Source organism: Streptomyces sp. NPDC029139 (genome assembly GCF_055564335.1).
In genome coordinates this window covers 75,222-163,067 of sequence record NZ_JBVHWN010000016.1, presented here as the reverse complement: position 1 = coordinate 163,067, position 87,846 = coordinate 75,222, and the positions used below count along the sequence as shown (strand labels likewise).

Genomic DNA, 87,846 nt, shown 5'->3' with positions numbered 1-87,846 from the left:
AATGATACGGCATACGAGATGTTACTTGTCGTGACCCGCCCCCCCCCCCCCCCCCCCCCCCCCCCCCCCCCCCCCCCCCAACCCCCCCCCCCCCCCCCCCCCCCCCCCCCTGCGCCCCCCCGGGCCTCCGGGCTCCCAGGGCTGTTCCGCGTGGGCTGATCGGCGGGGACTGTTCCGCGTGGGCTGTTCCGCGTGGGCCGTCCTGCGCAGGGCCGACATGAGTGCACCGAAGTCGTGGGCCGAAGGGCCGGGATGTGCGGGGGCCGATGCACGCGGCCGAAGGGCGCACGTCTCCACCCGTCCCGCCCGCGCACCGGGGACACGACGGGGCCCGGCACCGGAAGGCATCGGTGCCGGGCCCCTCTGGTCGGTCTTCGGCCGGACCCTCAGCCGGCGAAGCCGACCCGCGCGAGGCGAACACGCCCGCGCAGCTCGATGTGCAGGTCCGCCACGCCCTGTGCGAGGACGGTGGAGCCCAGAGTGGTGTACACGTACCGGCCGCCGGTCTCCGGGACGTCGATCTCGGTGAGCGGCGTGCGGCCGTCCAGCGAGAGCCCGATCCGGCCCGCGCCCGCGACCTCCACGGCCACCTCGGTGACGCCGTCCCCGAAGTCGCAGCTCCTGAAGACCAGCCGGCCGGGCGTCGACGGATCGGCGGGGGCCACGGCATCGCCCGACACCTTGGTCAGATCGACGATCTCCGTGCCCGTCTGCTCGTCGTGGTCGACGGCGGCGAGGCCGTGCTCCAGGACGGGTCGAGGCCCCGGTCGTATCCCCTCGATCTCGATGACGGCCGACCCGCGCGGATCCGCGCTGGACGGGCCGATCCGGAACTCGTACGGCCCCGGCTCCACCGTCCACCGCCCGTGCGCCACGTCCCAGAAGCCGAGCGCGCAGAGCGGGATCTCGAACGACAACGTCTCGGAGGCGCCCGGTCGCAGCGGCAGCCGGCGGTGCGCGACCAGCTCGCCGTGCGGGCGCGGTACGGACGGGGCGACGGCCCGCACGTACACCTGGGCCACCTCGTCCGAGGCGACGGTGCCGGTGTTGGTGACCGTGCATCCGACCCGTACCACCTCGCCGTCGACCGCGGCCGACAGCTCGCCGTACGCGAACGACGTGTACGACAGGCCGTGTCCGAAGGGGAACAGCGGTGTGCCGTCGAAGTACAGATACGTCTGTCGCCCGCCGATGATGTCGTAGTCCAGCATCCCGGGCAGGTCCGCGTCGGCCGCGTACCAGGTCTGTGGCAGCCGGCCCGCGGGGGAGACGTCACCGGCGAGCACGCGGGCCAGCGCCGTGCCCGCGGCCTGGCCGCCGTGCGCCGTCCAGAGCAGCGCGGGCAGCGCGGCGGCGGCCTCCGGTACGGCGTACGGGTAGGAGGAGACGAGGAGCAGCGCGGTGCGGGGATTGGCGGCGTGGGCCGCCCGCCACAGCCGGTCCTGCTGTGCGGGAAGCGCCAGCGTCGTGCGGTCCTCGGTCTCGCGACCGCACAGATGCGGATCGTTGCCCGCCACCACGAGGACCGCATCGGCGTCGGCGGCGGCCCGTGCCACCGCGTCCTCCCCCCGCTCGACGGTCTCGACCGTGAAGATCTCGGCGGATTCCCGCTCGGCGGCAACCTTCACGCCGTCGGCGGCGACAGAGACGTATCCGCCGGTCCCGACGTGCGCCAGGAGGTGACCCGTCCCATGCGCCTCCCACCGGAAGACCTCCTGGACGACCCAGCCCCCCGGCTGGTCGGCCGAGGCCCGCACCCATTGGTCGTCGGCGACCGAGAGATAGCGTCCGTCCGGGGCGCGCAGGGTGAGCAGTCCGTCGCCCCAGTCGACCAGCGCCAGCTCCGACCCCTCGGCGTCCGTGGTCAGCGGCGGGAGGTCGGTGCGTCCGGCGATCAGGGCGGGATCCAGGGCGCCCTCGGCCGCGCGCGCCGTCTTCGGGGCGCCGCCCTCCGGGACGCGCAGCCGGGCGCCGGAGGCGGTCCGCAGCCGCACCCGGTCCACGCCCTCCGCGAAGACGACGCGATCGGCGCCGAACCGCTCGCGCAGCCCGTCCAGCGGGGTGGAGCGGTGCAGCAGTGTCCCGCTGTACCAGTCGAGTTTGCACTCGTCGGCGAGCAGCCCCACGACCGCGATCCGGGCGGCGGGGCGCAACGGCAGCAGACCGTCCGCGCCGTCGACCGGGTCGTTCTTGAGCAGGACGACGGCCTGCTCGGCGGCTTCCCGGGCCAGCGCCCGGTGCGCGGGCGTGTCGAAGTCCCTCTCGTCCGCGTACGGGTCCAGCTCCGGATCGAACTCGCCGAGCGCGAAACGCACGGCCAGCTGGCGGCGGACGGCCCGGTCGATGTCCTCCTGGTCGATCAGGCCCCGCTCCAGCGCGCCGCGCAGCCGGGCCACGATCGTCGAACTGTCGGTGCCGTGGTCCGTGAAGGAGTCGACGCCGGCGCGCAACGCCGCGGCCGTCGCCTCCTCGTGCGTGGCGAAGTACTTCTCGGAGTCGACGAGGTTGGAGGGCGCGCCGGCGTCCGAGCAGACCAGGAGCTCCTGGTCCGTCCAGGTCCTCAAGTGGTCCTCCAGATACGGCGAGAGGTGGTTGGGCCGCCCGTTGACCAGGTTGTACGCGGGCATGACGCCGGCGACCGCGCCCGCCTCCACGGCGCCGCGGAAGGCCCGCAGGTCGTACTCGTGGAGCACCCGCGGGCGGACCGAGGCGGAGGAGGTGTCCCGCTCGGCCTCGTTGTTGTGGGCGAGCCAGTGCTTGAGGACGGGGGCCGTGCGCCAGTACATCGGGTGGTCGCCGCGCAGCCCCCGGGTGTACGCCGTCGCGAGGGCGGAGGTCAGCCCGGGGTCCTCCGAGTAGCCCTCCTCGCCGCGGCCCCACAGCGGGTTGCGCAGCAGATTCACGGTCGGAGCCCAGACGTTGAGCCCGACCCGGTCGTCCTTGGCGCGCATCGCCCGGGCCTCGCGGGAGACGGCCTCGCCGATCCGGCGCACGAGGCCGGGGTTCCAGGTGGCACCGAGACCGACGGCCTGCGGGAACACGGTGGCGGGTCCCATCCAGGCGACGCCGTGCAGGGCCTCCTGACCCGTCCGGAACGCCGCGACGCCGAGCCGGGGCACGGCGGGCGCGAACTGGTGCAGCATCGCGATCCGCTCGTCGGGGGTGAGCCGGCCGAGGAGGTCGTCGACGCGACGGCCGACAGCGGTCGCGGGGTCACGGAAGAGCGGCCGTTGAGCGGTCACGTACAAATCCCTTGGGCAGAGGAGAGCGAGTGGTTTTCGAAGCGCTTCGATGCTCGACTCCGCACGAGGGTGTGTCAAGGCGTCCGGAGTCATCTCGTCGCATCGGCCCTCACGGCAGGCGAGTTCGGCGGTCGAGAGCCGAGGAATCTTGGAATCGGCTCTTGCCGGGGTGGTGACGTTCACTTAACCTCGCAGCAACATCGAAGCGCTTCGACAGTGCGTGTCGACAGCGCCGCGGGCCGCCGCGCCCGCCCGCTCCACCTCACACACCGCAGCCGACCGGCGGCCCGCTTCCGCCGGATGTCCTGGCGCGCCACGAAGGGTTGACGCAATGACGCCGAACGCCGTCACCACGGGTTCCCCGAGCTCCCCGGGGATCTCCGGGAACTCCTCCCCGAGCCGGAGAGGCTTCCTCGGTTCCACCGCGGTCGCCGCGGTCGCCGTGGCCGGCGGGATGCCGCTCCTCGCGGCCTGCGGCGGCGGGGAGAGCGGGAAGAAGGACGGCACGACCACCGGGAAGGACGCCCAGAAGATCCTCCCCGCGTACGTCGCACGCACCGTCGTCACCCCCGACATCGCCCCCAAGAACGGCTCGGCGGCCGGATTCACCCGCCCCATCGCCAAGGAGCGGCTCGCCACCTCGGTCTCCGGCAAGCGCGGCAAGGGCAGCACGATCCGCGTCATGGCCCCGCTCTGGGGCACCCCGCCGGCCAACGACAACCCCTATTACACGGCCATGAACGAGGCCATCGGCGTCAAGACCGTCTGGCAGAACCAGGACGGCAACGTCTACGACCAGAAGCTCGGCGCCGTCCTCGCCTCCAGCGACATCCCGGACCTCGTCGTCGTCCCCGGCTGGAACCTCGGCGGCAAGATCCCCAGCGCCATCAACGCCAAGTTCGAGGACCTCGGCCCGTACCTCTCCGGGGACAGGATCAAGGCGTACCCGAACCTCGCCGCCATCCCCACCGACGCCTGGCAGCGCTCGATCTTCGGCGGCAAGCTGCGCGGACTGCCCATGCCGGCCTCGTACGTCACCAACATCGCGCCCTTCTACCGCAAGGACGTCTTCGACGCGAAAGGCTGGCAACTCCCGAAGAGCGCCGAGGAGTTCCTCGCCCTCGCCAAGGAGATGACCAGCGCCAAGGCGAAGGTCTGGGCCTGCGACGACATGACCTGGACCGCGTTCAACATGTTCGGGGTCCTCTCCGGCAGCGAGAAGTCCCTCGGCTGGCACCTGGTCGACGGCAAGCTGGTCAACCGCATCGAGACGCAGGAGTACCTCGAAGCCCTGGAGTGGAGCCGCAAGCTCTACGACGCGGGCCTGGTCCACCCGGACGCCAGGGCGCAGAACCAGGGCGACGCCGGCAACCGCTTCACCTCGGGACAGGTCCTCGTCTACAACAACGACATCTCCCACTGGTACGCCAAGACCACCGAACAGGCCGCGCAGAACCCCGAGTTCGCCATCTCCGCCATGGACATCCCGGGCCACGCGGGCGGCGACCCCACGCTCTGGGCGACGAACCCGGCCAACATCTGGGCCTTCGTGAAGAAGGGCAGCTCCAGGACGGTCGTCGAGGACATCCTCGCCATCGCCGACTTCACCGCCGCCCCGTACGGCACCAAGGAGCGGATGCTGACCGACTACGGCGTCGAGGGCATCGACCACACGGTCAAGGACGGCCTCCCGGTCAAGACCGACCAGGGCAACAACGAGGTCAACAGCTCCTGGCTCTTCGTCGCCAACCCCGCCCCCTACGTCGCCCACCCCGACACCCCCGAGGTCACCCGCGCGATGGTCGAGTGGCAGCAGCGCATGGGCGCCTTCACCATCAAGTCCTCCTTCTACGGCATGACCGTCACCGAGCCCTCCCAGTGGATCGGCCTGATGAACGACTTCGAGCAGCTGGAGAAGGACATCGTCCGCGGCCGCAGGAAGCTGTCCGACATGCAGCAGGCGGTGTCGGAATGGAAGAGCAAGGGTGGCGACCAGCTGCGCGACTGGTACAAGAAGCTGCTCGATTCCCACGGGTCCGCGGCGAGCTGACCGTGGCCACGCTCCATCCGCACCGGCCGGAGGACCGGCAGAAGCCGGCCCGGCCCACGACGGTCGCCCCGGCCGCCCCGGTCGCCTCCGACGCGCCCCGCGCCTCGGCGAAGGTCCCCCTCGGCCGCCGTCTCCGGCGGGACCGGACCCTGCTCCTGATGACGCTGCCCGCGCTCGTCCTGGTCCTGGTCTTCAACTACGTACCGATCCTCGGCGCTGTGATCGCCTTCCAGGACTACGACCCCTACGTCTCCACCAACGGCGTCACCGCCATGCTGGAGAGCCCCTGGGTCGGGTTCGCCCAGTTCGAGCGGGTCTTCTCCGACCCCTCGTTCTGGCACGCGGTGGAGAACACATTCGTCCTGTTCCTCCTCCAGCTCGTCCTGTACTTCCCCGTGCCGATCGCCCTCGCCCTGCTCATCAACAGCGTGCTCAGGCCCCGGCTGCGGGCGATGATCCAGGCGGTGCTGTACCTGCCGCACTTCTTCTCCTGGGTGCTGGTCGTCACCGTCTTCCAGCAGATCCTCGGCGGCGCCGGCATCATCGCGCAGACGCTGCGGGAGCGCGGCCACGAGGGCTTCGACCTCATGACCGACCCCGAGATCTTCAAGTACCTGGTCACGGCGGAGGGCATCTGGAAGGACGCGGGCTGGGGCATCATCGTCTTCCTCGCGGCCCTCGCCGCCGTCAACCAGGACCTCTACGAGGCCGCGGCCATGGACGGTGCCAACCGCCGGCGCCGCATGTGGCACGTCACGCTGCCCGCGCTGCGCCCGATCATCGCGCTGCTCCTCGTCCTGCGCGTCGGCGACGCGCTCACCGTCGGCTTCGAGCAGCTGCTGCTCCAACGCGACGCGGTGGGCCCCGGCGCGGCCGAGGTCCTCGACACCTTCGTGTGGTGGACGGGTCTGCGCAGCCAGGACTTCAGCTACGCGGCCGCCGCCGGACTGATCAAGGGAGTCGTCGGCCTCGTGCTGGTGCTCTCGGCGAACAAGGCCGCCCATCTCATGGGCGAGCAGGGGGTGTACCGGAAATGACCGTGACGACGACGGCCCGCGGCCGCTGGGCCGCTCCCGCCCGGCCCGTCTGGGAGGAGCCGCCCACCCGCGCCGGCCTCACGGCCAAGGCCGCGGTGCTCGGACTCGCCTGCCTCGCGGTGCTCTTCCCGCTGTGGATCGTGATCGTCACCAGCCTCTCCTCCAAGAAGACGATCACGGAGGCCGGCGGACTGGTCATCGTCCCCAAGGACATCACCTTCATCGCCTACCAGGAGCTGCTCAGCGGCGGCCAGGTCACCCGCGCCGCGCTCGTCAGCGTCGGTGTGACGGTGGCGGGAACCGTCTTCTCCATGGCGGTGTCCATCCTCTGCGCCTACGGGCTTTCCCGGCCGGGCTCGCTCGGCCACCGCGCCATCCTGCTCACCCTGATGGCCACCATGTTCTTCGGCGCCGGACTGATCCCCACCTACCTGCTGGTGCAGACCCTCGGCCTGACGGACACCTATCTGGCGCTGATCCTCCCCAGCGCGGTCAGCGTCTTCAACATCCTGGTCCTGCGCGGCTTCTTCATGGGAGTCTCGCCCGAACTCATCGACAGCGCCCGTATCGACGGCGCCGGCGACCTGCGGATCCTCTGGCAGATCGTGATGCCACTGTCCCGCGCCGTGATCGCCGTGATCACCCTCTTCTACGCCGTCGGCTACTGGAGCGCCTGGTTCAACGCCTCCATCTACCTCAGCGACCAGAAGATGATGCCGCTCCAGAACGTCCTGATCCAGCTCGTGCAGAAGCAGGAGATCCCGGTGGGCCTCGGCCAGGCCGTCAAGGCCGGCTCGCTGTCCGGGGTCGCCGTCCAGATGGCCGTCATGGTCCTCGCCCTGGTCCCCGTCGCCGTCTTCTCCCCCTTCGTCCAGAAGCACTTCAAGAAGGGCATGCTCACCGGCGCGGTCAAGGGCTGAGCCCTCCGCGCGCCGCTGCGCCGTCCCCCACCTTCCTCCCCGTCGAGCGCGAGGTTCGCCATGCCGCCGTCCCTTCCCGTGCCCACACCGTCGTCCGTCACGGTCTCCCGGCGTACCGTCCTCGCCGGCGCCGCCGCCGCGACCGCCGCCACCGCCCTGCCGGGGCTCCCCGGCACGGCGCACGCCGCACCCGCCGCCGGCCCCGCGGTCCGCGCCGCCGCACGCCCCGACTCCGGCGCCGCGAGCACTCCCTACCGCTGGCGCACCGCGGTCATCGGCGGCACCGGCTTCATCACCGGCGTCCTCTTCCACCCCGCCGTACGCGGCCTCGCCTACGCCCGCACCGACATCGGCGGCGCCTACCGCTGGGACGCCCGCGCCGCCCGATGGACCCCGCTCACCGACCACCTCGGCTGGGACGACTGGAACCTCCTCGGCGTCGAGGCGATCGCCGTCGACCCCGCCCACCCCGACCGGCTGTACCTGGCGCTGGGCACCTACAGTCAGCCGTGGGCGGGCAACGGCGCCGTACTGCGCTCGGAGGACCGCGGCGCGACCTGGGCCCGCACCGACCTCACCGTCAAGCTCGGCGCCAACGAGGACGGCCGGGGCACGGGCGAGCGCCTCCTCGTCGACCCGCGCGGCAGCGACACCCTGTGGCTGGGCACCCGCCACGACGGCCTCCTCAAGTCCACCGACCGGGGAGCCACCTGGGCACCCGCGACCGGCTTCCCCGCCCAGCCCTCGGCGACCGGCCAGGGCGTCACCTTCCTCGTCGCCGCCGGCCGCACCGTCTACGCCGGCTGGGGCGACGACGGCGCCACTCTGCTCCGCTCGACCGCCACCGGCTGGGAGCCCGTCCCCGGCCGGCCGGCCGGCACCGCCGCCAAGGTCCCGATCCGCGCCGCGTACGACGCCTGCGCCCGCGAGCTGTACGTCACCTACGCCGACGCGCCCGGCCCCAACGGCCAGACCACCGGATCGGTGCACAAGCTGCACACCGTCACCGGCCGCTGGACCGAGGTCACCCCCGTCCGCCCGGGCGGCACGACCTCCGCCGGCAGCCCCGACACCTTCGGCTACGGCGGCGTCGCCGTCGACGCCCGCCGCCCCGGCACCGTCGTGGTCTCCACGAACAACCGCTGGGCGGACGTCGACACCCTCTTCCGCTCCACCGACGGCGGCGCGACCTGGACCTCTCTCAAGAACACCGCGGTCTTCGACGTGTCGGAGACCCCCTTCCTGAAGTGGGGCGAGGAACACCCCAAGTTCGGCTGGTGGATCCAGGCACTCGCCCTGGACCCCTTCGACGCGAAGCACCTGCTCTACGGAACGGGCGCGACGCTCTACGCGACCCGGGACCTCACCCACTGGGCCCCGCGCGTCCGCGGCCTGGAGGAGTCCGCCGTACGCCAGCTGATCTCGCCGCCGGTCGGGACGGCGCACCTGATCAGCGGGCTCGGCGACATCGGCGTCATGTACCACGACAGCCTCACGGCGTCCCCCTCCGACGGCATGGCCACGCATCCGGTGTTCGGGTCGGCGACCGGACTCGCGCAGGCCGCGCTGCGGCCGCACCATGTCGTCCGCACCGGCTGGGGCGACCACGGCAACGGCGCGTACTCCACCGACGGGGGCCGGACCTGGGCGCCCTTCTCCGCCCAGCCCCCCATCGCCAAGGACGCACCGGGACCGATCGCCCTCGGCGCCGACGCCACGGCACTGCTCTGGTCCTTCGTGCACTGGGACGGCACCAGGCACGCCGCGCACCGCTCCACCGACAACGGTGCGACCTGGACCGAGGTCTCCTCCTTCCCGAAGGGCGCCACGCCGGTCGCCGACCCGGCCGACCCGACGCTCTTCTACGCGTACGACACCGACACAGGAAACGTATACGTGAGCACTGACAGTGGCGCGTCGTTCACGGTCGGTGCGACCGGACTTCCGTCCGGCGACACCCAGTTCCGCATCGCCGCCGCCCCCGGCCGCCGCGGCCACCTCTGGCTCTCCGCCAAGTGGAACGGCCTCTACCGCTCCACCGACGCCGGCCGCACCTTCACCAAGGTGACCAGCTGCTGGGCCTCGTACGCCCTCGGCTTCGGCAAGGCGGCCCAGGACCCCGGCTACCCGGCGATCTACCAGACCGGCGCCACCGCCGACTTCGTCGGCGTGTACCGCTCCGACGACGAGGGCGCGAGCTGGACCCGTATCAACGACGACGCCCACCAGTGGGGATGGACGGGCGAGGTGATCACCGGCGATCCGCGCCTCTACGGCCGCGTCTACCTCGGCACCAACGGCCGAGGCATCCAGTACGGGGACATCGCCTGATGCCCGGCCTCGACGACGTGACCCGCCCCCACGGCGGACGGCCGGACCGCCCGGCGCGCATCCTCTTCGGCGGCGACTACAACCCCGAGCAGTGGCCCGAGGAGACCTGGCCCGAGGACATCCGCCTGATGAAGGAAGCCGGCGTCAACTCGGTCACCGTCGGTGTCTTCTCCTGGGCCAGGATCGAACCCCGCCCCGGCGCCCGCGAGTTCGGCTGGCTCGACCGGCTCATGGACCTCCTGCACGCCCACGGCATCGGGGTCGTGCTCGCCACCCCCACCTCCTCGCCCCCGCCCTGGATGGGACGCCTCCACCCCGAGACCCTGCCCCGCGACGCCGACGGCCGGACCGAGTGGTGGGGGTCCCGGCAGCACTTCTCCCACTCCAGCCCGGTCTACCGGCGCCACGCCGCCGCCCTCACGGAAGACCTCGCCGCCCGCTACGGCAGCCACCCCGCCCTGACCATGTGGCACATCAACAACGAGTACTGCACCTTCGACTGGGGCGACGAGGCCGCCCGCACCTTCCGCGGCTGGCTCCAGGAGAGGTACGGAACCCTCGACGCGCTCAACACGGCCTGGGGAACCGCCTTCTGGAGCCAGGGCTACGACAGCTGGGACGAGATCCTGCCGCCCCGGCACGCCCACTACATGAAGAACCCCGCCCACGTGCTCGACTTCCGGCGCTACACCTCAGACATGCTCCTGGAGTGCTACCGCGCCGAGCGGGACATCGTGCGCCGCCACACCCCCCACGTCCCGGTCACCACCAACTTCATGCCCTTCTGGACCGGCCAGGACGCCTGGACCTGGGCCCGCGAGGAAGACCTCGTCTCCGTCGACATCTACCCCGACCCCAAGGATCCGTACGGCGGCCAGTACAACGCCATGATCGGCGACATGACCCGCTCCCAGGCGGGCGGCGGACCCTGGATGGTGATGGAGCAGGCGGCGGGACCCGTCAACTGGCGAGGCGTCAACCACCCCAAGCCGCAGGGCCTCAACCGCCTGTGGTCCCTCCAGTCCGTCGCCCACGGAGCCGACGCCCTGTGCTACTTCCAGTGGCGGCAGTCCCGCCAGGGCGCGGAGAAGTTCCACTCCGGCATGCTCGGCCACGCCGGGGAGAAGGGCCGGGTCTTCCAGGAGGTCAAGGAGATCGGCCGCGAACTCGCCCTCCTCGGCGAGCAGGTCGCCGGCCGGCGCGTTCGGGCGGACGTCGCCGTCCTGCACGACTGGAACTCCTGGTGGGCCGGCGACCAGGACGGCCGGCTCTCCCACCTCGTCGACCACGCCGAGATCGTCCGCGCCTGGCACCGCGCCCTGTGGGAGTCCCACACCACCACCGCCTTCGCACACCCCGCGCACGACCTGTCCGCCTACCGCCTCGTCGTCGTCCCGCACCTCTACCTCCTCGACGACACCGCGATCGAGAACCTGCTCGCCCACGTACGCGGCGGCGGCACCCTCGTCTGCGGCTTCCTCACCGGCGTGGCCGACGAGGACGACCGCGTACGCCCCGGCGGCATGGACCCCCGCCTGCGCGAACTGCTGGGGATCGACGTCCTCCACGAGTGGTGGCCGCTCGACGCCGGGGAGCGCGTCGACTGCGGGGACTTCCACGGCACGCTGTGGTCCGAGGAGCTGGCGCCCGCACCGGGCGCTCAGACCGTCGCCGCCTACCGGGGCGGGGAGCTCGACGGTCTGCCGGCCGTGCTCCGTAACGGCCGCGCCTGGTACGTCTCCACCCTGCCCGAGCCCGGCGCGCTGCGCGCGCTTCTCACCCGGATCGCCCAGGACGCCGGAGTGGGGCCCGTCCTCGACGGCCTGCCGGACGGCGTCGAGGCCGTCCGCCGCGGCGAGCTGCTCTTCGTGCTGAACCATCACCGCGACGAGGCCACCGTGAAGATCCCGGGGCACCACCGGGACCTGCTCACCGGCACACGCGTCGACGGCACACTGCGCCTGGACCGGTACGGCGTCGCGGTCCTGGAGGAACCGGCATGACGGCCGCGGCGGGGGAGTCCGGTCCCGTCCACGGCACCTGGGAGGCGGCGCCCGCGGACCGCTGGGAGGACGCGTCCCTCAGCGGCAACGGCCGGCACGGGGCCATGGTCCTCGGCGACCCGGACGACGACCGGGTGATCGTCACCCACCACGGGCTCGTCCGGCCGAACAACGCCGAGGAGGACACCCGACCCCCGCGCCTCGCCGACCGGCTGGCGGGGCTGCAGGACCGGTTGCTCGCCGGGGACGTCGCCGCAGCCGAACGGTTCACCGACGGCCGGCCCCTGCGCTGGGTCCGCCCCTTCCACCCCGCCTTCCAGATCCGGCTGCGCGGGCAGGACGGCGGATCGGCGCGGGGGTACCGCAGAGCCGTCGACTTCACCACGGGAGTGGTGACCTCGGTGCGCGGTGCGCGGCGCGGCGAGGTCGTCGTCTCGCGCGCCGACGACGTGATCCTGCAGTACGTGACCGGCCCCGGCCCCGCGGCCGAACTCCACCTCGACCACCGGCTCCCGGGCGTCCCGGCGGACCTGACCGTCGGCCGGGGCGTGGCGCTCACCCCCGACGGCGTCCTGCTCACCCTCCGGGCGGGATACCCCGGCAGCCGTCTCGCCTACACGGGCGTGGCCCTGGCGGTCACGGACGGCGGCAGGACGGCGATCACCAGGGCGGGCGTACGGTTCATGGACGCCCGCGAGCTGCTCGTCCTGACGCGGGTGCGCCGACACGAGGGTGATCTGGACACGGTCGCCGAGGCGGAGCACCTGCGGGCGCTCCTCCGCGCCGACGAGACGCCGACGCCCCCGGGCCCGGGCCCGGCCGCCACCGAACGGGACGCCTCGCTCACGCCCCTCGCCGCCGCCTACGCCCGACTGCTCGACCGTCATACCGCCCTGCACCGGGCCGCCTACGGTCGCGTCACCCTCGATCTCCGTGCCGACCCGGCCGAGCGCGCGCTCCCCGGTGCCGCGCTCCTGCGCCGTCCGCGGAGCCCCGCGCTCATGGAGCGGCTCTTCGCCGCCGGTCGGTACCACCTGCTGTCCGCCTCCGGCATGCTGCCGCCCCGGCTGACCGGACTGTGGACCGGCGACTGGAACACCGCCTGGTCCGGTGCCTTCACCACCAACGCCAACCTCAACCTCCAGACCGCCTCCGCCGTCGCCGCCGACCTCCCCGAGGTGGTGGACGCGCATGCCCGGCTGATCATGGGCCAGTTGGCCGACTGGCGGGACAACGCCCGCAGCGTCTTCGGTGCCCGGGGCGTCGTCGCCCCCTCCCACACCGACGGAGTCAGCGGCCACACCTATCACTTCAGCCGCGAGTACCCCCTCCACCTCTGGACGGCGGGAGCCGACTGGCTCCTGAAACCGCTCGTCGACCACGACGAGTCCCGAGGGACCCGCGACCCCCGCCTCGCCGCCGTCCTCGCCGAAGTGGCCGACTTCTACGAGGACTTCCTCACCCGGACCGGGCCGGACGGCAACGTCGTCGTGGTGCCCTCCTACTCGCCCGAGAACCGGCCCGCCCACGCGAGCTGGGGGGCGATCAACGCGACCATGGACCTCACCGCCGCCCGGCACGCGCTGCGGACCGCCGCCTCCTACCGGCCCGGCCCCGCCGCGGACCGCCGCCGCGCGCTCGCCGGCCGGCTGCCCCCGTACCGGATCAACGCCGACGGGGCGCTCGCCGAATGGGCCTGGCCCGGTCTCGGCGACACCTACGACCACCGCCACCTCAGCCATCTCTACGCCGTCTGGCCGCTCCACGAGATCAACCCGTACGACACCCCCGACCTGGCGCGCGCCGCCCACCGCGCCCTCGCCCTGCGCGGCGCCGAGAACGACTCCGCCCACGGCCACCTGCACCAGGCCCTGGTAGCGGCCCGCCTCCGGGACGCTCCCCGGGCGGAATCCGCTCTGCACCGGGTCCTCGCGGGTGACTACTTCCACGGCTCCCTGATGAGCTCCCACTACCCGGGCCGTGACGTCTACAACGCCGACGCCGCGCACGCCCTGCCCGCCGTGCTCATCGAGATGCTGGTGCAGTCGACGCCCGATCGCCTCGTCCTGCTGCCCGCGCCCCCCGCCGCGTATCCGAGCGGCCGGATCACCGGCATCCGCACCCGCTTCGGCGCCCGTGTCGACCTGACCTGGGCGCCGGGGACGTACACCGCGGTCGTCCGCCCCTCCCGCAGCCACCGGATCGACCTCCGAAGCCCCGCCGGCGCGCACCCGCTCGACCTGTGCGCCGGCGTCGACCGCGTCCTCACCCCCGAGACGCGGTAACCCCCCCACGGAAGGACCGACCATGGCACCACGCACGACCGCGGCCGCCCGGTTCCGCACCGCGCTGCTGGCACCCGTCCTCGCCCTCGGCGCCACGCTGGGCCTCGCCGCCGCCCCCGCCCAGGCGGCCGTCTGGAACAGCTGCGACCGATGGGGCAACACCACGCTCGGCGGATACACGCTCTACAACAACATCTGGGGCTCGGGAGCGGGCAGCCAGTGCGTGTGGGCCAACTCCGGCACCAACTGGGGAGTCTGGGCCGACCACCCGGACACCGGCGGCATCAAGTCGTACCCCAACGCCAAGAAGGTGGTGAACCGGAAGATCAGCGCCATGACCACGCTGACCAGCAGCTACAACGTCACGGTGCCGTCCTCCGGGGCGCACAACAGCTCGTACGATATCTGGGACACCGACCACGACTACGAGATCATGCTCTGGGTCAACGCGACCGGCCCCGTCGGGGCGCTCGGCGACCACCAGGGCACGGCGACCCTCGGCGGCCACACCTGGTCCGTGTACAAGGGGAAGGTCTACAACGCCGACGGCTCGTACCACGAGGTGTTCTCGTTCCTGCGGACCTCCGACTCGACCGCCGGCACCGTGAACATCCTGCCGATCCTGAAGTGGATCAAGGACACGAAGAAGTGGATGGGCGACGAGACCATCGGCGACGTCCAGTTCGGCTTCGAGATCACCTCGTCGTCCGGCGGCAAGGACTTCCGCACCAACAGTCTGACCGTCAGCTCCGGTTGACCGACGGTGCGGGCCCCGAGCTGTCCCGCACGGTCAGCTCGGGCGGCAGGAGTACGACCCCCTCGTCCGGCCGGCCCCGCAGCTTGGCCATGAGGAGCTCCACCGCCCGCCGCCCGAGCTCCTGCGCGGGAACCGCGACGGAGGTGAGCCGTACGGACGCCTGGACGGCCACCTGTTCGGGGCAGACCGCGACCACCGAGACGTCCTCCGGAACCGCCCGCCCGCCCTGCCGCAGCAGGGCGAGCAGCGGCTCCACCGCCGCCTCGTTCTGGACGACGAGACCGGTGGTGCCGGGCCGCTCGTCGAAGATCCTGCCGAGCGTCCCCGCCAGGGAGGCGTAGCCTCCCTCGCACGGGCGGTGCAGCACGCTCAGTCCCAGCTGTGCCGCGCGCCCGCGCAGTCCTTCGAGGGTGCGTTCGGCGAAGCCGGTGTGGCGTTCGTAGACGCCGGGCGCCTCGCCGATGACGGCGAGGTCCCGGTGCCCGAGCGCCGCCAGGTGTTCGGCGCACAGGGCGCCGGTCGCGGCGAAGTCGAGGTCGACGCAGGTGAGCCCGGAGTGATCGGCCGGCAGGCCGACGAGGACGGCGGGCTGGCCGCCCTCGCGGAGCAACGGCAGCCGCTCGTCCTCGAGTTGGATGTCCATCAGGATCATGGCCTCGGCGAGGCCGCTGCCGGTGACGCGCCGTACGGCCGCGGGCCCTTCCTCGCCCGTCAGGAGGAGGACGTCGTAGCCGTGTTCGCGTGCGGTGGTGGCGATGGCGAGGGCGATCTCCATCATCACCGGTAGGTACATGTCGGTGCGCAGCGGCACCATCAGGGCGATGATCCGGGACCGGTTGCTGGCGAGGGCGCGGGCACCGGCGTGCGGGTGGTAGCCCAGGTGCTCGATGCTGTCGTGGACGCGCTGCCGGGTGACGGCGGAGATGGAACGCTTGCCGCTGAGGACGTAGCTCACCGTGCTGGCCGACACTCCGGCGTGCCGGGCGACCTCGGCAAGGGTGACCATCCCCACTCCCGATCGTGTGAAGCGCTTCGACAACGGCAAGCGCTGCTTGTGTAGCTCTGAACAGGGAGACGGTATCTCGGGCCCTGGCGAGTGTCCAGGATTATGGACACGGTATCGAAGCGCTTCGATGAGACACCGGCGGGCGCGCCAAGGGTCTCCGCAGGGGTGTGCCTCGCTCAGACCCCGTCGGACGCCGGAGGAGTGGGCGGCACGATCGCGACCGGACAGTGGGCGTGGTGCACGACGGCGTGGGCGACCGAGCCCATGAGCAGCGACTCGACCCGGTGCCTGCGGTGGCGGCCCACGACCACGAGGCCCGCGGTCCGCGACCCCTCGACGAGCCTGCCCGCCGCGTCCGAGGGGATCACGGCCGGGACGACCTCGACGTCCGGGAACCGCTCGGTGAAGGGCCGCAGGCGCTCCTCCTGCCGCCGGGAGGTCTCCCGGACGAGCTCGGGCATCTCGTCGACGGGGAGCGGCGGCGGAACCTGTAGCACCGGGGCCGGCGGGCTGGCCAGGATGACGGGGGAGGGCGGGAGCCGGTAGGCCGTCACCGCCTCGACGGCCACGCTCCGCTGCCGGGCGGCGTGGAAGGCGAAGTCCAGCACCTCGTCTGCGGTCTCCTCCGGGTGCAGCCCGAGCAGCACCCGGCCCGCCGTCGCGCCGCTCCCCAGCGACACGTCCCGCGCCTCGTGCGGCACGACCACGACCGGACAGGGCGCGGCCGAGGCGAGGGCCCGGCTGGTGGAGCCGAGCAGGAGGCTCGCGAACCCGCCCCGCCCCCGGGACCCGGTCACCAGGAGCCGCGCCGACCGTGCCTCGGCGAGCAGGGCGTCCGGTACGGAGCCGTCGAGCGACGTGTACCGCACCGGCACGCTCCCGCCGTGCTCCTCGATCCACGCGCGGACACCGTCGAGGACGCTGTCGGGGATCTCGGCGGGCTCGCCGAGCGAGGAGATGCGCGCGGCGCCGAGCTGGAGGGCGTCGGAGCGTACATGCGCGACCACGAGCGGAGCGTCGAGCCCGCGCGCGGTGTTCAGCGCCCATTCCAGGGCCCGGTGACTGTGCGCGGAACCGTCCACCCCGACCACGACCGACTTTGCGCTCATATCCGGATTATCACCCCTCTCCATGGCATCGCGCCGAAGGAGGGCGAGGCCGCGTACGGACGGCGGCCAGGACGCAGCTGTGCCCGTACTGCCAGACGCTCCCCACCGCGCCGAAACCCGCCTTGCGCATCAGCTCCATGTGGCGCTGCGCCGTGAGTCCGTTGTCGTCACCGAGGTCCAGGCCGCGGGCCTCCCGCTCCGCCAGGAGCTCCGCGAACCGGCCGTCGGCGGCCACGCCGGCCCACCACCCCTGCCAGTCCTCGGCGGACCGGGGGCCACGACGCGCGTCGTGGCCCCCGGCGACCGCGGCGGCGAGCCGGCGGATCGCGGTGTCCTCCTGGAAGAGGTGGTCGGCGTTCACCAGCACCCCGCCGGGGCGCAGCAGCTCGTGGACCTCCTCGTACACCGAGGCGAGCACGTCCAGGGGCAGGTAGTGCAGCGCCGTGGTGGACACGACGGCGTCCAGCGGGCCGGCGGCGGACAGCTCCGCGGCCCGGGCCCCGGAGCCGATCCGCGCGTCGACGAACCCGACCGCGCCGCCGTGCACCGCCCGCCCCAGGGCCAGGAGCAGCGGGTCGTGGTCGACCGCCAGGACCCGGGCGTGCGGCAGACGGGCGGCCAGCCGGGCGGCGAGCGAACCGGGTCCGCAGCCGAGATCGGCGACGAGGGGCCGGTCCATGCCCCGTGTGCCGTGCGCGACCACGTCGGCCACGACGTGGAAGCGTTCCTCGCGGGCGGTCGCGTAGAGCTCCTGCTGGCGCTCCCAGCGGTCCACCCAGAGACGGGCCGCCGTCTCAGCCGTCATGTTCCTTGCCATGGTGCGTCCTTGCTGTTGGTGCTGTTCGTACTGGTGGCGCGGGCGGTGCGACGGGTATGTCCTCCGCCGCGGACGCGAGCGGGCCGGCGGGCGCCTCGAGCCGGCCCGTCGCGGCGACCAGCGCCGCGACCGCGGTGGCCGCCGCGGCGGCGAGGAAGCCCCAGGTGTGGCCGCCCTGCCGGTCGACGACGACGCCGGTGACCGCGGAACCCAGCGCGGCCATCGAGAGGTTGACGGTGGTGAGCCAGGTGTACGCCTCGTTCAGCATCCGCTCCGGCACGACCTGCGAGACGAGCTCGGCCTCCACCGTCAGCGCCGGGGCGATGACGGCACCGGAGACGAAGAGCACGGCACCGAGGGCGTACGAGTTCGGCATCAGCGCCCACACCGCGTACCCGGTGGCGAGCGCGCCGAGCAGCACGAGGAAGCGCCGTCCGAGGGACCCGCGGAACGTACGGCTTCCGTACCACAGGCCCGCCGCCGCACTGCCGATGCTCCAGACGGCGATGAGTACACCGGTCACGCTCTCGGCCGACGCGCCGTCATGCGCCTTCGTGTACGCGGCGATGGCGACCGGCGAGCCGCCGAAGGAGAACGCGATGCCCGCCGCGCACAGCAGCAGCATCCGCAGCGCCGGCTCCCGCAGCGGCCCGATCCCGCGGGCCGCCTTCCCGCCGCCGGACGGCAGCGCGCGCATCGCCCGGCCGCGCGCCACCACGAACGTGCCGAACCCGGTGCACAGCGAGGCGAAGACCAGAGCGGCCGCCGGGCCCGCCGTTCCGGTGCCGGTGTCCAGGGCATCGCCGAGCGGGGTGCCCAGGAGCATGAACGCGGAGAACAGCAGCGGCCCGACGACGAAGACCAGCTCGAACAGGGTGGATTCGGCCGCCATCGCCGCCTGCCGTACGTCCCCGCGGCCACTGTCCTCGTTGGTCAGCGTGGTCCACGCGGCACGCAGCGCCGGGCTGATCGCGGGAAACGCGGCGCCCGACAGTGCGGCGACGGCGCACAGCACCCCGAGGGGCAGCCGCGCCAGCACCGCGGCGAGCAGCACCAGCTGGAGGGCGGCGTAGAGCGCTGCGTACAGCGGCAGTACCCGGCCCGCGCCGTAGCGGTCCGCGAGGCGTCCGGCCACGGGAGCGGTGGCCGCCGTGGCGAGCGAGATCGTGGCGCCCACCAGGCCCGCCTCGGCGAACCCCCCGCTGGTCTCCTTCACCAGGAGCAGCCAGGCGAGGACCGTGACTCCCTGTCCGAGGCGGGCGACCACACCGCCCACCAGGAGCAGCGGAGCCCCCGGCACCCGCCACAGCCGGCCGTACTGCGCCATGCCGGTCATCGTCCGCCTCCACAGGTCTCGCCGGTCACCCGGAAGTCGCGCGCGGTCGCCTCGACCGCTGCCAGGACGGCCGCGCTGTCCGGACCGCGGAACCGGAACCGGCCCCCGACGTGCTCGTAGTACGCGTCCGCCGCGGGCAGGACGTCGCCGGGGCGCAGCAACTCCTCCGCGTACGGGCCCGGTCGCCGGCCCCGCATCGGTGTCACACCGGTGATGACGCACGGCCGGGCCGCCGGGGCCGGGGCGAGCAGCCATCCGGCGGTCTCCGTCCGGGGCGGCGGCGCCCAGGGTCTCGGTTCCTGGCCGAGGGCGATGCGGAACGCGGCCTCCATCAGGTCGTAGCCGTGCACCTCCCGCCACACGTACGGGATCTCCGCCCCGCCCACCCGCGCTCCCACCTCGAGGAAGGTGACGCGCGGACCGGACGGCGCCTCGGTGTCCACGAACACCTCCAGATGGAAGGGGAGGGGGGAGGAGGTGAGCGCCCGCAGCGCACGGACCGCGAAGTCGCCGACCGCCGCCACGACGTCGGCCCGGTCCTCCTCGACCGAGCCGAGCGTGGCGCCGTGCCGGAACCCCAGACAGGAGTTGACGTAGCGGGACGCCTTCCAGCAGAGCAGCTCGTGGCCGTCGAAGACCCCGTCCACGTGGAACACCGGATGCGGAATGTGCGTCTGGGCGATCAGCGGCCGGTCCGCGGCGAACTGCACCTCCTCCAGGTCCCGTTCGTCCCGGACGAGCACGACCCCCTCGCTGCTGCTGCCGGTCGCCGGCTTGACGACGACCGGGCACTCGTGCGCGTCGGCGAGCGCCCGCACGTCGCGCGGTCCGGCGACCCGGGCCGTCGGCGGGACGGTGAGCCCGGCCCGCGCCACGGTGGCCGTCATCAGGTACTTGTCCCGGAAGGGCAGCAGTTCGTCGGGGCGTCTGCCGCGGCAGTCCCACTCCAGGGCCACCTGGGCGGCCACGAGCAGATCGTCCTCCTTGAGCGCGACGACCGCGCTCGGGGCCCCGTGGCGCGCGGCGAGGCCGTCGATCTCCTTGCGGACCCGTGCGAGGTCGTCGGTGGCGGGCACGACGACGGTCTCGGCCGCTGGGGCTGGCACGGCCTCCGTCCCGACCTCGGTGGTCACATAACTGACGGCGTACGCGGAGTGGTCGACGTACCGCGCGTAGTGGGCGTAGTCGGCCCGCCAGCGGTGCAGGACCACGAGATGAGGCCGTCGCCCGGTCACGCGCCGCCCTCCAGGTCCGCGAGGGCGTAGAACCCCGCGCCGTCCAGGTAGTGCACGGTGTTCAGGTCCCGCGCGAGCACATGCTCCGAGGCGTGCGCCAGACCGATCATCATCGGCTCCGTGGTGTCGTCGACGGTCAGCGGCAGCTGTCCGCCCTCCGGCACCGCGATGTGCACGTTGTGGAAGCTCTCCAGCGCCTCCACCTGCGGCAGCAGGGGATACCCGGCGAGCGTTCCGCTGACCGGCGAGGTCAGGTACGCCATGGCGACGTGCCGCTCCACGCGGTGCGCGTCGCCGACGGAGGCGAGGAAACGCTCCGGGCGCAGATAGGCGTCGACGGTCCGCTCGATCTGCGACTCGCCGGCCGCGAGCCGCGCGAAGTAGGCCGCGTCCGCGCCGCACAGCCGGATGCCCGCCTCGACCAGCCGCGGCCCGTCCGGGGTGAGCATGATCTCCAGATGGGCCGGCCCGTGCCGGACCTCGAGGGCGTCGAGCACCTCGAAGCCGTACTCGATCAGCCGGGCACGCTCGGGGGAGCCGGGGTGCGTGGAGACGGCCGCGCTGATGCGGTCGGTGACACCGTTGGCGGAGATCTTCATGTACCGCCACACGTCGGTGCACCGGTGGTGCCCGTCGCGGCTCACCGTGTTGACGACGTACTCGGTGCCCTCCAGGTGCTCCTGGACCACCACGCCTTCGTTGCGGAAGGAGAAGATGTTCGTCGCGGCCATGATCTTCTCGTACGCGGCGGCCGTCTCCTCCGGGCTCGCGCAGAAGCTGACGTGGTCGTTGCCCGCGCTGCGGACCGGTTTGACGACGGCCCGGCCGCCGAGTGCGCGGTGCCAGTCGGCGGCGTCCTCGGCCGAGGCGGCCAGATGCTGGCGGGTTCCGGGCAGGCCGGCCGCCTTGATCGTCTCGATCTGGGTGTGCTTGTGGCGGCGGGCGCCGCTGAGCCGGGTCCCGTTGCCGGCGAGCCCCAGCGCCTCGGCGAGCCGGTCGGCCAGCTCGACCCCCAGCTCCCCGCCGGTGAGCACGGCGGCCGGCCGGTGGGCGGCGACCGCCCGCAGCGTGGTCGCGAAATCACCCTCGTGCACGATGTCCTCGGCGAAGTCCTCCCTCCGGAACGAACCGCGGTAGACCGGGGGGACGGACGGGGTGCTCTGGACCCGGACCACCGGACGGCCGGCCTCCTCGAAGGCCCGGGCCAGGCGCAGGGTCGGCGCGTACACGTCGACCATCACGACCGGCGCCGGGTCCTCGCCCCGCCCGCCGGCTTTCTCGTCTCGCATGGTTCCTCAGCTCTCCCGGTCGAGGCCGGCCAGGACCTCCAGCAGGTGGTCGATGTCGTCGGGGGTGTTGTAGACGTGCAGGCTGACCCGCACCGAGGAGTCCTTCTCCCCGGAGTGCCCCTGGCAGTGCCCGTCCGCACGCACCATCAGCCCGTGGCTGGCCAGGATGAAGCCCAGGTCGTTGGAGCCGATGGCGCGATGGCGGAAGGTGACGATGCCCTGGCGGCGCTGCACCGTGGACGCGGCCGTCAGACTGAGCGGACAGCCGAGCACCTCGTACGAGGCGAGGCGGCTGAGCCCGTCCGTGAGGCGGACCCCGAGGTCGACCGTCCAGCGTTCGATCCGCCGCGGGTCCGCCTCCTCCAGCCAGTCCAGCGCGGCGTGCAGGCTGACGATGCCGCTGGTGTTGGGGCTGCCGCTCCACCCGCCCGGCTCGAACACCGGCCCGCGCAGATTCCGGGCCCAGATGGCACCGACACCGGGCAGGGCCATCGCCTTGTGCCCGGAGAAGACGGCGAAGTCGACGTCGAGGTCGCCCAGGTCCACGGGCTTGTGCCCGATGCTCTGCGCCGCGTCCAGACAGATCACGACGTCGGGGCCCGCCGTCGCACGGATCCGGTGCACGTTCATGTCCGCGCCGTAGACGTGGTGGACGTGCGTGGCGGCCACGAAACGGGTGCGTTCGTTGACCAGCCCGGCCAGCGCCCGCTGGTCGTAGTCGCGGGAGTCCGTCTCGTACGGCATCTCCCGTACGGTGATCCGCACACCGCGCTCCGCGAGCAGCCGCCGGGCCTCCAGCCAGGGCACGGCATTGGCCTGGTGGTCGGCGAACGGGACGACGATCTCGTCACCGTCGCGCAGGTACGAGGTCAGCCAGTCGCGCGCGACCGCGCGCAGGCCCTCCGTCGTCCCGCTGGTGAAGTGGACGCCCGACTCTTCCGGCCGGGGATCGCCGAGGAAGGACTTCACCCGCTCCCTGGCTCGCTCGATCAGCTCGGTGGTCCGGTTCGCCCAGGGGTACGTGCCCCGCCCGGCGTTGGCGTTGGACGTGGTCAGATAGCGGTGCACGGCGTCGAGGACGGCCTGCGGCTTCTGCGCGGTGGCCGAGCTGTCCAGGTACCGGACGTCCGGATGACCCGTGACGATGGGGAACTGGGCCCGCAGCTCCGCCTGCCAGGAGGCGAGATCGGCCGGCGGGGCGGGAGTGGTGTCGAGAGGCAGCGTCATGTCAGTCCCTCACCAGCGGAGCGCCGGCGTCGCGCCAGGCGATGATGCCGCCCTCGAGGCTGCGCACATCGGTGTGTCCCATCCGGGCGAGCAGCGCGGCGTAACGCACCGACTGCTCGCCGACCGGGCAGGCCAGGAGGACCGGCTGTGTGCGGCCGAACGGGAGCCCGCCGTGCAGGAGTTCCGCGAAGATCTCGTCGACGATGTTCACCGAGCCGGGGATGTGCAGCGCGTCGTAGGCGAAGGACCCGCGCAGGTCGACCACGAGGGGCCGCTCGTCGGCGATCCACCGACGGGCCTCTCCCGCGTCGATGGAGGTGGCGGCGGCGATCTCGGCGTCCGTGAGCGTGGCGACGGAGTTGCGCCGGGCCGGCTGCCGCAGCAGCTCGGGCCGCCGCTGCCGGACGTAGCTCATGTAGCTCTCGACGCGGTCGCAGACGATGAAGACGGCGGTCCTGCGCTCCTCCTCGTCCGTCAGCGTCTCGTCGATGGCCCGCAGATGCCGGACGGCACCGAAGTAGGCGGCTCCGCCCGTGGGCCCCGCGAGCATGCCGCAGCGGCGGACGAGCGTGATCATGCCGTCGATGGCCTCGTCCGCGGAGACCGACTCGATGGTGTCGTACGTGGCCGGGTCGAAGAGGCCGACCTCGTGCACCTCGTCGATGTTCCGGATGCCCGGGATGAAGTCGGACTTGTGGGCGACCAGGCCGATCACGCCGACGTTCGGGTCGTGGCCGCGCAGCGCGCGGGCGGTGCCGGTCGAGGAGCCCGCGGTGCCGACCGCCGCGACGAACCAGTCGGGGGCCCGGCCGCCGAGGTCCTTCACGATCTCCGGCCCGGTGGCCGTCCGGTGCGCCTCGATGTTCAGCGGGTTGTAGTACTGGTCCGTGTGGACGTAGGCGCCGGTGTCGGCGGAGAGCATCTGGTGGATCTTGGTGAGCGGGTCCTCGGTGTTCGTCGGGTCCAGGCACTCGGCCTGCCCGGGAAGCTCCTCGATCTCCGCGCCCAGGAGCAGCAGCAGATCCTTGATCTCGGGGACCTTCATGCGGTTGGTGACGCTCTTGAACGGCAGCCCGTGCATGCCGGCGATGACGGCGAGCGCCTTGGCGGTGTTGCCGCTGGACAGCTCCACGACGGTGCGCGCGGCCTTGCCGTCGCCGCCGCCCTCACCGTCGCCCTCCTCGTCCGCCGCCAGGAGCGGCTGGACCATGTTCCAGGCCGCCCGGTCCTTGACGGAGCCGAAGGGGTTGAGCATCTCCAGCTTGGCGTAGAGATCGATGTGACGCAGTCCGTGTATCTCCGGTGCTATGCGGACGAGCGGAGTGTCGCCGATGACATCGGTGATCGAGTCGTACTTCAACAGTCTTCCCCCGTGGAAGTGATGGGCCAGTAGTTCTCGTCGAGGCACCAGTCCCACCGGTCGCCCGCCCGGTAGGCGGCGACCTTGCGTGCGATGGGCTGGTGCAGGGCGTGGTCGGCGCTGAAGTCCATGAAGTAGCCGGCGGTGTTGGCGAAGGCGAGCAGGTCGCCGGGTGCCGGACGGCGGGGCAGGTACACCAGCCGGCGCGTGATGAAGTCGGCCTCCAGGCAGAGGTTCCCGATCAGATGGACCCCCACCGGACCGTCGCCGCCGGCCTCGGCCCTGCCGCCGGGGCGCTCCACGAGCACCGGGTCCATCAGGACGCCGTGCTCCTCCAGGCTGACGTCGGAGGCGTTCATCTCCAGGCGTACGAAGCAGTCACCGCCCGGGGTGTCGCGGACCTCCAGGACGCGGGCGAGCGCGACACCGCACTGGTCGACCAGCGCGCGACCCGGCTCGATGTGCAGGTCGTACAGGCTCTCCAGGAGCAGGGTCGCCAGCGGACGTCCCAGCGACTGGCCGCGTGTCGCGAGGAGTTCGTCGAAGTAGCGCGGCCCCGACACGGGCCGGTGGGCGGGGTAGAGGCCGAGCGCGCCCCGCAGCGTCCCGCCGTCGTTGCGCAGTCCGTAGCCGTGCCCCTGCCAGGTCAGGGCAGGGCGCCTGCCCAGCACGGCGTTGGTCAGTTCCGAGGTGTACGTCTCCCACTGGGCGCCGTCGGCGAGGTAGTCCACGCCGAAGCCGCCTCCGATGTCGACGACACGGGGGCGCAGGCCCCGGGCGGCGCATTCGTTCATCACCCGCAGGCATCCTTCGAAGGCGGTGGCCTTCTCGGCGGCGCCGATGGTGTCGAGGTGGTAGGCGACGCCCTGGAAGTCGAGGGACTCCCGGTGCTTGTCGAGGATGTCGAGCAGCACGGTGGCCGAGGCGGCCGGAGTGCCGAACCGGCTGCGCCGGCTCAGCACGGTGACCCCCGTGCTGTCGAAGTCCGAGAGCCGCAGCAGGACGCGGACCGCGGGGAGCCGGTGCTCCTCGACGAGCGCGGCCAGCGTGCGGAGCTCGTCGGCCGAGTCGACGTTGACGACGACCCCCGTCCGCGCCGCCAGCCACAGGAACTCCGGGCTCTTCGGGCCCGTCGCCATGATGCGCTCCGGCGCGAAGCCACAGCCCAGCGCGTGCTGGAGCTCGTGCAGCGAGGCGATGTCGATGTGGGCCTCGGTGGCGGCGAGGCGCCTGACGAGCGCGCTGGAGCGGTTGGCCTTGTGGGCGAAGTAGATCGTGCCGGCCAGCCGGTGCTTCGCGTACACGTCCTGGAAGCGGCGGACGTTCTCGGCGATCTGGTCGGGAAGCACGATGTTCAGCGGCGAACCGAGCGCCCGCGTCAGCCGGTGGAGGAGCTCGGTGTCGTCGAGGAGCGACGCCAGCCGGGGCTCGAGTCGTGGAGCGAGATACAACGGAGTGCTCATGAATGTGCGGACTCCTGGTCTTCTCGTAGGAATGGTCCGGCGGCGGCACCGCCGCGCCGTTCGTCCGCCTCGACCCTAGTGCGCAACGACAATCGTTTTCAATCAAGGAATGGTACGTGCCGCTTGTGCAGGTCGCCGTGGCACGCGAGGAGTTGAGCCGAGCCGGGGGCGGCCTCCTTCAGGAGCGGAGCGTTCCGCACGCACGCCTCCTGGACGGGCGCGTCCAGCGCCGGGAAGAGAGGGCAACGGTTCCGGAAGGAGCAGCCCTCGCCGGTCGACGGCAGCGGGTCCCCGCGCAGCACGACGCGCTCGCGCTCCCGAACCGGATCGGTCGAGGGCGAGGCGTCGACCAGGGCCCGGGTGTACGGATGGCGGGGCCGCCCGAGCACCTCCTCGGCGGGACCCTGCTCCACCACCCGCCCCAGATACATCACGGCCACGTCGTCGGCGGAACGGCGCACGAGCCGGATGTCGTGGGACACCAGCACGTAGGAGAGGCCCATCCGGGCCCGCAGGCCGTCGAGCAGGTCCATCACCCCGGCTCGCAGCGGCACGTCCAGCGCGGACACCGGCTCGTCGAGCAGGACGAGTTCCGGCCCGGTGGACAGGGCCCGGGCGATGGCCACCCGCTGCCGCTGACCGCCCGACAGCCGGCCGGGCCGGACCTCCGCGACGCTCTCGGGAAGCTCCACCAGACGCAGCAACTCACGGACTCGGGCTGCCTGTTCGGCGGGCGTCGAGCCCCGCAGGGCGAGCGGCTCCGCGATGATCTCCCCGACGCGCATCCGCGGGTCGAGCGAGGACGCGGGGTCCTGGAACACCACGCTCATCCGGTGCCTCACCTCCCGTCGGCCGGAGGGCGGGAGCGAGGCGAGATCGCGCCCGAGCACCTCGATCCGGCCGGCGGCGGGGGCCCGCAACCGCAGGATCTCGTGGAGCGTGGTGGTCTTCCCGCACCCGGACTCGCCGACCAGCGCGAGCGCCCTGCCCTTCCGCAGGCTGAGGCTCACCCCGTCGACCGCGCGTACCGCCCGGCCCCGCCGCGCCGCGTAGTGCCGCTCCAGGCCCTCGACACGCAGCACTTCCGGAGGCGCGGCCGGGACCGGCTCGTGGTCCGACACCCTCATCGACGTGACGGCCCGCGTCGTGCCGGTCCGTGGTGCGGCGGCGCGCCGGCCGGTCGGGGCCTCCTCCATGCGCCGGGTGGCGGCCAGCAGGTGCCCCAGATCACCGCCCGAACCCTCCCCGCCCGTCCTCCCGCCACCGTCCCGCCCTCCGGCCGAGAGCAGCGCCGCCACCTCGCCGGCCGCGCCGAGGCGGCCGTCGCGCATCACGGCCACCCGGTCGCAGCAGCGGGCCACCACCCCCAGGTCGTGGGTGATCAGGAGCAGCGCGCACCCCAGCTCCGCGCGCTGACGGTCCAAAAGGTCCAGGATCTGCGCCTGCACGGTCGTGTCCAGGGCGCTCGTCGGCTCGTCGGCGATCAGCAGTTCCGGGTCGCCGGCGAGGGCCACCGCGATCGCGACCCGCTGCCGCATCCCGCCGGACAGCTCGTGCGGGTACGCCCGCGCCCGCCGTGCCGCGTCCGGGATCCCCACCCGGTCGAGGAGGTGGACCGCCCGCACCCGGGCCGCCGCGCGCGGCACCCGCCGGTGGGTCCGTATCGCCTCCTCGATCTGCCGCCCCACCGACATCACGGGCGTCAGCGCCGCCAGCGGGTCCTGGAACACCATGCCGATCCGCGCCCCCCGGATCCGCGACAGCTCCCGGTCCGGGAGGCCCACCAGCTCGCGCCCGTCGAACCGCACCGAGCCACGGACCTCGCCCCGCCCGGGCAGCAGCCCGATCAGCGCCGAGGCCGTCACCGACTTCCCCGAGCCCGAGGTCCCCACGACGGCGAGCGACTCAGCACGCGCCAGGGTCAGATCCACCCCCTCCACCGCGCGCCGCGCACCCGCGGCGAAGGTGACCGACAGACCGCGCACCTCCAGCAGCGGCTGTGCCGTGTCCTCAGGCGTCACGGCGCTCATGGGCGTCGTGGTCGTCATGGCTCTCCTCCTCGTCCAGTGCGCGCCGCAGCGCCTCGCCCAGCAGTCCCACGGCCGTCACGGTCAGCACGAGGAAACCCACCGGGGCGAGGAACACCCACGGATACGTCAGCGCCGAACCGCTCCCCACGGCCAGCAGCGTCCCCAGCGACACATCGGGAGGCTGGATCCCGAAGCCGAAGTAGCTCAGTCCCGCCTCGCCGAGGATCGCGGCACCGACGTGCAGCGTGCAGTCGATGACCAGCAACGGCACCAGATGCGGGACGAGATGGCGGCGCAGGATCCAGCCCGTCGGCGCGCCCATGAAGCGGGCCGCCGTCACGAACTCCCGTTGCCGCAGGCTCACCGCCCGGGCGCGCACGACACGCGCGGTGAGCATCCACTGGAACAGGGCGATGACCAGCACCGTCCACAGCCAGGAGCGGTCGCGCAGCGCCGGCGAGAGCACGGCGACGACGAGGAAGGACGGCAGGACCAGCAGCATGTCCACGCCCCACATCAGCGACCGGTCGACACCCTTGCCGACGTATCCCGCCGTCAGCCCGACCAGCGTCGCGAGCAGCGTGGAGAGCCCGGCCACCAGCAGCCCGATGAGCAGGGACTTCCGCAGCGCCATGAGGCACTGCGCGAGGAGGTCCTCGCCGAGTCGGGCCGTTCCGAGCCAGTGCTCCGCGGACGGCGGGAGCAGCGCCGCCCCGGGATCCTGGGTGACATGGTCGTACGGCCAGAGCCAGGGCCCCGCGAGCGCCGAAACGGCCAGGACGAGCAGCAGGACGGCCCCGCAGAGCGCGAGCGGGCTCCGCAGGAGCCGGGCCGGCACCGAGGAGGGGGCGGTCACGCGGCGGCCCTCCGTGTCCGGGGATCGAGAACGGCCAGCAGCGCGTCCCCGAGCCACCCCGCGAGGACCACCAGGACGGCGATGAACAGGGTCACGGTGGCGACGACCGTCGCGTCCTGCTCGTGGATCCCGGTGAGCAGCCAGTCACCCATGCCGTTCCAGCCGAAGATCCGCTCGGTGAACACCCCGCCCGTCAGATGCAGGCCGAACGTGAACGAGAAGAGGGTCACCATCGGGATCAACGCCATCCGGATGCCGTGCCGCACCACCGCCGTGCCGCGCCGCAGGCCCTTCGCCCGCGCCGCCCGGAGGAAATCGCTGCCCAGCACGTCGAGCATCGCCGCCCGCTGATAGCGGCTGTAGAACGCGGCCTGGGGGAGCGCGACGGCGAGCGTCGGGAGGGCCAGGTGCCGCAGCCGGTCACCGAACGCCTCCCACCCGGTGAGCTCCGCACCCGGAGTCGTCTCGGCGGAGAAGTACAGCAGCTGCGTGCCGACGGCCTCGTTGACGGGGAGCCACGCCATCTTCAGAACCGTCCCCAGGACGAACACCGGTATCGCGAGCAGCACCAGCGAGCCCACGAGGGACACCCCGTCGCTCACCCGGCCGCTGCGCAGCGCGTTCCACACCCCGATCACCACCCCGGCGGCCATCGCCAGCAGACTCCCGGCGAGGAAGAGCCGGACACTGGTGCCGCAGCGCCGCCACAGCTCGTCGGCGATCCGCTGCCCGCCGACCGTCTCGCCGAAGTCGCCGCGCGGAACCCCGGACAGCCAGTCGAGGAAGCGCATGGGCAGCGGCGAGTCGAGCCCCAGACGGTGCGCCCGCGCGTCGATGACGGCCTGTGGCGGCCGTGGCTGGTGCCCCCTCAGCTCCGCGAGCGGGTCGAAGCTGAGGGAGGCCAGCACGTACGCGGCGAGTGTGGCGGCCAGGCACAGTCCCACCCGCCAGGCGAGCCGTCGCGCCAGATGGACGGCCGCCCCCCTCACTTCACGTACCCGGCGCTCTCGAAACCGTACGAACCCAGGCCGCGCGCGCCGTAGTTGGCGAGGTCCTCGCGGACCGCGTACGCGCCGGAACCGGCGTAGAGCGGCAGATGGTGGGCGTGCTTCCAGGCCAGTACGTCGATCCTGTTCGCGATCTCGCGCCGCTTGCCGGGGTCCAGCTCGGCCAGGCCCCGGTCGTACAGCTCGTCGATCCCGGGGACGTGGACACGGCCGAAGTTGCTGCCGAAGTCATCGCCCGCGGGCTTCTGGAACACCGGCCGGTCATGGGCGAACGGGGAGGCGGACTTGGTCCACTCGAAGGCGATGAGGTCGAAGTTGCCCGGCAGGAGATAGCCGTCGTAGAAGTTCTCCAGCGGCACGGTGCGCGTGCGCGCCTCGATGCCGACGGCCCGCAGCTGCTCCGTGATAAGGCCGGTGACCGTCCGGCCCACGGGCGTGGTCTGGCCGACGAGCCGCAAGGTCAGCCGCTTGCCCTCGCGCTCGCGGTAGGGGCCGTTCTTCTTCCAGCCCAGCCGGTCGAGCTGCCGTCCCGCCGCCGTGGCGTCGAAGGGCAGCGTCGCCGAGTTGTCCCGGTAGCCCGGGTCGCCCGGCGGCAGGATGTGGTGCCCGACCGGTGCGGCCCCGGGCACGATCCGGCCGACGAGGGCGTCGGTGACCGCCTTCGGATCGACGGCCTGGGCGACGGCCCGGCGCAGGGCTTCGTCGGCGAGCGGAGCACCCTCGGCCCCGTTGAAGGTGAGCTGCCCCGCGAGACGTTCGGGGGCCTGCCGGATCTCCACTCCGGGCATGGCCCGGGCCCGGGTGAACAGATCCAGGTCCGCGCCGACGGGGTAGATGTCGATGCCCCGGTTGGCGAGCTCGTCGGCGCGTGCCGCCGGGTCGAGGACCCGCAGGACGACCCGGTCCAAAGGCGGTCTGCGGGCCCACCAGGACGCGTTGCGCTTCAGTGCGATCGTCTTCCCGGTCCGGTCGATCCGCTCGACGGCGAACGGGCCGGAGGTGATCGGCGGCTCCTCCAGCCAGCCCCGGTTGAAGGAACTCGCCCTCACGGTCAGCTCCTTGGGCACCAGCGGCCGGAACAGGCCCTGCCATTCGGCGAACGGCCGGCGCAGCGTGACCACGGCCACCTTGTCCGAGGCGCCCCGCTCCACCGAGGCGATGTCCGCGTACCCGACGTTGCTGTACCCCTCGTACGCCGTGTCCCGGCCGCTGAGCGCCTGCCACTGCCCGCGCAGGTCCTCCCAGGTGAGGGGGCGGCCGTTGCTCCAGACCGCCTTGTCCGCGATCGTGTACGTGATGACCTGCGGAGAGGTCGACGTGAGGGCGGCCGAGGTGAAGAACGCCTTGTTGAGGGCGTGTCCGCCGTCCGGGGCCTCGGTGAAGGCGCTCGGCAGGATCGCCTCGGCCAGCTGCCAGGTCACCACGCGGGCGCCGTTGACCTGGACCGGGTTGTAGTTGGTGGGCAGCGCGTCCACGGGGATGCGCAGCTCGCCTCCGTCACGCAGGTCGCCGACGGGCCGGGCGTTGATCTGCTGCTCGCCGCGCACCGCCGGGGCGGCTCGCTGGGCCCCGCGTCCCGGGCCGTCGGGCGAGGCGCTGCACCCGCTCAGCAGCGCGGCGGCGCAGCCGGCCGCCAGCCAGGCGGCCCGGATCGGCCGTCTCGAGGTTCCGGTCATGGTCGTGCATCCCCCTTCTCCGGGCAGCGCTCGCTGCGCGGCCGCGGGCCGGGGGCCGGTTCGGCGGCGGGTCGAACCGCCCCCCGGTGCGAGCAAGACGATAATCGTTTTCAATAGACGCTCGCAAGTAGGATCGGAGCGCTCATCGAGATCCAACAGAAAGAGGGGGAGCCATGGCCGTGCTCATCCTGTCCGGCGTCCTCGTGCTCGCCGTCGGAGGATGCGTCTGCGTCGTCTGGGCCGCGCGCGGCGGCCCGCGCTGGACGCGCGCCGTGGCCACCGCGACCCTCGCGGTGGGCGAACTCGTCCGCCGCTCGAATCGCGCGAACCGGAAGACCGGCACGGACGCGAGCGTCACCTCGGGCGACTGACCCCTCCCGCGCCCCTCCCGGACGGATGCGCGCCCGCCGGTGCCGCCATACTGGACGCGGCGGGACCCGAGAGGCGGAACAGTGAGTCAACAGAACACGCGCTACGACGTGTTGGTCTTCGGCGGCAGCGGCGTCGACACCATCGTCCGGGTCGACGCCCTGCCCGTGCCGCTCGCCGACTCGGTCCACGTGGGGCCGATCGAGGAGTGGGCCGGGCACACCGGGGGGAACGTGGCCCTCGGCACCCGCGCCCTCGGGCTCCAGGTCGCGCTGCTCGACTGCATCGGCGACGACGGGACCGGGGCGCTCGTACGCAAGCGCATGGCCGAGGGGGACGTCGAGTTCGACCCGGTGATCTCGCCCGCCGGCACGCGCCGCGCGGTCAACCTCGTGGACGCGACCGGACGCAGGATGTCGTTCTACGACGCCAGGGACCCCGCCGACCTGCGGATGCCCCGGGAGTTCTACCTGCCCCGGCTGCGGCGTACCCGCCACGCCCACCTGTCCATCATGAACTTCACGCGCTTCCTGTACGACGACATCGAGGCCCTGGGCGTCCCCGTCTCCACCGATCTGCACGACTGGGACGGGCTCGCCGACCACCACCGGGAGTTCGCCCTCCGCTCCGACCTCGTCTTCCTCAGCGCGGAGGGCCCCGGCGAGGGCACACCGGCGCTGATGCGGGAGATCCTGCGCGAGGGCCGTGCGGAGACCGTGGTCGCCACGGCGGGCGCGAACGGCTCCTACGTCCTCACCCGGGACGGCGGCACCACCCCACGTCACATCCCGGCGGTCACCCCGCCCGCGCCCGTCGTGGACTCCAACGGCGCGGGTGACGCGTTCGTCAGCGGCTTCCTCTACGGCAGGCTCGCCGGCCGGGACGTCCTGGACTGCGCCCGTCTCGGCGCGGTGGCCGGAGCACACGCCTGTACGGCCCCGGGCTCCACCGCCCTCATCACCGCGGAGGCACTCCTGGCGGCATCCCAGGACTGACGGCTCGCGCACCGGTGGACGGGATGCGACCCGGGGCGTGCCGCGAAAGCAGCCCCGTCCACCGGAACGGCGTCAGCCGCCCGCCTTCGCCTTCACGTGGTCGATCACCTCGGTGAACTCCTTCGTCGGCGAGAAGTCGACGTAGTCGCAATCCTCAAGGGCCAGCGGGGCGTGCCCGGGCGCCCAGTAGAACGCGTCACCGGCGCGGTACACCTGCTCCCCGTCCTTGGTGCGCATCTTCACCGCGCCGGAGAAGAGGTAGCCCCAGTGCGGGCATGGGCACAGGTCGTCCGGCATCCCCTCCAGGGCGGGCCCGAGATCGGTGCCGGCGGGCAGGTGGACGAACGCCACGCTGATGTCGCCGCCGATGTCCTGTGTCCGCAGCTCCACGCCGTCACCGGCGATGGCCACAGGGGTGTCCTCCCGCGTCGTTGCCCTCATTGCTCCTCCACGGCTGGTCCGCTCCGACGGTCCGGAGCTGCCCCCCTGGCGGGCTCTCCTTCCAGTCTCTCCCCGCCGGCCGCTCCCCGCGCGCGCCGACCGGATCGCACGGCGGGGAGCACGGTGCCCGGGCCGGGCCCTCAGGCCCGGAAGGGCGGCAGCGCCGCGAACTCGGGCGCCGCCGTGACGCTCGCCGCGAGCGCCCCGAGCACACCCCGGACCCGGGTGAGGGGATGGTCCGGGAACTCGGCGTCGTACCGCTCGTGGTCGGCGGCGTGGAACGGCAGGCCGTCCCGTACCTCCGGGGCGTAGGGATGCGCCCGGAAGAAGGCGTCCGGACCGACCTGCGCCATCACCATCGCCTCCCGCATGCCGGTCATGCCGCGCTCGGGCGCCTGGATCTTCACCACGGTGCTGCACTCCGCGCGTGGCACGGTGTAACTGCCGATGAAGACCTGCCCGTTGGGCTGGCCCGGCAGCGGCAGCTTCAGTATCTGCCGCAGCGCGGGCAGTTCGCCCAGCGACTTCACCGACGCCTCGATCAGCCCGCCTCCCGCGTCCGCGGTGAGGCGGGTCAGGGCGGCGCGCAGCGACGGGCCGTCGTCCAGGGAGGCGGGCAGATCCGGACGCAGCGCGAAGAAATGCAGCGACAGCACGTCACCCGCGTCGCTGACCCAGACATCGGGCTCGACGAGTCGGAAGCCCGGCAGTTCGATGCCGACAAGAGCTCTCATGACCGGTGATCATCGCGCACACCCCCGGATTTGGCGAAGCCGGTGCGCGTACCCGGTCCACAGACTCCCGGCCCGCGCTCCGGGAGCCTGTGGACCGGGGCTCGCAGCCCGGGAGCCGGTGGACCGCGGCCCACGCTCCGGGAGCCTGTCGACCGGGGCCCGCAGGCCCGGGGACCGACGGACCGGGAGCCCTCGGACCGCAAGCGCGTCGGCTACCGGAAGGACGCCTGGTGCAGCGCGTCCGGGCCGATCGGCAGGCCGGGCAGCGCGTGCTTCCGCAGCGGCGCCGCGCCGCGGACGGACGCGGGCGTGCCGGCCAATGCCCCGTCGACGTGGGCGTACAGCGCCTCGGTCACGGGGTCCGGCAACGGACGGCCCTGCTCGTCGAAGCGCTGGTACTTCATCAGGTTGTAGCCGATGGCGACCTGGCGACGGCCGTCCTCGGTGGACAGCGCCCAGGTGCCGGCGCCGAAGACAGCCCCGTCGTGCCCCCAGTACCAGCCGCCGCTGGGCATCTTGAGGGTGTAGATGCCCAGGCCGTAGCGCATCACCGGCTCCTCGCCCGGCTGCGTCTCATGGGCCGGCACGGTGGTCTTCATCTCGCGCAGCTGCGCCGCGCCGAGCAGCCGCCCGCTCAGCAGCGCGCGGTAGAAGTCGTTGAGGTCGCGAGGCGTCGAGACGAGGGCGCCGGCCGTGCCCGCCCACGACATGTCGTAGACGCTGTAGTCCCGGGGCGGGTCGATCAGGCCGAAGAACGACTCGTACATCCTGGCGTGCGGGCCCTTGAGCGACGCCGAGGCCGGGAAGTACGTGTGGCGCAGGCCGGCCTTGCGTATGACGTTCCGGGTGATGTAGATCTCGGCTTTCTGACCCGTCACGCGCTCCAGGATCAGCCCGGCCAGAATGTAGTTGGTGTTGGAGTACGCGTGGGTCCCGCGCTGCGCGACGGGCTCGGCGGCGAGTCCCAGACGGGCGAGTTCCTCGGGGGCCATGCGGCGCAGGCGGTTCTCGTCGAGCGTTTTGCCCGGGTCCTCGAGGATGCCGGGGAAGGCGGGCAGCACGTAGTCGGCGATGCCGCTGGTGTGGTTGAGCAGCATGCGTACCGTCACCTGTCGGCCGCGCTCGCCGGGCACGACGTCGGGCAGATAGCGGCCGACAGGAGCGTCGAGGTCGATGCGCCCGGCGCCGGCCTGCTGGAGCACGGCGACGGCCGTGAAGGTCTTGGTGATGCTGCCGACCCGGTGCTCCAGGTCCGGCCGCGCGGGCCGGCCGGTGTCGACGTCGGCGAACCCGGCGGCGCCCCGCCACTGCGCGGACCCGTCGCGCACCGCCGAGTAGGCGCCGTACATCCCCGCCCGGTGGAAGGCGTCGAGCGAGCCGCGCAACGCCGCGCGGTCGAGACCGCGGCCGGTGGTTACGGCGGTGGAGGAGCCGGGCGCGGCGGCGACGGCCTGGGCCGGTAACGCCGTGACGGCGAGCGCCATCAGGGCGGTCGCGGCGACGACCGAGAGCCGGGCCCTGCGGGACGAGTACGAGGAATTCGATGAATGTGACGAACGCGACGAATACGACAAGGACACGGATGGATCCTGCTTCCCTCGATGAATGCGGTGGATCCATCCTCGTCGCGGCCGCGCGGCCCGCCCTCCACCCCCGGGAGGATCTCGTGCACGGGAACCGGTGACATTTGTCAGTAGTCCCGTCCCCGGCCGGGCAGTGGCACACTGACCGCTGATCGTCCTGAGGAGCCCCACGTGCCCATCATCCGCAACCTGCGACGCACCGTCCGCCGCGCCTACCGCCGGACCGTCGACCTCAGCCATCCGGCGCGCTCGCCGCTGGGCAGCGCGGTCGTCAACTGCGTGCTGTACGAGGACGGGGCGCGGCAGCGAGGGGCCTGCCCGGCGGAGGAGGCGGTGCGGCGGGTCCGCAAGACCGGCGACGGGTTCGTCTGGATCGGCCTCCACGAGCCGTCCGTCGAGGAGTTCGCCGGACTGGCAGACCTCTTCGGGCTGCACCCGCTGGCGGTCGAGGACGCCGTCCACGCCCATCAGCGGCCGAAGCTGGAGCGGTACGACGAGACGCTGTTCGCCGTGTTCAAGACGGTCCGCTATGTCGAGCACGAGGAACTCACCGCCACCAGCGAGGTCGTCGACACGGGCGAACTCATGGTCTTCACGGGTTCCGACTTCGTCATCACCGTCCGGCACGGCATGCACGGTTCGCTGGGCCCGGTGCGGGAGGCCCTGGAGGCCGACCCCGAACAGCTGGCCAAGGGGCCGGCCGCCGTCCTGCACGCCATCGCCGACCACGTGGTGGACGACTATCTCGCCGTGGTCGACGCCGTCCAGGACGACCTCGACGCCGTCGAGACGGCCGTCTTCAGCGAGCAGGCCACCCGGGGTGACGCCGGCCGTGTCTACCAGCTCAAGCGGGAACTCCTCGAACTCAAGCGGGCGGTGACCCCGCTCCACCGCCCGCTGCAGACCCTCGCCGCGCAGCCGCTGCCGCTCATCGGCCCGGAGATACGGCCGTACTTCCGTGACATCGCCGACCACCTGTCCCGGATCACGGAACAGATCGCCTCCTTCGACGCCCTGCTCGACTCGATCCTCCAGGCCCACCTGGCGCAGGTGACCGTCGCCCAGAACGAGGACATGCGCAAGATCACGGCATGGGCGGCGATCATCGCCGTGCCCACCATGGTCTGCGGGGTCTACGGAATGAACTTCGACCACATGCCGGAACTCCGCTGGACCTACGGCTACCCGCTCGTCGTCGTCGCCATGGCCGCCGCCTGCTTCCTCCTCCACCGCAGCTTCCGCCGCAACGGCTGGCTCTGACCGTTCCGCGCCGCTTCGGCGGCCGCCTGCCCGGCGCGGTCGCCGCCGAGTGACGGTCGGGGCCGCGACGCCGAGGCCGACGGGGAGGCTCAGCCCTGGACGCGCAGGGACGAGGTGTGCTCCCGGACCTGTTCGGGCGTGAGGTAGGCGTCGGTGTACTCGAAGTCGGTCAGCTTTCCGGACCGGGACGCCAGGAAGCCCGTACGGACGAAGTCGTCGCCGGCCACGGCGTTGAGCAGCCAGTTCGTCAGCACCCGGGTCTTGGCCACATTGGTCCGCAGCGCCGCCCAGTGGTACGCGCGGGCCACCGCCTGCGCCGGCGTCCCGTGCAGCTCGACACCGAGCGGCTTCGAGACGGCGTCCCGCCCGCCCAGGTCCACCACCAGACCGAGATCCCGGTGGTGGTAGGGGTACGTCTGCTCGCCCCGCAGCGTCGCCACGATGTTGTCGGCGACCTGCTTGCCCTGGCGCTGCGCGTGCTGGGCGGTCGGCGGGCAGATGGCCCCCTTCTCCTTCTTGGCCAGGTCCGGTACGGCCGCGGCGTCCCCCAGAGCGTGCACCCCGTCCATGCCGGGCACGACCATGTCGGCCCCCACCACGAGCCGGCCGCGCGCCGTCTCCGCGCCCAGGGTCCCGATCAGCGGGCTGGCGGCCACGCCGGCCGTCCAGATGAGCGTCCGGCTCGGCAGCACCCGCCCGTCGGTGAGGGTCACGGCATCGGCGTCCACGGAGGCGACCGACACACCGAGCGAGACCTCGATCCCGCGCCGGCGCAGGATGTCCAGCGCCGCACTTCCCAGCCTCTCGCCGAGTTCGGGCATGAGCTTGGGCGCGAGGTCCACCAGATGCCATTTGATCAGCTTCGGATCCAGCCGCGGGTAGCGCTTGACCGCATGGTGCGTGAGCCGCTGCAGACAGGCGACCGTCTCCGTCCCCGCGTATCCGCCGCCCACCACCACGAACTGCAGCCGCGCCGCCCGTTCGGCCTCGTCCGTGCTCGCGTCGGCGAGATCCAGCTGGGCGATCACGTGGTCACGGATGTAGACCGCTTCGGCGAGCGTCTTCATCCCGCGGGCCTGGTCGGTCAGACCGGGGATGTCGAACGTGCGCGTCACGCTGCCGGGTGCGAGCACGAGATGGTCGTACGGCTCGTTCACGAGCTCGCCCGTGATGGTCCGGACGACACAGATCTTCGCCTTGGTGTCCACGCCGACGGCGCCGCCCGGAATGATCCGGGTCCGGTGGCGCCGGCTGCGCCGCAGCGACAGCGCGACCGACTGAGGGGTGAGCACCCCGGCCGCCACCTGGGGGAGGAGAGGCAGATACAGCTGGTACGAGAAGGGTGTGAGGAGCGAGATCTCCGCCTCCCCCGCCGTCAGACGCCGCTCCAGCCGCCGCACACAGGCGACGCCGGCGAAGCCGGCGCCCACCACGAGGATCTTCGGTCGAGTCACGTGCCCGCCTCCCGGGTCGTCGGTCCTTAAGTGCTGACTAACCTGTTTGGCCGTTCGAAAACCCGGTCTGTCCGCCGAGGGGGTGACGCCGGTGCGGCTTCCGGAGGGAGAGTGCACAGTGTGATAAAAGGGAAAAACAGGGTGGTATCCGAGAACGGAGCCTACGGCCGTGGGGAGACCTGAGGGCACAGACACCACCGGGCAGGCACCGGCGTTCGGCGTCACGGACTCCGTCGTCCTCCTCTTCGACACGGGCGGGGCGGTCGTGGGCCGCCCGTACGCCGCCGAGCGGCTCCTCGGCCACTCCGCGCGGGATCTGCGCGGCCGGCGCGTCGAGTCCCTCCTCGCCCCGGGCGAGGCCGCGCGTCTGCCCGCGATCGTGAAGCGCTGCGCGACGGACGGAGGCTGGTCGGGCAGCCTCCTCGCCCGTCACCGCAACGGCCGTGACATCGCCGTCGACGTCACCGTGCTGCCCCTGCCGGGAGACGCGGCCACGGCACGCTGGCTGGCCGTGGCCACCGCCGCGGCACCCTCCCGGCAGTGGACCATGGGACCCGCCCTGCTGGAACGGATGGTCACCCAGGCACCCGTCGGCATCGCGCTGGTCGACACCGAGCTGCGCTGCGTGTGGTCGAACACCGCGCTGGAGCGCTTCGGCGGCGGCCGTGCCGACCAGCGGCGCGGCCGCCGCCTCGCGGAGATCCAGCCCGGTCTCGACGCGGAGCTCGTCGAGTCGAAGATGCGCCAGGTCCTGGACACCGGTGAACCGGTCAGCGGGTACGAACACGTGGGCCGCACCCGGGCCGAGCCCGGCCGCGACCACGCCCACGCCATGTCGTTCGTCCGGCTCGACGACGACAACGGGCGCCCCCTCGGGGTCTGCTACGCGGTCGTCGACATCACCGATCGCTACCGCGCACGCCTCCGGCTCGCCCTGATGGCCCGGGCGAGCGAACGCATCGGCCGCAGCCTGGACGTCATGGGGACGGCCCAGGACCTCGCGGACGTGGCGGTGCCCGGCCTCGCCGACTTCGTCGCCGTCGACCTCCTGGACGCCGTGATCGGGGGCGCGGAGCCGTCCCCCGGGCCGACCGCCGGGGCCACCGCCGTACGCCTGGTGCGCGCGGGCGGGCAGACGGTGCGCCCGGGATCGCCCGAGGCGGTGGTGGAGCCGGGCGAGGCGGCCGCCTACCGGCCGTCGTCACCCCAGATCGACTGCCTGGCCCGCGGCCGGTCCTGGCGCGCGGCCCGGCTGGACCCGGCCGCCAGGCAGGCGGCCCTCCCGGCCCGGCCACCCCAACGCCGCGAGGGAGCGCCCGCCGGGGCGGGAGCGGGGCAGACCCCGGCGGAAGGCGTGGAGTGGGCTCCGGCGGAGGACGCCGCATGGGCCCGGACGGAGCCCACCGAGCCGCCCCCGACGGCGGAGACCGAGCAGGACGGCTCCACCGAGCCCGTACCCCCTCCGTCCACCGTTCCCGCGCCCCCCGAGCCCGTACCCCCTCCGTCCACGGCCCCCGCGCCCCCCGCGTCCGCCCCGCGGCCGCCCACCGCCTCCCTGGCGCACACGGCCATGGTCGTGCCGATCCTCGCCCGAGGCGTCACCCTCGGCGTGGCCACGTTCTTCCGCTCGCGGCGCGACGAGGCGTTCGACGAGGACGACCTGCGGCTCGCCGAGGAACTCGTCGCCCGCGCCGCCGTCTGTCTGGACAACGCCCGCCGCTACGCCCGGGAGCGCGCGGCCGCGCTCGTCCTCCAGCGCAGCCTCCTCCCGCACGGCGTCCCCCTGCAGGAGGCCGTCGACGCGGCCTCGTTCTACCGTCCCGCCGACGAACTCTCCGGCCTCGGCGGCGACTGGTTCGACGTCATCCCCCTCTCCGGCGCACGGGTCGCGCTCGTCGTCGGCGAGGTGCTGGGCCACGGCATCGAGGCCGCCGCCACCATGGGGCAGCTCAGAACGGCCGTACGGACCCTCGCCGACCTCGACCTGTCGCCCGAGGAGCTCCTCGCCCATCTCGACGACCTCGTCCTCCAGGCGACCCGGGAGGGGCGGGAGGACCGCATCGGCGGCGCGGCCAATGCCGGGGCGATCGGCACCAGTTGCCTGTACGCCGTCTACGACCCGGTCAGCCTGCGCTGCGACCTGGCGAGCGCCGGCCACCTCGCGCCCGCCGTCGTCGCCCCCGACGGCACGGTCGGCTTCCCCGAGCTGCCCCCCGGCCCCGCCCTGGGCATCGGAGGGCTGCCCTTCGAGTCCGTCGAACTGCCCCTGGAGGAGGGCAGTGTGCTGGCCTTCTACACCGACGGCCTGATCGCCGCCCCCGGCGCGGGCAAGGAGGGACTGGGGCGCGCCCTCCGGTCGCGGGAGCTGCCGCTCGACCAGCTCTGCCGGAGCGTGGTGGAGGAACTGGCGCCGAGCAGGCCCTACACCGACGACGCGGCGCTCCTCCTGGTCAGGACGCGCAGCCTGGCGGCCGGGCAGGTCGCCGCGTGGGACCTGCCGGCCGACCCGGCCGTGGTGGCCCGCGCCCGGGTGATGGCCGCGCGCCAACTGGCAGCCTGGGGGCTCGAGGAGCTCGCGTTCACCACCGAACTCGTCGTCAGTGAACTGGTCACCAACGCCATCCGGCACGCCTCGGGGCCGATCCGGCTGCGGCTCATCCTCGAACGCACCCTGATCTGCGAGGTCTTCGACGCCAGCGCCACCTCGCCCCATCTGCGGCACGCCCGCACGACCGACGAGGGCGGCCGGGGCCTCTTCCTGATCTCCCAGTTCACCCGCCGCTGGGGCACCCGCTACACCGCCGAGGGCAAGGTGATCTGGGCCGAACAACCGCTGGACCAGGACACCTCCGCCCCGGAATGATCTTTATTCGATTGCCCGGCATCCGGTGCCGTGCAAGGGTGGCCTGCCGCACGGAGACACCGGCGGAGACGACAAGGAGACCCCGCCTGTGAGTGCGCCCGCCGCCGAGAACACCGTGCTGACGAAGCAGGGAGCGGTGCGGGGTACCGTCGCCGACGGGCTGAGCGTCACGCTGGGGATCCCGTACGCCGCACCACCGTTCGGCGCCGGCCGTTTCCGCGCCCCGGAGCCCCCGGCGCCCTGGGACGGGACACGGGACTGCACCCGCTTCGGACCGGTGGCCCCGCAGTCGGCCGAACTGCCCGGCGCACCGGCCTGGCGCCCGGACGAGGAAGACGTCCTCACGCTCAACATCTGGTCCTCCCCGGAAGGCGAGGGCCCCCGCCCCGTCCTCTTCTGGATCCACGGCGGCGCCTACACCTTCGGATCCTCGGCCCAGCCCGACCACGACGGAACGGCCCTCGCGCGCGCCGGACTCACCGTCGTGACGTGCAACTACCGGCTCGGCTTCGAAGGGTTCGGCCACGTTCCCGGCTTCCCCGACAACCGGGGACTGCTCGATCAAATCGCGGCGCTGGAGTGGGTGCGCGACAACATCTCCGCCTTCGGCGGCGACCCGGGCAACGTCACCGTGGCCGGTCAGTCCGCCGGTGGAGGCGCGATCGCCTGCCTGATGAGCAGCCCTCGTGCCGAGGGCCTGTTCCGTCGCGCCGTCGTGCACAGCGTCCCCGACGCCACCTTCCCGGCGCGGTTCGCCGGGGCGATGGCCCGCGAGGTGGCGGACGAGGCAGGCGTCGCGCCCACCGCGCAGGGCCTGCTCTCCGCGAGCCCGAGGGCACTCGTCGAAGCCTCGGACCGGGTGGCGGCGCGGTACGCGGACGACCCCTCCTCGGGCTCCCTCCATTACGACACCGTCCTCTACGGCCCCGTCCTCGACGGCGAGACGCTGACGCGCGACCCGGTCGACGCCCTGGCCGACGGCGCGGGCAGCACGATCGACCTCCTGGCGTGCCACACCACCGAGGAGTACCGGCTCATGCACGAGGTCGGCTCCATGCCTTCGGTCACCACCGAGGACGGCCTCGCCCGGTTCGCCGAGGCGTGCGGTCTTCCCCCGGCCCTCCTCGCGGAGTATCGCGCCCTCATGCCCGGCGCGCCCGTGCTCGATGTATTCCTCGCGCTCGCGGGCGACGCCGTGTTCGCCGCGCACACCGTCCGCCTCGCCGAGGCCCACGCCCGCGCGGGCGGACGCACCCACCTGTCCCGCTTCGACCGCCGCCGCACCCGCCCGGACGGCAGCCCCGTGCGCGCCTGGCACGCCGCCGACGTGCCGTTCGTCCTCGGCACCCTGGACGCCATTGGCGTCGGCTTCCTGACCGGCGGCCCCGCCGACGCCGAGGACCGGGCCCTGTCGCGGCGGATGATCCGGGCCCTGGTCGCCTTCGCGAGCACCGGAGAACCGGGCTGGGCCCCGCTCACGGACCCCGCCGACCCAGCGTTCCCGGTGCGGGTGTGGGCCGTCCCGGAGGACCGCACCGAGGGCGCGCTCGCCGCCCACGCACTCTTCCACGACGTACGGTTGGGCCCGCCCACGCTTCCGTAGCGAGGCCACGGGATAATCACCGGGTCGCGGCGACGTCGGTCCGCCCCGCGCCCAGAGACACGCAACGCCCCGCACGGCGGGAGAAGGAGAACCCCGATGGACGTCCAGCACTTCGAGCAGATCACCGCGTTCATCGAGGCACGCCTCCGCCCGCTCTTCGACCCCGAGACCGGCAGCGACCACGGGTTCGGCATGGACGACACCTCCCGCGCCCTGCGGGCCCTCCTGGGCACCGTGAAGGCCGCGGCGGCCGTCAAGGGACTCGCCGAGCAGCGGGCGGCGGCCGACCCGGCGATGCGCAACATCATCGACCAGGCCCTGGAACACAACTGGGACGTGCTCCGCGGCGTCGCCCGCAACTGGGAGGACCACCCCGACTTCGTCCGCGCGTTCAAGCGCCACTCCTGGGAGCTCGACGAGACCCCCGCCCCGTCCGCCTGACCCCGCGCCATGACCCCTGACATATGGGCCGCGCTCCCGGCCACGTCCCGCGCCGCCGTGGACGACCTCGTCCGGCTCGACCGCCGCATCACGGCGATCAAGGAGCTCCGCGACGGCTTCCCCGAAGAATCCCGACCGGGCCTGTACGAGGCGCTCGACGTGGTGGTGTGGCGTTTCCGGGAACTGGGAAGGCGCTTCGAGCCCGGCCCGACGGAACCCCTCGACCCCGCGGACCTCGCCGCACGGCCCGCGCGGCTCCCCGGCCGGCCCGTCGCCGTCGAGGCCGTGTGGGACGGCGACTCCTTCGGCTGGATGGTGAACCTCGTGCTCGTCACCGACGACCCGGACGCCGAGCACGACTCGCCCTGATCCGGCACGGCGGCGACCTGAGGCTGCTCAACGGAACGGTCCCGCCCTGGCCGGAGGCCCAGGAGGCTCGAAGCGCCGGCGGCGCCCTGGCCGAGCGGCTCGGCGTCCCCTTCCACTTCGCGAGCCCCGACGAGCCCGACGACGAGGCCCTCCGGTGGCGCGACGGCCGGAGCACCGGCCCTTCCTGACGGAGCACCGGACGTCGCACCGCGCAGCGGCCCCTCCCGCCGGAGCACCGGACGCTCCCGACGCGGCGCCCGCCGTCCCCGACGGTCGTGCGGCGAACGGACGCGGCGACGCGCCGGCTCTGCCCCGGTCGGGTGAGTGCGCCGCTCTTCCGACAGGGTCGGACGCGGAGGGGGTACGTATCGCCGCATTGCCGTCACCCAGCGTCGGAGGATGCCGTCCCATGCCTGTCTGGAAGGTCCGCCCCGGCCCGCGTGTGCTGACCGCCGCCCTGTGCGCGACACTCGCCGTCATCGGCTGTATGACGGTGTCGCCCGAGGACTCCGCGCCACCCGCCGCGCCCGCGACCCGCCCCGCGGCCAAGAACGCCGGCCCCCACGCCGCGCCCCGGCCCCCCGCGCCCGAAGCTCCTCCGGGTGTCGGCCCGCTCACCCGGACGCGCATTCCGGACGGCACGAGCCAGGCGCTCGTGGTGACGGGCAGGACCCGGGACACCAACGTGGCCACGGCGGTGCTGTACGAGCGGGACGGGGGCGGGAAGTGGCGGCGCTCCGCGGGGCCGTGGGCCGCGCACAACGCGCTGCGCGGCTGGACGAACGACCACCGGGCCGGCGACCTGCGCACCCCGGTCGGTGTCTTCAGGCTCGGCGACGCGGGCGGACGGCTGCCGGACCCCGGAGCCCTGCTGCCCTACGACCAGGACGAGGAGTTCGCCTCGCCCGGCACCGGGTTCCTCGGCGAACCCCTGGAGGGCTCGTTCGACTACGTGGTGGCGATCGACTACAACCGCGTGCCCGGTACGACCCCGTTGAACAAGGTACGGCCGCTCGGCGCGGACCGCGGCGGAGGCGTGTGGATCCATGTCGACCACGGCGGCCCCACCCAGGCGTGCGTCTCCCTGACCGAGGACGTCATGCGGCAGCTGCTGCGCGCCCTGAACCCAGCCCGCGAACCGGTGATCGTCATGGGTCCCGTCGACGAGATCGCCCGCTGATCCGCCGAAGCTTCCGCCCGGACCTCCGCGGCCTCCGCCCGACGGACCACGTGCGACGTCCTCGTCCCCCCGGAGGGGCGACGAGGACGTCGGACCGGAAAGCGGTACGGATCAGCGGTGCGCCAGCCAGGAGGCCGCGGGCAGGAGCCTGCTGTCGTAGTCGAACAGCGCCTGGTTCTCCCAGCCGTTGCCCGACGCGGGATCCGCCGGGTCCCAGCCGTTGCCGGTCACGGCGGTCCAGGTGGGCTCCCAGTAGACGACGCCGATACCGCGGCCGTTCGGCACGGCCTCCACGACGTTCATCACGTCGCGCAGCCAGGTGGACTGGCCGGCGGCGCTCGCCGGGTACCCGGAGACCAGCTCACTCGTGGTGTCGATGATGTTCTCGTGCGCGTCCTCGCTGTCCAGCCGGAAGGGATACGCGGTCTCGGCGACCATGACCTTCTTCCCGTAGCGCGCCGAGACGTCGTCGAGGTTGGCCTGCAGGTCCGACAGCGCGCCGTGCCAGTAGCCGTAGAACGACAGCGCGATGACGTCGTACGGGACACCCTGCGCGGTGGCGTTGTCGAACCACCAGCGGTACAGGGCGTTGTCGCCGCCGTGGGCGAGGTGCAGCGCGATCTGGGTGGACGAGGAGACGGCCTTGGCGGCGGAGACGCCCGACTTCAGGAGCCCCGCGAGCTGGGACCAGTTGTTCGTGGAGCCTTCGGGCCACAGCATGCCGGTGTTGATCTCGTTGCCGATCTGCACCATGTCGGCCGTCGTCCCCTGCGCCTTGAGGGCGTTCAGCACGTCGTACGTGTGGTTGTACACGTCCGTGCGGAGCTGACTGTACGAGTGCGAGGCCCAGGCCGACGGCTTGGACTGCGCCCCCGGGTCGGCCCAGGTGTCGGAGTAGTGGAAGTCCACGAGGAGTTTCATGCCCTGCGCCTTGATGCGCTGGGCGGTCGCCAGGACGCGGGCCTTGTTGTTGTAGCCGTCGGCGGGGTTCACCCACACCTTGAGGCGGCCGTAGGTGGCGCCGGCCGACTTCAGGATCGCCACCGGGTCGGCGGTCGCCCCCGCGCTCGTGCGGTACGTGCCCCCGAGGTCCTCGCTCTTCTTCAGCGAGGAGATGTCGACGCCCCTGACGGACAGGCCCGTCGAACCGGAGGTGAAGGTGAGGTCGTCGACGTTGAGCCACTGGCCCGCGCCGGCCTGCGAGGTGATGCTGATCGTGCACTGGCCGCCCGTCACGACGACCGAGGTCACCAGCCGGATCCAGGCACCGTTGGGCGTGGGCGGGAGATCGGTGCGCTGCTCGGCGGAGCCGCAGTTGCGCAGGGCGAGGTAGGCGGAGCTCTGGCCACCGCTGGAACGCACCCAGGCGCTGAGCGTGTGGCTGCCGTTGGTCAGCCCCGACAGGTACTGGTATGTCTCCACGCGGTAGGCGGAGGAGGACCAGTGGCTCAGCCGGTAGCCGCCGCTGCGGCCGCCGGCCTCCGTGAACGAGGCCGCGTTCTGGCCCGTCGCGGAGTAGGTGGACCAGCCGGACGGTGTCGCGGTTCCACGGCCGTCGGCCTCGAAACCGGTGTTGGTGAGGGTCGTCGCCGCCTGGGCCGGCTGTGCGGGCAGCGCGGCGAGGAGCAGCGCGCCGAGCGCGGAGGCCACGGCGACTCTCAGTCGTGTACCTGACATGAATGCCCGCAGGGTGCGGGCGCGGGGAACGGCGTACATCGTCTGTCCCTTCGACGGTGGAGGGAGGGGGGTGGTGGTGCGGTGGTGCCGTTCACCCGGGGGCGCGCGTGCGGGACGCCCGCCCCCGGGGAGTCACGAGGGGGGAACGGTCAGGCGTCGAGCCGTACGACGCGGACCGACCCGGCCGGGACGGTGATCTTCCCGGCGGCGCGTTCGCCGAGGAGGAGTTCGGTGCCGGGAGCCTCCAGCGGCACCTCCGCGTCCCGCGCGGTGTGGTTGAGGGCGAAGACGTACGCGCCGCTGTCGCCGGAGCGGCGGACGATCTCGACGTCACGGGGCAGCTCGCCGTGCGGCGCGATGCCGGCGTCCTCGCAGGCCGCGGTGAGGATCGTGTCGAGCGAGGCCGCGTCGAGCCGGGTGGAGACGTACCAGGCGGTGCCCTCGCCCAGCCGGTGGCGGGTGACGGCGGGGCGGCCGGCGGCCGGTCCGTCGGCGTACGTCCACACGGGCTCGGCGCCGCGCTCCACCACGAACTCGGTCCAGACGTCGGCCGGCAGCGTCGCCCCGCCGGGTCCCGTGATCCGTACCGACTCGCCCGCGCCCAGGGGCGACCACTCCTCCACGGTCAGCCCGAGCACGTCGCGCAGGGCGCCCGGGTAGGCGCCGGGGTGGACGGCGTCGTGCTCGTCGACGATCCCGGAGAAGTACGAGACGACGAGCGTGCCGCCGTTCTCGACGTAGGCGCGCAGGTTGAGTCCCGCCGCCTCGGTGGTGAGGTAGAGCGCGGGGACCACGACCAGCGGATACGCCGAGAGGTCGGACTCGGGGTGGGCGAAGTCGACGGTCAGGTGCCGGTCGTAGAGCGACTCGTAGAAGCTGTCGGCGCGCTCGCGCGCGTCGTGGTCCTCGGTGGGACGCCACTCCAGGCTCTGCGCCCACCACGACTGCCAGTCCCACAGCATCGCGACGTCCGGGACGGTGCGCGTACCGCGCAGCGCGGACAGCGAGTCGAGATCGGCGCCGAGCCGGACCACCTCCCGCCAGACCCGGGAGTCGGTGCCGGCGTGCGGCACCATCGAGGAGTGGAACTTCTCGGCGCCGCGCCGGGACTGGCGCCACTGGAAGAACATCGCTCCCTCGGAGCCGCGGGCGACATGCCCGAGGGAGTTGCGGGCCATCTCGCCCGGACGCTTCGCGGGGTTGCGGGGCTGCCAGTTGACGCCGGACGTCGAGTGTTCGAGCAGCAGCCACGGGGCTCCGCCCGCCACCGAGCGGGTGAGGTCGGCGGCCATCGCCAGGTTGACGTGGGTGCGACGGCCGTCCGTGATCAGGTAGTGGTCGTTGGTGACGAGGTCGACCTCGCGGCCCCAGGCCCAGTAGTCCACCGCGTCGCACTGGCTGAGCGCGGTCATGAAGTTGGTGGTGACCGGGACGCCGGGGGAGAGGCGGTGCAGGATGTCCCGCTCCGCGACGAAGTTCTCCCGCATGGTGTCGTCGGCGAAGCGGCGGTAGTCGAGCTGCTGGGCCGGGTTGCCGACGGTGGGCGTCAGACGCGGCGGGTCGATCTGCTCGTACGAGGCGTAGCGCTGGCCCCAGAAGGCGGTGCCCCATGCCTCGTTGACGGCGTCGACGGAGCCGTACCGGCGATCGAGCCAGTGCCGGAAACGGCCGGCGCAGGTGTCGCAGTAGCAGGCGCTGACCGGGACGCCGTACTCGTTGTGCACGTGCCAGAGGGCGAGGGCGGGATGGCCGGCGTAGCGCTCGGCGAGCCGCGTCGTGATCGCCGCGGCGGCCGCGCGGTAGGCCGGCGAGCTGTGGCAGATCGCGCCGCGCGAGCCGAAGGAGTACCGCACACCCTCGCGGCTGACCGGCAGGGCCTCGGGATGGGCGCGGTAGAACCAGGCGGGCGGCACGACCGTGGGCGTCGCCAGGTCGACCCGGATGCCGTTCTCGTGCAGCAGGTCCAGGACGCGGTCGAGCCAGCCGAAATCGTAGGCGCCGGGCTCCGGTTCGAGCAGCGCCCAGGAGAAGATTCCGACGCTCACCATGGTGACGCCGGCCTCCCGCATCAGCCGGACGTCCTCCTGCCAGACGCTTTCCGGCCACTGCTCGGGGTTGTAGTCCCCGCCGAAGGCGAGCCGGTGCAGGCCCTGGGGAGTCATGTCCGGCATGGGTTCTCTCCTGAACGTCAGAACTCAACAATCTGTGAACGTACACACATCAGATCTCGATGTGGCAACGCAACATAACCGCACACGATCCACCATTGACAAGTGTCCGGAACGTTTCTCTACTGTGAACGCTCACAGATGCATGGCCGGTCTTCCCGCCACGGGAGGGCCGCTCGTCAGGGGAGGGGCTCCATGCCCATCGTTTCGCGGAAGCGTTTCAACGTGTTCGCCGCCACCGCCACCGCCGTCGCCCTCGCCGGGGTCGCACTCACCGCCTGCGGCTCGTCCGGGGAGAGCGGCGAGGAAACGGCGTCCGGTCCCGTCTCTCTCACCTACTGGGCCTGGGCGCCCAACATGGACAAGGTGGCGGCGATCTGGAACAAGAAGAACCCGGACATCAAGGTCACCGTCCAGAAGCAGGCATCCGGCGACGACCTGGTCACCAAGATCATCACGGCGTCCAAGGCCCACCAGGCCCCCGATCTCGTCCAGGCCGAGTTCCAGGCCCTGCCGACGCTGGTCAGCAACGACGCCCTCGCCGACATCTCCAAGGAGGTCGGCGGCGCCAAGGACAAGTTCGCCCCCGGTCTCTGGCAGCAGACCACGCTCGGCTCCGACGCCGTCTACGCGGTGCCCCAGGACTCCGGGCCGCTGATGTTCTTCTACCGGACCGACCTCTTCCAGCAGTACGGCCTGAAGGTGCCCACCACCTGGGACGAGTTCGCGGCCACCGCCAAGGCGCTGAAGGCGAAGGCCCCCGACAAGGCGCTCACGACCTTCTCCTCCAACGACGCGGGCCTGTTCGCCGGCCTCTCCCAGCAGGCCGGCGCCCAGTGGTGGACCACCCAGGACCAGAAGTGGAAGGTCGGCGTCGACGACGCGGCCACCCGGAAGGTCGCCGACTTCTGGGGCGGCCTCGTCAAGGAGGGCGCCATCGACAACCAGCCGATGTACACCCCCGCCTGGAACAAGGCGTTGAACACCGGGGAGCAGATCGCCTGGGTCAGCGCCGTCTGGGCCCCGGGCGTCCTCGCCACCGCCGCCCCCGACACCAAGGGCAAGTGGGCCATGGCCCCGCTCCCGCAGTGGGACACAACCAAGCCCACCACCGGCAGCTGGGGTGGTTCCACCACCGCCGTCACCACCGACTCGAAGCACAAGGCGGCCGCCGCGAAGTTCGCGACTTGGCTGAACACCGACCCGGAGGCGCTCGCCGCCCTGGTCAAGGAGGCCGGCATCTACCCGGCCGCCACCGCCGCCCAGACCGGCGGCGCGCTCTCCCAGGCCCCCGACTTCTTCGCCAACCAGCCCGACTTCTACACGCGGGCCGCCGCCATCGCCAAGACCACCGCCCCCGCCGCCTGGGGCCCCAACGTGAACGTCGCGTACACCTCTTTCAAGGACGAGTTCGGTAAGTCCGCCAAGGCCAAGTCCGACTTCTCCGCCGCCCTGAGCGCCATGCGGGCCGCCACCGTCGCGGACCTGAAGAAGCAGGGCTTCGAGGTCGCCCCGTGACGCAGCCCACCCAGGGCGCGCGCCGGTCGTACGGGGTCGAGCCGGCCCCGTACGACCTCCCGTCGCCCACCACCCTCAAACGAGCGCGAAGCGCCCCCTACCTCTTCATCCTTCCGGCAGCCGTCCTGTTCGCGCTCTTCTTCGCGCTGCCCATCGGCTACGCGATCTGGCTCAGCTTCCACAAGATCGAGGTCAAGGGCCTCGGTCTGGGCAAGGGAGCCCGGAGCGAGGTCTGGGCCGGCCTGGAGAACTACACCGCCGCCCTCACCGACTCCGAGCTCGGCGCGAGCGCCCTGCGGATCCTCGGCTACGGCGCGATCGTCGTTCCGGTCATGCTGGGCCTCGCCCTGCTGTTCGCGCTGCTGCTCGACACCGAACGGGTACGGGCCCGCTCCTTCTCCCGGCTCGCGATCTTCCTTCCGTACGCCGTCCCCGGTGTCATCGCGGCCCTCATGTGGGGGTTCCTCTACCTGCCGGACGTCAGCCCCTTCTTCTACCTGCTCGACGCCCTCGGCCTGCCGCAGCCCGACCTGATGGACGGCGGACCGCTCTACCTGGCGATGTCCAACATCGCCGTCTGGGGCGGCACCGGCTTCAACATGATCGTCATCTACACCTCGCTGCGGTCGCTCCCCGCCGAGGTCTACGAGGCCGCCAAGCTGGACGGCTGCTCGGAGCTGCAGATCGCCCTGCGGATCAAGATCCCCATGGTGGCCCCCTCGCTGGTGCTCACCTTCTTCTTCTCGATCATCGCCACCCTCCAGGTGTTCAACGAGCCCACCACGCTCCGGCCGCTCACCAACGGCATCCCCACCACCTGGAGCCCGCTGATGAAGGTCTACAACGACGCCTTCACCGGCGGGAACATCCACGCCGCGTCGGCCACCGCCGTGGTCCTCGCCCTCGCGACCTTCCTGCTCTCCTTCGGCCTCCTGCGGGCCTCCAACCGTCGTACGAAGCAAGGAGCCACCCGATGAGCGGGCTCGCCACCCCGCCGCAGGTGCGCAAGGCCGCGCCCGCGGCCGGCACCACGCCCGGAACCTCCCAGGGCCCCCCGCGCCCCCGTCGCGTCGCCCTGCTGCCCACCGCGGCCCTCGTCCTCGGCGCGCTCTACTGCCTGCTGCCCATCGCCTGGGTCCTCGTCGCCTCCACCAAGTCGGGCGCCGACCTCTTCTCCACCTTCACCTTCCTGCCCGGCGACGGCTTCGGCGACAACCTCGCCGACCTGGCCGCGTACCGCGACGGTCTCTACTGGCGCTGGATGGCCAACTCGGTGTTCTACGCCGGCCTGGGCGCCGTGCTGTCCACGATCGTCTCCGCCTTCGCCGGCTACGCCCTCGCCATCTACCGCTTCCGCGGCCGCGAGACCTTCTTCAACCTGATCCTCACGGGCGTTCTCATGCCCCCGGTGATCCTCGCCATCCCGCAGTACCTCCTGATGGCGGAGGCCGACCTGACGGACACGTACCTCTCCGTTCTGCTGCCGCTGGTCCTCTCCCCGTACGGCGTCTACCTCGGCCGGATCTACGCCGAGGCCGCCATCCCCATGGAGCTGGTCGAGGCCGGCCGGATGGACGGCGCGGGGGAGTGGCGGATCTTCGTGCGGATCGCCGTGCCGATGATGTCCCCCGGCCTGGTCACGATCTTCCTCTTCCAGTTCGTGGCCATCTGGAACAACTTCCTGCTGCCGTTCATCATGCTCGGCGACGACGAGAAGTTCCCCATGACGGTCGGGTTGTTCACCCTCCTCAAGCAGGGAGCGGGCCAGCCCGCCCTCTACACCCTCGTCATCACCGGGGCCCTGCTCGCGATCGTCCCGCTCATCGCCCTGTTCCTCGTCATCCAGCGGTTCTGGAGCCTCGACCTCCTCTCCGGCGCCGTAAAGTCCTGAGCACAGGGGAACAGGGGAAAACAGAGCATGAGCACAGCAGCGAACCGGCGCCGCCCGGCGACGATCCACGACGTGGCGCGCGAGGCGGGCGTCTCGCGCGGCACCGTCTCGCGCGTCCTCAACGGCGGGCACTACGTGAGCCCGACGGCGAAGGCGGCCGTGGACGCCGCGATCCGCAGGACGGGTTACGTCGTCAACCGGCACGCCCGCTCGCTGATCACCGGCAAGTCCGACTCGGTGGCGTTTTTGCTCACCGAGCCGCAGGAGCGCTTCTTCGAGGACCCCAACTTCAACGTGCTGCTCCGCGCCTGCACCCAGGCACTGGCCGCGCGGGACATCCCGCTCCTGCTGATGATCGCGGGCACCGAGGCCGAACGCCGGCGCAACCTGCGTTACATCCGAGCGGGACACGTCGACGGCGTCCTGCTCGTCTCCAGCCACTCCGGCGACCCCGTGGTGGCCCAGCTGCACGAGGCGGGCGTCCCGGTCGTCGCCTGCGGCAAGCCGCTCGGCCAGACGGCCAGGATCGGTTACGTCGCGGCCGACGACCGGGAGGGAGCGCGGGACATGGTGCGCCACCTGTACGAGACGGGCCGCCGCCGGATCGCCACCGTCACCGGCCCCCTCGACACCCCGGGCGGCGTCGAGCGCCTCGCCGGGTACCGCGAGACGCTGGCCGAGCACGGACTGCCCGTCGACGACGACCTGATCGCCGCGGGCGACTACAGCCGCGCGAGCGGCGAGTCGGCGGCCGCCCTGCTCCTGCGGCGCGCCCCGGACATCGACGCCGTGTTCGTCGCCTCGGACCTGATGGCCCAGGGCGTGCTCGACGCCCTCGACCGCGCGGGACGACGGGTGCCCGAGGACGTCGCCGTCGGCGGCTTCGACGACTCGCCGGCCGCACTGTCCTCACGTCCGCCGCTCACCACGATCCGGCAGCCGTGGGACCGGATCAGCACCGAGATGGTCCGCACGCTGCTCGCCCGGATAGCCGGGGAAGAGCCGGCCGCGGTCATCCTGCCCACGGAGCTCGTTCACCGGGAATCCACCTGAGCGTCAGCCGGTCGTAAGACGATTTCCGCGCGCCGCCCCCAAACGGGGGCGGCGCGTCCGCTTCTGACGATAGATCAATTCTGGTCACGTATCGATTATTTTGAGCCACCTCACGGCCGAAATCGTCACTCTGTGAAGATCGCCGGTAACTTCAGGGCGTCGCCGCCACACCAGGGGCACACGGCCCCGACGGGACTAGCGGCCCGAAGGACATCTCTTCCTTTGACGACAGCGACCGACAGCTTCAAGGTCCAGCCGTACACGCAACACTGCCAAGTGATCCGCATCGAAGGCGCCCACGCCGTCATCGGCATCTCCCCCGGAAACGGCTACTTCTCCGCCCAGCGGGTGGCCGACCTCGCCGCATGGGGACTGCGCACCTTCGAACAGACCGACCTCATCTACACCGACCTGCATGTCGCGGACATGTACGAGGCTCTCGGCTACCCGCCGGACGAAGCCCGCCGCAAGACGGTGAAGAACCTCCGCGGCGTGCGCGCCAAGGTCAACAACGCCGTCGCCGCCCTCGACCCCAGCGGCGAACGGCTCCGGGGACGCCCTATGTCGGCGCTCCTCGACATCCCCGCCTACCGGCACCTGCGCAAACACCTGGACGACCTCCTCGCCACCGACGCGGAGTTCCTCGCCACCTGCGAGAAGCTCGTCGATGCCTTCCTCTCGTCCAAGGTCCTCGAAGGGCAGACACCCACCGCCCGTCAGCGCGAGGTCTGCCTCCAGTACGTCTGCGCCGAGGCACCGCTCTTCCTGGACACCCCCGCGATCCTCGGTGTCCCCTCCTCGCTCAACTGCTACCACCAGCTCCTGCCGATGGCCGAACTCCTCTACTCCAGGGGCTCCGGGTTGCGCGCCTCCCGCAACCAGGGCCACGCCATCGTCACCGCGATTTCCGGAGACCACGATGACCACTGACACGCCGATCGACTTCCCGTTCTCCGCCCGCGGCGACCGACTGCCGCCCGAGGTCGAGTCCCTGCGCGCCGAGCCGGTCACACGGGTCCGCACCATCGCCGGCGACCCGGCCTGGCTGGTCTCCTCCTACGAGCTGTGCAAGCAGGTCCTCGAAGACCCGCGCTTCTCGCTCAAGGACACCTCGGCCCCCGGCGTCCCCCGGCAGTACGCGCTGACCATCCCGCCCGAAGTCGTCAACAACATGGGCAACATCACCGGGGCGGGACTCCGCAAGGCCGTCCTCAAGGCCATCAACCCCAAGACCGACGGCCTCACCGACTGGATGCGCCGCCATGCCTCCGAGCTCGTCGACGAACTCCTCGCGTACGGACCGCCCGTCGATCTGCGCGGCCGCTTCACCAGCCCGTACGCCGAGCACCTCCACTGCCGGATCCTCGGCATACCCGAGGCCGACGCGCCGCGCCTCTCCGCCAGCCTGGACATCGCGTTCATGAACTCGGCCTGCCCCGTCACCGGCGCCCGGCTCAACTGGGACCGCGACATCGCCTACATGGTGGAACGCCTGGACGACCCGGCCACCACCGGGCTGATGGCCGAACTCGCCGCACTGCGCGGGAACCCCGAATACGCCCATCTGACCGACGAGATGCTCGCCACCGTCGGCGTCACTTTCTTCGGCGCCGGCGTGATCTCCACCATGGGCTTCCTCACCATGGCCATCTTCTCGCTGCTCCAGAACCCCGACGTGTGGGAGCGACTGCGCAAGGAACCGGAGCGCATCCCCGCCGCCGTGGACGAGTTGCTGCGCGTCAACCTCTCCATCGCCGACGGACTGCCGCGCCTCGCCCTCGAGGACGTCACCCTCGGGGACGTCGAGGTCCGCAAGGGCGAACTTCTCCTCGTCCTGGTCGAGGGGGCCAACACCGACCCGGCCGTGTTCCCCGATCCGCACACCGTCGACATCGCACGCCCCAACGCCGGCGCGCACCTCTCCTTCGGCGGCGGCCAGCACTACTGCCCGGCCACGGCCCTCGGCAAGAAGCACACCGAGATCGCCCTGGAGGTGCTCCTCGACCGGATGCCGGACCTCCACCTCGCGGTCCCGGTCGACCAGCTCGTCTGGCGCACCCGGTTCATGAAGCGCATCCCCGAGCGTCTCCCGGTCGCCTGGTGACCTTCGTCTGATCTCCTCCGACCGCCGTCCGTCCTCGCCCCCCGGCCGCCGCCCCGGCCGGGGGGCGACGACGCTCCCGCGACCGCGGCGGGGAGGGGACGCCGGCCCCCTGGGGGAGTGACACGACCACGTCCCGGTCCGCGACAGCTACGACACGGTCGCCGAGGAGTACGCGCGCACCGCACGAGGAGCCGGCGGGCAAGCCGCTCGACCGGGCCCCTGCCGCCTCCGACGGGCCGGCCCCTGACCGTCAGGGGCGGCGGCCCAGGACGGTCAGGGGCCGGGTGCGGCGGTCAGGGCGTGGCCGTGATCGTCAGGCGCGGGGCCGCATGTCCCCGCCGTAGACCGTCCGGTAGTCCGGTACGACGACGCGGCTGCCGGGTGACTCCCGGCGGACCTGCGCGACAAGCCCCGCCAGATCCATCGCGGGGTCGGGGCGTACGGGACCGCGCAGCGGCGTCTCGAAGTTGTCCCAGTGGACGGGGACGACCACGCCGGGACGGCCCAGCGCCCGCAGCAGCCGGGGCACGTAGCGGTGGGTCGAGGTACTGGAGGGGACCGCGACCATGGCAACGTCGGGGCGCAGCCCCTCCACCTGACGTTCGGCGAAGTCGCTGGCGCCCATGAGGAAGAGGGCGGGACCGCGGGCACCGGCCGTGACGTGGAAGGCGAGCGTGTCGCCCTCGGGCAGGTCGGAGATGGTCGCGGGGGCGGTGGCGGGCGGCGCCGTCAGCGTGCCCGGGGCGAAATAGGAGTGGTTCTTGTTGCGGCTGTGGAGGCTCGACACCACCTCCACCGTGAGGCCGTCGCCGAAGTCCAGCACCTCGCCGCCCTTCACCACGGAGATCCGGAGCGGATCCACACCGAGGGCGACCAGCAGATGGAACGTGGTCTCCGTTCCCACCACGCGGGCACCGGTGGCCTTGGCGATGTACGGCACGTCGGCGATGTGGTCCCAATGGGCGTGGCTGACCAGGATGAGCTCCGGGCTCCCGGCGTACTCCCGTACGAGCCCCGCGTCGGTCTCCGCGATCTTGGTGGCCGGATCGAAGGCCTTCTCGAAGAGGCCGGTCCTGAAGCGGGTGAGGTAGGGGTCGAAGAGAACCGTCCGGTCGCCGACGTCGATCCGCCACCCCGACGTGCCCAGCCAGCGCAGGGACGCCGCGTCGTGCTCGGGGGAGAGGCGGGGCCCGGGGGAGGTGGCGGCGTGGTCACGGGCGTGGGCCGCGGCCGGCAGGAGCGGTAAGGCCGCTCCGAGCGCGGCGCCCCGCAGTACGGCCCGCCGCCCGTGGCCGTGGTCGGTCCGCGTGGTCTTCTTCGTCTCGTCGTTCATGACGCCAGAAGATCAGCCGGACGGCGCCGCTGTCCATGATCGGAGCGCCATGGAGTGCGGGGGCCGACGCGTACGATCCCCGGTCGGACCGGGCCGGGTGGACGCCGTCAGGAGCTGCGACGGGGCTTGCCGCGCTTGACGTTCTTCGCGCCCTTGCTGCTCTTGGAGCCCTTCGCGGCACCGGACCGGCCGGACGCCCCCGCGCCGCCGGAACGGCCGGAACCGCTTCGCGGGTTCCGGCCCGCCGGCCCGCCGCTCTTCTCCGGGCGCTTGCCCTTCGGCTGCGGGGGCGTCGCCGGACGGCCACGGGTGCTGTTGACGGTCCGCCCCCGGACGATCCCGATGAACTGCTCCACCAGATCCGTCGTCTCGTCCTGCGGCCAGGACAGGGCGACCCGGGACTCGGGGGTGTCCGACACCGGGCGGTAGGTGAGGTCCTTGCGGTGGTGCAGACGGGCCAGCGACTGGGGAACGACCAGGAGCCCCACTCCGGCCGCCACCAGGTCGATCGCGTCGGCCGTGGTGGCCGGGCGCTCGAGCGCCGGCAGCCCCGGCGGGCGCTCCCAGTCGAGGGTGTCGTCGAGCGGATGCAGCACGATCTCCTCGGCGAGGTCCTCGGGCGACACCTCGTCGACCGCCGCCACGACGTGGTCCTTGGGGATCACCACGACGGTCGTCTCGGCGTAGAGGGGGATGGCGCTGAGGTCCGTACGATCGACCGGCAGACGTACCAGACCGGCGTCCGCGTCACCGTTCCGCAGCGCGGCGAACGCCTCGGCGGCCGGCACCTGCACGAGGGTCAGCGGAACGTCGGGCAGCCGCTCGTTCCAGATCCGCACCCACTTCGTGGGCGTCACTCCCGGGACGTAGGCGAGCCGGAACGAGGGGGGTACTTCCTGGCCAGTCACCCCGCCAGGTTACCGGTCGTGGTCAGAGGTAGCTCACACGCTCGATACCCTTGACCGTATGACGTCGCACCAGACCACCCAGACGATGAAGCCCGCGACCGCGGCGAAGAAGCTGGGTGTGTACCTCGAGGCCACCCCCGCCGAGTTCCAGGAGGGTGTCGTCTCGCGCACCGAGCTGAACGCCCTGCAGACCGACCCGCCCGAGTGGCTCCGCGAGCTGCGGCGCAACGGACCGCACCCCCGCCCCGTGATCGCGGCGAAGCTGGGCATCTCCATCTCCGGTCTCGCGCGGGGCGGCATCACCGACGCCCTCACCACCGAGCAGATCGAGGCGCTGAAGAAGGACGACCCGGAGTGGCTGCGCAAGGAGCGCGCCACCCAGGCCGACGTCCGCAAGGAAGCGGCCCGGATCAAGGAGAAGCAGGCCGAGAAGGCCGCGAAGACCGACCGCTAGACCTCCCCAACCGGCCCCCCGGGCCGGGCGCCCGCCCCACGCCACCGCCGCGTCCGCCGCCCCCGGCGCGGCCGGGGGCGCCTGCGACAGCGGACGGTCACGCCACGGTGGCCCGGACCGGCGTCGGCTCAGGGCGCTTGGCCGTACGGCCGTCCCCGGAGGAGCGGCCGCGCAGACGCCGGCCGACCCAGGGACCGAGAAAGGCCGCTGCCCACCGCAGCTCCCCGAGGGCCGCTCCCGGTCCCGACCGCGACGGCCCCGGCAGCGCCGGGAGCGGATGGGTCCAGGCGTCGTCGCTGCCGGGCAGGCCCAGGGCGTGGGCGACGGCGGCCGCGATGCGCTCGTGCCCCAGCGGACTGGCGTGGAGGCGGTCAGGACTCCACAGGCGCGCATCGGTGAGGACGGGGTGAGGGTGCATCTCGGCCACGGCGACACCGTGCCGGCCGGCGGCCGCACGGATGCCGGCGTTGAGCGCCGTGACGCGAGCCGTGAGGGGCCGGGCGAACGGAATCATCCGCGCCACGTCCGGGAACGTGACGGTGGCCACCCGGGCTCCCTGGGCGGTGAGTTCGGCGAACATCGTTTCCAGATGACCGGCCACCTCGTCCGCGTCGAAACGGGGCCGCAGCAGGTCGTTCATCCCCGCGACGACGGTGGCCACGTCCGGTCGCAGCGCCAGAGCCGGCCCGAGCTGCTCGGCCCGTACCTGCCCGGCCAAGCGCCCCCGTACGGCCAGATTGGCGTAGGTCAGCCCCGGGCCGGCCTCCGCGATCAGCTCCGCGAGCCGATCGGCGCAGCCCCGCAGCCCGATGACGTCGTCGCCGTCCCCGAGCCCTTCGGTCTGGCTGTCGCCCAGGGCGACGTACCGCGTGTACGGGCCGTTGTGCATGAGCGCTTCGCTCCTCCACTGGCGTCGTGTCGTGACCGGCACGACGCGATGCATGCAACACGTCAGTTATTCAACTCGTTGACTATAGCGCGCGGGGTGGCCGACACCGGGCGGCGTGTCAGTGGCCCTTGCGAAGATCGCGGGATGACCGACACCACTGCCGCGATCACCGCCTACTGGGACGCCGCCGCCGCGGCGTTCGACGACGAACCGGACCACGGCCTGCGGGCCGCCCGCACCCGAGCGGCCTGGGACCGGCACCTGCGCGACTGGATGCCCTCCGGCCCGGCCGACGTCCTCGACATCGGTTGCGGTACGGGATCGCTCTCCCTGCTGCTGGCCGAGGCGGGGCACCGGGTGACCGGCGTCGACCTGGCGCCGAGGATGGTGGAGCGGGCGCGCGCGAAGTTCGCGGCAGCCCACCTCACGGGCCGCTTCCTGGTCGGGGACGCCATGGCGCCACCGACCGGAGACGCGCGGTTCGGCGTCGCGCTGTCCCGGCACCTGCTCTGGACCCTCCCCGATCCGGAGGCCGCCCTGCGCGACTGGACCGGCCGTCTGCGACCGGGCGGCCGGCTGATCCTGATCGAGGGCCGGTGGCGGGAGGCGGGCCAGCGCGGCGTGCCGTACGTCGCCGGAGCCTCGTCCCTCCCGTGGCACGGCGGAATCACGGCCGACGCCCTGGCCGCGGCCGTCCGTCCCCTCGTCGCCGGCGTGCGCGTCGAGCACCTGGACGGCGAGGGGGACGGCGACCTGTGGGGCAAGCGGGTGGACGACGAGCGGTACGCCCTGATCGCCGACGTGTAGGGCGCGCGCGAGGCCCGGCCCGCGGGTCAGTGTGGCCGGGGCGCGAGGTGGTAGCGGTGGAACGGGGCGTTCTCGATGGGCAGTTCCGCGCGCCAGGTCTTCAGCGCCTGGGCGGACGGGGCGAACAACGGCCGGGGAAGACGGTCGGGTTCGGTCCACTCCCAGCGCCGGATCTTGTCGGGCTCCGCCACGGCCGGGGTGCCCCGGAAGTCACGTACCACCGCCACCGCCGTCAGGCGCGTGAGGTCCTTCGAGGTGAGCGCGTCGAGCAGGATCCCGATGACCTCGACATCGCTCGCGGCGGCCAGGAGCGTGGTCTCCTCGGCCAGTTCACGCACCGCCGCCTCCTCGATCGACTCGCCGGGGTCCACCTTGCCGCCCGGCAATTCCCAGCTGCCCGTGGGGTGCAGGCCGAGAAGGACGCGGCCCGCCGCGTCGGTCACCACGACACCCACCCCGAGCGAGGCCTGCGCCGTCGGCGGTCGGACGTTGCGATGGGGGCCGTGGATGCCGGGGGGCTCGGAGGGCTGCTCGGCGGCGGACATGACGACTCCTCGTACGGGCTGGACGTGTGTCGCCCCTCAGCCAACACCATGCGCCACCGCGTCACACGCCCGCGTTCCGCAGCCGCCGCAGGGCGAGCAGGCCGCCCACCCCGGGGATGACGGCGATCCGACGGATTCCCGATGGGGCGGCGTCGGAGACCTGCCAGGCGGCCGCGATCACGACGAGGTAGGCCGTGCCGTGGACCGGGCCGACGAGGCCGGAGACGGCGGGCGTGTGCGTGGTGAGCAGATTGGCGGCCAGGACCATCAGCGAGACCGCTTCGGCCCCGGCGGCGAGGCGCAGGGTGCGCATGACGGTCACGCTCCCGTGGTCGAGCCGGGGCGGGCGATCATGAGGACGACGACGATCGCCCACAGGAGGTTGAAGACCCCCGTGAACATCGCCAGCCGCGCCGCGAGCGCCCGCGGCGCGCCGTCCTCTGCCATGTGCGGACCCTCCGCGAGCATCCGCCGCTGGCGGGGCAGGATCGCCAGGACCAGGACGCCCGCGGCCACCGCCGTCAGAATCAGCGACGAGATCAGCCAGGCGTCGGTGAGCACGCCGAGCTGGATCGCGGTCGCGATCCCGAAGACCGGAACGGCGACACCGGCGACGGCGTACCCGCGGCAGGTCCGGTGCAGGACCGCGGCGACTGCGGAGTCGCGGTCCTGCCGCGCGTAGCGCGGGAAGAGCGAGGCGGCCACGGCGATCGGTCCGACCACCAGGATCGCCGCGAGTACGTGGATGGACAGCAGCAGCTTGGTCACCGAAAGCCCCTCGTCGTGGTCAATATGTTGGCTGCCAATAGATAGCATGCCTACGCTGATAGTGAGTAGGCTGCCTACCTATGAGGGCGGATGCGGTGCGAGGGCACCTGGACGGACTCCTGCTGGCCGTACTGGAGCAGGGGCCGCTGCACGGTTACGCGATCATCGCGGCCGTCCAGCAACGCAGCGGAGGCGCGCTCGACCTGCGCACGGGCACGATCTATCCGGCGCTCAACCGCCTGGAGCGGATCGGTCTCCTGAGCAGCAGCTGGGAGTCGGTCGGCGAACGCCGCCGCCGCTGTTACGCGCTCACGGACGCCGGCCGGAGTGCGCTGGCGAGCGAGCGCACGGCCTGGCAGGAGTTCACCACGGCGATCGGCTCCGTGCTGAACCCCGCCACCTCACCCCGGCCCGCCACATGAGCGCCCTCACCGCCCGCCCCGGCGACCCCGTCGAGGCATACGCCGCGGATCTGGCCGGCGTCCTGCACGGCCCGGCGCGAGCCAAGGCGCGCCTGGTCGAGGAGGTGCGCGACGGGCTCGCCGACACCGCGGAGGCGTACACACGCGACGGAACGCCCTACGAGGACGCCGTGCGGCAGGCGGTACGGGAGTTCGGAACGCCCGACGAGCTCGCGCCCGGCTGCCAGCGGGAACTGACCGTCGCCCAGGCCCGGCACACCGCCCGGTCGGTCGTCCTCACCGCCCCCTTCCTCCTGGCCTGCTGGTACACGCTCCTGAGCAGTAGCACCGGAACCGGTCAACTCCTCGCGGTCCATCTGGCCGGGGTCGCTGGCATCGCCGCACTCCTCGCCGCGACCGCGCTGGCGGCCTCCGGCACCCTGGCCCGCCGACTGCCCGAACCCCGCCGACTGCCCCTCGTCGTCGCCTGGACCGGTACCACCGCGAGCGTCTCCATGGCGATGGCGACGCTGACGCTCGCCGTGGCCGCCCTCATGGCCGCCGACTGGCCGCTGATCGCCCTCGCCTGCGCACTCGCCGCGGCGTCGCACGCCCTGACGGCACCCTCCGCCCGTGCCTGCCGCCGATGCGCCCGACTGCCCGCCTGACGGGTCCGCCGGACTCCGACGGAACTCCGGCTCCTGACGGAACTCCAGCTTCTGACGGAACTCCGGCTCCTGAGGGGTCGACCCGTTCCTGACGGTTCCGCCCGCCTCCGGAGGCTCCTCCGGCTGTGCTCTACGACGACGGCGCGACCAGGACCTGCAGCGGGGCCCGGAACGAGAGCAGGTCGAGGACGGGCGGGGGAGGGGCCGAGGGAGCGAGGCGGAGCCCGGGGAAACGGCGCGCCGCCGCGCGGAGCGCGACAGCCGCCTCCGTGCGGGCCAGGGACGCGCCGGGACAACGGTGGCGGCCCACGCCGAAAGCCAGATGATGCCGGGAGTTGCCACGGTGAGGGCGCATCTCCTCCGGATCCGCGAAGACCTCGGGATCGGAACCACTGCCCATGAGCATCAGCAGCAGCTCCGCGCCCGCGGGGAGCCGTACCCCGCCCAGCTCCGCCGGCCGCTCCGTGACCCGGCGCCAGGTGGTCACCGGTGGCTCACGGCGCAACACCTCTTCCACCCACGCCCGGGCAAGCCCCTCCTCCCGCGCCGCCCGCGGCCAGACGCCCGGCTCGGCGAGCGCGCCGCGCAGTACGGTGGCGATGAGCTGACCGGTCGTCGACTGCCCCGCCACGAACACGAAGAAGCAGGCACCCACCGCTGTCTGCACGTCCAGCAGCTCCCCGTCAGGCAGACGGTGCCGCACCAGCGCCCCGACGAAACTGTCCGCCGGCGCCGTCCGGTCGCTCACGACCGCCGTGAGCCACTGATGGAACTTGGCGACGAGCGCGGCGAGTTCGAGCTGCCGCTCCGGTGTCGGACGTCCCCAGAACAACTCCAGCGCGGCGTCGCTCCAGCGCACCAGGGTCGTGGTGTCCAGACCGTCGATGCCGAGCAGCTCCATCATGACCCGGCAGGGCAGGGTGTGAGCGAACGCGCCGAAGAGGTCGCTGCCCCCGGTGGCGTCGATCTCACCCCGTACCGTGTCGAGCAGTTCGTCGGCGACCCGCTCGATCACCGGCACCGCCGCCGCGACCCGCTGAGCGTTGAAGAACCGGGTGACCACCCGGCGCAGCCCGGCGTGGCTCGCGCTCCCGTTGTTGGCGAGCGCGGGGCGCACCCGGAAGCCGGCCCGGGCGAGCACCCGCAGCGCCGGAACGCCCAGCGGCGTGACCGCGTGTTGCGCGTTGTCCGGCCGGAACACCGCCGGATCCAGCAGGACCCGCCGGATGTCCTCGTAACGGCTGACCAGCCACAGGCCGGTCGCGGGATCGTGATGGACCGGGGCCTCGGCCCGCAGGACGTCGAGCCAGGGGTACGGGTCGCGAACGAACCCCTCACCGAACAGGTCGAGCGCTCCGAGCGGCGGAGCGGACGAGTCGCCGGCCGCCCGGCCGTACGGGCAGGGGCCGACCGGTCCCGGAGAGAACGCGGGCCCGGCCGGCCCGCCGACGGCGGATGTCACGGTCGCGGACGCTAGCACGCGGCGGGCCACCTACCGGCCGGTGTGTGCGGGGGATCACTTCGCCGTTCCCGCAGGCCAGAGGAGGTTTCCGGCCGAGGGTCCGGGCCGGCGACCCGCCGACCGGAACCTTCCCCCGCACCCTTCCCCCGGGCAAGAACACGCCCGGGTCCACGCGCAGGCGGCGCCCGCCCGCCGACGCCAGGAAGCCTCACCGGTCCTGGGAGAGGGCGAGCAACTCGGCGAAGAGTCCGCCGGCGTGCACCAGGTCGTCGTAACCGCCCTGCTCGGTGATCCGGCCGCTCTCCATACAGATCACCCGGTCGGCGATCCGCGTGTTCTCGAGCCGGTGCGTCACGACGATCGTGACGCGGTCCGCGGCGATGGCCTTGATGCGCTCGAAGATCCGGTGCTCCCCGCGCGGGTCCATCTGCGAGGTGGGCTCGTCGAGGATCAGCAGCTCCGGACGCCGGTACAGGGCGCGCGAGCAGGCGAGACGCTGCCACTGCCCGCCGGAGAGCTCCACGCCACCGAACACCTCACGGGCCAGCAGGGTGTCGAGACCCTTCGGAAGGTCCTCCACCGCGCTCCTCATGCCGACCGCGTCGACCGCCTCCCACACCGCTTCGTCGTCGACCGTACGGGGCCGGCCCAGCGTCACGTTCTCGCGGACCCGCAGCGGCCACTGCGCGAAGATCTGCGGGACCAGACCGGTGCGCTCCCAGACACTCGCCGGGTCGAGGGCGGCGAGATCGGATCCGTTCCAGGTCACGCGCCCCTTGTCGGCCAGGTAGATCCCGGTGATCAGCCGCGTCAGGGTGCTCTTGCCGGAGCCGTTCACCCCCACGATCGCGAGGATCTCCCCTCGGCGGAGCGTCAGCGAGAGGCCGTCCACGGCCGGCTGTTCCTTCCCCGGATACCGGTAGGTGACCTCCTCCAGCCGGATCTCCTCCACGGGCGCGGTGACGGCGAGCGCGCCGCGCCGGGGCGCCCGGCGCCCGGCGTCGTCGAGGAACGCCTGCATGTCACTCAGGTAGAGGCTGGTGTGGAAGACCGCGGCCCCGTTGACCACGACCTGCGACAACGCGGCCAGGGTCGTCTGGACCGCGACGACGGCCGTGGCGGCGACGGCGAGCGCGATCCGGCCCGTGACTGCGAGCCAGGCGAGGGCCGCCCAGGTGGCGACGAGGAACACCCCGCCGGCCGACGAGGCCAGCAGCGCGATGCGCAGCGTCCGAGGGGCGGCGGCGAGGGTGCGCCGGTCCACCCGCTCGGACAGCGAGCGGTACCAGAACAGCAGATAGTCGGTCATGCCGTTGGCGCGGACCTCGTCGGCGTACTTCGGGGTCGTCGACCACCAGCGCATCATGCCCCGTACGTTCCGGTCGGCGATGTTGGCGTAGTGGATCTCGTAGTCGACACGCGCGGTGAGCACCGCGCCCACGCCGGCCGGGAGCACCGCCAGGAGGAGCAGCGGCAGCATCAGCACGTTCAGCACCGACAGCACCCCGGCCGCGGTGACCATCCTGACCAGGGCGGACATGAACCGCTGGGCGTCGGTGACCATCACATGCGTACGGATCACCCCCATCTCCGCCGCCTCCTGCCGGTCGGCGAACCCGTCCACCGCGTAGGCCGACGCCTCGACCCGGCAGACCGCCTCCACCAGCGCGGAGTCCGTCACCGTGGTCAGCCGGGGCGTGATCCGTCGCTCGGCGTAGGTCGCGAGGGCACCCGCGCCGCGTGCGAGGGCCGCCGCCCCCGCCACGACGAGCAGGGCCGGCAGCGCTTCTCGCAGCCGTGCCGCGACGGCCCCGCTCCCCAGGATCGGGCCCATGGCGCCGGCCGTGGCGCTGAGCAGCACGGCGGCCGCCACACCCGTCACGAGCTGGCAGGCCAGGAGGAGCAGGACGGCCCGGCGGTCCACGGCCCAGGACATGGCGGCGATGCGCCGCAGCACGGCGGGCAGCCGGGCACACATCGCCCGGAAGGTGACGTCGCCGAGCGGATTCACGGAGTATTCCCCGCTGTACGTGATCTCGGCGGGTGGCGGCGGTGGTGGTGGTGCGGCAGGGGACGCGCACGGCTTCGCGGCCTGCGTGTCGGCGGTCTCGGCTGAGGTCAACTTCGTTCTCCCGGACGGTCGTCGGAGCCTCTTCGGCGTGGATCACCGGGGTCAACGACGAACGCATGGGCGTCGAGCACACGTATGTGAGCCGGAGCGCATTCCGCGCGGGGACGCGCCCGGCGTCGGATGTGCGGTGCATCCACCCTTGCGGCGAGCGGACCGACACCGGGTGGACAAATGGCCGAAACGCCGGAGTCGATACGCATGTGACGCACGGGGTTCCCGAACGCCCAGGCTCCGGCCCCTGGGGGCGGAGCCGCGGGGAAGCCTCTCGGGAATCTCCGTGGAGCCGAACGGCATCGACGGCGATGATGACGGCGTGATCACTCATGCGCATCCCGTGGAGGCACTGCTCGTCGTCGACGTGCAGTCGGCCTTCGTCTCCGGCGACACGGCCGTGCCTCGGGCCGACCGGCTCCTTGACCGGACGGCCGACCTGATCGCGCGGGCCCGGCGGAGCGGCGCGCTCGTCGTCCACGTGCAGAACGACGGGCCGGCAGGGGCGGACGACGAGCCCCACACGCCGGGCTGGGCCCTCCACCATCCGGTCGACCCCGGCCCCACGGAGGTCGTGATCCGCAAGCTCAGGGACGACGGCTTCGAAGGAACCACGCTCGGAAGCCTGTTGACCGAGAGAGGGGTGCGGACCGTCGCGGTCTGCGGCCTGATGTCGGAGATGTGCGTCCAGGCGACGGCCCGCACGGCCCTTGCCCGGGGCTACCGCGTCGTCCTTCCGCACGACGCCCACGCGACGCACGACATCCCGGCGGCACCCGGCATCAGCGCCCCGGTCCCGGCGGACACCGTCTCGCGGGTCGCGGCGTGGGCGCTGAGCAGGGAGGCGGACGTCACCACTCCCGCCTCGGAGGTCACCTTCACGGCTCCGCCGCCACCAGAATCCGACCGGAGCGTGTCCAGGCGGCTACCCACCGGAACCGCATTTTCCAGTTGAATCATCAACCGCTATGGTTGTCCACGAAGGCTCGCTGCCGCATCTCCCCCGTATGCGGCAGCGGGCCTTTTTCGTTCTCTCCCGCCATGTCCGCGCCGGGCCGTCGTGAACGCCGCGCCCGGCGATTGCTCGCCCCATGTCAGGAACCTCGCCGGCACCGGGCCACGGCCCGGGCGCCGTCGCGTCCCGGCCGCCGGGCTGTCCTTGACGCACGATACGGTCGTCCTTCGTACGCCTGCTCGTGCGCGTGACCGACGAACCGGAGAACAGATGGCGATGCAAAGGCCGGGACTGCCGGGGGACTTGCCGTCCCCCGAGGTGCTGTGGGCGCGCTGGGCCCTTGTCGCCGTCCTGGAGGCGACCACCGCGGACGAGGAGGGCAAGGGCTACCGGACGGGTTGCTGGATCGACGACGAGGGACTCCACCTCGACGACTGCGGCTGCACCTGGTGGACGTTCTCCCGGATCGGTGCCGACCGGTACGTCCTGTACGGCGAGGACGAGTCGAGTGCCGTCAAGTGGCATGAGCCGCCGGTCGACATGCTCGCGGGCGGCCCGGACTGGCTCCCGTACGAGGAACTGCGCGACAGGCTCGCGGGCAACGAACTGGGCTGCGTCTACTGGTACGAGAACGGCGCCTGGGCCCGCGCGCCGTACCCCGACGACCTCGACGACGACGGCCTCGACTGCGGGATGAGCCGCTTCACCGACCGGCGGCAGGCTTTGGGGCTGCTGGCCGACCACGTCCCGGGCGACGGGCCCGCCGGCATCCTCATGGAGCACGCGGAGGCGTACCGGCTGACGCCGGAGCTGCTGGAGTCCCACGCCGCCCCCCGCGACGGAAGCACTCCGGACCTTCCGGCCATGACCAGGGCACTGCGACGGGCGGAGCTGACGGCACGCACGGCCACGACCGGCTGAGCCACATGCGCGACGGCTTCGGCGCCCCACCTAGGGTGCAGCGGTGACCGATCACCCCCAGCGACCGCTGCTGTTCCTCGACGTCGACGGACCTCTCATCCCGTTCGGCGGAGCGCCACAGCAGTACCCGACCCACCCGACAGCCCGTGACCTGCCGGGCGCCGACGCGCATCCGCTCCTGACAAGGATCAACCCCCGGCACGGTTCCCGGCTGGCAGCGCTCCCGTGCGAGGTGGTCTGGGCCACGACATGGCTGGAAGACGCCAACGAGTGCATCGCTCCCTTGATCGGTCTCCCGCCCCTGCCCGTGGTGGCCTGGCCGGACCCCTCGGACCTCGACGACCGGGACGCGCGCGACGGAGTGCACTGGAAGACCCGGGCCCTCGTCACATGGGCGGCCGGACGACCCTTCGCCTGGGTCGACGACGAGATCACCGACACCGATCGCGCCTGGGTCGCCGCCCACCACCGAGGACCCGCCCTGCTCCACCGGGTCGACCCGCGGCTCGGCCTCACCGATGACGACTACGCGGCACTCGACTCCTGGCTCCGACGCCCGTCCTGACGCGCGCCGGACCGAAGCGATCCCCCGTCGGAGGAGAGTGACGCCGAGTCGGGCGTGAGTGACGCCGGAAGGGGGAGCGACGCCGGGACGGCGGAGGAGCCGTCACCCGACCAGACGGTGTGTCAGCTTCATCAGACGCGCGCGGGCCTCGGCGTCGTACGCCTGCTCGTGCGCCCGCACATCCGTGAACCGGTCGAAGTAGCGACCGGTCGTCGTGGCGAGTTCCGGATCGAGCAGCAGGCGCACGGTCGGCCGGACGCCCTCGTCCGTGGTGGTGAGGGGGGTGAGGCCGTACGCCCGGACGCCGTCGGTGTCCATCAGGTGGGCCGGATGGAGGGTGTTGACCGTGACGCCGGTGCCGTCCAGTTCCGAGGCCAGCTCGAAGGTCGCCATGATCATCGCCAGCTTGCTTCTGCAGTACGCGCGCAGGCCCTCGTAGTCCCGCTCCAGCATGACGTCGTCGAAGTCGATGGTCTCCTGTCCGATCGACGCGACGTTGATCACTCGGGCGGGAGCCGAAGCGGCGAGCAGAGGCAGCAGACCGCGCGTGAGGGCGTAGGGTGCGAGATGGTTCACGGCGAAACGCAGCTCATGGCCCTGGCGGCTCAGCTCACGGGTCAGCGGTTCGGCGCCGCCGCCCGCCACCGCGTTGTTGACGAGGCCGTCGAGGTACGGCTCCTCCGCGCGGATCCGCTCGGCCATCGCACGCACCTGGTCCAGGTCCGACAGGTCGGCCAGGTACGTACGCACGGCGGTGTCGGGTGCGGCGGCCCGAGCCTCGGCGGCCACGGCCTCCAGCCGGGCGCTGTCCCGCCCGTGCAACAGGACGGTGCCGCCGCGCGAGGCCAGGTCGAGTGCGAGAGCCCGGCCCATGCCCTGGGTCGCGCCGGTGATCAGAGTGGTGCGTCGGTTCATGGCAGCCACTCTGGCAAGGCGGGAAGCGAGACGGGAGGGTGTGTCGATCCTGGTGTTGCCACCACCTGGCTCCACGTGGACCGGTGACCACGTCAGCACCACGCGAACCCCCTACGCCGCTCTCTCACTCGGCGTGGAGGATCCGGAAGCGACCGGGTGCCGCCGGATCGCGATCGACGACGTGGATCGGCGGCCACGCCCATTGCCACACGCTGATGCCTGGTGTGCGGGTGAACCGGATCCGCCCGCGGGTGCCTTCGACCGCGATGTGCGGCCAGGCTTCGGCGACGCTCGCCCGGTCCACGCCATGAGAACGCAGTGCGTCGGCGACGACGGTGATCGCGTCGTAACCTTCGAAGGCGACGAAGGAAGGCGCCTCGGCCAGCCGCTCGCGCACGGCCGCCTCCACCCGCGCACCGAGTGGGCCGAGGCGCTCGGGCAGATACCGCAGGAACGGGATCGCTGCGCCGTCCTCGCCCAGCGACGCGGCCCATGCGGCGAACTCCGGCTGCCCCGCCGGAGCACCGATCAGGATCTCGCCGAGCCGCCGGTCGTGGCGGACGGCCGTGACGATCGACACGGCCGGTTCCGGATGACCGACCAGAAGAAGGAGGGCCGTCGCGCCACTGTCGACGAGTGCGTCGCACACCGCCGTGGAGGTGAACGCGCGCATGTCGAGTTCGACGACGGTGCCGCCGCGCGGGGCGAGGTGGTCCCGCAGTACGCGGGCGCCGGCTGCCCAGTAGACACTCGGATCGGCCGCTACGGCGATGCGCGTGTGGCCCGCTCCGAGGAGGAAGTCCCCGTAGATCCGCCAACCCCGCGACTGGGCCGGGGCGATGCGCGCGACCCATTCCGTCGGCTGTTCGGTGAGCGCGTCGAGGACCGCCGACGAGCAGAGGAACGGCAGACCGAGGGCGTCGGCCCTGCCGGCGGCGGCGCGAGCGACGACGCTGTGATACTCGCCCACCAGGGCGACCACGCCCAGACGTGCCAACTCGTCGACCGCCGCCGCGGCCCTCTCCGGATCGGCCGCGGTGTCCCGGATCACGAGCTCGAGCGACCTTCCGCCGATCCCACCGCCGTCATTGACGTCACGCACGGCCAGCTCGAGCCCGGCGAGCAGATGCTGCCCCGCCTCGACCCAGCCGGGCGGAGTGAGCGGCACGAGAGCGCCGACCCGGACGGCTGATGCGTCGCTGGGCTCCGCTCCGAGCGGCGATGAGGGCGTATTCATGCGGCGGTGCCTCCCCGTTGACGACTTGTGGCCGCTGCCCGGATCGCAGAGCGAACGGGAGCGGCGCCGAGACTAGCCGAGCCGGCATCGGCCCCCTTCGGCGACGCCGCCCCCGACCACCTGCGCATACCTGCCCCGCACCGATGGGGCTTCCAGGACCGACCGGTGCGTGCGGAGTCCCGGAGCCGGTCCACCGGCGCCGGCTCCATAGCCCATGGACCGGCCTGAGGCAGTAGCTCGTGATGGTGAACCCGGGGCCGGCGCGGGCCGGGAGCCGGCGCCGGTGCGGAAAGCTTGGCCGGTGCGCTGGATCATGCCTCTTGCCCTCGCCGCCCTGCTCGCCGTCAGCGGCTGTGTGTCGGTCGATTCCCACCGGCCGCCGCAGCAAGCCCAGTGGGTACCGGCGGAGGCCCGCTCGCCTTCGCCCCTGGCCGCTCCGCCGACCGAGCCCCCGGCCCGCGAGGAACTCGCCTCCACCGATCCCACCACGCCCGTCGTCGTGCCGAGCGGCAGGGCCAGGACGACCCCGCCCCGCCCCGCCGTACAGCGCAGGCCGCCCCGTGCCCGCCTCCAGCAGCCGGCCCCGCGTCCTAAGGCGACGACGGTGCGCAAGAAGAAGCCCTCCGCCCCGCGGCAGCCGGCGGCCGTCCCCACGGCGCCGTACGACATGAAGCGGATCTGCGCAGCGGCCGACAGCGTGGTCTCGCCCTCGATCGCACAACTCTGTCGCTCCGCCTATGCCAGGTGACCACTCGGCACATGGCGACGTGACGCCGTAGGGCAAGCACGCGGGGCGTCGTCCGCCCGAGCCGCCCGAGCCGCCCGAGCCGCCCGAGCCGCCCGAGCCGCTTCGGCTTCGCGGAGCGCTTCGTGCCGAGAGGCGGCCGGCGGGCGGGTCAGCGGTTGATCATGTCCCGGGTCTGGGCGTACACCGTCGCGTCGGTGAGCAGGCCGTTATGGCTGAGGCAGGCCGTCCGGCTGTTGACCGCGCCGGACAGCGATACGGAGCTGTCCGGGTTGATCACCGTGTCGCAGGGCGACCACCAGGTCGCGTACCGGGACGAACCAGGGGTCTCATCGCCGGAGTTGAGGGCGGTGAGGAAGCTGGAGCCCACGCGCATCTCGGTGCAGGAGGTGTCGAAGCAGCTGTTGGCGGTGTCGGTTCCGTGGTTCGGGCCACCGAGCGACACCCATGCGTCGACCTTGGCGGTTCCTCCGAGGTTCTTGAGGTAGGAACGGGAGGAGAGCCCGCCCATGGAGTGGCTGACGATGTCGACCTGGGTCGCGCCCGTTTCCGAGAGCAGGCGATCGACCTCGGCGGAGAGCTCCTGGGCGGTGACGGTGTTCGACTGGCGCGAGTCGTAGTTCCATTGGCGCAGGTGGGAAGCCGGCCAGCCGTCGGCCCTGAACCGGTCGGCCATGGTGTTCCAGTTGCCGGCGTTCCCGTTGTAGCCGTGCACGAAGAGAATGGGGTTGCTGCCGGAGTCGAAGAGCGGGCCGTTCGATGCCTGGGCGAGATTCGGCGCCTGCACGGCGAGAAGGGCGCCGACTGCGGCGGCGGCTGCGGTCACGACGGATCTCTTCATGTGGTTCTCCAAGGGTGAGGCGGGGACATGGAGCAGAACGGACGTGGCGCGATGGGGTGGGGAGAGCGCGTGGGGGGCTCCCGGGGTACGGGAGGGGTGCGGCGGCAGGTGGGCGTGCCGAGCTGCCGGCTTGCGCGGCCTCCGGGGTGGGACACCGGAGTCGTCGAGGGGTGGGCTGAGCGTACTGATCAGTAGGTACGGCTGGTCAAGAGGCGTGCGCCGAGTTTTCGCGCCCGCGTCCGTGCCGCGCCCGCCCCCATGTGTGCCCGCCCGCGCCGGCCGGGCCCCGCGCCGCCGGACGGTGCCGCGCAGGCCGGCAGCGTTCGCGGGAGGACTCCGTCAGGAATACCGGCGTGCAGGCGGTGAGCGGGCCTGTGATTCCCGGCGGCGGCACTCTCGTGGTCAGGGGCGGTGGCGGCACCCTCGTGGTCAGGGGTGGTCAGGGGCAGTCAGGAGCAGCGTCGCCAGGAAGGCCGTCGAGGATCAGGGAGACGGCCTCCACCGCACTGTCCACCTCCTGCAGCCGGCCGTCGGCGAACCGCACACGGTAGCGGCCGCCGCCGACCGAGGTGACCCGCGGCAGGTCTTGACAGATGGGCGGCGTCGCCCGACGGCTGAAGGTGAGCCAGTTCAGGCTCCGCCCCGGTGACAGAGCTCGAAGCCGCGGTTGCGCGGCAGCGGCCTCGAGCAGTTCGTGGAGCCCTGTGTCCTGAGTCCGGACGGCGGCGTCACGCAGTTGGCGCCACCGAACCGGCACCGCCTCCCCCCGCTCGTGGGCCTCAGCCAGTTCCCAGGTGCGCAGGAAGGGCCACTGCTCCACGAGCTCGCATACCAGTGGCCCGCGCGACCAGTGATTCACCGCGCCGACGACGTCGGACATGGCGCCGGTCTCGCCCGAGGCCATGCGGACCCCACCGGCCCAGCAGTCCACGATGAAGCAGCGCTCCCGCTGTGCCATCAGAACCCGCGCCGAGCGGCCCTCGACCACCATGCGCGCTGCCACGTGACGCCAGCCCGGTGAGGACGTCAGCTCGAGCACGAAGGGGTAGCCCGCACGATCCACCGCGGCCTGCAGTGCGTTCCGCAACGAACCCGCCCGCACCACGTCGGGATAGAGAACCGCGTACGCGCCCATCGGATCGCTCGGTGCTGCGTCGGGAAGCTGCTCGGGCATGTGATCGAGTCTGCCCCATGCCGCCGCGCTGCCACAGCCTGGGCCCGGGCTGTCGGCCCGAACCGGGGACGCGATGGCCGCTGAGGGAGGGCAAGGGCTCGGGGCAGGTGTGACTGACCCCGGCCCATGCTCACCGCACCTCACACCGAGCGGCTGTGCGTGCCGGCTCTGCCCTTCTCCCAGCCGCGGTCGAACGCCGCCTTCACCTCCCGGACCGGGGCCTCCCTCAGCCACGGCAACAGGTGCCTCGCGGCCGTGCGGTGCGCCTCCGCCTTCTCCGGATCGCTCCGCTCCAGCTCGGCCAGGTCCACGCCGCCGCAGGTGTACGAGCGGCACAACTGCTCGGCCAGCAGTGACAGGCGCTCGGCATGCGGCGCGTCGTCGACGGTGACCGGGCCGAGGGTGTTCCAGAACGTCAGCGCGCTCCAGAACGCGCGCGCGGCCTCGTCCGGGCTGTAACCGGGCCCGTACGTCAGCTCGCTCGTGTAGAGGTGGATGGTGACGAGCGGTCGGCGGTTCGCGCCGTAGACGACGATCGTCGGGTCCGTCGGCTCCTCGAGGAGGTACACGCTCGACTCCTCATCGGCGGTCCTCGGCTCCTTCTCGGCGTCGGTGGTTCTCGGGTGCTTCTCGGCAACGGTCATGGGGCCTGCCTCCGGGTGCGATGTGTGGGCATGGTGGACTGCGGGTGGGGAAGCAGTGCGCGCCTGCCCCGCAAACCGGGTTCGGCACGTGCCGGAAGTGCCGTACATGTGAGCGACAGTCCACCCGATGTGGGTCGCCGGATGCCGTTGATGCTGGTGACTTGATGATTCTGGCGACCGTCCTGGCCCTGGTCGTGCCCGCAGTACGTCACTGCGCTCGACGTTCCCCCTCGCCGAACGCAACCTGCTCCCCAGCCCGCCGCCATGGACGGCGCCTGGGCCGGTGCGGATCCTGCGGTCGATCGCGCTCCCGATCTCCTGGCCTATCCTGGGTGTCGTGTCGATCTTCGCGGTCGTCGGTGTCTGGAAGGACTTCCTCTGGCCGATGCTCACGGCCGACCCGGCGAAGCGGACCCTCAACGTGGGGATCTACTCACTGTCCAACGGAGTGCCGGTGCACTGCTCGTGGCCGCGCTGACGATCGCCTCCGTGCCGACGCTGCTGCTCTTCCTGATCTTCCAGCGCAACATCATGAGCGGCCTGACCGCCGGCGGCCTCAAGGGCTGACCGATCCCCGCCCCCGCCCGAATCCCACAAGCCTTCACCGCTGGTCCGTCCGCCGCCCCGCTGTCCGGGCCGGCGGCGAAGACCCGACCTGCCCGAAAGGACCGTTCCTGGTAGCCCCTGACAGCTCCCGCACCGATGGCTGGTGGCGAGTGCCGTCATCTACCAGGTGCATCCGCGCAGTTTCGCCGACGGTGACGGCACCGGGGACCTCGCGGGCGTCCGGGCGAGGCTGCCCTACCTGGCCGCACGCGGTTTCGACGCCCTGTGGTTCACCCCTTGGCACGCCTCCCCGCTGGTCGACGGCGGCTACGACGGACTGGCTGCGCCGGACCATGGGCGACACCCTCGCCGAGCACGCCCCGGTCGGACGCCGGCCACCTGGGTCCTGTGCAACCACGACGTGACGCACACCGTGACTCGCTACGGCCGCGAGGACACCGGTTTCGACTTCGCCAAGAAGCGCTTCGGGTTCCCGAGCGGCCAGCCTGGAGCGGGGCACTCGCCGGGCCCGCGCGGCGGCTCTGCTCACGCTGCCTGGTTCGGTCTACCTCTACCAGGGCGAGGAACTGGGTCTGCCCGAGGTCGACATTCCCCCGGACCGGATCCAGGAACCGATGCACGCCCGCTCCGGCGGGAGGGATCCGGGTCGTGATGGGTGTCGGGAGTCCGGTGCCGTTGGCGTGTGTGGGGCTGTCGCCGGGTGACGGGACCCTTCCGTCGGACACGGCCGTTCGGCTGCGTGCCTGACCGGGCCACTCATGTTGGGGGTTATGGGCGAGGTTTGGTGTGGAGGATGTCGCGGGCTTGCTCGGCGGCGCGGGTGATGCTTTCGGTGACGTGGTCGAGGAAGCGGGCGATGTTTTCGAGGCGGGTGGCGGTGGGGGTGTGGGGGCCGAGGATGGGGATGCCTTGGCGGGCGGTGGCGACGAGTTGGGCGGTGGAGCGGGCGCTGGCGATCATGGATTGGTACCAGATGTCGTCGTCGACGACGTAGCGCTCGCGGCGGCGTTCGCCCTGTTCGCGGCGGATCATGCCTTGGCTGTCGAGGTAGGTGATGGCTTTGGAGATGGACGCGGGGCTTACTTGGAGGTGGTGAGCGAGTTCGGAGGCGGTCATGCTGCCGGTGTCGGTGAGGGTGATGCTGGTCAGGACGCGGGCCATCATTCTGGGCATGCCAGACGCGGTCATGACGGTGGTGAAGAGTTCTTCGTACTGGCTGACGGCTTCGCTGTCGCGTCCATGGGGCTGGGGGTGGGTGGGCGCGCCGGGGGGTGTGGTGTTCCGACGGCGGTGGGCGCGGCGTTCGGTGGCGCGGTGGGCGAGGTCGGCGCGGTAGGCGGTGGGGCCTCCGTTGCGCATCACTTCGCGGGTGATGGTGGAGGTGGGGCGGCCCAGGCGTTTGGCGATCTGTGCGTAGGGGAGGCCGTCGGCCAGTCCCAGGGCGATCTGCTGGCGTTCGGGCTGGGTGAGCCTGCCTCCCGGCATCGCGGTCTCCTTCGTGCTGTTCGAGGGTCCCAGCATAACGTTCACCCACAATTCATTGCAACAGGCTGGTCGAGGAATATTGCGTGACGCGCTGAACCCTTGCATTGAACACCCTGCAATCATCTGCACTGATGGCAGTGTTACGCAGCAAGTATGTTGCCGCGGTATTGAACGCAACGTAGCTTTTCCATTCAAGGAAACCGCTGAGGGGGGAGTGCGCGGGGCGAGCTCGGTGGCTTGAGTCTCCTGGCGCAGGGTGTTCAAGCGCGTAACTAGCGGTGCGGCGGCGCCGCATGACCTGGGTGCGGATCACGAGGAGCCCCGCTGCTGGCAGTGCGGCGAGGGCGAGGGCGGGGCCGCCGAAGGTGAGGAGGCGTCCGATGGAGTCGGCTGGCGCGTATCCCGCGCCGGCTTCCGCTGCTGTCTACGCGGGTGCTACCAGGGTGCTGTAGAGGGTGATGTGGCGATACGGCAGTCGTGCGGCTCCGGCGAGGGGGGTGCCCAGGACGGGGACGAAGCGGGAGAGGAGGACGGCCTGGCCGCCCCGTCGGGCCATGAGGTTTTCGGCTCAGTGTCAGGCCGGGTCGGGCACGCGGCGGCCGAGGCGTCCGGTGCGTAGGCGGTCGCCGAGGAGTCGTCCGGTGCTGTGGGCGAGGAGGTCTCCCGCGATGGCGGCGACGGTGGAGACGGCGGACTCGGCGAAGACCACGGCGCGGCCGTAGTTCGCCACGCTGATGTTGCCGTACCGATAGCTCAGACCGCCGCACCGGCCCGAGCGCAGTGCCCGGCTCGCGAACTTCGCGGTCTTGGCGAGGCGGTAGGCCCGGTACGCCGTATAGCCGGAGCGCGTCGCCGCGATGAACTGGCCGCCGGGTGCGAAGGTCAGTGCCGCTGCCCCGATGTTCCACTTGTTCTTCCGGGCCCAGCGTCCGGCCTTCTTGCACCAGCCACAGCTCCACCTGCCGTCCAGGTCGTACTGGTTCAGCGGGTCGGGCGCGTTCGTCGAACCGCCATAGACCGGGTCATGGGAGAGGAAGCGGCCGCCTGGCCGGCGCGGGCGTTGCCGTGCTCGGCGGCGTCCAGTGCGACCGGTGCCTTGGAGGTGGCCAGCGGGAGCTGCAGAGCCACGTCGCCGTGGATGGTGCTCAGCTGGAGCACGGTGTCGCCGGTCTTGGTGGTGGTGGCGCCCAGTCACCGGAGCCGTGTCCACGTGAACGTGCCGGTGCTCCGCATCCCCGTGACGTCACCGTTAGGTGCAGGGCATTGACGTGAGTGTCAGTTTGCCTGACGATCAACGCGACCAATGGGTGATCGTTTAACTATCTCCTTCCCTCGGTTCTTGTTCGTGCCTGTGAAAGGCATGGGCATGGATCGGCTGCTCAAGAGTGGAATTGCGAATGTCTGCAGTAGTTGTGGCGCGGCGCGCCGTCGTCGGCGGCGTGGCCGCGGTGTCTCTGGCCCTCGCCGGTGGTTCCGGTGCCTGGGCCCAGGACACGCCGGGTGGTGACGGCTGGGAGAAGCGGAACGCCGGGGCGTACAAGGCGGAGAGCACGGTACCGGCGCAGGACACCAGCGGGGAGTGCGAGTTCTCTCTCGACGGCAAGACCTGGGCAGCGGCAGTGAAGGTGGACGACCTGTCCCTCAAGCCGGGCGTCGACGGCAAGGTGCACATCCAGGTCCGGCCCGCCCGGGGCAGTGCCGGCTGCACCGTCTCCCTCGCTTCGTACCGCACTCACGGTCCGACGTGGAACACCTCCGGGCTCCAGGTCTTCCACGACTTCGACGCCGCGTCGGTCAAGAGCGGCGTGAGCGAATCCCTCGACATCTCCGTCCCCGACGCTGGGTGCTACGCGCAGGTGGACCTGTACCGCGGCAACGTGAAGTACGACGGGCTGCACGATGCCAACGACGGCTTCGAGCACGGTGAGGTGCCGGAGGGCCCGGCACGGCCGGTCATCGCGGAGAAGAACATCAGCTGGTGGAACGGCGGCAGCCGCGACTGCACCGCCGAGAGCACGCCTTCCCCGAGCGCGCCCACACCGGCCGCGCCCACGCGGGAGCCCGCCCCCGACACGACTGCCCCGACGGCCCCCAGCACCGCGCCGGTGACCTCGACCTCGCCGTCGGACAAGGCCTCCACGCCGAGCGGCTCCGCCCCGGCCGAGACTCCGGCCGCCTCCGACACCCCGTCTTCGTCGCCGACGTCCGCCGACGACCTGGCCGAGACGGGCGGCGGGAATGTCACCGTGATCGCGGCCGCTGCCGCGGCCCTGTTGATCCTGGGCGGCGGGCTGCTCTTCCTCCGCCGCCGGAACGCGACCAACCGCGTCTGAACCGCTGACTGACTGCAGCATGAGGAACGCAGCATGACTGACCGCCCCGGCGAGGTCCCCGCCACGATCCGCCCTGTGGCGGACCTCGCCGAGGCGGACCCGGCCGACAGCTTCGGGTGGGTGCGTCGGTCTCGGTCAGGATGTTTGGACGGCGGATGATCCATGCAGCGACGGTCCGAGGCGAGGGCGGCCGGGCATCACCGGCTGCGGTGCGGTTCGGGCACGCCCAGGATCACGGAAACAGGACCTAGACCCGCTCCAGCGGGCGGTGGGGAAGGGGCGGGAGTTCGACCTGGATCGAATCGTCGGGGCGGACGGTCCCTCCACGGCGGACCACAGCCATGACGCCGCACTTGAAGGTGAACTCGCCGGACACGGGGTCCATGGCGAAGACCTCGCCGAGCAGTCCCTGGCGGAAGTCGTTGATCTTCGAGCACGGGTTGCGCAGTCCCGTCACCTCGAGCACCGCCTGCTCTCCGAGATGGAGCAGGGCGCCGGTGGGCAGGCCCAACAGGTCGACGCCGCGTGTGGTGATGTTCTCGCCGAGTTGGCCAGCGGAGACCTCGAAGTCCTTGAGCGCGAGCTCCTCGAAAAGTTCCTCGTGCATCAGGTGGACCTGGCGGAGGTTGGGCAGGTCGGGCTCGTAGGTCATACGGAACTGGTGACGGATCGTCTCGCCCGCGTGAACGTCTCCTTCCACTCCGAGCCCCGCGAGCAGCGTGATGCAATCGCGGTTGGACTTGCTGAACTTGTACATTTCGTCGCGGCTCACTGCGGCGACCTGACCAGTCATCACGCCCTCCTCTGTGGTCGTTCTGTAGCTGGTCGATCTTAGATGCGGTGCAGTGGGCCCAGTGAGTGAGGCAGGCATGCCGTGAGCGGACGTCGTCGGGCGGATGTGCAAGGGCGTAAGGAATTCGACCCGCGCCCCGTCCCTCGACATCCAGGAGACAGGATCTGGTGACCTGCGTCAGAGATTCGGTGGAGTGGGCGGCGACTTGCCGAGATTGCCGTCGGCGGCGGACTTGGTCCGGACGAAGGGCCGGGGCTGTTCCTTCGAGTCGGTGAGCCGGCTACGGGTGTTGCGTGCGAGGGCAGTTCCTGAGCGTAGCCACCCTGCTCAGGCGTATCTTCGCTGACAGGAGTTGATCACAATGGTCACTCCCTGCACTCCTAGGGGAGATCCATGCACCAGCTGACCCGTGGCCGCCTCGTTGCGGTGGCCGCCACCACCGCTGTTCTCATGTTCGCCGCACAGGGCACCGCCACAGCAGCCCCGCAACGCGCCGTCACGGAGGGCGGCTACGCCGAGTGGAACGCCGACCCCTACAACGGAATACCCGGTGACTCGATACGCGCCTGTGACACCACGGCCGACGGGTGGGGAATCGAGGCATGGCTCGACATCGACCGGAACGGCTCCATCGACCGCATCGCCTCGACCCGTGGCCACAACGCCCCTTACTGCACCGGCTGGATCAGCGGCAACATCGAACCTGAGGGCCGGCCCATCCAGATGTGGGCGGTCACGGTGAAGGGCAGCAGTACCAAGGAAAAGGGCGGCCTCATCTGGAGCCACTCCTGATTCACCGCAGACACCGCGCGAGGGCCGCATCCGCAAAGACGTCACACATCTACGTCGAGCGGGCGCGGCCCACGCCCGTGAACAGGCCAAGCACACAGGCGGTTGGTCCGGCCCCGAGCCGTACGCACGGAGAAGCAGTCGCGACGGCTGACGCAACCGGTGGCACCGGGCTGCGACCCTGCCGCGCGCACCGGGAGGTAGCGGCGCCGCCCCCGGGGGACCCGAGCATTGCGCAAGCGGTGGAGCGGCAGCCGCTGCGATGCGTGGCGCAGCCGTGGCGCATTGCCCGAGACCGGAGTTGCCGTATCGGACGGGGTCTTCGAGTGCAAGGATACTGAGTCAACACAGGCGGAAGCCCTCATGAAGGCTGTCGTGCTGGACACCGACGACCGCTACCGGGTCACCGACGTCGAAGAACCCACCCCCGGCCCCGGCCAGGTGGCGATCCGGGTGGCCTATGCCGGGATCCAGTGGGGCGACACCATGGTCCGGGACGGCCACTTCCCCGTACCGCGTCCCTTCGTGCCGGGGTTCGAGGCGGCCGGGCGCATCGTCGCGGTCGGCGCGGGCGTCGACGCCCGCCGGATCGGTGAGGCCGTCGCCGCGCTGACCGCCTCAGGCGCCTACGCCGAGGTGGTCCTGGTGTCCGATGTCCTCACCTCGGGCATCGGCGACATGCCGCTGCGCACAGCCGCAGGTCTCGGGTGGGGAGCACCGACCGCCTACGACCTGATCAACACCGTCACACATGTGCGGCCCGGCGAGCGCGTGCTGATCCACGCCGCCGCCGGCTCCGTGGGCACCCTCGCCGCCCAGTTCGCCCGACAGGCCGGAGCCGACCGGATCGTCGGTGTGGTCGGTACTGCCGACAGGGCCGCATACGCCGCGCGGTTCGGGTACGACCAGCTCCTGTTGCGCGAGGAATTCCCCGCCACGCTCGGCGAAGGCGCGTTCGACGTGATCCTCGACCCGGTCGGAAGTTCGGCTCGCCGATCCAGCCTCGATCTGCTCGCAGCGCACGGCCGACTGGTGGCATACGGCAACCTCGCCACGTACGAACCCGTCCTGGCCGATGTCAACGACCTGCTCATGCACGGCAGTCGCTCCTGACCTACAACAGCAACCTGCTCAGTCAGACCCGCCCTGAGCGGCTCGCCGACAGTGCCCGCCGCGCACTCGGCCTCGTCGCCGACGGCCGGGTCCGCGTGGACATCACTGACGAGTACGACCTCGGGGATCTCGCCACGGCCGTGCAGCGCCTCGCCGAGGGTGCGACCCGAGGCAAGAGCATCCTCCGCGTCATCTGACGACATCAACGTTAGGCAGCGGCCTTGGCCCGCTGCTGCGCGACTCGGCGGCTCCCCGGCGGTCGGCGGCTCCCCGGCGGGCCGGATCCTCAGCAGTTCCCCTGCGGCAACGGGCACTCGCCCGCCTCGCCGGCCTCCACGCGCAGGTTCTCCGCCACGAGGCCGAGGAGCCGGGCCAGTTCGGCCCGGTCGTTTGGGACAAGTCCCTGCAGGGAGAGCTGCTCCAGGTCCGACCAGACGCCCTCGACGCCGGTGCGCAGCGAGCGCCCCTCGTCCGTCGCCTCGACCAGGACCGCGCGCCGGTCGGCCGGGTCGGGGCCGCGGCGGACATGCCCGCACTGCTCCAGGCGCTGGAGCATCTTGGTCACCGTCGAGGCGTCGAGGCCCAGGGACTGGATCAGTTCGGACTGGCGGACGGGGCCGCAGTCCCAGAGCCGCATCATCATCATCTCCTGGCCCGGGTAGAGGCCGAGTTCCTTCAGGCGCCGGCCTGCGGCGATCCGGTGCATCCGGGCCACCCGGGCCAGGGCGATGCTGACGGGTCCGCCACGGGCTGCGGACGGCGTCGTCTCCGTACAGACGGGGTCGGTCCCTGACATCGGTGCTCCTCCGGAAGGCTCTGCCCACAGATTACCTTGGCCGACCAATGAATGCGTTACAGTGACACCCGGGCCGGATACTTGGCCGACCACATAAATCGTGAAGGGGACAGCCATGACCACCGCCTTCGACCCGATCGACCTCGCAGGGACCCGGCTCGCCAACCGCATCGCCATGGCGCCCATGACCCGCAGCCGCGCCGAGGCCGAGAGCCGCACCCCCACCACGCTCGTCGCCGAGTACTACGCCCAGCGTGCCTCCGCGGGGCTGATCATCACCGAGGGTGTCCAGCCCGTCCCTCAGGGTCAGGGCTATCCCTTCACCCCCGGGCTGCACAGCCGGGAGCAGATCGCCGCCTGGCGCGAGGTCACCGACGCCGTGCACGAACGCGGCGGAAAGATCTTCGCCCAGCTGATGCACGCCGGCCGGATCAGCCACCCCGTCGTCCTCCCCGACGGGCTCCATCCCGTCGCGCCCTCCGCCGTCGCCCCGGCGGGGCAGCTCTTCGCCGGTACCGGACTCATCGACTTCGTCACGCCGCGCGAGCTCACCGCCGACGAGGTGCCGGAGGCGATCGCCGGCTTCGCCGCCGCCGCCCGCAACGCCGTCGAGGCAGGTTTCGACGGCGTCGAGATCCACGGCGCCAACGGCTACCTCGTGCAGCAGTTCCTCGCCTCCGGCTCCAACCACCGCACCGACCGCTGGGGCGGCTCCGTCGAGAACCGCATCCGCTTCGCCGTCGAGGTCGTCAAGGCCGTCGCCGACGAGATCGGCCCCGAGCGCACCGGCCTGCGTATCTCCCCGGGCAACACCTACAACGACATCGCCGAGACCGACACCGAGGAGCTCTATCCCGCCCTCGTCGCCGCGATCGACCCGGTCGGCATCGCGTACCTCCACGTCACGGAGGCCGCGCCCGAGATCCGCGAGCTGACCCTCGCCCTGCGCAAGGCGTTCTCCGGCACCTTCATCCTCAACCCGGCCACCGAAGGGCCGACCGGCGCCGACGCCCTGACCCTCGTCGAGGACGGGACCGCCGACCTCATCGCGTACGGGGCGCTGTTCCTCGCCAACCCCGACCTGCCCGCCCGCCTGAAGGCCGGCGGCCCGTACAACACCCCCGACCCCGCCACCTTCTTCGGCGGCGACCACCGCGGCTACACCGACTACCCCACCCTGTAACGGCCTACGGCAAAGGGCGGGGATCCGGCACCGGACCCCCGCCCCTTCACGTACCTGGGACCACTTCCACGCCGCCATGACCGCCCGGCTCGGGCCCGGCGCCCGCTGCCGTGCCCCTCGAGCTGTGGTCCAATGGGGACCTTCGGTAGGTCAGCAAGGCGTGATGGGCCGTGCCGGCCTCCACCTCGACGTAATAGGCGTCGCCGGGGAGACCAGCCGTCGCCCTGCCCGAGCCGCTGGTCGCGGTGTGCATATGAAGGAGCCGGTCCCCGTTCTCGTCGAACAGGGTCGTGAAGAGGGCATTGCCCGCAGCTCCCGCGTGCATGGCCCCACGGCTGAGAGACACCGAGGCCACCTTCTGGCCGGTCGCCATGTCGGTGAGGTCGGCACCGGTATTCCAGTGGGATGAAACGATGTCCCCTGCACCGGTGCTCTTGGTGTTGGCGGCCCAGTTCAGCTCCGTTGCCGCGGAGCCGTCCGCCGGAACCCAGGACCGCGTGCCGTCAGAGTCCGGAGGACGGGACTCGGTCAGGAAGCCCGTGGCGGTCGCACCGAAGACGGTGCTGTACTTCGGGAACGGCACGACGCTCGTCGGCGTTGCTGCTTCCGTTGCGCCCTCGACGGCCGGCACGGCGATCGCCGGAGCAGTCAGCGCGCTCGCGCCAACGGTGACGGTGAGCACGGTGACGACGGCTGCGGCGAGCTGCCGGCGGGCGGGACGTGCGTGGGACAGGTGAGTACTCCTCAGGTAGACCAAACTCGCCATGCGTTGCAGCCGATCAGACTCTCGATCAAGCAATAGTTGTGCACCCTGCGGCATTTTCGGGTGCTGACTTCCCGGGCCGGCAGCGGGCTCGAGCGGCCTGGGTGGGCGCATACAGGCCTCCAGGTCCAACGACTGATCGGCCTCACCCCGACTCCACAGAAGAACTGACGCGCCGATCATGTACGACACCACTGACAGTGCCGCCCATGGAGGTTCGTACGCCGCTTGTCAGAGGCTGCTGGCAGTATCGCCGCTGTGAACGTCATCCGTACCACTCCACCGCGGCCGTTCGACGTGGCCTCGGTCTTCCCTCAACTGACCCCGCTGGCACGCCCGGCGACCCGGCTGCATCCCCGCTCCGGTTCACCGTCGCCGTACCAAAGCTCGATCGGTGGACCACTGCTGTGGCCTGCAAATCAGCCGTGGCTGTACTGCGACAAGTGGCACGAGGGTCCGGTTTCCCCTCTCCTGCCGGTGGCCCAGCTGTACGTGCGCGACGTGCCCCAGCTACGGCCGCCCGGACGGACCGACCTGCTCCAGGTGCTGTGGTGTCCCTCGGAGCACCCGCCGGAGCACAAGCCTCCGACCGAACTGTTCTGGCGAACCGCCGCTGACGTCAGCCATGTTCTCGCTTCACCGCCCAAACCGTCCGAGGCGCAGTACGGTTACACGCCGAAGCCATGTGTGCTCGCACCGGAGCAAGTCACCGAGTACCCGAACTTTCTTGAGTTGGACAAGGGGCTGCAGCGGCAGCTGAGCGACTGGAGCGCGTGGCAGGCGGCCGGCGTCGAGATAGATGATTCCTACGAGGCCGCTCCGGAGGAGTTCTACTCCAACGAGCTGTCCGTCGCCCCCGGCTGGAAGGTCGGTGGATGGCCGCCGTGGGGCCTCACTGATCCCATCGCCCGGTTCTGCATCAACTGCGGCGCCGCGATGCACCCGCTGCTGACCATCGCCTCGAACGAATGTCGTGACCACAGAAGGGGTTGGGTCCCGTATGAGGACCAAGCCATCGCCGTCCTCGACAACGACAACGTGTCGAACCCGCCAGGGATCCAGGTCTCTGACGCGAACAATCTGCAGATCTACTCCTGCCCGAAGTGCTACACGTATACCGACCTGATCCAGTAGGTCATTGCTCGTGTCGGCCAGGCCCCTCACTTCGTGCACTGCTTCGTGCCCGTCCACCACGATGATCGGCCCAGCCATCGCCCCGGGTGGGCGGCGGTCTTCTCCACACTGCCATGAGCAGACACGGAACGGGTCGGTGCGTAGCAGGCGCCGTGGGGGATGTGCTGGTCGTCAGCGGTTCCCTCGGGGTGTTGCCGGGCAGGCCGCCGACGCCGTCACACTCGCCCTACCATCCGCCTTCATCTGCCAGAGGCCGATGTCCTCGGTGGCGTTGTCCTCCCACTTCTCGCCCTCATCGACGTACTCTCAGAACACCGGGCTGTTCTTCGCCCATCCGCACTGAGCGGGCAGCTTCTTGGGCCGCTTACTGGCAGCGCCACAACACCGCATGGACGCACCGACATCGGGCGGAAGAAGCGCGGGAGTGGAGCCACAGAGTCGTCCGATCGGCGGCGAGACGAAGGGCCGATTCGGTGTACGGGCCCTTCACCGTTGCGGAGCGGATCCTTGGTCAGCCGGTGGTCCGCTGCCGAGAGCCAACGAGCCTTCAGAATGCATCCTCGATCTGGCCGACCGCGTCGATGGCGGCAGTCTGGACGACGCCGGCTGACAAGACGCGGCCACAAGTCCGCCCGTGTTCACCCCTCGCGAGGGAAGCTCGCGTCAGGGACATGGGCCGGTGAGATGCCGAGTGCGGGAAGGCACTCCATGATGAGCTGGCGCCCCTGACGGCCCACCGGGCGGAAGCCGGCTTTTCCCCATGCACGGATCGCGCGCATGTTGGACAGTTCCGGGTCCACGGTCACCCGGTCCCAGCCCACCACCGTATGGAGGTGCCGAACGAGGGCGCGAGCGGTGTCCGGGCCGATGCCTTTTCCCTGGGCCTGGGGCAGGAGGACCATGTCGAGGCCGCCCTGGTCCGGGCCGGCAGTTGCGTACTGGGCATAGCCGACCGGGATGGGCCGGGCGAGGATCAGGTAGGACTCCACGTCGGGGCGGCGCCTTCCTGTGTACTTCGCGGCCACTTTCTCGCGGGTGAGGGGATGTCCGCCCCAGTTCCGGACGAATTCGGGGTCGGCGAACCATCGGGCGAGTATGGGCAGATGGGCTTCGGTGGTCGGGATGAGGCAGGTCAGCTCGCCCGTGATGACGCCGTCTGCCGGTTCGTCGTGCATTGCTGTGCCTCTTCCGGTGAGAGGGTTACACCGGGTGCGAGTGTCCCAAGGAGAGGGTGTTCCGGTGCGGCCTGGAAGTGGAACGGCCGCCACATGACCGCGACATCAAGAGGGTGGCGGACCTGCCTCGAAGTCCGAGATCATCCGACCATGTCGGATGGCGCAGCAGGACATGGTCTTTCGGGCGGCTTAAGGTTCCGGCCATATCGCGGAGACGAGGACCACGGTCCCATGGCCGCGGTGCGGCTGGGCTGTGTTGAACGGGACCGGGTCGACGCCCGTTCGGTTGTGGAAGGGCTCCCGACCCCGGCTGAGATCGCCGAAGCGGCTGCCCAGTTGGAGGAGCCGTCCAAGAACCAGATCCTGGTGGTGCGCGAGGGGAGTGTCGTCGGCTACTCGACGATCCGATGGTGGCAGGAGCGGGACGGCACGTGGGTGTACCTGCACCGCGGCTACCTCTTGCCCGAGTACCGCCGCCAGGGCATCGGTTCGGCGATGCTGGACTGGGCTGAAGAACGAATCCGCCGACTCGTCGATCAACATGGCACGGCGCGGACGGCAGTGGTCGGCGCGAACGCCATGACCTCCGAGCGGGATGCGACGGCGCTTCTGCTCGGAGCCGGCTACCGACGTGTCTTCAGCCTGATCGAACTGGAGCTGGGCGATCTCCGGCAGTTGCCCGATCGGGGCGGTGATCTGCCCGCCGGGATACGGACGGGACCGATGGGGACAAGCCACTACCGCGCAGCCTGGAGGACGGTCGTCGATTCGTACGGGGACGCCGACTTCACTCCAGAATGGCCTTTCTCGGACTTCGTGAACGCGGCGGCCCCGGCATGCTGGAGGGCAGCGTGGAAGGGGCAGGACATCGTCGGCGTCGCCCTCTGCTCCCTCCGCCGTCACGACGACACCGTGGGCGAGATCGAAGAGCTGAGTGTCCGGGCGGACCATCGGCGTCTCGGAATCGGCCGGGCCCTGCTGCTGGACGGACTGCGAAGTCTTCGGGACCAGGGTGCGATGACCGCCCGGCTGTTCACCGGCACGGCCAACCCGCACCAGTCCTATGAGCTCTACGAAAGTGTCGGGTTCCGCAGGCGGAACGAGTACGTCCGGTACCGCAAGCCGTGCCCATGATTGCCGCGTCCGCGTCCGCGCCCTGCCCGCTGGTTCACGAGAAGCGGCAGCGCCCCGTGGGAGGCGCGAGCGACGGCGGCTCCTCTGCTCGTATCGGCGTACTTCCGCGGGACTGATCCGGAGTGGCCGCCGCTGCAGGGGGAGCCAGATGGGGAGCCACACACGGCGACATCCAGTGGACGAGGGCGAACCCGGCGGACGTCGTGGCTCCCTGGCGCAGCGGTGACTGGGCGCGGGATCGAGGCCCCGCGATCCGCGGCGGCATCACCTGTCGCGGCTGCCCGCTGGTCTTCGGCGTCGACGATACGGGCCGCCACCACGCCGGGCGCAGACCGGCCGCTAGGTCATGTCTCTCTGCGGGAGCCTCGTGGCTGGGGGCCTGCCGGAGCGGGGCCATGGTGCTACGTCGTGGCAGCGTCGGAGACCGTGTCGCGGATCTGCAGGACGTCTTCGGCACCGGTGATGGCGCACAGGCGCCGGACCTGCACCGACGGTGCTGCCACGCGCAGCCTTCCCGTCCGGTGGGCGAGGATCATCAGATTCAGGAAGGACGAGTCCGCGAAGGTGACCTTGGAGGCATCAAGGATGACCTTCGGATGCGTGTCGGTCGCCGTCTTCAGTGCGTCGGCCAAAGGCCCGATGGAGTCCATGTCGTAGTCGCCACTGGCCTCGACGACCTGCGCCCCGTTGTGCTCGTACTGGAGCACCACGGCCTGCGGCGACGCATCCTCGGCCGCCTGTCCCGCCGGTGGCTCACTGTCGGATGTGGACAGGAGTTCGATGGCGGCGACATCATCCCAGGACATTCGTGGAATCCCTCCCGTGATCCCTCCGCAGGAGGGAGACGCGACGTCGAATGCAGGAAATTTATGTCATGCATTTCTGTTCTGGCAAGCCGGGTCGCGTAAAATCCAGGACATGCTTGGAGTCCCTGAATCCCACACCGGATGGACGTTCGTCACGAACCACGCCCGTGTACTGGCTGCCATCGCGGACAACCCGAACGCCCGCATCCGGGACATCGCCGCTCGCTGCCGACTCACCGAGCGCGCCGTGTCGCGGATCATCGCCGACCTCGAACAGGACGGTTACCTCTCCCACACGCGAGAAGGGCGGACGAACACCTACCGCATAGAGCCAGGCAAGGCGCTGCGCCATCCCGCGGAAGCCGGCCTCTCCCTGGCCTCCCTCCTGTCCCTGCTCGTACAGAACGAGGCGGAGCGCACCGGCAGGCAGTCGGCTGCGACCTTGTCCATGCAGGACTGACACGGCGCCCTTCGCCACTCGTCGGCCCGGGTGCAGCGCGCTGGATGACGTGAGGTTCCAGCGCTGCTCGAGCACCCCGGGTCGAAGATGTGGCACGCCGTGCTGGTCGGCTCGGAGGGCGTGATCGGGACCGGTGTGGTGGGGCGCGGCGTGGGCACGCCGCGTCGCCGTGGTGAGGGAGGGAGTCGCGGGCACCGTCGGCGAGGGGCGGCTTCGGCTCGA

General features: G+C 71.8%; 77 protein-coding genes and 4 pseudogenes. 40 read left to right on the top strand and 41 right to left on the bottom strand.

Features of this window, described 5'->3' with window-relative positions; translation table 11 throughout:
* Nucleotides 1-386 precede the first annotated feature (386 nt).
* Nucleotides 387-3,242, bottom strand: coding sequence for a glycoside hydrolase family 3 C-terminal domain-containing protein (locus ACZ4VW_RS28695; RefSeq protein ID WP_467967363.1), 2,856 nt, complete (start codon nt 3,240-3,242; stop codon nt 387-389).
* A gap of 331 nt (nt 3,243-3,573) precedes the next feature.
* On the opposite strand from ACZ4VW_RS28695, the gene ACZ4VW_RS28690 reads away from it, so the two are divergent.
* From ACZ4VW_RS28690 to ACZ4VW_RS28660, 7 genes are read left to right on the top strand one after another with little or no spacing between them, the layout of a single operon-like run.
* Nucleotides 3,574-5,292 carry an extracellular solute-binding protein gene (locus tag ACZ4VW_RS28690; protein WP_467967361.1) on the top strand — a complete coding sequence of 573 codons (1,719 nt, stop codon included), beginning with the start codon at nt 3,574-3,576 and terminating at the stop codon, nt 5,290-5,292.
* 2 nt (nt 5,293-5,294) lie between these two features.
* Nucleotides 5,295-6,329 (top strand): ABC transporter permease, encoded by a 1,035-nt coding sequence (locus ACZ4VW_RS28685; RefSeq protein ID WP_467967359.1) that lies wholly within the window; start codon nt 5,295-5,297, stop codon nt 6,327-6,329.
* Nucleotides 6,326-7,249, top strand: a complete 924-nt coding sequence (locus ACZ4VW_RS28680; protein ID WP_467967357.1) for a carbohydrate ABC transporter permease — start codon at nt 6,326-6,328, stop codon at nt 7,247-7,249. Before ACZ4VW_RS28685 ends, ACZ4VW_RS28680 begins: the two co-directional genes overlap by 4 nt.
* A gap of 60 nt (nt 7,250-7,309) precedes the next feature.
* Nucleotides 7,310-9,580: a 1,4-beta-glucanase gene (locus ACZ4VW_RS28675; RefSeq protein ID WP_467967355.1), complete on the top strand. Its 2,271-nt coding sequence runs from the start codon at nt 7,310-7,312 to the stop codon at nt 9,578-9,580.
* A complete protein-coding gene (locus ACZ4VW_RS28670) occupies nt 9,580-11,583 on the top strand; it encodes a beta-galactosidase (RefSeq protein WP_467967353.1) in 2,004 nt (667 codons plus the stop codon). Before ACZ4VW_RS28675 ends, ACZ4VW_RS28670 begins: the two co-directional genes overlap by 1 nt.
* Nucleotides 11,580-13,868 (top strand): glycosyl hydrolase family 95 catalytic domain-containing protein, encoded by a 2,289-nt coding sequence (locus tag ACZ4VW_RS28665; RefSeq protein WP_467967351.1) that lies wholly within the window; start codon nt 11,580-11,582, stop codon nt 13,866-13,868. The genes ACZ4VW_RS28670 and ACZ4VW_RS28665 overlap by 4 nt, the downstream gene beginning before the upstream one ends.
* A gap of 22 nt (nt 13,869-13,890) precedes the next feature.
* The gene (locus tag ACZ4VW_RS28660) at nt 13,891-14,625 is read left to right on the top strand and encodes a glycoside hydrolase family 12 protein (protein WP_467967349.1); all 735 of its coding nucleotides are present in this window, start codon (nt 13,891-13,893) and stop codon (nt 14,623-14,625) included.
* Here ACZ4VW_RS28660 and ACZ4VW_RS28655 read toward each other — a convergent pair.
* The 13 genes from ACZ4VW_RS28655 to ACZ4VW_RS28595 all read right to left on the bottom strand — a co-directional run bounded on the left by ACZ4VW_RS28655 (nt 14,612) and on the right by ACZ4VW_RS28595 (nt 31,036).
* Nucleotides 14,612-15,631 (bottom strand): LacI family DNA-binding transcriptional regulator, encoded by a 1,020-nt coding sequence (locus tag ACZ4VW_RS28655; protein WP_467967347.1) that lies wholly within the window; start codon nt 15,629-15,631, stop codon nt 14,612-14,614. The genes ACZ4VW_RS28660 and ACZ4VW_RS28655 overlap by 14 nt on opposite strands.
* 176 nt (nt 15,632-15,807) lie before the next feature.
* Nucleotides 15,808-16,740, bottom strand: a complete 933-nt coding sequence (locus ACZ4VW_RS28650) for a universal stress protein (protein ID WP_467967345.1) — start codon at nt 16,738-16,740, stop codon at nt 15,808-15,810.
* 10 nt (nt 16,741-16,750) lie between these two features.
* Nucleotides 16,751-17,545 carry a class I SAM-dependent methyltransferase gene (locus tag ACZ4VW_RS28645; protein WP_467967343.1) on the bottom strand — a complete coding sequence of 265 codons (795 nt, stop codon included), beginning with the start codon at nt 17,543-17,545 and terminating at the stop codon, nt 16,751-16,753.
* Complete coding sequence (locus ACZ4VW_RS28640; protein ID WP_467967341.1) at nt 17,535-18,893, bottom strand: MFS transporter; 1,359 nt, start codon at nt 18,891-18,893, stop codon at nt 17,535-17,537. Before ACZ4VW_RS28640 ends, ACZ4VW_RS28645 begins: the two co-directional genes overlap by 11 nt.
* Nucleotides 18,890-20,128 (bottom strand): ATP-grasp domain-containing protein, encoded by a 1,239-nt coding sequence (locus ACZ4VW_RS28635; protein WP_467967339.1) that lies wholly within the window; start codon nt 20,126-20,128, stop codon nt 18,890-18,892. Before ACZ4VW_RS28635 ends, ACZ4VW_RS28640 begins: the two co-directional genes overlap by 4 nt.
* Entirely contained in the window at nt 20,125-21,417 is a 1,293-nt protein-coding gene (locus ACZ4VW_RS28630) for an ATP-grasp domain-containing protein (RefSeq protein WP_467967337.1), read from the bottom strand. The genes ACZ4VW_RS28635 and ACZ4VW_RS28630 overlap by 4 nt, the downstream gene beginning before the upstream one ends.
* 6 nt (nt 21,418-21,423) lie before the next feature.
* The gene (locus tag ACZ4VW_RS28625; protein ID WP_467967335.1) at nt 21,424-22,644 is read right to left on the bottom strand and encodes an aminotransferase class V-fold PLP-dependent enzyme; all 1,221 of its coding nucleotides are present in this window, start codon (nt 22,642-22,644) and stop codon (nt 21,424-21,426) included.
* A 1-nt stretch (nt 22,645) separates the two neighbouring features.
* Nucleotides 22,646-24,004 carry a pyridoxal-phosphate dependent enzyme gene (locus tag ACZ4VW_RS28620; RefSeq protein WP_467967333.1) on the bottom strand — a complete coding sequence of 453 codons (1,359 nt, stop codon included), beginning with the start codon at nt 24,002-24,004 and terminating at the stop codon, nt 22,646-22,648.
* Nucleotides 24,001-25,467 carry a Y4yA family PLP-dependent enzyme gene (locus ACZ4VW_RS28615; protein ID WP_467967331.1) on the bottom strand — a complete coding sequence of 489 codons (1,467 nt, stop codon included), beginning with the start codon at nt 25,465-25,467 and terminating at the stop codon, nt 24,001-24,003. Before ACZ4VW_RS28615 ends, ACZ4VW_RS28620 begins: the two co-directional genes overlap by 4 nt.
* Before the next feature lie 98 nt (nt 25,468-25,565).
* On the bottom strand, nt 25,566-27,515 hold the full coding sequence (locus ACZ4VW_RS28610) for a dipeptide ABC transporter ATP-binding protein (RefSeq protein ID WP_467967329.1): 1,950 nt from the start codon (nt 27,513-27,515) through the stop codon (nt 25,566-25,568).
* Nucleotides 27,478-28,353: an ABC transporter permease gene (locus tag ACZ4VW_RS28605; RefSeq protein ID WP_467967327.1), complete on the bottom strand. Its 876-nt coding sequence runs from the start codon at nt 28,351-28,353 to the stop codon at nt 27,478-27,480. The genes ACZ4VW_RS28610 and ACZ4VW_RS28605 overlap by 38 nt, the downstream gene beginning before the upstream one ends.
* Nucleotides 28,350-29,342, bottom strand: a complete 993-nt coding sequence (locus ACZ4VW_RS28600; protein WP_467967325.1) for an ABC transporter permease — start codon at nt 29,340-29,342, stop codon at nt 28,350-28,352. The genes ACZ4VW_RS28605 and ACZ4VW_RS28600 overlap by 4 nt, the downstream gene beginning before the upstream one ends.
* On the bottom strand, nt 29,339-31,036 hold the full coding sequence (locus ACZ4VW_RS28595) for an ABC transporter family substrate-binding protein (RefSeq protein WP_467967323.1): 1,698 nt from the start codon (nt 31,034-31,036) through the stop codon (nt 29,339-29,341). The genes ACZ4VW_RS28600 and ACZ4VW_RS28595 overlap by 4 nt, the downstream gene beginning before the upstream one ends.
* Nucleotides 31,037-31,209: 173 nt before the next feature.
* Between ACZ4VW_RS28595 and ACZ4VW_RS28590 the strand changes: the two genes are divergently transcribed.
* Together ACZ4VW_RS28590 and ACZ4VW_RS28585 are read left to right on the top strand one after the other, a co-directional pair.
* On the top strand, nt 31,210-31,407 hold the full coding sequence (locus ACZ4VW_RS28590) for a hypothetical protein (RefSeq protein WP_467967321.1): 198 nt from the start codon (nt 31,210-31,212) through the stop codon (nt 31,405-31,407).
* An 81-nt stretch (nt 31,408-31,488) separates the two neighbouring features.
* Entirely contained in the window at nt 31,489-32,400 is a 912-nt protein-coding gene (locus ACZ4VW_RS28585; protein ID WP_467967319.1) for a carbohydrate kinase family protein, read from the top strand.
* A 72-nt stretch (nt 32,401-32,472) separates the two neighbouring features.
* On the opposite strand, the gene ACZ4VW_RS28580 is transcribed toward ACZ4VW_RS28585, so the two are convergent.
* From ACZ4VW_RS28580 to ACZ4VW_RS28570, 3 genes are all read right to left on the bottom strand, one after another.
* Nucleotides 32,473-32,841 (bottom strand): cupin domain-containing protein, encoded by a 369-nt coding sequence (locus ACZ4VW_RS28580; RefSeq protein WP_467967317.1) that lies wholly within the window; start codon nt 32,839-32,841, stop codon nt 32,473-32,475.
* A gap of 140 nt (nt 32,842-32,981) precedes the next feature.
* Nucleotides 32,982-33,575 carry a hypothetical protein gene (locus tag ACZ4VW_RS28575; protein WP_467967315.1) on the bottom strand — a complete coding sequence of 198 codons (594 nt, stop codon included), beginning with the start codon at nt 33,573-33,575 and terminating at the stop codon, nt 32,982-32,984.
* A gap of 212 nt (nt 33,576-33,787) precedes the next feature.
* Complete coding sequence (locus tag ACZ4VW_RS28570) at nt 33,788-35,059, bottom strand: serine hydrolase domain-containing protein (protein WP_467967313.1); 1,272 nt, start codon at nt 35,057-35,059, stop codon at nt 33,788-33,790.
* Nucleotides 35,060-35,335: 276 nt separating this feature from the next.
* Between ACZ4VW_RS28570 and corA the strand changes: the two genes are divergently transcribed.
* Nucleotides 35,336-36,418 carry a magnesium/cobalt transporter CorA gene (corA, locus tag ACZ4VW_RS28565; RefSeq protein ID WP_467967369.1) on the top strand — a complete coding sequence of 361 codons (1,083 nt, stop codon included), beginning with the start codon at nt 35,336-35,338 and terminating at the stop codon, nt 36,416-36,418.
* Nucleotides 36,419-36,507: 89 nt separating this feature from the next.
* Here the strand turns inward: corA and ACZ4VW_RS28560 are convergent, their stop codons facing one another.
* On the bottom strand, nt 36,508-37,872 hold the full coding sequence (locus tag ACZ4VW_RS28560) for an NAD(P)/FAD-dependent oxidoreductase (protein WP_467967311.1): 1,365 nt from the start codon (nt 37,870-37,872) through the stop codon (nt 36,508-36,510).
* 169 nt (nt 37,873-38,041) lie between these two features.
* Here ACZ4VW_RS28560 and ACZ4VW_RS28555 point away from each other — a divergent pair, with 169 nt between their 5' ends.
* From ACZ4VW_RS28555 to ACZ4VW_RS28535, 5 genes are all read left to right on the top strand, one after another.
* The gene (locus tag ACZ4VW_RS28555) at nt 38,042-40,735 is read left to right on the top strand and encodes a SpoIIE family protein phosphatase (protein ID WP_467967309.1); all 2,694 of its coding nucleotides are present in this window, start codon (nt 38,042-38,044) and stop codon (nt 40,733-40,735) included.
* A gap of 88 nt (nt 40,736-40,823) precedes the next feature.
* Entirely contained in the window at nt 40,824-42,338 is a 1,515-nt protein-coding gene (locus tag ACZ4VW_RS28550) for a carboxylesterase/lipase family protein (RefSeq protein WP_467967307.1), read from the top strand.
* A 96-nt stretch (nt 42,339-42,434) separates the two neighbouring features.
* Nucleotides 42,435-42,779 (top strand): hypothetical protein, encoded by a 345-nt coding sequence (locus ACZ4VW_RS28545; protein WP_467967305.1) that lies wholly within the window; start codon nt 42,435-42,437, stop codon nt 42,777-42,779.
* A gap of 9 nt (nt 42,780-42,788) precedes the next feature.
* Nucleotides 42,789-43,148 carry a hypothetical protein gene (locus ACZ4VW_RS28540; RefSeq protein ID WP_467967303.1) on the top strand — a complete coding sequence of 120 codons (360 nt, stop codon included), beginning with the start codon at nt 42,789-42,791 and terminating at the stop codon, nt 43,146-43,148.
* A gap of 409 nt (nt 43,149-43,557) precedes the next feature.
* On the top strand, nt 43,558-44,328 hold the full coding sequence (locus tag ACZ4VW_RS28535; protein WP_467967301.1) for a hypothetical protein: 771 nt from the start codon (nt 43,558-43,560) through the stop codon (nt 44,326-44,328).
* A gap of 111 nt (nt 44,329-44,439) precedes the next feature.
* Here the strand turns inward: ACZ4VW_RS28535 and ACZ4VW_RS28530 are convergent, their stop codons facing one another.
* Together ACZ4VW_RS28530 and ACZ4VW_RS28525 are read right to left on the bottom strand one after the other, a co-directional pair.
* Nucleotides 44,440-46,005: a glycoside hydrolase family 53 protein gene (locus tag ACZ4VW_RS28530; protein WP_467967299.1), complete on the bottom strand. Its 1,566-nt coding sequence runs from the start codon at nt 46,003-46,005 to the stop codon at nt 44,440-44,442.
* Nucleotides 46,006-46,154: 149 nt separating this feature from the next.
* Nucleotides 46,155-48,176 (bottom strand): beta-galactosidase, encoded by a 2,022-nt coding sequence (locus tag ACZ4VW_RS28525; protein ID WP_467967297.1) that lies wholly within the window; start codon nt 48,174-48,176, stop codon nt 46,155-46,157.
* Nucleotides 48,177-48,368: 192 nt separating this feature from the next.
* Between ACZ4VW_RS28525 and ACZ4VW_RS28520 the strand changes: the two genes are divergently transcribed.
* From ACZ4VW_RS28520 to ACZ4VW_RS28495, 6 genes are all read left to right on the top strand, one after another.
* A complete protein-coding gene (locus ACZ4VW_RS28520; protein WP_467967295.1) occupies nt 48,369-49,691 on the top strand; it encodes an ABC transporter substrate-binding protein in 1,323 nt (440 codons plus the stop codon).
* The gene (locus ACZ4VW_RS28515; protein WP_467967293.1) at nt 49,688-50,668 is read left to right on the top strand and encodes a carbohydrate ABC transporter permease; all 981 of its coding nucleotides are present in this window, start codon (nt 49,688-49,690) and stop codon (nt 50,666-50,668) included. Before ACZ4VW_RS28520 ends, ACZ4VW_RS28515 begins: the two co-directional genes overlap by 4 nt.
* Nucleotides 50,665-51,582 (top strand): carbohydrate ABC transporter permease, encoded by a 918-nt coding sequence (locus tag ACZ4VW_RS28510; protein WP_467967291.1) that lies wholly within the window; start codon nt 50,665-50,667, stop codon nt 51,580-51,582. Before ACZ4VW_RS28515 ends, ACZ4VW_RS28510 begins: the two co-directional genes overlap by 4 nt.
* 27 nt (nt 51,583-51,609) lie before the next feature.
* Nucleotides 51,610-52,635, top strand: a complete 1,026-nt coding sequence (locus ACZ4VW_RS28505) for a LacI family DNA-binding transcriptional regulator (RefSeq protein ID WP_467967289.1) — start codon at nt 51,610-51,612, stop codon at nt 52,633-52,635.
* 222 nt (nt 52,636-52,857) lie between these two features.
* A complete protein-coding gene (locus ACZ4VW_RS28500) occupies nt 52,858-53,565 on the top strand; it encodes a cyclodityrosine synthase (protein ID WP_467967287.1) in 708 nt (235 codons plus the stop codon).
* Nucleotides 53,555-54,739, top strand: a complete 1,185-nt coding sequence (locus tag ACZ4VW_RS28495; protein ID WP_467967285.1) for a cytochrome P450 — start codon at nt 53,555-53,557, stop codon at nt 54,737-54,739. The genes ACZ4VW_RS28500 and ACZ4VW_RS28495 overlap by 11 nt, the downstream gene beginning before the upstream one ends.
* A gap of 313 nt (nt 54,740-55,052) precedes the next feature.
* Here ACZ4VW_RS28495 and ACZ4VW_RS28490 read toward each other — a convergent pair whose 3' ends face one another.
* Nucleotides 55,053-56,072, bottom strand: a complete 1,020-nt coding sequence (locus ACZ4VW_RS28490; protein WP_467967283.1) for an MBL fold metallo-hydrolase — start codon at nt 56,070-56,072, stop codon at nt 55,053-55,055.
* 107 nt (nt 56,073-56,179) lie between these two features.
* The gene (locus ACZ4VW_RS28485) at nt 56,180-56,980 is read right to left on the bottom strand and encodes a LysR family substrate-binding domain-containing protein (protein ID WP_467967281.1); all 801 of its coding nucleotides are present in this window, start codon (nt 56,978-56,980) and stop codon (nt 56,180-56,182) included.
* A 58-nt stretch (nt 56,981-57,038) separates the two neighbouring features.
* Here ACZ4VW_RS28485 and ACZ4VW_RS28480 point away from each other — a divergent pair, with 58 nt between their 5' ends.
* Nucleotides 57,039-57,434, top strand: coding sequence for a DUF5997 family protein (locus ACZ4VW_RS28480; RefSeq protein ID WP_467967279.1), 396 nt, complete (start codon nt 57,039-57,041; stop codon nt 57,432-57,434).
* 97 nt (nt 57,435-57,531) lie between these two features.
* Here ACZ4VW_RS28480 and ACZ4VW_RS28475 read toward each other — a convergent pair whose 3' ends face one another.
* Nucleotides 57,532-58,323: an SGNH/GDSL hydrolase family protein gene (locus tag ACZ4VW_RS28475; protein WP_467967277.1), complete on the bottom strand. Its 792-nt coding sequence runs from the start codon at nt 58,321-58,323 to the stop codon at nt 57,532-57,534.
* 144 nt (nt 58,324-58,467) lie between these two features.
* On the opposite strand from ACZ4VW_RS28475, the gene ACZ4VW_RS28470 reads away from it, so the two are divergent.
* On the top strand, nt 58,468-59,130 hold the full coding sequence (locus tag ACZ4VW_RS28470) for a class I SAM-dependent methyltransferase (protein WP_467967275.1): 663 nt from the start codon (nt 58,468-58,470) through the stop codon (nt 59,128-59,130).
* 26 nt (nt 59,131-59,156) lie between these two features.
* Here the strand turns inward: ACZ4VW_RS28470 and ACZ4VW_RS28465 are convergent, their stop codons facing one another.
* The 3 genes from ACZ4VW_RS28465 to ACZ4VW_RS28455 form a co-directional block, all read right to left on the bottom strand.
* On the bottom strand, nt 59,157-59,675 hold the full coding sequence (locus tag ACZ4VW_RS28465; RefSeq protein ID WP_467967273.1) for a nucleotide triphosphate diphosphatase NUDT15: 519 nt from the start codon (nt 59,673-59,675) through the stop codon (nt 59,157-59,159).
* Nucleotides 59,676-59,736: 61 nt separating this feature from the next.
* Nucleotides 59,737-59,988: a hypothetical protein gene (locus tag ACZ4VW_RS28460; RefSeq protein ID WP_467967271.1), complete on the bottom strand. Its 252-nt coding sequence runs from the start codon at nt 59,986-59,988 to the stop codon at nt 59,737-59,739.
* Between the two features lie 5 nt (nt 59,989-59,993).
* The gene (locus ACZ4VW_RS28455) at nt 59,994-60,443 is read right to left on the bottom strand and encodes a DUF2269 family protein (protein WP_467967269.1); all 450 of its coding nucleotides are present in this window, start codon (nt 60,441-60,443) and stop codon (nt 59,994-59,996) included.
* A gap of 80 nt (nt 60,444-60,523) precedes the next feature.
* On the opposite strand from ACZ4VW_RS28455, the gene ACZ4VW_RS28450 reads away from it, so the two are divergent.
* On the top strand, nt 60,524-60,865 hold the full coding sequence (locus tag ACZ4VW_RS28450; protein WP_467967267.1) for a PadR family transcriptional regulator: 342 nt from the start codon (nt 60,524-60,526) through the stop codon (nt 60,863-60,865).
* Complete coding sequence (locus ACZ4VW_RS28445; RefSeq protein WP_467967266.1) at nt 60,862-61,512, top strand: permease prefix domain 1-containing protein; 651 nt, start codon at nt 60,862-60,864, stop codon at nt 61,510-61,512. The genes ACZ4VW_RS28450 and ACZ4VW_RS28445 overlap by 4 nt, the downstream gene beginning before the upstream one ends.
* 130 nt (nt 61,513-61,642) lie before the next feature.
* On the opposite strand, the gene ACZ4VW_RS28440 is transcribed toward ACZ4VW_RS28445, so the two are convergent.
* Entirely contained in the window at nt 61,643-62,974 is a 1,332-nt protein-coding gene (locus tag ACZ4VW_RS28440) for a cytochrome P450 (protein WP_467967264.1), read from the bottom strand.
* Between the two features lie 208 nt (nt 62,975-63,182).
* Nucleotides 63,183-65,096 (bottom strand): ATP-binding cassette domain-containing protein, encoded by a 1,914-nt coding sequence (locus ACZ4VW_RS28435; protein ID WP_467967262.1) that lies wholly within the window; start codon nt 65,094-65,096, stop codon nt 63,183-63,185.
* A gap of 322 nt (nt 65,097-65,418) precedes the next feature.
* On the opposite strand from ACZ4VW_RS28435, the gene ACZ4VW_RS28430 reads away from it, so the two are divergent.
* The 3 genes from ACZ4VW_RS28430 (at nt 65,419) to ACZ4VW_RS28420 (ending at nt 67,537) form a co-directional block, all read left to right on the top strand.
* On the top strand, nt 65,419-66,051 hold the full coding sequence (locus ACZ4VW_RS28430) for a cysteine hydrolase family protein (protein WP_467967260.1): 633 nt from the start codon (nt 65,419-65,421) through the stop codon (nt 66,049-66,051).
* A 270-nt stretch (nt 66,052-66,321) separates the two neighbouring features.
* Nucleotides 66,322-66,972 (top strand): hypothetical protein, encoded by a 651-nt coding sequence (locus ACZ4VW_RS28425; RefSeq protein ID WP_467967258.1) that lies wholly within the window; start codon nt 66,322-66,324, stop codon nt 66,970-66,972.
* A gap of 43 nt (nt 66,973-67,015) precedes the next feature.
* Nucleotides 67,016-67,537: an HAD domain-containing protein gene (locus tag ACZ4VW_RS28420; protein ID WP_467967256.1), complete on the top strand. Its 522-nt coding sequence runs from the start codon at nt 67,016-67,018 to the stop codon at nt 67,535-67,537.
* A 102-nt stretch (nt 67,538-67,639) separates the two neighbouring features.
* Here ACZ4VW_RS28420 and ACZ4VW_RS28415 read toward each other — a convergent pair whose 3' ends face one another.
* Nucleotides 67,640-68,452, bottom strand: a complete 813-nt coding sequence (locus ACZ4VW_RS28415) for an SDR family NAD(P)-dependent oxidoreductase (protein ID WP_467967254.1) — start codon at nt 68,450-68,452, stop codon at nt 67,640-67,642.
* A gap of 124 nt (nt 68,453-68,576) precedes the next feature.
* The gene (locus tag ACZ4VW_RS28410) at nt 68,577-69,689 is read right to left on the bottom strand and encodes an ABC transporter substrate-binding protein (RefSeq protein ID WP_467967252.1); all 1,113 of its coding nucleotides are present in this window, start codon (nt 69,687-69,689) and stop codon (nt 68,577-68,579) included.
* Between the two features lie 313 nt (nt 69,690-70,002).
* Between ACZ4VW_RS28410 and ACZ4VW_RS28405 the strand changes: the two genes are divergently transcribed.
* A complete protein-coding gene (locus tag ACZ4VW_RS28405) occupies nt 70,003-70,437 on the top strand; it encodes a hypothetical protein (RefSeq protein ID WP_467967250.1) in 435 nt (144 codons plus the stop codon).
* 148 nt (nt 70,438-70,585) lie between these two features.
* On the opposite strand, the gene ACZ4VW_RS28400 is transcribed toward ACZ4VW_RS28405, so the two are convergent.
* The 3 genes from ACZ4VW_RS28400 to ACZ4VW_RS28390 form a co-directional block, all read right to left on the bottom strand.
* Nucleotides 70,586-71,275: an esterase/lipase family protein gene (locus ACZ4VW_RS28400; protein WP_467967248.1), complete on the bottom strand. Its 690-nt coding sequence runs from the start codon at nt 71,273-71,275 to the stop codon at nt 70,586-70,588.
* Nucleotides 71,276-71,714: 439 nt separating this feature from the next.
* Complete coding sequence (locus ACZ4VW_RS28395; protein WP_467967246.1) at nt 71,715-72,449, bottom strand: DUF6193 family natural product biosynthesis protein; 735 nt, start codon at nt 72,447-72,449, stop codon at nt 71,715-71,717.
* Between the two features lie 140 nt (nt 72,450-72,589).
* A complete protein-coding gene (locus ACZ4VW_RS28390) occupies nt 72,590-73,093 on the bottom strand; it encodes a hypothetical protein (protein ID WP_467967244.1) in 504 nt (167 codons plus the stop codon).
* 198 nt (nt 73,094-73,291) lie between these two features.
* Here ACZ4VW_RS28390 and ACZ4VW_RS28385 point away from each other — a divergent pair.
* The 3 pseudogenes from ACZ4VW_RS28385 to ACZ4VW_RS28375 form a co-directional block, all read left to right on the top strand.
* Nucleotides 73,292-73,660: pseudogene (locus ACZ4VW_RS28385) on the top strand (carbohydrate ABC transporter permease); the annotation flags it as partial.
* A 142-nt stretch (nt 73,661-73,802) separates the two neighbouring features.
* Nucleotides 73,803-73,913 (top strand): annotated as a pseudogene (locus tag ACZ4VW_RS28380) (hypothetical protein); the annotation flags it as partial.
* Nucleotides 73,914-73,980: 67 nt separating this feature from the next.
* Nucleotides 73,981-74,322 (top strand): annotated as a pseudogene (locus ACZ4VW_RS28375) (alpha-amylase family glycosyl hydrolase); the annotation flags it as partial.
* Nucleotides 74,323-74,428: 106 nt separating this feature from the next.
* On the opposite strand, the gene ACZ4VW_RS28370 reads toward ACZ4VW_RS28375, so the two are convergent.
* The 3 genes and pseudogenes from ACZ4VW_RS28370 to ACZ4VW_RS28360 form a co-directional block, all read right to left on the bottom strand.
* Nucleotides 74,429-75,145: a GbsR/MarR family transcriptional regulator gene (locus ACZ4VW_RS28370; RefSeq protein WP_467967242.1), complete on the bottom strand. Its 717-nt coding sequence runs from the start codon at nt 75,143-75,145 to the stop codon at nt 74,429-74,431.
* Nucleotides 75,146-75,569: 424 nt separating this feature from the next.
* Entirely contained in the window at nt 75,570-75,701 is a 132-nt protein-coding gene (locus ACZ4VW_RS28365; protein ID WP_467967240.1) for a hypothetical protein, read from the bottom strand.
* Nucleotides 75,702-75,719: 18 nt separating this feature from the next.
* Nucleotides 75,720-76,336 (bottom strand): annotated as a pseudogene (locus ACZ4VW_RS28360) (hypothetical protein); the annotation flags it as partial.
* A 206-nt stretch (nt 76,337-76,542) separates the two neighbouring features.
* Between ACZ4VW_RS28360 and ACZ4VW_RS28355 the strand changes: the two are divergent.
* A complete protein-coding gene (locus ACZ4VW_RS28355) occupies nt 76,543-77,478 on the top strand; it encodes an LAETG motif-containing sortase-dependent surface protein (RefSeq protein WP_467967238.1) in 936 nt (311 codons plus the stop codon).
* A 247-nt stretch (nt 77,479-77,725) separates the two neighbouring features.
* Here ACZ4VW_RS28355 and ACZ4VW_RS28350 read toward each other — a convergent pair whose 3' ends face one another.
* The gene (locus ACZ4VW_RS28350; RefSeq protein WP_467967236.1) at nt 77,726-78,271 is read right to left on the bottom strand and encodes an MOSC domain-containing protein; all 546 of its coding nucleotides are present in this window, start codon (nt 78,269-78,271) and stop codon (nt 77,726-77,728) included.
* Between the two features lie 393 nt (nt 78,272-78,664).
* Between ACZ4VW_RS28350 and ACZ4VW_RS28345 the strand changes: the two genes are divergently transcribed.
* The 3 genes from ACZ4VW_RS28345 (at nt 78,665) to ACZ4VW_RS28335 (ending at nt 80,370) form a co-directional block, all read left to right on the top strand.
* Nucleotides 78,665-79,063, top strand: coding sequence for a hypothetical protein (locus ACZ4VW_RS28345; RefSeq protein WP_467967234.1), 399 nt, complete (start codon nt 78,665-78,667; stop codon nt 79,061-79,063).
* Between the two features lie 360 nt (nt 79,064-79,423).
* Nucleotides 79,424-80,173, top strand: a complete 750-nt coding sequence (locus ACZ4VW_RS28340; RefSeq protein WP_467967232.1) for a quinone oxidoreductase family protein — start codon at nt 79,424-79,426, stop codon at nt 80,171-80,173.
* Nucleotides 80,056-80,370 carry a zinc-binding dehydrogenase gene (locus ACZ4VW_RS28335; protein WP_467967367.1) on the top strand — a complete coding sequence of 105 codons (315 nt, stop codon included), beginning with the start codon at nt 80,056-80,058 and terminating at the stop codon, nt 80,368-80,370. Before ACZ4VW_RS28340 ends, ACZ4VW_RS28335 begins: the two co-directional genes overlap by 118 nt.
* A gap of 89 nt (nt 80,371-80,459) precedes the next feature.
* Here ACZ4VW_RS28335 and ACZ4VW_RS28330 read toward each other — a convergent pair whose 3' ends face one another.
* Entirely contained in the window at nt 80,460-80,969 is a 510-nt protein-coding gene (locus ACZ4VW_RS28330) for a MarR family winged helix-turn-helix transcriptional regulator (protein ID WP_467967230.1), read from the bottom strand.
* A 115-nt stretch (nt 80,970-81,084) separates the two neighbouring features.
* Here ACZ4VW_RS28330 and ACZ4VW_RS28325 point away from each other — a divergent pair, with 115 nt between their 5' ends.
* Entirely contained in the window at nt 81,085-82,152 is a 1,068-nt protein-coding gene (locus tag ACZ4VW_RS28325; protein ID WP_467967228.1) for an alkene reductase, read from the top strand.
* Between the two features lie 46 nt (nt 82,153-82,198).
* Here the strand turns inward: ACZ4VW_RS28325 and ACZ4VW_RS28320 are convergent, their stop codons facing one another.
* Nucleotides 82,199-82,972: a hypothetical protein gene (locus tag ACZ4VW_RS28320; RefSeq protein ID WP_467967226.1), complete on the bottom strand. Its 774-nt coding sequence runs from the start codon at nt 82,970-82,972 to the stop codon at nt 82,199-82,201.
* Between the two features lie 201 nt (nt 82,973-83,173).
* Here ACZ4VW_RS28320 and ACZ4VW_RS28315 point away from each other — a divergent pair, with 201 nt between their 5' ends.
* Nucleotides 83,174-84,049, top strand: a complete 876-nt coding sequence (locus ACZ4VW_RS28315; protein WP_467967224.1) for a hypothetical protein — start codon at nt 83,174-83,176, stop codon at nt 84,047-84,049.
* Between the two features lie 638 nt (nt 84,050-84,687).
* On the opposite strand, the gene ACZ4VW_RS28310 is transcribed toward ACZ4VW_RS28315, so the two are convergent.
* On the bottom strand, nt 84,688-85,224 hold the full coding sequence (locus ACZ4VW_RS28310; protein ID WP_467967222.1) for a GNAT family N-acetyltransferase: 537 nt from the start codon (nt 85,222-85,224) through the stop codon (nt 84,688-84,690).
* A gap of 150 nt (nt 85,225-85,374) precedes the next feature.
* Between ACZ4VW_RS28310 and ACZ4VW_RS28305 the strand changes: the two genes are divergently transcribed.
* On the top strand, nt 85,375-86,358 hold the full coding sequence (locus ACZ4VW_RS28305) for a GNAT family N-acetyltransferase (protein ID WP_467967220.1): 984 nt from the start codon (nt 85,375-85,377) through the stop codon (nt 86,356-86,358).
* Nucleotides 86,359-86,759: 401 nt separating this feature from the next.
* On the opposite strand, the gene ACZ4VW_RS28300 is transcribed toward ACZ4VW_RS28305, so the two are convergent.
* Nucleotides 86,760-87,164, bottom strand: coding sequence for an STAS domain-containing protein (locus ACZ4VW_RS28300; RefSeq protein WP_467967218.1), 405 nt, complete (start codon nt 87,162-87,164; stop codon nt 86,760-86,762).
* Nucleotides 87,165-87,276: 112 nt separating this feature from the next.
* On the opposite strand from ACZ4VW_RS28300, the gene ACZ4VW_RS28295 reads away from it, so the two are divergent.
* Entirely contained in the window at nt 87,277-87,624 is a 348-nt protein-coding gene (locus ACZ4VW_RS28295; protein ID WP_467967216.1) for a helix-turn-helix transcriptional regulator, read from the top strand.
* Nucleotides 87,625-87,846: the final 222 nt, after the last annotated feature.

Coding starts and splice junctions, on each gene's coding strand:
- ACZ4VW_RS28690 (WP_467967361.1), top strand. CDS start 3,574: ATGACGCCGAACGCCGTCACCACGGGTTCCCCGAGCTCCCCGGGGATC.
- ACZ4VW_RS28680 (WP_467967357.1), top strand. CDS start 6,326: ATGACCGTGACGACGACGGCCCGCGGCCGCTGGGCCGCTCCCGCCCGG.
- ACZ4VW_RS28675 (WP_467967355.1), top strand. CDS start 7,310: ATGCCGCCGTCCCTTCCCGTGCCCACACCGTCGTCCGTCACGGTCTCC.
- ACZ4VW_RS28670 (WP_467967353.1), top strand. CDS start 9,580: ATGCCCGGCCTCGACGACGTGACCCGCCCCCACGGCGGACGGCCGGAC.
- ACZ4VW_RS28665 (WP_467967351.1), top strand. CDS start 11,580: ATGACGGCCGCGGCGGGGGAGTCCGGTCCCGTCCACGGCACCTGGGAG.
- ACZ4VW_RS28660 (WP_467967349.1), top strand. CDS start 13,891: ATGGCACCACGCACGACCGCGGCCGCCCGGTTCCGCACCGCGCTGCTG.
- ACZ4VW_RS28655 (WP_467967347.1), bottom strand. CDS start 15,631: ATGGTCACCCTTGCCGAGGTCGCCCGGCACGCCGGAGTGTCGGCCAGC.
- ACZ4VW_RS28650 (WP_467967345.1), bottom strand. CDS start 16,740: ATGAGCGCAAAGTCGGTCGTGGTCGGGGTGGACGGTTCCGCGCACAGT.
- ACZ4VW_RS28645 (WP_467967343.1), bottom strand. CDS start 17,545: ATGACGGCTGAGACGGCGGCCCGTCTCTGGGTGGACCGCTGGGAGCGC.
- ACZ4VW_RS28640 (WP_467967341.1), bottom strand. CDS start 18,893: ATGACCGGCATGGCGCAGTACGGCCGGCTGTGGCGGGTGCCGGGGGCT.
- ACZ4VW_RS28630 (WP_467967337.1), bottom strand. CDS start 21,417: ATGCGAGACGAGAAAGCCGGCGGGCGGGGCGAGGACCCGGCGCCGGTC.
- ACZ4VW_RS28625 (WP_467967335.1), bottom strand. CDS start 22,644: ATGACGCTGCCTCTCGACACCACTCCCGCCCCGCCGGCCGATCTCGCC.
- ACZ4VW_RS28615 (WP_467967331.1), bottom strand. CDS start 25,467: ATGAGCACTCCGTTGTATCTCGCTCCACGACTCGAGCCCCGGCTGGCG.
- ACZ4VW_RS28610 (WP_467967329.1), bottom strand. CDS start 27,515: ATGACGACCACGACGCCCATGAGCGCCGTGACGCCTGAGGACACGGCA.
- ACZ4VW_RS28595 (WP_467967323.1), bottom strand. CDS start 31,036: ATGACCGGAACCTCGAGACGGCCGATCCGGGCCGCCTGGCTGGCGGCC.
- ACZ4VW_RS28590 (WP_467967321.1), top strand. CDS start 31,210: ATGGCCGTGCTCATCCTGTCCGGCGTCCTCGTGCTCGCCGTCGGAGGA.
- ACZ4VW_RS28580 (WP_467967317.1), bottom strand. CDS start 32,841: ATGAGGGCAACGACGCGGGAGGACACCCCTGTGGCCATCGCCGGTGAC.
- ACZ4VW_RS28575 (WP_467967315.1), bottom strand. CDS start 33,575: ATGAGAGCTCTTGTCGGCATCGAACTGCCGGGCTTCCGACTCGTCGAG.
- ACZ4VW_RS28570 (WP_467967313.1), bottom strand. CDS start 35,059: ATGGCGCTCGCCGTCACGGCGTTACCGGCCCAGGCCGTCGCCGCCGCG.
- ACZ4VW_RS28545 (WP_467967305.1), top strand. CDS start 42,435: ATGGACGTCCAGCACTTCGAGCAGATCACCGCGTTCATCGAGGCACGC.
- ACZ4VW_RS28540 (WP_467967303.1), top strand. CDS start 42,789: ATGACCCCTGACATATGGGCCGCGCTCCCGGCCACGTCCCGCGCCGCC.
- ACZ4VW_RS28535 (WP_467967301.1), top strand. CDS start 43,558: ATGCCTGTCTGGAAGGTCCGCCCCGGCCCGCGTGTGCTGACCGCCGCC.
- ACZ4VW_RS28530 (WP_467967299.1), bottom strand. CDS start 46,005: ATGTCAGGTACACGACTGAGAGTCGCCGTGGCCTCCGCGCTCGGCGCG.
- ACZ4VW_RS28525 (WP_467967297.1), bottom strand. CDS start 48,176: ATGCCGGACATGACTCCCCAGGGCCTGCACCGGCTCGCCTTCGGCGGG.
- ACZ4VW_RS28520 (WP_467967295.1), top strand. CDS start 48,369: ATGCCCATCGTTTCGCGGAAGCGTTTCAACGTGTTCGCCGCCACCGCC.
- ACZ4VW_RS28510 (WP_467967291.1), top strand. CDS start 50,665: ATGAGCGGGCTCGCCACCCCGCCGCAGGTGCGCAAGGCCGCGCCCGCG.
- ACZ4VW_RS28505 (WP_467967289.1), top strand. CDS start 51,610: ATGAGCACAGCAGCGAACCGGCGCCGCCCGGCGACGATCCACGACGTG.
- ACZ4VW_RS28495 (WP_467967285.1), top strand. CDS start 53,555: ATGACCACTGACACGCCGATCGACTTCCCGTTCTCCGCCCGCGGCGAC.
- ACZ4VW_RS28490 (WP_467967283.1), bottom strand. CDS start 56,072: ATGAACGACGAGACGAAGAAGACCACGCGGACCGACCACGGCCACGGG.
- ACZ4VW_RS28480 (WP_467967279.1), top strand. CDS start 57,039: ATGACGTCGCACCAGACCACCCAGACGATGAAGCCCGCGACCGCGGCG.
- ACZ4VW_RS28475 (WP_467967277.1), bottom strand. CDS start 58,323: ATGCACAACGGCCCGTACACGCGGTACGTCGCCCTGGGCGACAGCCAG.
- ACZ4VW_RS28470 (WP_467967275.1), top strand. CDS start 58,468: ATGACCGACACCACTGCCGCGATCACCGCCTACTGGGACGCCGCCGCC.
- ACZ4VW_RS28465 (WP_467967273.1), bottom strand. CDS start 59,675: ATGTCCGCCGCCGAGCAGCCCTCCGAGCCCCCCGGCATCCACGGCCCC.
- ACZ4VW_RS28460 (WP_467967271.1), bottom strand. CDS start 59,988: ATGCGCACCCTGCGCCTCGCCGCCGGGGCCGAAGCGGTCTCGCTGATG.
- ACZ4VW_RS28450 (WP_467967267.1), top strand. CDS start 60,524: ATGAGGGCGGATGCGGTGCGAGGGCACCTGGACGGACTCCTGCTGGCC.
- ACZ4VW_RS28445 (WP_467967266.1), top strand. CDS start 60,862: ATGAGCGCCCTCACCGCCCGCCCCGGCGACCCCGTCGAGGCATACGCC.
- ACZ4VW_RS28425 (WP_467967258.1), top strand. CDS start 66,322: ATGGCGATGCAAAGGCCGGGACTGCCGGGGGACTTGCCGTCCCCCGAG.
- ACZ4VW_RS28415 (WP_467967254.1), bottom strand. CDS start 68,452: ATGAACCGACGCACCACTCTGATCACCGGCGCGACCCAGGGCATGGGC.
- ACZ4VW_RS28410 (WP_467967252.1), bottom strand. CDS start 69,689: ATGAATACGCCCTCATCGCCGCTCGGAGCGGAGCCCAGCGACGCATCA.
- ACZ4VW_RS28405 (WP_467967250.1), top strand. CDS start 70,003: ATGCCTCTTGCCCTCGCCGCCCTGCTCGCCGTCAGCGGCTGTGTGTCG.
- ACZ4VW_RS28400 (WP_467967248.1), bottom strand. CDS start 71,275: ATGAAGAGATCCGTCGTGACCGCAGCCGCCGCCGCAGTCGGCGCCCTT.
- ACZ4VW_RS28395 (WP_467967246.1), bottom strand. CDS start 72,449: ATGCCCGAGCAGCTTCCCGACGCAGCACCGAGCGATCCGATGGGCGCG.
- ACZ4VW_RS28390 (WP_467967244.1), bottom strand. CDS start 73,093: ATGACCGTTGCCGAGAAGCACCCGAGAACCACCGACGCCGAGAAGGAG.
- ACZ4VW_RS28370 (WP_467967242.1), bottom strand. CDS start 75,145: ATGCCGGGAGGCAGGCTCACCCAGCCCGAACGCCAGCAGATCGCCCTG.
- ACZ4VW_RS28365 (WP_467967240.1), bottom strand. CDS start 75,701: ATGGCCCGACGGGGCGGCCAGGCCGTCCTCCTCTCCCGCTTCGTCCCC.
- ACZ4VW_RS28355 (WP_467967238.1), top strand. CDS start 76,543: ATGTCTGCAGTAGTTGTGGCGCGGCGCGCCGTCGTCGGCGGCGTGGCC.
- ACZ4VW_RS28350 (WP_467967236.1), bottom strand. CDS start 78,271: ATGACTGGTCAGGTCGCCGCAGTGAGCCGCGACGAAATGTACAAGTTC.
- ACZ4VW_RS28345 (WP_467967234.1), top strand. CDS start 78,665: ATGCACCAGCTGACCCGTGGCCGCCTCGTTGCGGTGGCCGCCACCACC.
- ACZ4VW_RS28340 (WP_467967232.1), top strand. CDS start 79,424: ATGAAGGCTGTCGTGCTGGACACCGACGACCGCTACCGGGTCACCGAC.
- ACZ4VW_RS28330 (WP_467967230.1), bottom strand. CDS start 80,969: ATGTCAGGGACCGACCCCGTCTGTACGGAGACGACGCCGTCCGCAGCC.
- ACZ4VW_RS28325 (WP_467967228.1), top strand. CDS start 81,085: ATGACCACCGCCTTCGACCCGATCGACCTCGCAGGGACCCGGCTCGCC.
- ACZ4VW_RS28320 (WP_467967226.1), bottom strand. CDS start 82,972: ATGCCGCAGGGTGCACAACTATTGCTTGATCGAGAGTCTGATCGGCTG.
- ACZ4VW_RS28310 (WP_467967222.1), bottom strand. CDS start 85,224: ATGCACGACGAACCGGCAGACGGCGTCATCACGGGCGAGCTGACCTGC.
- ACZ4VW_RS28305 (WP_467967220.1), top strand. CDS start 85,375: ATGTCGGATGGCGCAGCAGGACATGGTCTTTCGGGCGGCTTAAGGTTC.
- ACZ4VW_RS28300 (WP_467967218.1), bottom strand. CDS start 87,164: ATGTCCTGGGATGATGTCGCCGCCATCGAACTCCTGTCCACATCCGAC.
- ACZ4VW_RS28295 (WP_467967216.1), top strand. CDS start 87,277: ATGCTTGGAGTCCCTGAATCCCACACCGGATGGACGTTCGTCACGAAC.